General features: G+C 60.1%; 107 protein-coding genes and 1 pseudogene (1 of these 108 running past the window's edge). 72 read left to right on the forward strand and 36 right to left on the reverse strand.

Annotated features, from left to right (window positions below; translation table 11 throughout):
- The 7 genes from GRAN_RS12355 to GRAN_RS25315 form a co-directional block, all read left to right on the forward strand.
- Positions 1-1064 carry the 3' portion of a glutamate synthase-related protein gene (locus GRAN_RS12355; RefSeq protein ID WP_128913352.1) on the forward strand. It extends 3475 nt beyond the left edge of the window, so 1064 of the gene's 4539 nt are visible here — the last part of the coding sequence; its start codon lies beyond the left edge, outside the window; its stop codon occupies positions 1062-1064.
- Between the two features lie 215 nt (positions 1065-1279).
- Positions 1280-1930, forward strand: a complete 651-nt coding sequence (locus tag GRAN_RS12360; RefSeq protein ID WP_128913353.1) for a TetR/AcrR family transcriptional regulator — start codon at positions 1280-1282, stop codon at positions 1928-1930.
- Complete coding sequence (locus GRAN_RS12365; RefSeq protein ID WP_128913354.1) at positions 1923-3728, forward strand: AMP-dependent synthetase/ligase; 1806 nt, start codon at positions 1923-1925, stop codon at positions 3726-3728. Before GRAN_RS12360 ends, GRAN_RS12365 begins: the two co-directional genes overlap by 8 nt.
- A gap of 96 nt (positions 3729-3824) precedes the next feature.
- Positions 3825-4712, forward strand: coding sequence for a DUF262 domain-containing protein (locus tag GRAN_RS12370; protein ID WP_128913355.1), 888 nt, complete (start codon positions 3825-3827; stop codon positions 4710-4712).
- A gap of 26 nt (positions 4713-4738) precedes the next feature.
- Complete coding sequence (locus GRAN_RS12375) at positions 4739-5710, forward strand: GmrSD restriction endonuclease domain-containing protein (protein ID WP_128913356.1); 972 nt, start codon at positions 4739-4741, stop codon at positions 5708-5710.
- A gap of 301 nt (positions 5711-6011) precedes the next feature.
- Positions 6012-6347, forward strand: coding sequence for a hypothetical protein (locus GRAN_RS12380; RefSeq protein WP_150133261.1), 336 nt, complete (start codon positions 6012-6014; stop codon positions 6345-6347).
- Positions 6329-6505, forward strand: a complete 177-nt coding sequence (locus tag GRAN_RS25315) for an alpha/beta hydrolase family protein (RefSeq protein WP_150133262.1) — start codon at positions 6329-6331, stop codon at positions 6503-6505. Before GRAN_RS12380 ends, GRAN_RS25315 begins: the two co-directional genes overlap by 19 nt.
- A gap of 77 nt (positions 6506-6582) precedes the next feature.
- Here GRAN_RS25315 and GRAN_RS12385 read toward each other — a convergent pair whose 3' ends face one another.
- Positions 6583-7575, reverse strand: coding sequence for a cellulase family glycosylhydrolase (locus tag GRAN_RS12385; protein WP_128913358.1), 993 nt, complete (start codon positions 7573-7575; stop codon positions 6583-6585).
- Positions 7576-7693: 118 nt separating this feature from the next.
- Positions 7694-9721 carry a glucosidase family protein gene (locus GRAN_RS12390; protein ID WP_128913359.1) on the reverse strand — a complete coding sequence of 676 codons (2028 nt, stop codon included), beginning with the start codon at positions 9719-9721 and terminating at the stop codon, positions 7694-7696.
- A gap of 47 nt (positions 9722-9768) precedes the next feature.
- Between GRAN_RS12390 and GRAN_RS12395 the strand changes: the two genes are divergently transcribed.
- Positions 9769-10824 carry a DNA topoisomerase IB gene (locus GRAN_RS12395; protein ID WP_128913360.1) on the forward strand — a complete coding sequence of 352 codons (1056 nt, stop codon included), beginning with the start codon at positions 9769-9771 and terminating at the stop codon, positions 10822-10824.
- Here GRAN_RS12395 and GRAN_RS12400 read toward each other — a convergent pair.
- Positions 10821-11591, reverse strand: a complete 771-nt coding sequence (locus tag GRAN_RS12400) for an anti-sigma factor (protein WP_128913361.1) — start codon at positions 11589-11591, stop codon at positions 10821-10823. The two genes, GRAN_RS12395 and GRAN_RS12400, sit on opposite strands and share 4 nt — an antisense overlap.
- Positions 11588-12175 (reverse strand): sigma-70 family RNA polymerase sigma factor, encoded by a 588-nt coding sequence (locus GRAN_RS12405; protein ID WP_128913362.1) that lies wholly within the window; start codon positions 12173-12175, stop codon positions 11588-11590. Before GRAN_RS12405 ends, GRAN_RS12400 begins: the two co-directional genes overlap by 4 nt.
- 122 nt (positions 12176-12297) lie before the next feature.
- Between GRAN_RS12405 and GRAN_RS12410 the strand changes: the two genes are divergently transcribed.
- Together GRAN_RS12410 and GRAN_RS12415 are read left to right on the forward strand one after the other, a co-directional pair.
- Complete coding sequence (locus GRAN_RS12410; protein WP_241654535.1) at positions 12298-13284, forward strand: metallophosphoesterase family protein; 987 nt, start codon at positions 12298-12300, stop codon at positions 13282-13284.
- A 5-nt stretch (positions 13285-13289) separates the two neighbouring features.
- Complete coding sequence (locus tag GRAN_RS12415) at positions 13290-14069, forward strand: heme-binding domain-containing protein (RefSeq protein ID WP_241654536.1); 780 nt, start codon at positions 13290-13292, stop codon at positions 14067-14069.
- Positions 14070-14201: 132 nt separating this feature from the next.
- Here the strand turns inward: GRAN_RS12415 and GRAN_RS25515 are convergent, their stop codons facing one another.
- Positions 14202-14345, reverse strand: coding sequence for a hypothetical protein (locus GRAN_RS25515; RefSeq protein WP_161570953.1), 144 nt, complete (start codon positions 14343-14345; stop codon positions 14202-14204).
- A gap of 46 nt (positions 14346-14391) precedes the next feature.
- Here GRAN_RS25515 and GRAN_RS12420 point away from each other — a divergent pair, with 46 nt between their 5' ends.
- The 4 genes from GRAN_RS12420 to GRAN_RS12435 are packed head-to-tail and all read left to right on the forward strand — an operon-like array spanning position 14392 to position 16850.
- Positions 14392-15501: an esterase/lipase family protein gene (locus tag GRAN_RS12420; RefSeq protein WP_128913363.1), complete on the forward strand. Its 1110-nt coding sequence runs from the start codon at positions 14392-14394 to the stop codon at positions 15499-15501.
- Complete coding sequence (locus tag GRAN_RS12425) at positions 15480-15914, forward strand: hypothetical protein (RefSeq protein WP_128913364.1); 435 nt, start codon at positions 15480-15482, stop codon at positions 15912-15914. Before GRAN_RS12420 ends, GRAN_RS12425 begins: the two co-directional genes overlap by 22 nt.
- 7 nt (positions 15915-15921) lie before the next feature.
- Positions 15922-16611: a hypothetical protein gene (locus GRAN_RS12430; RefSeq protein WP_161570954.1), complete on the forward strand. Its 690-nt coding sequence runs from the start codon at positions 15922-15924 to the stop codon at positions 16609-16611.
- Between the two features lie 20 nt (positions 16612-16631).
- The gene (locus tag GRAN_RS12435) at positions 16632-16850 is read left to right on the forward strand and encodes a hypothetical protein (RefSeq protein WP_128913366.1); all 219 of its coding nucleotides are present in this window, start codon (positions 16632-16634) and stop codon (positions 16848-16850) included.
- Between the two features lie 16 nt (positions 16851-16866).
- Here GRAN_RS12435 and recR read toward each other — a convergent pair whose 3' ends face one another.
- From recR to GRAN_RS12470, 7 genes are all read right to left on the reverse strand, one after another.
- Positions 16867-17469 carry a recombination mediator RecR gene (recR, locus tag GRAN_RS12440; protein WP_192898013.1) on the reverse strand — a complete coding sequence of 201 codons (603 nt, stop codon included), beginning with the start codon at positions 17467-17469 and terminating at the stop codon, positions 16867-16869.
- Position 17470: 1 nt separating this feature from the next.
- On the reverse strand, positions 17471-17794 hold the full coding sequence (locus GRAN_RS12445) for a YbaB/EbfC family nucleoid-associated protein (protein WP_128913367.1): 324 nt from the start codon (positions 17792-17794) through the stop codon (positions 17471-17473).
- Between the two features lie 26 nt (positions 17795-17820).
- Positions 17821-19917 (reverse strand): DNA polymerase III subunit gamma/tau, encoded by a 2097-nt coding sequence (dnaX, locus tag GRAN_RS12450; RefSeq protein WP_241654537.1) that lies wholly within the window; start codon positions 19915-19917, stop codon positions 17821-17823.
- A gap of 137 nt (positions 19918-20054) precedes the next feature.
- Entirely contained in the window at positions 20055-20192 is a 138-nt protein-coding gene (locus GRAN_RS12455) for a hypothetical protein (RefSeq protein WP_192898014.1), read from the reverse strand.
- A gap of 264 nt (positions 20193-20456) precedes the next feature.
- Positions 20457-21902, reverse strand: coding sequence for a hypothetical protein (locus tag GRAN_RS12460; protein WP_128913368.1), 1446 nt, complete (start codon positions 21900-21902; stop codon positions 20457-20459).
- A 298-nt stretch (positions 21903-22200) separates the two neighbouring features.
- Positions 22201-22947 (reverse strand): DUF4386 domain-containing protein, encoded by a 747-nt coding sequence (locus tag GRAN_RS12465; protein ID WP_128913369.1) that lies wholly within the window; start codon positions 22945-22947, stop codon positions 22201-22203.
- A gap of 23 nt (positions 22948-22970) precedes the next feature.
- A complete protein-coding gene (locus tag GRAN_RS12470) occupies positions 22971-23438 on the reverse strand; it encodes an SET domain-containing protein (RefSeq protein ID WP_128913370.1) in 468 nt (155 codons plus the stop codon).
- 104 nt (positions 23439-23542) lie between these two features.
- Here GRAN_RS12470 and GRAN_RS12475 point away from each other — a divergent pair, with 104 nt between their 5' ends.
- Positions 23543-24301, forward strand: a complete 759-nt coding sequence (locus GRAN_RS12475) for a hypothetical protein (protein WP_128913371.1) — start codon at positions 23543-23545, stop codon at positions 24299-24301.
- A 3-nt stretch (positions 24302-24304) separates the two neighbouring features.
- Positions 24305-25018: an MOSC domain-containing protein gene (locus GRAN_RS12480; protein WP_128913372.1), complete on the forward strand. Its 714-nt coding sequence runs from the start codon at positions 24305-24307 to the stop codon at positions 25016-25018.
- 6 nt (positions 25019-25024) lie between these two features.
- On the opposite strand, the gene GRAN_RS12485 is transcribed toward GRAN_RS12480, so the two are convergent.
- Complete coding sequence (locus GRAN_RS12485; RefSeq protein ID WP_128913373.1) at positions 25025-27961, reverse strand: pyridoxal-dependent decarboxylase; 2937 nt, start codon at positions 27959-27961, stop codon at positions 25025-25027.
- 209 nt (positions 27962-28170) lie between these two features.
- On the opposite strand from GRAN_RS12485, the gene GRAN_RS12490 reads away from it, so the two are divergent.
- Genes GRAN_RS12490 through GRAN_RS12505 form a run of 4 tightly spaced genes read left to right on the forward strand, consistent with a single transcriptional unit; the run spans position 28171 to position 31468 of the window.
- The gene (locus GRAN_RS12490; protein WP_128913374.1) at positions 28171-28539 is read left to right on the forward strand and encodes a PadR family transcriptional regulator; all 369 of its coding nucleotides are present in this window, start codon (positions 28171-28173) and stop codon (positions 28537-28539) included.
- A complete protein-coding gene (locus GRAN_RS12495) occupies positions 28532-29935 on the forward strand; it encodes a TIGR03435 family protein (RefSeq protein ID WP_161570955.1) in 1404 nt (467 codons plus the stop codon). Before GRAN_RS12490 ends, GRAN_RS12495 begins: the two co-directional genes overlap by 8 nt.
- A gap of 48 nt (positions 29936-29983) precedes the next feature.
- On the forward strand, positions 29984-30871 hold the full coding sequence (locus GRAN_RS12500; protein WP_128913376.1) for a tetratricopeptide repeat protein: 888 nt from the start codon (positions 29984-29986) through the stop codon (positions 30869-30871).
- A gap of 42 nt (positions 30872-30913) precedes the next feature.
- Complete coding sequence (locus tag GRAN_RS12505) at positions 30914-31468, forward strand: DinB family protein (RefSeq protein ID WP_128913377.1); 555 nt, start codon at positions 30914-30916, stop codon at positions 31466-31468.
- 6 nt (positions 31469-31474) lie between these two features.
- Here GRAN_RS12505 and GRAN_RS12510 read toward each other — a convergent pair whose 3' ends face one another.
- On the reverse strand, positions 31475-31921 hold the full coding sequence (locus GRAN_RS12510) for a hypothetical protein (protein WP_128913378.1): 447 nt from the start codon (positions 31919-31921) through the stop codon (positions 31475-31477).
- A gap of 189 nt (positions 31922-32110) precedes the next feature.
- Between GRAN_RS12510 and GRAN_RS12515 the strand changes: the two genes are divergently transcribed.
- The 23 genes from GRAN_RS12515 (at position 32111) to GRAN_RS12630 (ending at position 53605) form a co-directional block, all read left to right on the forward strand.
- Positions 32111-33340 carry a tetratricopeptide repeat protein gene (locus GRAN_RS12515; protein WP_241654538.1) on the forward strand — a complete coding sequence of 410 codons (1230 nt, stop codon included), beginning with the start codon at positions 32111-32113 and terminating at the stop codon, positions 33338-33340.
- Between the two features lie 23 nt (positions 33341-33363).
- The gene (locus tag GRAN_RS12520) at positions 33364-33663 is read left to right on the forward strand and encodes a PspC domain-containing protein (protein ID WP_128913379.1); all 300 of its coding nucleotides are present in this window, start codon (positions 33364-33366) and stop codon (positions 33661-33663) included.
- Positions 33663-34961, forward strand: coding sequence for a diaminopimelate decarboxylase (gene lysA, locus GRAN_RS12525; protein ID WP_128913380.1), 1299 nt, complete (start codon positions 33663-33665; stop codon positions 34959-34961). The genes GRAN_RS12520 and lysA overlap by 1 nt, the downstream gene beginning before the upstream one ends.
- Before the next feature lie 89 nt (positions 34962-35050).
- Positions 35051-35791 carry a YebC/PmpR family DNA-binding transcriptional regulator gene (locus GRAN_RS12530; RefSeq protein WP_128913381.1) on the forward strand — a complete coding sequence of 247 codons (741 nt, stop codon included), beginning with the start codon at positions 35051-35053 and terminating at the stop codon, positions 35789-35791.
- 123 nt (positions 35792-35914) lie between these two features.
- Entirely contained in the window at positions 35915-36745 is an 831-nt protein-coding gene (locus tag GRAN_RS12535) for an acyloxyacyl hydrolase (RefSeq protein ID WP_241654539.1), read from the forward strand.
- Between the two features lie 31 nt (positions 36746-36776).
- The gene (locus GRAN_RS12540; protein WP_128913382.1) at positions 36777-37775 is read left to right on the forward strand and encodes a glutamate formiminotransferase; all 999 of its coding nucleotides are present in this window, start codon (positions 36777-36779) and stop codon (positions 37773-37775) included.
- A gap of 136 nt (positions 37776-37911) precedes the next feature.
- On the forward strand, positions 37912-38844 hold the full coding sequence (locus GRAN_RS12545) for a hypothetical protein (RefSeq protein WP_421800843.1): 933 nt from the start codon (positions 37912-37914) through the stop codon (positions 38842-38844).
- Positions 38845-38965: 121 nt separating this feature from the next.
- Complete coding sequence (locus GRAN_RS12550; RefSeq protein WP_128913384.1) at positions 38966-39727, forward strand: flagellar hook-basal body protein; 762 nt, start codon at positions 38966-38968, stop codon at positions 39725-39727.
- An 18-nt stretch (positions 39728-39745) separates the two neighbouring features.
- A complete protein-coding gene (flgG, locus tag GRAN_RS12555) occupies positions 39746-40534 on the forward strand; it encodes a flagellar basal-body rod protein FlgG (protein ID WP_128913385.1) in 789 nt (262 codons plus the stop codon).
- Positions 40535-41101 carry a hypothetical protein gene (locus tag GRAN_RS12560; protein ID WP_128913386.1) on the forward strand — a complete coding sequence of 189 codons (567 nt, stop codon included), beginning with the start codon at positions 40535-40537 and terminating at the stop codon, positions 41099-41101.
- The gene (locus GRAN_RS12565; protein ID WP_241654540.1) at positions 41101-41841 is read left to right on the forward strand and encodes a flagellar basal body L-ring protein FlgH; all 741 of its coding nucleotides are present in this window, start codon (positions 41101-41103) and stop codon (positions 41839-41841) included. Before GRAN_RS12560 ends, GRAN_RS12565 begins: the two co-directional genes overlap by 1 nt.
- A gap of 22 nt (positions 41842-41863) precedes the next feature.
- Positions 41864-43036, forward strand: coding sequence for a flagellar basal body P-ring protein FlgI (locus GRAN_RS12570; protein WP_241654541.1), 1173 nt, complete (start codon positions 41864-41866; stop codon positions 43034-43036).
- Positions 43033-43392, forward strand: coding sequence for a hypothetical protein (locus GRAN_RS12575; RefSeq protein WP_128913387.1), 360 nt, complete (start codon positions 43033-43035; stop codon positions 43390-43392). Before GRAN_RS12570 ends, GRAN_RS12575 begins: the two co-directional genes overlap by 4 nt.
- Before the next feature lie 51 nt (positions 43393-43443).
- Entirely contained in the window at positions 43444-43743 is a 300-nt protein-coding gene (gene flgM, locus GRAN_RS12580; protein WP_128913388.1) for a flagellar biosynthesis anti-sigma factor FlgM, read from the forward strand.
- A 29-nt stretch (positions 43744-43772) separates the two neighbouring features.
- Complete coding sequence (locus GRAN_RS12585) at positions 43773-44093, forward strand: hypothetical protein (RefSeq protein WP_128913389.1); 321 nt, start codon at positions 43773-43775, stop codon at positions 44091-44093.
- On the forward strand, positions 44081-45481 hold the full coding sequence (gene flgK, locus GRAN_RS12590; protein WP_128913390.1) for a flagellar hook-associated protein FlgK: 1401 nt from the start codon (positions 44081-44083) through the stop codon (positions 45479-45481). The genes GRAN_RS12585 and flgK overlap by 13 nt, the downstream gene beginning before the upstream one ends.
- A gap of 20 nt (positions 45482-45501) precedes the next feature.
- Positions 45502-46389, forward strand: a complete 888-nt coding sequence (locus GRAN_RS12595; protein WP_128913391.1) for a flagellin N-terminal helical domain-containing protein — start codon at positions 45502-45504, stop codon at positions 46387-46389.
- Positions 46390-46558: 169 nt separating this feature from the next.
- A complete protein-coding gene (locus GRAN_RS12605; RefSeq protein WP_128913393.1) occupies positions 46559-47794 on the forward strand; it encodes an endo-1,4-beta-xylanase in 1236 nt (411 codons plus the stop codon).
- A 61-nt stretch (positions 47795-47855) separates the two neighbouring features.
- Entirely contained in the window at positions 47856-48545 is a 690-nt protein-coding gene (locus GRAN_RS12610; protein ID WP_128913394.1) for a dienelactone hydrolase family protein, read from the forward strand.
- Positions 48546-48709: 164 nt separating this feature from the next.
- Entirely contained in the window at positions 48710-48976 is a 267-nt protein-coding gene (rpsO, locus tag GRAN_RS12615) for a 30S ribosomal protein S15 (RefSeq protein WP_128913395.1), read from the forward strand.
- Positions 48977-49386: 410 nt separating this feature from the next.
- Positions 49387-51819: a polyribonucleotide nucleotidyltransferase gene (pnp, locus tag GRAN_RS12620; protein WP_128913396.1), complete on the forward strand. Its 2433-nt coding sequence runs from the start codon at positions 49387-49389 to the stop codon at positions 51817-51819.
- A gap of 84 nt (positions 51820-51903) precedes the next feature.
- The gene (locus tag GRAN_RS12625; RefSeq protein WP_128913397.1) at positions 51904-52764 is read left to right on the forward strand and encodes a hypothetical protein; all 861 of its coding nucleotides are present in this window, start codon (positions 51904-51906) and stop codon (positions 52762-52764) included.
- A gap of 49 nt (positions 52765-52813) precedes the next feature.
- On the forward strand, positions 52814-53605 hold the full coding sequence (locus GRAN_RS12630) for a hypothetical protein (protein WP_128913398.1): 792 nt from the start codon (positions 52814-52816) through the stop codon (positions 53603-53605).
- Positions 53606-53683: 78 nt separating this feature from the next.
- Here the strand turns inward: GRAN_RS12630 and GRAN_RS12635 are convergent, their stop codons facing one another.
- A complete protein-coding gene (locus GRAN_RS12635) occupies positions 53684-54442 on the reverse strand; it encodes a dienelactone hydrolase family protein (RefSeq protein ID WP_128913399.1) in 759 nt (252 codons plus the stop codon).
- Positions 54443-54706: 264 nt separating this feature from the next.
- On the opposite strand from GRAN_RS12635, the gene GRAN_RS12640 reads away from it, so the two are divergent.
- On the forward strand, positions 54707-56047 hold the full coding sequence (locus tag GRAN_RS12640) for an inositol-3-phosphate synthase (protein ID WP_128913400.1): 1341 nt from the start codon (positions 54707-54709) through the stop codon (positions 56045-56047).
- Positions 56048-56294: 247 nt separating this feature from the next.
- Here GRAN_RS12640 and yihA read toward each other — a convergent pair whose 3' ends face one another.
- Both yihA and GRAN_RS12650 read right to left on the reverse strand, forming a co-directional pair.
- Entirely contained in the window at positions 56295-56906 is a 612-nt protein-coding gene (gene yihA, locus GRAN_RS12645) for a ribosome biogenesis GTP-binding protein YihA/YsxC (protein ID WP_128913401.1), read from the reverse strand.
- Positions 56907-56983: 77 nt separating this feature from the next.
- The gene (locus GRAN_RS12650) at positions 56984-57790 is read right to left on the reverse strand and encodes a hypothetical protein (RefSeq protein WP_128913402.1); all 807 of its coding nucleotides are present in this window, start codon (positions 57788-57790) and stop codon (positions 56984-56986) included.
- 166 nt (positions 57791-57956) lie between these two features.
- On the opposite strand from GRAN_RS12650, the gene GRAN_RS12655 reads away from it, so the two are divergent.
- Positions 57957-59096 (forward strand): SIS domain-containing protein, encoded by a 1140-nt coding sequence (locus GRAN_RS12655; RefSeq protein ID WP_128913403.1) that lies wholly within the window; start codon positions 57957-57959, stop codon positions 59094-59096.
- 6 nt (positions 59097-59102) lie between these two features.
- On the opposite strand, the gene GRAN_RS12660 is transcribed toward GRAN_RS12655, so the two are convergent.
- Complete coding sequence (locus GRAN_RS12660; RefSeq protein WP_128913404.1) at positions 59103-59600, reverse strand: DUF4149 domain-containing protein; 498 nt, start codon at positions 59598-59600, stop codon at positions 59103-59105.
- 122 nt (positions 59601-59722) lie between these two features.
- Here GRAN_RS12660 and GRAN_RS12665 point away from each other — a divergent pair, with 122 nt between their 5' ends.
- Both GRAN_RS12665 and GRAN_RS12670 read left to right on the forward strand, forming a co-directional pair.
- Complete coding sequence (locus GRAN_RS12665; protein ID WP_241654542.1) at positions 59723-60556, forward strand: alpha/beta fold hydrolase; 834 nt, start codon at positions 59723-59725, stop codon at positions 60554-60556.
- Positions 60557-60796: 240 nt separating this feature from the next.
- Positions 60797-61069, forward strand: coding sequence for a DUF4242 domain-containing protein (locus tag GRAN_RS12670; protein WP_128913405.1), 273 nt, complete (start codon positions 60797-60799; stop codon positions 61067-61069).
- A gap of 202 nt (positions 61070-61271) precedes the next feature.
- Here GRAN_RS12670 and GRAN_RS12675 read toward each other — a convergent pair whose 3' ends face one another.
- Complete coding sequence (locus GRAN_RS12675; protein ID WP_128913406.1) at positions 61272-61970, reverse strand: alpha/beta hydrolase; 699 nt, start codon at positions 61968-61970, stop codon at positions 61272-61274.
- Positions 61971-62039: 69 nt separating this feature from the next.
- On the opposite strand from GRAN_RS12675, the gene GRAN_RS12680 reads away from it, so the two are divergent.
- Positions 62040-63077, forward strand: coding sequence for a M20/M25/M40 family metallo-hydrolase (locus GRAN_RS12680; protein ID WP_128913407.1), 1038 nt, complete (start codon positions 62040-62042; stop codon positions 63075-63077).
- Here the strand turns inward: GRAN_RS12680 and GRAN_RS12685 are convergent.
- Both GRAN_RS12685 and GRAN_RS12690 read right to left on the reverse strand, forming a co-directional pair.
- A complete protein-coding gene (locus GRAN_RS12685; protein ID WP_128913408.1) occupies positions 63074-63589 on the reverse strand; it encodes a Uma2 family endonuclease in 516 nt (171 codons plus the stop codon). The genes GRAN_RS12680 and GRAN_RS12685 overlap by 4 nt on opposite strands.
- A 28-nt stretch (positions 63590-63617) precedes the next feature.
- Positions 63618-63992, reverse strand: coding sequence for a DUF3592 domain-containing protein (locus GRAN_RS12690; RefSeq protein ID WP_128913409.1), 375 nt, complete (start codon positions 63990-63992; stop codon positions 63618-63620).
- Positions 63993-64173: 181 nt separating this feature from the next.
- Between GRAN_RS12690 and GRAN_RS12695 the strand changes: the two genes are divergently transcribed.
- The 4 genes from GRAN_RS12695 (at position 64174) to GRAN_RS12710 (ending at position 68864) form a co-directional block, all read left to right on the forward strand.
- The gene (locus GRAN_RS12695) at positions 64174-64590 is read left to right on the forward strand and encodes a hypothetical protein (RefSeq protein WP_128913410.1); all 417 of its coding nucleotides are present in this window, start codon (positions 64174-64176) and stop codon (positions 64588-64590) included.
- A gap of 63 nt (positions 64591-64653) precedes the next feature.
- A complete protein-coding gene (dnaE, locus tag GRAN_RS12700; RefSeq protein ID WP_128913411.1) occupies positions 64654-68184 on the forward strand; it encodes a DNA polymerase III subunit alpha in 3531 nt (1176 codons plus the stop codon).
- Between the two features lie 48 nt (positions 68185-68232).
- On the forward strand, positions 68233-68580 hold the full coding sequence (locus GRAN_RS12705) for a nuclear transport factor 2 family protein (protein ID WP_161570956.1): 348 nt from the start codon (positions 68233-68235) through the stop codon (positions 68578-68580).
- 14 nt (positions 68581-68594) lie between these two features.
- Complete coding sequence (locus GRAN_RS12710; protein ID WP_128913413.1) at positions 68595-68864, forward strand: hypothetical protein; 270 nt, start codon at positions 68595-68597, stop codon at positions 68862-68864.
- A 156-nt stretch (positions 68865-69020) separates the two neighbouring features.
- Here the strand turns inward: GRAN_RS12710 and GRAN_RS12715 are convergent, their stop codons facing one another.
- Positions 69021-69347, reverse strand: a complete 327-nt coding sequence (locus tag GRAN_RS12715) for a hypothetical protein (RefSeq protein ID WP_128913414.1) — start codon at positions 69345-69347, stop codon at positions 69021-69023.
- Positions 69348-69528: 181 nt separating this feature from the next.
- Positions 69529-69993 (reverse strand): MarR family transcriptional regulator, encoded by a 465-nt coding sequence (locus GRAN_RS26185; RefSeq protein ID WP_128913415.1) that lies wholly within the window; start codon positions 69991-69993, stop codon positions 69529-69531.
- A 315-nt stretch (positions 69994-70308) separates the two neighbouring features.
- On the opposite strand from GRAN_RS26185, the gene GRAN_RS12725 reads away from it, so the two are divergent.
- From GRAN_RS12725 to GRAN_RS12745, 5 genes are all read left to right on the forward strand, one after another.
- The gene (locus tag GRAN_RS12725) at positions 70309-71163 is read left to right on the forward strand and encodes an acetyl-CoA carboxylase carboxyltransferase subunit alpha (RefSeq protein ID WP_128913416.1); all 855 of its coding nucleotides are present in this window, start codon (positions 70309-70311) and stop codon (positions 71161-71163) included.
- 81 nt (positions 71164-71244) lie between these two features.
- The gene (locus GRAN_RS12730) at positions 71245-72315 is read left to right on the forward strand and encodes a CPBP family glutamic-type intramembrane protease (RefSeq protein WP_128913417.1); all 1071 of its coding nucleotides are present in this window, start codon (positions 71245-71247) and stop codon (positions 72313-72315) included.
- Positions 72316-72441: 126 nt separating this feature from the next.
- A complete protein-coding gene (locus GRAN_RS12735; RefSeq protein ID WP_192898015.1) occupies positions 72442-73665 on the forward strand; it encodes a hypothetical protein in 1224 nt (407 codons plus the stop codon).
- A gap of 161 nt (positions 73666-73826) precedes the next feature.
- Positions 73827-74006, forward strand: coding sequence for an Rcat domain-containing protein (locus GRAN_RS12740; RefSeq protein ID WP_089839801.1), 180 nt, complete (start codon positions 73827-73829; stop codon positions 74004-74006).
- A gap of 279 nt (positions 74007-74285) precedes the next feature.
- Positions 74286-75104, forward strand: coding sequence for a dimethylarginine dimethylaminohydrolase family protein (locus GRAN_RS12745; RefSeq protein ID WP_241654544.1), 819 nt, complete (start codon positions 74286-74288; stop codon positions 75102-75104).
- Between the two features lie 74 nt (positions 75105-75178).
- On the opposite strand, the gene pyrF is transcribed toward GRAN_RS12745, so the two are convergent.
- Both pyrF and GRAN_RS12755 read right to left on the reverse strand, forming a co-directional pair.
- Positions 75179-75925, reverse strand: coding sequence for an orotidine-5'-phosphate decarboxylase (gene pyrF, locus GRAN_RS12750; RefSeq protein WP_128913419.1), 747 nt, complete (start codon positions 75923-75925; stop codon positions 75179-75181).
- 226 nt (positions 75926-76151) lie between these two features.
- A complete protein-coding gene (locus tag GRAN_RS12755; protein WP_206662759.1) occupies positions 76152-76979 on the reverse strand; it encodes a hypothetical protein in 828 nt (275 codons plus the stop codon).
- A 126-nt stretch (positions 76980-77105) separates the two neighbouring features.
- Here GRAN_RS12755 and GRAN_RS12760 point away from each other — a divergent pair, with 126 nt between their 5' ends.
- Entirely contained in the window at positions 77106-77627 is a 522-nt protein-coding gene (locus GRAN_RS12760) for a DUF4142 domain-containing protein (RefSeq protein ID WP_161570957.1), read from the forward strand.
- Positions 77628-77757: 130 nt separating this feature from the next.
- On the opposite strand, the gene GRAN_RS12765 is transcribed toward GRAN_RS12760, so the two are convergent.
- The 3 genes from GRAN_RS12765 to lpxB form a co-directional block, all read right to left on the reverse strand.
- Positions 77758-79764: a M1 family aminopeptidase gene (locus GRAN_RS12765; RefSeq protein WP_128913421.1), complete on the reverse strand. Its 2007-nt coding sequence runs from the start codon at positions 79762-79764 to the stop codon at positions 77758-77760.
- Between the two features lie 192 nt (positions 79765-79956).
- The gene (locus GRAN_RS12770) at positions 79957-81174 is read right to left on the reverse strand and encodes a TIGR03435 family protein (RefSeq protein WP_128913422.1); all 1218 of its coding nucleotides are present in this window, start codon (positions 81172-81174) and stop codon (positions 79957-79959) included.
- 101 nt (positions 81175-81275) lie between these two features.
- Positions 81276-82508, reverse strand: a complete 1233-nt coding sequence (lpxB, locus tag GRAN_RS12775) for a lipid-A-disaccharide synthase (RefSeq protein WP_128913423.1) — start codon at positions 82506-82508, stop codon at positions 81276-81278.
- Positions 82509-82682: 174 nt separating this feature from the next.
- On the opposite strand from lpxB, the gene GRAN_RS12780 reads away from it, so the two are divergent.
- The 4 genes from GRAN_RS12780 to GRAN_RS12795 all read left to right on the forward strand — a co-directional run bounded on the left by GRAN_RS12780 (position 82683) and on the right by GRAN_RS12795 (position 85919).
- On the forward strand, positions 82683-83081 hold the full coding sequence (locus GRAN_RS12780; RefSeq protein ID WP_128913424.1) for a response regulator: 399 nt from the start codon (positions 82683-82685) through the stop codon (positions 83079-83081).
- Between the two features lie 93 nt (positions 83082-83174).
- Positions 83175-84773, forward strand: a complete 1599-nt coding sequence (locus GRAN_RS12785; protein WP_128913425.1) for an ATP-binding protein — start codon at positions 83175-83177, stop codon at positions 84771-84773.
- 48 nt (positions 84774-84821) lie between these two features.
- Complete coding sequence (locus GRAN_RS12790) at positions 84822-85487, forward strand: YdeI/OmpD-associated family protein (protein ID WP_128913426.1); 666 nt, start codon at positions 84822-84824, stop codon at positions 85485-85487.
- A 75-nt stretch (positions 85488-85562) separates the two neighbouring features.
- Positions 85563-85919: a hypothetical protein gene (locus tag GRAN_RS12795; RefSeq protein WP_128913427.1), complete on the forward strand. Its 357-nt coding sequence runs from the start codon at positions 85563-85565 to the stop codon at positions 85917-85919.
- Between the two features lie 11 nt (positions 85920-85930).
- On the opposite strand, the gene GRAN_RS12800 is transcribed toward GRAN_RS12795, so the two are convergent.
- Positions 85931-87979, reverse strand: a complete 2049-nt coding sequence (locus tag GRAN_RS12800) for an ABC transporter ATP-binding protein (protein WP_128913428.1) — start codon at positions 87977-87979, stop codon at positions 85931-85933.
- 34 nt (positions 87980-88013) lie between these two features.
- Entirely contained in the window at positions 88014-88823 is an 810-nt protein-coding gene (locus GRAN_RS12805; protein WP_128913429.1) for a DUF1223 domain-containing protein, read from the reverse strand.
- A 100-nt stretch (positions 88824-88923) separates the two neighbouring features.
- Here GRAN_RS12805 and hemW point away from each other — a divergent pair, with 100 nt between their 5' ends.
- A complete protein-coding gene (gene hemW / locus GRAN_RS12810; protein WP_241654545.1) occupies positions 88924-90171 on the forward strand; it encodes a radical SAM family heme chaperone HemW in 1248 nt (415 codons plus the stop codon).
- A gap of 24 nt (positions 90172-90195) precedes the next feature.
- Positions 90196-91284: a threonine aldolase family protein gene (locus GRAN_RS12815; RefSeq protein WP_128913430.1), complete on the forward strand. Its 1089-nt coding sequence runs from the start codon at positions 90196-90198 to the stop codon at positions 91282-91284.
- A gap of 153 nt (positions 91285-91437) precedes the next feature.
- On the opposite strand, the gene bshA is transcribed toward GRAN_RS12815, so the two are convergent.
- Positions 91438-92598, reverse strand: a complete 1161-nt coding sequence (gene bshA, locus GRAN_RS12820) for an N-acetyl-alpha-D-glucosaminyl L-malate synthase BshA (RefSeq protein WP_128913431.1) — start codon at positions 92596-92598, stop codon at positions 91438-91440.
- A 54-nt stretch (positions 92599-92652) separates the two neighbouring features.
- Positions 92653-93585 carry a ChbG/HpnK family deacetylase gene (locus tag GRAN_RS12825; RefSeq protein ID WP_128913432.1) on the reverse strand — a complete coding sequence of 311 codons (933 nt, stop codon included), beginning with the start codon at positions 93583-93585 and terminating at the stop codon, positions 92653-92655.
- A 334-nt stretch (positions 93586-93919) separates the two neighbouring features.
- Here GRAN_RS12825 and GRAN_RS12830 point away from each other — a divergent pair, with 334 nt between their 5' ends.
- Positions 93920-95122, forward strand: coding sequence for a carboxypeptidase-like regulatory domain-containing protein (locus GRAN_RS12830; protein ID WP_161570958.1), 1203 nt, complete (start codon positions 93920-93922; stop codon positions 95120-95122).
- 61 nt (positions 95123-95183) lie between these two features.
- On the opposite strand, the gene GRAN_RS12835 is transcribed toward GRAN_RS12830, so the two are convergent.
- The gene (locus tag GRAN_RS12835; protein ID WP_128913434.1) at positions 95184-96350 is read right to left on the reverse strand and encodes a helix-turn-helix transcriptional regulator; all 1167 of its coding nucleotides are present in this window, start codon (positions 96348-96350) and stop codon (positions 95184-95186) included.
- A 380-nt stretch (positions 96351-96730) separates the two neighbouring features.
- Between GRAN_RS12835 and GRAN_RS12840 the strand changes: the two genes are divergently transcribed.
- From GRAN_RS12840 to GRAN_RS27295, 6 genes are all read left to right on the forward strand, one after another.
- Positions 96731-97357 (forward strand): hypothetical protein, encoded by a 627-nt coding sequence (locus GRAN_RS12840; RefSeq protein ID WP_128913435.1) that lies wholly within the window; start codon positions 96731-96733, stop codon positions 97355-97357.
- 96 nt (positions 97358-97453) lie between these two features.
- Complete coding sequence (locus GRAN_RS12845) at positions 97454-98491, forward strand: YncE family protein (RefSeq protein ID WP_128913436.1); 1038 nt, start codon at positions 97454-97456, stop codon at positions 98489-98491.
- 121 nt (positions 98492-98612) lie between these two features.
- Positions 98613-103511 (forward strand): beta strand repeat-containing protein, encoded by a 4899-nt coding sequence (locus GRAN_RS12850; RefSeq protein WP_161570959.1) that lies wholly within the window; start codon positions 98613-98615, stop codon positions 103509-103511.
- A gap of 5 nt (positions 103512-103516) precedes the next feature.
- On the forward strand, positions 103517-106591 hold the full coding sequence (locus tag GRAN_RS12855) for a beta strand repeat-containing protein (RefSeq protein WP_128913438.1): 3075 nt from the start codon (positions 103517-103519) through the stop codon (positions 106589-106591).
- Positions 106592-107912: 1321 nt separating this feature from the next.
- Positions 107913-108434, forward strand: a complete 522-nt coding sequence (locus GRAN_RS27290; RefSeq protein WP_277751214.1) for a P-type ATPase actuator domain-containing protein — start codon at positions 107913-107915, stop codon at positions 108432-108434.
- An 8-nt stretch (positions 108435-108442) separates the two neighbouring features.
- Complete coding sequence (locus GRAN_RS27295) at positions 108443-108787, forward strand: hypothetical protein (protein WP_277751215.1); 345 nt, start codon at positions 108443-108445, stop codon at positions 108785-108787.
- 86 nt (positions 108788-108873) lie between these two features.
- Here the strand turns inward: GRAN_RS27295 and GRAN_RS12865 are convergent, their stop codons facing one another.
- Positions 108874-110562: a UbiD family decarboxylase gene (locus GRAN_RS12865; protein WP_128913439.1), complete on the reverse strand. Its 1689-nt coding sequence runs from the start codon at positions 110560-110562 to the stop codon at positions 108874-108876.
- A 144-nt stretch (positions 110563-110706) separates the two neighbouring features.
- Here GRAN_RS12865 and GRAN_RS12870 point away from each other — a divergent pair, with 144 nt between their 5' ends.
- Positions 110707-111903, forward strand: coding sequence for a VIT1/CCC1 transporter family protein (locus GRAN_RS12870; protein WP_128913440.1), 1197 nt, complete (start codon positions 110707-110709; stop codon positions 111901-111903).
- A 125-nt stretch (positions 111904-112028) separates the two neighbouring features.
- On the opposite strand, the gene GRAN_RS12875 is transcribed toward GRAN_RS12870, so the two are convergent.
- Both GRAN_RS12875 and GRAN_RS12880 read right to left on the reverse strand, forming a co-directional pair.
- A complete protein-coding gene (locus tag GRAN_RS12875; protein ID WP_338323435.1) occupies positions 112029-112889 on the reverse strand; it encodes a L,D-transpeptidase in 861 nt (286 codons plus the stop codon).
- 44 nt (positions 112890-112933) lie between these two features.
- Positions 112934-113647 (reverse strand): annotated as a pseudogene (locus GRAN_RS12880) (YoaK family protein); the annotation flags it as partial.
- Between the last annotated feature and the right edge of the window lie 1013 nt (positions 113648-114660).

Below are 114660 nucleotides of genomic sequence, written 5' to 3' on the forward strand. Positions count from 1 at the left end.
TGAATACTTGTCCCACGGGCATTGCTACGCAGAAGCCGGAGTTGCGGGCGAAGTTCCGCGGCAAGCCGGAGCATGTGGTGCAGTTCTTTGAGCAGTTGGCGGCAGATGTGCGGCACCTGCTGGCCCGCTATAGTTTGCCTTCGCTTGAGGCGGCAATTGGACGGACAGATCTGCTGGAGCAGGTGCGGTTTGATGGGAATCTCGACCTTCAGCCGATGCTCGAGCGGGTGACGGACGGGCCACGGACCTGGATGGGTGGGCGGAACGATCGCCCGGATCCTACTCCTCCGCTGGATGAGGCCTGGGTTGCGCCCGCGGTTGAGGCGCTCTATAAGAACGAACCCTATGTTGTAACGTCCAAGGTCGACAATGGGGATCGCTCGATTGGAGCACGGCTGGCAGGAGAGTATGCTCACCATCTTGTTGAAGATGAGGGACTTACGCCAGATGCTACGTTCCACCTGGAGGGGATCGCGGGGCAGTCGTTTGGGGCGTTCGCGGTGACGGGAATGTCGCTGCAGTTGGATGGGCAGGCGAATGACTTTGTTGGCAAGGGACTGTCGGGCGGAGAGATTGTTATCCGTGCGCAGGGGCTTGCGGCGAAGAATAGCGGGCAGCACGTTATTTTGGGAAATGTGGCACTTTACGGGGGAACTGCTGGCTCTTTATACGCTGCTGGACGGGCGGGGGAGAGGTTTGCAGTTCGTAATTCGGGGGTTACGGCTGTGGTTGAGGGGGTTGGCGACCATGGATGTGAGTACATGACGGGCGGGACCGTTGCGGTGCTTGGGCGGGCCGGGATGAACTTCGGGGCGGGTATGACCGGGGGAGTCGCCTGGGTGTTCGACGAGGATGGTTCGTTTGTGAAGGATGAGCGCTATCACGTTGATTTTATGACACCTGCGGGCTTCGCGGCGTGTGAGCCGGAGGCGCAGGAGGAACTGCATTCGCTGCTTACGACGCATGCGGAGAAAGCTTCGAGCATGCTGGCTTCGACGATGCTGGAGGAGTGGCCGAAACGGGTTGAGGGCTTCGTAAGACTGACGCCAAAACCGCAAATTTAAGCAGGTTTCGCACGGTAGCTTGCTGGTGATTTGTGGACAGGATGTGGGCCAATGTGTGGCTGGCTGGACAGTGGGACGCCCTTTGGGGTGTCCTGCTGTCCGGCCTTTCGTTTTGAGGGCGCACGTCGAATGCATAGTTATGCGTCGTGTTGGCTTTCGTTGTTTGGTTTGGATAGAGTGACGTGATCGGGCCAAGGCTCGGGGCGGAAGTGAGGATGACGCTGAGAACGACGAGTGCGAGTGCGGGTGGGCGGGGGAGCGATGGCGGGGGGAAGGCTCCGGGCTCGGAGAAGTATCAACGCATCCTGGATGCGGCGGTGGAGGTGATCGCGGAGAACGGATACTTCAACTCGCCGGTGAGCGCGATCGCGGCGAAGGCCGGCGTGGCGGATGGGACGATCTATCTCTACTTCAAGAGCAAGGACGAGGTGCTGCGGACGGCGATCGATGCGGTGTTCGCGAAGTTCTACGCGATGGTCGAGGAGGAGTTCAAGCATCGGACGGGGCCTCGGGAGCAGTTGGAGTTCATTGCGCAGGTGCACCTGGAGAGCCATGAGAATCGGAGCGTGGCGATCCTGATGCAGACGGAGATGCGGCAGTCGGCGAAGTTCATCGCGGAGTTTTCGCATCGGCATTTGGTGAAGTACATCTCCGTGGTGCGGGAGGTGGTGCGGCGGGGGCAGAAGCAGGGGATCTTTCGGAGCGATGTGTCGGATGGGCTGGTGGCGCATTGTTTGTTTGGGGCGATCGACGAGCTGCTGAGCTCGGCGGTGTTTACAGGGCGGGCGTATGATGCCAAAGCGACGGCGGCACAGGTGATCGACGTGCTGCTACATGGGATAACTGCCGGGGAGGCGCATGTTTGATCTGAAGACGGTGAATGATGTTTTTGCCAAGGTGAGCTCGCGTGGGGAGAAGGTTGCGATGCTCTGGCAGGACCTTTCGGTGAAGGATGGGGGCGAGGCGTGGAAGCCGATTACGTCCGCCGAGGTGTATGGACGGGTGAGGGCGCTGGCGGATGTGCTGCGGGGATGGGGCGTCGGTAAGGGCGACCGGGTGGTCCTGCTGAGCGAGAACCGGTGGGAGTGGATCGTAACGGATTTTGCTACGCTTGCGATCGGGGCGGTGGACGTTCCGCTGTATGCGACGCTGACTCCGGAGCAGATTGGGTATATGCTGCGGGACTCCGAGGCGAAGGTGATCTTCGTTTCGTCGAAGGAGCAGTACGAGAAGATCGCGGCGGCGGGGGAGTTGCCTGCGTTGGCCCATGTCGTGGTGATGGACGATGGGGAATTTGCAGGGGCCGAGAAGTTCTCCGACTTGATGAAAGATGCGGGAGCCAAGCAGGGGGTGGATGCTGCTTTCGACACGCTGGCCAGGAGTGCCGCGGGTGAGGATCTGGCTACGCTGATTTATACGTCGGGGACTACCGGTGAGCCGAAGGGCGTGATGCTGACGCACTGGAACCTGGCTAGCAATGTGAATGTGTCGACGCATCCGATGGGATTTACGGACAGGGACAGTTGTATCTCGTTTCTGCCGCTGAGCCATGTGACGGCTCGGCATACGGACTATGCGTTTATGTGCAGTGGGGTAAGGATCGCCTATCTGACGAAGTTCGATCTGCTGCCGTCGGCTATGAAGGTGGTGCATCCTACTATCTTTCTTGGCGTGCCGCGGGTGTACGAGAAGATCCGGCAGGGGGTTGAGGGCAAGTCGGCGCACTCGCCGGTGAAGAAAGGGATTCTGAAGTGGGCGCTTGGGGTGGGGAAGACGCACAGGGAGGAGACGCTGAAGGGGAAGGCGGCTTCGGGGTTGATGTGGGGGACGGCGCATAAGCTGGTGTACTCGAAGATTCGCGAGGCGTTTGGCGGGTGCGTGCATACGTGGATCTCGGGTGGGGCTCCGCTGGGGATGGATACGGCGGGATGGTTCGCGGATGCGGGGATCCGGATTATGGAGGGGTATGGGTTGACGGAGACGTCGCCGGTGATTGCTGTCAACTATCCGTCGGCGCATAGCATCGGGACGGTTGGGCAGCCTTTGAAGAATGTGGAATGCCGGTTTGCTTCGGATGGGGAACTAGAGGTTCGTGGGCCTTCGGTGTTCAAGGGGTATTGGAAGAAGGAGAAGGAGACCGCCGAGGCTTTCTCCGAGGATGGTTGGTTCAAGACGGGGGATATCGGGAAGATCGATGAGGGTGGATTTCTCTCGATTACGGACCGGAAGAAGGAGTTACTGAAGACGAGTGGAGGGAAGCTGATTGCGCCGCAGCCGATCGAGAATAAGTTGAAGGCTAATACCGTAATTAGTAATGCCGCGCTTGTCGGGGACAAGCATAAGTTTGCCTGTGTGCTGATCTCGCCTAATTTTGCTGCTCTGGAAGGGTGGGCTAAGGGGCAGGGAGTTACTACTACTGATCGGGCGGCTTTGGTGAAGGATCCTAAGGTGGTGGCGATGTATCAGGGGATCGTGGACCAGGTGAATGCGACGGTGGCGCACTTCGAGACGATGAAGCGGATGGCGGTGGTGGGGGATGAGTGGTCGGTGGAGGCGGGGGAGTTGACGCCGAGTATGAAGATGAAGAGACGGGTGATTGAGAAGAAGTATGAGCGGGAGATTGGGGAGTTTTATCGGGATGAGGGCAGTGCGAAGGCGGAGTAGCATGCGTGGACTTCGCCCGAATTCTTCCGACAAGCCGACTTATCGTTACAGAGGCCATCGTAGGTATACCCGCAACGAAATCCAGCTGAGGTTCAGATGCAAATTACGTTCGACCGAAAAACGGTAAATACTTGCCTACAGCAAAAGTTTGTCCTCCCGACATACCAGAGGGATTACAAGCACCTCGAGGATCTCCTAAACGATGTCCAAGAAGCATTCCTCTCGGCGCGAAAGCCGGGCGACGGAAGACGGGACGTTCTAGGGTACGAACCTTATTTTCTCGGCACGATAATTACGACTCCAGTCGAAAAGGGTGGCAAGGCCATCGTAGATGGTCAGCAGCGGATAACGACGTTAAGCATGCTCCTGTGCTGGGCTCAACGCTTCTCGCGCAAGGCACCCGATTCCGGCATCTCATCGCTAGAACAACCGATCAGGAGGCGGGTCGCAGGTGAAAGTGAGTTCAATTTAGATATGGATGCACCTCGGAAAAAGCTCTTCGAGTTGCTCATCGACGGTCCGCTTGACATCGACGATTTAGCAGCCGACGTGGATTCAATTCCGAACAAAGATTCTGGAACGCTGCAACTCTGGGAGCTCTTTCAAAAAATTGATGTCCTAATGGCGAACGAAATCATCGACACTGCATTACTACCGCAATTCTTTGACTATCTAACCGAATGCGTCTACCTCTTTGAAATCGGTGTCCCGCGAGAGCAGGACGGTCATAAGGTTTTCGTGACCATGAATGATCGGGGCCTGAAGCTCAGCCCGATAGATCTGCTGAAGGGGTTTTTGCTATCTAGCATCCATAACGACGGAGACAACCGTAAGGCTCATGAGATCTGGACCAAGTCCATGAAAAACTTAAGGATTTGGGCAGTGACGAAGACTCTAACTTCTTCAAGACATGGATTCGATCTAAATATGCCAAAACCATCCGCGGCAAGAAGAGCGGCGCTTCTCCGGGAGACTTTGAGGTAGTTGGCGATAGTTATCATAGGTGGCTTATGGATCGCAAAGAGGAAGTACCCCTCTCCAACAGTGACGATTTTTCAAATTTAATTACGGAATCATTGCCCTACTACGTAGACTTATACGTTCAGATAAAGCTTGCGGAGCGCACCGCAACCGACGACCTGCCACACGTTTATTACAACGGAGCGCGGGGTCTAACGCTTCAAGCCATGGTGATACTGAGTTCTGTCAGAAAAGACGATACTCAAACGGTTGCAGCGAAGAAAATTAGAGCGATTAGCTTCTACTTGGATTATCTCGCTACCGTTCGCATACTGAACGGCAAAGAGAACACATATGACAACATTCGCGACATCATTTTCGACATTGCCAAGCAAGTACGGGACCTGCCGCTAGCCGATCTGAAATCTAAACTCCATCAGCTTATCGTCGCCGAAAAAGACCAGTTAGACTCAATCAAGCTTGCTACTTATGACAAATTAAAGCGCCAAGATCTACTTCATCTCCTGTCGCGCCTGACCGATGAACTTGAAGACTGTATGGAATTAGGAACATCAGTCGGCTTTGCCGCATACATTGACAGAACGAAGAATGACAAAACGTTTGACGTGGAGCATCTCTTGCCGAACGCTTTTGAGAAGGTCAATGAAGAGCTCAAAGCCGCGAGCCAATCGCCCTTTGCATCCAAATCAGAATTTGAGATTGTTCGAAATTCGATAGGCGGCCTCATCCTGCTTCCACGCGGAAGAAATCGTTCTATGAAGGACATGGATTACACGGTCAAGCTGGCCCGGTATTCTAATGAGAATATTCTCGCTCAGACTCTCACTCCGTCTTTCTATCTGAACCAGCCCAACTGGACAAAGTTTTCGCAGACGAGCGGAATATTCTCTGACCATATCCCGATTGCGAACGCGGCGGCAATCGCACTCCGGAGCGAGTTCTACTTTGCTCTTGCTAAGCAAATTTGGAGTGTTGACCAGCTGGATGAATGCTTCAACTAATGGCTAGAGGAGCTTCGTCGGCAAGGCTTTGATGACTTCAAGGCCAATGCGCTCACCGAGCAAGAATTTGAGCTGATCTCAGAGCATCAGTACTGATAAACGCCGTTCTCTTCAGTGATCGCGCAGATTCAAGTACAACTGCAAATGCAAGGAAACAGCAGATTCCCTTCGGGAGTGACAACCAAGAGACAACTGCAACGCAGTCGCAGGCTAGTTTCCCAAGCGCTTCACGTCGCCGTCCTTCAGCGGTTCCTTCATAAGAAGGCCGAATCTGCGATAGTAGTTGGCGGAGACTTGACCGATGATGCGTTGCGCTTTGCTTGGAGTTTTGTCAGTTGCTTCGATAGCGTTAGGGCAGGAGAACCCTGCGGCTAAGATTACGGCGAATCATGCGGTGACTGAGGCGGATGGGACGGTGCGGATGATGCGGGTGGTGCCTTTGCCGCAGGGGCTTAGTGCGGAGGCTAGGGCGTGGTTGAGTCGGCCTTTGGCGGTGGATGCGAATGTGCCTTCTACGATTAAGCAGAGGCGGGCGATGCTGGATGTCTCGCAGGCTCGGCATCGGGATGAGTTGCTGACGATGTTTGCGGTGTCGGTGAAGGATGGCGTGGTGGCGGGGTGCGGGTGCGCGAGGTGATGCCGTCGGGGGTGAAGCATACGGACCGGGCGCTGATCTGCCTGCATGGGGGTGGGTTCAATGCGGATTCGGGGTCTTATTCGGAGTCGATTCCGGTGGTGGGGCTGACGGGGGTAAGGGTGGTGAGCGTGCTATACCGGATGGCTCCGGAGCTTTGAACGGGAGTTGGCGCGGCGACGTTGAGGGGAGGAAAGGAGCGTTGCGAGTGGACGGAACGGGGTCGATCCCCGCTCTGTTAGAGGAGTTTGTAGCGGTGGCTGTGGGTGGCCAGGCCGTAGGTTGGGTTGGTGAGGAAGTCCTGTCCCCAGGGGGTCAGGTTGGGGAAGGTGCCGTCGGTGCTTAGCTGGCGGTCGGAGTTTTTGTCGGGGCCCCAGGACCAGGCTAGCCAGCCTATCTCGTGATGGAAGGCGGCGGCGAGGAGGGCCTGGTAGGTGAAGCCGTTGGGGGCGGGTGGGTTGGGGTCGGTGCGGTTTTCGTCGAGGGAGAAGTAGGTGTCGTCGGTGTCGCCGTCCTGGATGTTGGACATCTCGCCGAAGAGGATGGGGAGGCCGGCGGTGACGCATTGGTTGATGAAGCTGAGGCCGTCGTAGCCGGCCCAGTAGGCGTGGGCGCTGAGGAGGATGTTGTGCTGGGGGTCGGCGGCGATGAGCTGGGCGCCGACGGTGAGGAAGATGTCGAGTGAGGAGCCGCAGTCGGTGGCGTCGATCATGAGGGGGACGTTGAGGCCGGCGGCGCGGATGCTGGTGATGGCGGTGGTGTAGTCGGCGAGCCAGGTGTCGAGGACGGTGGGGTCGTCGCCGGTCCAGTGGTAGAAGCCGACCTCGTTGGCGATGTTGATGATGAGATAGCGGGCGTGCTTTTGCAGGACGGCTACGACGTCGGGGTTGGTCCACCAGGCGACGAGGAGGGGGTTGAGCTGGGAGGTGTCGGCCGCGCAGGTGAGGTCGGCGAGCATGAGGATGGGGACCATCTCGGCGGCGGCGCAGCGGTGGAGGAAGGTGTCGAGGTCGGCGAGGGAGTAGGGCGGACGGGCGGCCTGGCCGTAGTCGACGTACCACTGGATACGGACGGCGTTGGCGTTGGATTGGGCGACGGCGTCGAGGTAGTCGGAGCCGGGGAAGTTCCAGTCGTCGAGGAGGGGGAGATCGATGCCGCGAAGGATGAGCTTGGTGCCGAAGCGGGTGTGCAGGAAACGGCCGGAGACGTAGAGGTTTGGATGGGTGGGCATGGTTGGTCCTGATTACTCCGTGGTCATCGTGGGGTCGCCACCATGAGCTAACGCATGGGTGGGCTTACTGGATGGTGATATTTTTCGGGATTTCGTTACGGGTGCCGATAGCAGCGGCTCAGCTTGCGGGGATCCAGTGGGCCTCTTCTTGTGGGGATAGGTCGATGGCTGTCGTTGGCTTGCCGTTTCGTTTGTAGTGCGTGGTTGCTTTGCCGAGGGCGGATAGATCGACCTTGAAGCGGCGATGTTTGGTGGAGAGGTTTTTGATGGTGAAGCCGGTTGCGTCGTAGGTGTAGCGGAGGGCGTACTCGGGAGTGTTGAATTCGATGCTGCCGTAGGTGGTGAGGTGGGGGGCGATGGAGACGTCGGCGTCGGCGGGGATGGTGAGGCCCAGGTACTTTGCGATGAGGACGGCGGAGTAGACGTTGGGGTACTCGTAGTACTGCTCGGCGCCGTGGGCGTTCTTGCCGTCGATGTAGTAGACGTAGTCCATATCGTAGCGTTCGCCCATGAAGTAGTTATCCCTGGCGGCTTCGGCGGCTACGGTTTTTAGCTGGGTAAGGAGTAAGTCGTTCTGGTTGAGGGACTGGCGGTAAGCGGCATCCCAATACCAGTAGCGGCCGGCGGCGCTGAGGTCGTAGGGGCCGCCGTCGCCTATCTCGGAGTGATCGTAGGCGGCTATGTTGGCGGAGAGGAAGCTGGGGAAGCGTTCGAACTGGGTGGCGTTTTGTTCGATGAGTTTGTTGATGGCTGCGGTTTGGGCTTGGGTCGCGTAGCCGAAGGCGACAGGCAGGACGTTGGGGAGGAGCTGGGTGTGGTCGTGGACCTTGCTGTTGCGGTCGACCCAGTCGATGAAGCGCTGGTTCTTTTCGTCCCAGTAACCCATGGGTAGGGGCTCGATGAGGACTTTGGCTATCTTCCTGGAGATATCGGTGTAGTTAGCCGACTGAGCTGTTCGACCTAAGACAGTTTCCATGCGGGATAGTAAGTCGAAGGTGTAGGCGGCAAAGGCCTGGGCTTCGGTTTCGCGGCCGTCTTTCATGACCTGATCTTCGTAGTAGACGTCGGACCAGACGCGGCCGTACTGGTCGATGCTGGCCTGGGTCCAGGCGGCGGCTTTCTCTAGGTTGGCGATGTTGGCGCGGAGCCAGGCGATGTCTTTGCGGGACTCGTAGTAGTGCCAGGATTCTTCAAGGACTTCGATGTTCCCGGTGAGGGGGAACATGGCGGCGTTCACGTGGTTGTCCATGCTGTTGCGTCGGATGTGGTATTCGCGGCGGCCGTCGGGCTGGACGGAGGTGGGAGCGCGGGAGAGGTGTTCGGGGTCGTCGTTCATGAGCTTGAACTGGAGCTCGATCATGCGGCGGACGATGTCGAGGTCAGCCTCGGAGCCGACGGCGAGGCGGCCCTTGATCTGGAACTCGTGGTCGACGGCGGGATAGGAGCCGGCGTAGGAGCTTATCTTGAGGGTGCTGAGGACGTAGCCGCTGCTGTAGGGGAAGTGGGCGGCCATGGTCTTCTCGACGACGGACGGGAGCATGGTGCCCCAGTAGAAGCCGGCGAGGGCGTCTTCGAGTTCGGGGCCGGAGTCGATCTTGAAGGAGAAGCGGTTGCCGAAGGGGTCGCTGTGGGGTCGGGCTTCGGCTTTGTGGATGGTGATGGTGTCGGTGTTGAGGAGGACCTTGAGGCCGGTGCCGGTTTTGGTGGCGCTGGCGGTGCCGCTTGGGAGGTCGAGGTTCCAGGATCGGACGTTGGAATCGGACTTAGCGTCCAGGGGGAGAATCCAGAGGGAGTGGTTGGCTTCTATGTTCGCGCCGGGAGCGCTGATGGGGAGGATCCACCACTGATTGTCTTCGCGGGTGACGCCTACTCCCTGGCAGGTGGTGAAGAGTAGTTCGACTGGGGCGGCGTGGTCTTTGCGGGTGAGGCGAAGGTGGTCGCCTGAGGAGGTTAGGGTGCCGTTCTGGATCGATTGGAGGATGCCCCCGGTTGTGGTTGCCTTGTCGGCTTGGGAATGGAGGAAGGTGGGGAGTGCGAGGAAGAGGAGTGCGGCTATGAGCTTTTTCATCTGGTCGAGATCATTCTTGTGGATGTGGATCGATGTTGCAAGTTGCTGCAATTGGAGGGTGCGGGCTGCTTCTTCCAAGGTGGGGCTTCGCATCACAGGAACCAGGGCAGAGGGAACGTCGGGCTATGGAGTCAGTTGAGGTTGTTGTCGATCCGGTTCAGTCGGCGAGGGATGCGGGGCTGCGGTATGTGTACGACAGCCGACCGGGGATCGGGAGGAAGAAGGCGGCGAAGGGGTTTCGCTATGTTGGGACCGGCGGGATGCCGGTAAGGGATAAGGAGACGCTGGGGCGGATCAAATCGCTTGCGATTCCTCCGGCGTGGGAGGATGTGTGGATCTGCTCGTCGGCGAACGGGCATCTGCAGGCCACGGGGAGGGATGCCAAGGGGCGAAAGCAGAGCCGGTATCATCCGCGGTGGCGAGAGGTTCGGGATGAAGCGAAGTACGAGAGGATGATGGCGTTCGGGAAGGCGCTTCCGGCGATTCGGGCGCGGGTGGACCATGATTTGAAGCTGCCGGGATTGCCGCGTTTGAAGGTGCTGGCTACGATCGTGCGGCTGCTGGAGACTACGTTTATCCGGGTGGGGAACGAGGAGTATGCGCGGGAGAACAAGTCTTACGGGTTGACTACGATGCGGAACAAGCATGTGAATGTCGATGGATCGACGGTGACGTTTGCTTTCTCGGGCAAGAGCGGGGTGAAGCATTCTATCGACGTGAATGACCGGCGGCTGGCGAAGATCGTGAAGAGGTGCCTAGATGTTCCGGGGTATGAGCTGTTTCAGTATGTCGACCACGATGGGATGAGGCACTCGCTCGATTCGGGGGATGTGAATGAGTATCTACGGGAGATATCGGGGGAGCACTTTACGGCGAAGGATTTTCGGACCTGGGCAGGGACGGTGTTGGCTTGCATGATGCTGCGGGAGTTCGAGGCGTTTGAGACGGAGAGGCAGGCCAAGACGAACGTGGTGCGGGCGATTGAGTCGGTCGCGGAGAAGCTGGGGAATACGCCTTCGGTTTGCCGGAAGTGCTATGTGCATCCGGCGGTGCTGGAGTGCTATTTGAGTGGGTCGATGCGGGAGACGGTGAAGCAGAGGGTGGAACAGGAGATAGAGAAGCATGAGCTAAGGCAGGAAGAAGTGGCGGTGATGGGGTTGTTGCAGGAGCGGCTGGGTTAGTTGGGAGTCTGGGCGTTGCGAATGGAGGCGGTGAGGGATTCGAGGCGAGGGGCGTCGACGTCGCTGATGGCGGTGAACTCGAGGTCGGCGGAGGTGAAGGAGCGGAGATGGAAGCCTGAGCGCTCTTCGGCGGCTTGCATGGGATGGCTGGCGGTTTCTTTCTCCTGAACGAAGACGGAGACGTGATGCTTGCCGATGCTGTAGAGAAGTTGGGCGACGGGACGGTGCTCGAGGTAGGTGAGGTTGGCTCCGTCGAGTGTGGCGCCCTCGGGGAGGATCTCGGGCAGGTTGAAGGTGAAGGGGATCTTTCCCTGGAACCATGGCTTGACGGTGTGACGATCTGTGGAGATGACCTGCGGAGGAGCGGTGGAGGCGAGGGCGTTGATGTGTTGATCGCAGACTTCGGAGAGGAGTGCGTTGCTTTGGGTGCGCTGCGTCGTCCTGTACTGGAAGGAGCCGACGAGTACGGAGACGAGCAAGACGGCGGCGGCTGTGGCCCAGGCGAACCAGGCGGAGGTGCTCGATGGGGAAGTGCGGAGGTGTGGGCGCTCGGTGGGGGTGCTGAGGAGGCGTTCGCTGAGACCTGTAGGCGTGGGGTAGCGTTGGCCTGCTCTTGCGGTCGCTGATTTAAGAAGCATTTGTGTGAGGGCGGCGCTGGTGCAGGTGGGGCATTCCGCAAGATGCTTATGGACTTCGATTGCCTGATCGGGTGTGAGGGCGGAGTCGGTCAGGGAGTTGAGTTCGGTTTCGGTGAGGTGTCTGCTCATGCTCTTGCCCCCTTTGCTGCGGATGTGGCTTGCAGGGTGGTTCTGAGGGCAAGTCTCGCTCGCGACAGCCGCGACATCACGGTTCCGATCGGGATCTCCAACACGGTTGCTATCTCCTTGTACTTCATCTCTTCCACATCGCAGAGCAGGATGACTTCGAGCAGAGGCGGAGGCAGAGCTTCCATGGCGGCTTCGACAGCGGCTCGGTCGCTGAGACGGAGGAGAAGGATTTCGGGGGTTTCGCGATCGATCGCGGCTTCGGGGTAGAGCCCTTGCGCTTCGCTGAGTTCGTCTTCGAGGGCGACGGTGCGGCGGGCGGCGAGGCCGGTGCGCGAGGTGAGGTAGGTATTGCGCAGGATGCGAAAGATCCAGGCTTTGAAGTTGGTTCCGGACTCGAATCCAGAGAAGCCGCGAAGGGCCTTGAGATAGCTCTCCTGTACGAGGTCTTCGGCGTCGGACGGATTGCGGGCGAGCCAGGAGGCGTGGTTGTAGAGGGCGGGAAGCAGGGGAGTCACGAGGTCCTCAAAGCCTGAGGGCCTGGGCTTGTTGACAGTGGCTTCGCGTCTCCATGGCAGAAGGGTCATGAGCTGCGGGTCTTCTTCCTCCGGTTCATGGATAAGAACGAGATTGTGGCGATTTTATTCCGTGGATTTATTTCGGAATAAATTGCGGTGCGCGTGGTTCTGGTCTGCGGAGGATTTATCCGATGAAGAAACACGGTACACCCGCAGACATGGCGACTCAACCGGACGAGACGATGGCGCAGGATGGCATCGATCGTCGTAACTTTCTTTCGTGCATGGCATGGGCGGGCACGGGGCTGATCTGGACGATGGCCGGTGGCGTTCCGGCTTCGAAGATGTTCGCCGCGACGGGCGGCGGGCAGGCGGCACATGGGGCTTCGGGATTCAGTTTCGTGCAGATCAGCGATAGCCATATCGGGTTCAAGAAGGCGGCGAACCAGGATGTCGTGGGAACGCTGAAGGTCGCGATCGATAAGATCAATGCGCTTCCGATGACTCCTGACCTGTTGCTGCATACGGGAGATATTACGCACTCATCGAAGGCGGCGGAGTTCGATGCGGCGCAGCAGTTGGTCGGGAGTGCGAAGGCGGGGCAGACGTTCTATGTTCCGGGCGAGCATGACACGGCGACGGATGACGGTGTGATGTATCGGGAGCGCTTTGGCAAAGGGACGCAGGGCAGCGGGTGGTACAGCTTCGACCATAAGGGCGTGCATTTTGTGGGGTTGAATAACTGCCTGCAGATCGATGCGCTGGGGAGACTGGGGCCGGAGCAGCTTGCGTGGTTGAAGAAGGACCTGGCGGGTTTGCCGGCTTCGACTCCGATCGTGGTGTTTGCGCATATCCCGCTGTGGATGGTGTATCCGGATTGGGGATGGGGGACGCAGGACGGGGCGGAGGCTCTCTCATATCTGAAGCGGTTCGGGTCAGTGACGGTGCTGAATGGACATATCCACCAGGTGGTGCAGAAGGTGGAGGGCAATGTGGCGTTCCATACGGCGACGTCGACTGCGTTTCCTCAGCCTGAGCCGGGGAAGGCCGCGGGGCCGGGTCCGATGGTGGTGCCTGCGGGCAAGCTGCGGAGCGTGCTTGGGATAACCGAGGTGCAGTACATCGCGAGGCATAGTCATTTGGCGATTGTGGATAGTTCGCTTGCGGAGAAGGCATAGTGCGCGTGAGAACGTTGGTGATTGGGTGCTTTAGTGTGTTGACGAGTTCTCTGCTGCTGGCCCGGGTTCATCCGTTTGGGGATGCGGGCCTGTATCAGAGACGAGTGGGCGTGAAGAGTGTGGCGGAGCAGGCGGGCATTCCGCCGGGGGTGCGGGAGACGCTGGCGGCGAAGTGCGCGGATTGCCACTCGATGCAGGCGAGGACTCCGGTGTATGGGAGGTTCGCGCCGGTGTCGTGGCTGATGGAGAGGGACATTGTCGAGGCGCGGGAGAAGCTGAACTTATCAAGGTGGGATGATTATTCTCCGGAGGAGCGGGAGACGTTCCGGGCGCAGATTCTGCAGCAGACTACGAAGGGAAAGATGCCGCTCGCGCAGTATCGGCTCATCCACTGGGGCAGCAGGATTACGGATACGGAACAGGAGGGCTTGCTTGCGTGGGCGAAGGCGGATCAGGGGGCCGGTCAGCAGACGGCTCCTTCGGAGGGAGATCCGGAGCGGGGGAGGGCTGTCTTTCAAAGCCGCTGCATTGGCTGCCACTCACTTGAGAGGAGCCGGGAAGGGCCGGCGTTGGGTGGGGTCTTCGGACGGAAGGCTGGATCGGTTCCGGGGTTCGAGTACTCGGCTCCTTTGAAGAGCTCGGGGATTGTTTGGGATGAGGTGAGTCTGGAGAAATGGCTTACGGACCCAGATGCGCTGGTGCCGGGGAACAATATGGACTTTCATGTGCCGCGGGCGCAGGAGCGGGCGGATCTGGTGAGGTTCTTTCGGGAGGGTTCGAAGTAGAGGCTGGTTTGTTCAAGACGGAAAAGCTAGCTAAGACGAATGTGGTGCGGGCGATTGAGTCGGTGGCGGAAAAGCTGGGGAATACGCCTTCGGTTTGCCGGAAGTGCCATGTGCATCCGGGGTGCTGGAGTGCTATTTGAGCGGGGGGATGCGGGAGACGGTGAGGGAGGTTGCTGGGGATTTGAAGGTGGAGGAGAGGGTGATGTTGGGGTTGTTGCGGGAGAGGCTGGGGTGATGATGCCGGTGGTTTGGCTGGCCCCGGCACAGTTTTTTCAATCTCTTTGTGCTTGCCAGCGGTTAGGGTGCCTGTTACAAAGCTGCAATGCAAGAGGTATCGTTCCGACCGATTGTTTACGTCCGCGGCTATGCGATGACGCAGTCCGAGGTTGATGCGACCGTAGACGACCCGTTTTACGGGTTCAATGTGGGTTCGACCCACTTTCGCGTCAACCAGAATGGCGGGTCGAGCTTCTTTGCATTTGAAAGCCCCCTGCTTCGCTTAGCAACGGATTACGGCTACAGTGATGCTTTTTCCGGGACTCGGCAGACGGCAGCCCAGATAGACCGGCCGGCAAGGACAGTGTGGATCTTTCGCTATTACGACGACACGTCGCGGACTTTCGACGACCGCCCGGGAGGGTACCGGCTGACGATTGAAGAGGCCGCGATGCGTCTTCTCACGTTTATCGAGCAGATACGAAAGGAGACGGGTTCGGAGAAGGTGTACCTTGTGGCTCACTCGATGGGTGGCTTGGTTTGCCGCTGCCTGATGGAGAAGATCCTGAGGGAAAAAGGGAGAGAAGGCGCCGAAGCGATGATCGATAAATTCGTGACGTTCGGGACGCCACATGGTGGGATTGAGTTCGCCGTGGGGAATGGAATTCTGGAGCGGACGAGGGATTGGCTTGGGATTAAGGATCAGGACAACTTCGGTAGACAGAGGCTGTACGAGTTCCTGACGCCGAAGAGCGGTTCCCGATCAGTGAAGACGGCAAAGAAGGTTGTCTTTGAGTTCGACCCGCGGACGATGAGGGAGGGGGCATTTTCAGTGGATCGAGTGCTTTGTATCGTAGGTACGAACGCACGGGACTACGAAGTGGCGTACGGGTTGTCGCGGTGGTCGGTGGGACCGCAGAGCGACGGCCTGGTGCAGATCGAAAATGCATGGGTGCATGGAGCGCACCGGGCGTACGTGCATCGGTCGCACAGCGGACGCTACGGTATGGTGAACTCCGAGGAGGGATATCAGAATTTGCGGCGGTTCCTGTTCGGGGAGGTGAAGGTGCAGACTACGCTGATGGATTTCGATCTCGCCTTCGACGCTGTGACGTACGAGGGACGAGAGAAGGCGTATCACTTTGAGGTCGCTATCGCGTTCAGAGCCTTCCAATGCTTCTGCACCAGAGGAAGATGTCGCACTTCAGTCCGGTGACGCTGGACAAAGCCAGATATAAGGCGGTGCGCAAAGAGGGGCTCTCCCTCTTCAGTAATTTCCTGCTTGACGGAAGGACTCCCGGAGCGCGGGAGACGTTCAGTATCTACCTTGCGGTTCACGAGCAGGAGTATAAAGATGGTCATCCCATCATGGCGGGGCACCTGGAGCAGCTTCCCCTTTGGTCAGACTACCTGATTGTGGAGATCGAATTACAGGCTCAGGATGCGGAGCTGAGCTACACGGCGAGGTACGCGTGGGCTTCGGAGAGCAGGGCACCGAATCGTGTGCTTGAGCTCACGCTTTCGAAGGATCGGACACGAGCGGATGGGAGTATCCTGCTTCCGCCGCGCGCCTCGGGGGTACTTGGTCCGACCGCCCGGCTTCATTTAGCGACGTTCGACTGGGGATAGGTGGAGCGTGGCAAAGAAGACGATGGAGAGAAGATTACCGATGGATGGGTTTGAGGTTCGAGGTGGACGGGTGCAGGTGGTCTATGCGTCGGGCGAGCCAGAGTTGAAGGCGCTCAAGGAGGAGATCGGGCGGTGGGAAGGGTCGATCGGGAATGATCCGAGCCCGCCGCAGCAGGATTCTCTGGAACTGGCTCGCTATGCCGTTCGGCGTTGGGGTGAGGCTTACAAGCAGAAGCCGCAGAAGGGAACCGCGCACACGATGGAGCGGCTAAAACAGATGATCGTCAATAATCCGCGGTCGGATGTGAGAATGCTTGCTCTGGCGCAGGTTGGATGGCTGCAGGGAGAGAAGACCGTCGGGGTCTGCATGTTCCGCCGGACCTGGTGCAATAACATCGCCCTGGAGGTGGTGGCGGCGCACCCGGGGCTGGATGAAAAGAAGGAGAGTCCGATCTCGGGGCTTGGGACAGGCTTCCTGCACCATGTGTCGTCGGTCGCGGAGACAATCAGTGCGAGTGCCATCTGGGGCGAATGCACGCAGAACTCGGCAGAGTTTTACAAGGTGTTCGTGGACCAGCCGGAGCATCTCAAGGATCTGATTATCCTGCCGAAGGAGCAGTATCAAGAGATCCGGCTATCGATCGAAACGATATGGAAAGGGCGAGACACGGCCCCGAACGACGGACGGGATATATAATTTTGCGGACGGAGGTGTTTGTGGCTCAAATCGAAGGGTGGACATTCGACAGGTTAATGAACTTTGAGGACAGCAACACCATTTCGGTGGGCCGTGATCCGGATGTGTGGCGCTCCCATGGAGTAGCGCCGATCCCGAAGACGGGAAAGAAGGACAAGGCGGCCACGGTGAAGAGCCGGGGCAAGGGGAAGCCTGCGAAGTCCATTCCGTTGGCAAAAGCTCGTAAATTCAATGTCTGATACACGATAGTGTCTGTTAGAAGTCGCGGCGGCCTTCTAGGGCGCGGGTCATCGTGACTTCGTCGGCGTACTCGATGTCGGAGCCGGCGGGGACACCGGTGGCTATTCTTGTGATCTTGAGGGTGGGTTTGGCGCGGCGTAACTCGTGAGCCAGATAGGCTGACGTGGCTTCGCCTTCGGTGGTGGGGCTTAGGGCCAGGATGGTCTCGTCGATGTTGGGGAGGCGGGTTAAGAGGTTGGCTATGCGGAGCTGCTCGGGGCCTACTCCGCCTATCGGGGACAGTGTGCCGTGGAGGACGTGGTAGACGCCGTTGTAGCTGCGGGTCTTCTCGATGGTGGCGATGTTGGTGGGCTCTTCGATGACGCAGATCTGGGCCTGGTTGCGGGTGGGGCTGGTGCAGAAGGTGCAGGGATCGACGTCGGTGATGTTGTTGCAGGTGGAGCAGAGGCGGAGGTGAGCCTTGAGTTCGCGGATGGCGCGGGCGAGGGCGTCGGCGTCTTCGTTGGAGGAACGGAGGACGTGGAAGGCGAGGCGCTGGGCGGTTCGGGTGCCGATGCCGGGGAGCTTGCGGAGTTCGTCGATGAGGCGGGTCATCGGCTCGGCGAAGCGGGTGGCCATTTTAGGTGAGTCCTGGGAGGCCGAGGCCGCCGAGCATTCCGGCGGTGGAGGACTTCATGGCATCGTCGGCCTTGCGTCCGGCTTCGTTGACGGCGGCGGTGATGAGGTCTTCGAGGAGTTCGAGATCGGCGGCGCTGCTGCCCATGGCGGTGGGGGCGATCTTGAGGCGCAGGACTTCCTTGCGTCCGTTCATGCGGACGGTGACGAGGCCTCCGCCGGAGGTGCCTTCGACGACGGTTTCGGAGAGCTTTTGCTCCATCTCGCTCTGCATGGCCTGGGCCTGGGAGAGCATGTCTTTCATCTTGCTGAGGTCTGAGAAGTCCATGGTTTCCTTGGATGCTTTATCAGGTCTTAGTCGTCGGATCTTAGATCGATGACGTTGCGGATTTCGGCGTGGAAGAGGCTCTGGGCACGCTGGACGACGGGGTGCTCCATGGCTTTGGCCTGGGCGGAGCCGCTGCGGGGGGCGCGGGCTTTCTTTTCGGCGATGGGCTTGTCGCCGATGGGGAGGAGCGAGAGCTTGAGTTCGCCGGAGCCGGCGGTGCGGATGGCGAGGCGTAGGACCTTTTCGGCTTCGGGGTTGATGACGACGCGGAGCATGGTTTTGGAGAGCTCGGTCTGGATCTTGAGTTCGCCCTCGGATATCTCCCAGGTGGCGTCGGTGAGGGCGTCGGCGGCGGAGGTCTGGCTGCCGGCTGCGGTGAGGGCATCGACGGCGGCGTTCTGGAGGCGGGTGGCGGGGTCGTTCTCTTCGGGGGTGGGCTTCGATGGGGCTTCGGCGGCGGCGCTTATGGTTATCGGCTCGGGCGCGGGCTCGGCGATCTCGGCTGCTATGGGAGCGGCTACCGGTGCGGGTGCTATCGGGGCGGCTACCGGCGCCGGGGCTTCGGGGATTGCTATGACGGGTGTAGCGGGAACAAGGGGCTCGGGTACTTCGGCGACGGAGGGGGTCGGGGTTGGAGCGGGGACCGGAATGGGGGCGGCTACGGGGATGGGGGGGGGGACGGGAGCGGCGGTTGGGACGGGGGTCGGCTTCGGTGGGGTGGGTTGGTGCCCGGACTCGATGCCTTCGAAGCGCTTGCGGTTGGTGTCGGCTCCGAAGGGGGAGAAGGCTGGTTTGGCTGGTTCGAAGGTGTTGGTGGGGGATGGGTTCGCGGGGGGCGGTGCAGGGCGTGATGGGGTGGGGGTTGGGCGGGGCGTGGCGGGGCGTGGGGTGGAGCTGGCCTGGCCGCTGGAGAGCTGGCTGAGGACCTGCTCGACTGGGAGGAGGCGGCGGAGGTGGACCAGCTTCAGGAGGCCTAGTTCGAAGTGGAAGCGCTGCTCCTGGCGATAGCCTAGCTCGTCGAAGGTGCGGAGCATGGTCTGGAGGAAGCGGGTGAGCTCTTCCTCGGTGAAGAGGGCGGCGGAGCGGGCGGTGCGGCGCTGCTCGTCGGGGGAGATTTGGAGGAGCTCGGCGGCGCCTTCGGTGGATTCGGGGGTGATGCCGGAGATCTTGGCGATGACGCAGTTGCGGAGGTAGCGGACGGCCTGACGGGCGAGCTGGGCGGGGGAGTTGCCGGCGTCGAGGAGCTGGTTGGCTACCGTCATGACCTCCGCTGACCTGTTTTGATCTACTGCTTCCAAGATGCGTTCGAAGACGGCGTTGGGGACGGTGCCCATGAGCTCGCGGATCTGCTGGGCGTCGAGGCGGGCTCTTCCGTCGGTGACAGGGGCGGAGGCGATGGCCTGGTCCATGATGCTGAGTGCGTCGCGCATGCTGCCGTCGCCGGCTTCGGCGAGGAGGGAGAGGGCGGCTTCGTCGGCGTCGACCTGCTCGTGGGCGGCGATGGCGCGGAGTTCCCCGAGGATGTCGACGAGCTTGACGGCGTGAAAGCTGAAGTGCTGACAGCGGGAGCGGACGGTCTGGGGGATGTCCTCGGGCTGGGTGGTGGCCATCATGAAGATGACGTGATCTGGTGGCTCCTCGAGGGTCTTGAGGAGGGCGTTGAAGGCGGCGTCGGTGATCTGATGGGCCTCGTCGAGGATGTAGATCTTGTAGCGGTCGCGGGATGGCGCGTAGCGGGCGGCGTCGCGGAGTTCGCGGATCTCGTCGATGCCGCGATTGGTGGCGGCGTCGATCTCGATGACGTCGACGGCGTTTCCGGCGCGGATCTCGGTGCAGGACTCGCAGACTTCGCATGGCTCGGCGTTGGGGCGGAGCTCGCTGCCGATGGGGTTGCGGCAGTTGAGAGCGGCGGCGAGGATGCGGGCGATTGTGGTTTTGCCGATGCCGCGGTGGCCGGAGAAGATGTAGCCGTGGGCGATGCGCTGCTGGGTAAGCGCGTTCATCAGCGTGACGGTGACGTGGTCCTGTCCGGCGACGTCGGCGAAGCGCTTGGGGCGGTACTTGCGGGCTAGAACCTGGTAGGCCATGGGTTGTTCGGGGAGGCTTTGGCCTTCCTCGTTCATTGTATCTGGCGGGGTGCTGTGGAGTTTTGTGGCCGCAGGGGGGCAGAAATCCTGTCACGAAGGTTGTCGACGGGTGGCCAGGTGCGGCCTATATGGGTGGCCGGGCTCTGCTTGTGGTTCCGTGATGCCGGGTTGAATTACTGACGGGCTCCGCCGGCGAGGATGAGGGTCTGGCCGGTGGCCCAGCCGGAGTCGCTCGACGCGAAGAAGACGGCGGTGGTGGCGATGTCGGAGGGCTGGCGATCCGGCCGAGGGGTGTGGTGGCCCTCCGGCAACGAAGGCGAAGCGTTTGAGCGATGCTCGCGGGCTAGCTAGAACGGTATGCCACGAGCTGGATCGGGGAGGCGCTGGGCGTCGAGGTCATGCTATCTACGGCGACCTTCTGGGGGCGACCGGCACCAAGAATCCGACAGGCACGTTTAGCCGACTGCTCTTGTCGGCGAAGATGCCAAGTGGGGAGGGCTGGGTGAGATGAAGAGAAGACTGAGGCTTGTGTAAGTTGCCTCCGATTTCAGCGGAGCTTTTCTTGGCTCAAAGAGTCAGTCCTCCTCTTTGGCCTTTATAAGGCTCGCTCGGATTTTATCTGCGAGGAGGCCAGCGACCTCCGCGTCGCTGCGTGCCTTAGTTTTGTCTTCGCCGTCGGACGACTTCTCTTTCTCTCTCGCAATATCCCACGCTCTTAGCGCCTCGTCATATGCGTCTTGCAAGGCGTGCAGGCCCTTCCCATCATGCTGACTGCTGATGGCCTTTACGCCGGCCCCAAGTGCCGAAGAGGTCACGCTGCTGCCAAAATAGAAGCTGACTACGCTGATGAAAACACCTGAAAGAGTAGTAAAGATCTGCTTGGCAAAGTCGATGGCTTCCTTGCGCCGGTCGGAGGACTCCTTTTCGCGTGACGACAGAGTTATCTGAGCGATCTCTTGTTTTAATCCAGGTGATTCCGTGTCTCCCTGAGACGAGGATCGCACCTGATCCGCGACGACGAAGGTACAGATCGTCTTTGATAGCGACCTTGAAGATGTCTTTGTTTGGTCCTTTATGACTCCTCCGCTGCTTGAGGCAGAGATCGTCGTTTGGTACCTTGGGACGCTGGCTGGGAAAGACGGAGCGGGGGACGTTCCCGTTGGGTTCACCCAGTTGTCCTCTTCTTTGGGCGCTAAGTTTAAATGGGGGTTGTCCGCTACGTCCTGAGATTGGGTTTTGCTCAGTGCAGCTGCCCATGTAGCGGTTGTGCCCAAAGCCGGTTGTGCTGGTGTTGTGCCGGTAACGACAGCGGCATTCGGCTGAGCGCCCTGTGCTGAAGCGGTAAAGGAGAGGGTTGCGGGGTACGTGGTCTCAGCGCTAACCTTGACTACTGGCATCGAATCGCTCAGAGACTTCGATGCGGTTACATCTGTCGGGGCGCCAGCCTCTGTATTGCAGACAAGCTTGTAGCCCGTGCCGCTCGGAACGTGATTGGCGATAGGGCTTCCGAAAGATGATCCATGCCTTGCGGCGAGATCTGCCGCCGCCGATTTGGCGGGCACTTGTGCCGCGGATGCGATTGTGCCGGAGGGCTGCGGCTCGGGCGGGGAGGAAGCAGACGCCAGCTTGCTCTGTGATCTACCCTGCTCCTCGGCTAAGGAAGAGTCTTTGCATCTTTCGCAAACGCCGTCTCGAACCTGAGTGAAAAGGAAGGCAGATAAACAGACAAAGCTAAGCACGAGGCTGAATGCAAGAAGAGCCCGTACTGAACCCTCGGGAAGACCAAGGGGCTGATGTTTATTCGCGGCACCCATGACCGTGTAAATGAGGGCCAATGTGCCCATCATGACTACCGTTAACGCCAGCCCCACAATGACAATTGCGCTAAGAGTCGTCGCATTCTGGTTCGAGTCGAGAAGGGGAAAGCCGAAGTGGTAGGCGAGAGCGCCGAATAACAGTAAGACGACTGCTGAAGCAAGCAGTAATAAAACGCCGGGTGTAGTGTTTTTCGGCTGGGACACGTTTGGGCCCTCGCAAGAGAATCAGCAATAGGTCGAAGGGCCCAGACGTAGATATTGTTGCAACCACCCTGGATAGTCAAGGAATATATCCAGGGAGATAGACAGCCTGGCATGAGGATCGATTGAGATGCGCCAACTGCTCGGTCGTTGGTCGACTTGTGTCAGGGTTGATGTTTATTGGTGGCGCGGGCGCGGCGTTTGAGTCCAAGTCTTTCGTTCCGCGAGGCCGGGAGTGTTAGCCCACTGAGTGATCATCGACCGGATTTTGGCGGGGCAAGTATGGTTTCCGTTTGTGTGGCTATGCGTCGGCTGGGCCCTGGATCAGTGGACCGGCTGCGATGCGGTGGTTCCATTTTGTAACGTTGATGCCTTTTGTGATGAGCCAGAGGCAGGTGGCTAGTTCTCCGATGAAGGCGGGGATGACGATGGCGGGAAACATGCGGGTGGCGAGGGTGGGGTTGAGGATGAGGGTGAAGCTATTGATGAGGTAGCTGACTCCGGCCATGGCCTGCAGGATGCCGAGGGCTTTGGGGAAGTACTCGGAGCGGTAGAGGAGGTAGGCGGTGATGAGGCAGCTGACTCCGAAGAAGATGAGGCCTACGCCGAAGCCGGACTCGTGGAGTTCGAGGGAGAGGGAGGCGAAGGACTGGAGTTGGGACGGGGTGAAGGATTGGAGGCCGTTGCCGGTGAGGAGGAAGAGGACGGTGATGAGGTTGAGCTTGTTGGCGCAGAGGATTGCGGTCTGGAGCATGCCGAAGAGGGCGGCGAGGGCGGAGAGGTCTTTGCTGACGGGCTTGAGGAGGACATAGAAGAGGATCGCCATGGGGACGTCGGTGATGTGCATGACGAGGTCGCCGGCGATGGTGAGGCGGAAGAGGGATTCGGAGGCGAGGATGTGGTGGGCGGTGGCGGCGGGGTCGCCGGGGATGATGAGTTTGCCGCGGGTGACTTCGCCGAAGAGGCCGCAGGCGATGTTGATGAGATAGAGGACGCCGCTGAGCCGGGCGTAGACCTGAGGCGAGATGGTTCGCTTTGCGGCGGTCATGGGTGGCTCCGGCCTGGAGATGTTTAGGAGTTGGTTGTGGCGGCTCGTTTGGCGGCGCGGGCGAGACGGGCTCGGCGCTTGAGTTCGAGGGGACTGAACATCGTTCCGCGGCAGTTGGGGGCTCCGCAGTGGCAGTCGGCGGTGGCGTCGTCGGAGTCGTAGAGGTTGTACTCGTAGGTGAGCTCTTCGCCGGCTTTGATGGGGCGGAGGGTGGAGATGTAGATGTGGCCGTCGATCTCTTCGGACTCGCAGTTGGGAGCGCAGGAGTGGTTGAAGAACATGGGGGTTCCGAAGCCGTCGATGACCATGTCTTCGGTGCCGTAGCCAAAGAGGTAGGTGACGAAGCGGTCGGCGTAGCGCTCGTCGGCGACGGCCTTGGTCATGCGGGGGCCTTCGTACTCGCAGACGCGAACGCCCTTGCGAAGGGTGCGGGTGGTGTAGCAGCCGGCGGCGTGGATGGCGGAGGAGCGGATGACGAGGGTGGGGAGCACGTGGCCTTTCGTGTGGCGAGAACGGGTCGAGGTGAAGGATATCAAAGGCTGCGCCTGGTGTTGCCGGGTATAGTTTGAGTATCCCCGTTTGATGAGGCTTTGCGATGCGCCGGCGGTCCGCACTTCTATGGCTCCTGGCCATCTTTCAGCTTTGGCTCGCGCATGCGATCGGATACATGGTGCATGAGTATGCGCACAGCTTTTTGGCGTGGATGCTGCATGCGAAGGCGAACCCTCTGGCGCTGGACTATGGTGGTTTGAGCCTGGAGAACGTTCTGTTCCTCGACGATATCGATGAGAATGTCGACTATGCTCCGCTGTTTGCGGCGGGGCGTGGGGTGGCGGCTTCGTTCATTGCGGTGGCTGGTGTCTTGGTGGGGAATGGGCTTTCGTACGTTGTGAGCCGGTGGCTTTATGGGTGGGCGGAGAGGACGAACAGGCGCGCGTGGGGGATGTTCTTCTTCTGGATCTGCGTGATGAGCGTGGGAAATTTTCTATCGTATGTGCCGATGCGGACGTTTGCGACGCATGCCGACATGGCTACGACCACGCAGGGAATCCATGCTTCGGCGTGGATGATCGCTGTGGTGCTTGGGATTCCGTTCGTGGTGGCGATCTGGCACTTGTTTGCGCGGATTTTGCCGGACGCGGAGATGTTTCTCTTTGCTGAGGAGCCTGCGCTGCAAGGGGTGCTGGTGCTGATGTCGGGTTACCTGGTGTTTGGATTCTTTGGTAGTTCGGGAATCCGGAACTATGGCAGCGTGTCGCATTGGTTGTCGGCGATCTCGGTGTACCTGCTTTTCCCGGTCATCACGATTGTTTGCTGGCAGCGCAGGACCTCCGACCGCTTGCTGGTGCGGTGAACGATGCCGGCGATCGGGCGAGTTGCGTCGGTGACGCGGTACCCGGTGAAGAGCATGGCGGGTGAGGTGGTTGGGCGGGGCTACCTCAACGAGCATGGGCTTGAGCATGACCGGCTGTATGCGTTTGAGAGCTCGGGTGCGCCTGCAGGGATGCTGCGCCTGACGGGCAAAGAGCGGCGGGAGATGCTGCGGTATCGGCCTCGTGTGCTGACGGATAGTGCGGTGGCGGTTCTCACTCCGAGCGGGGATAGCTATCGGGTTGATTCCGCGGAGATGCTTGCCTACTTGCGGGACAATATTGCCGGCGCGAACAGGATTTTGTTGACGCTTGAGGCTACTCCGCAGACGGATGTGAGGCCGCTGTCTTTGCTTTCCATCGAGACGGTGGAGGCGCTTTCGTCGGAACTTGGTGAAGCGGTGGATGCGCGGAGGTTTCGGGCGAACCTGATGGTGTCGATGGAGGGCGGGGCTTACGCCGAAGATGGACTGGTGGAGCGGGTGATTCAGATTGGGAGCGAGGCGCGGGTGATGGTTCGGGAGCGGACTCCGCGGTGCCGGTTTGTTACCTATGACCCAGATGCTCCGGAGGTAGGAGAGCCGATGTTTTCCATGATGAAGATGCTGGAGCGGCAGCACCAGGGTCGGGTGGGGGTGTATGCGTCGGTGGTGAGGGTGGGGTGGGTTGAGAGTGGGGATGAGATTTCAGTGGTCGGGTGAGTCAGGCTAGACGGCGACTGGGATTCTTGTGAGCATCTGCCGGACGGCTGCGTGGATGCGGGCAACGGCGGTGCGGCGGTAGTCCCAGCGTGGGTCTTCGTCCGGCTGCTCGACGACCATATTGGCGTTCGCCTCGAAGAGGAGGACGTTTCCTTCGGGGTCGAGGCCGAAGTCGATGCCGCAGTAGTCGAGGCCCAGCGCGTCGCGGACGCCGTGGAGGCCGGTCATGGCTCGCTTTCCTAGAGTCTCTTCCATGTTGGTGAGGAAGCGGGCCTCTTCTTCGCGATGGTCGGGGCGGTCTTTCATGTCGGCGCTGAAGTAATGGATCTTCCAGTTCGGTGAGATTGCCAGGTGAAGCGGGTAGAGCTCACCGTCAATCATCATGACGCGATACTTCCGGGAGCATCCGTCGTGACCGCGGGCGTCGAGGGACTCAATGACCAGAAGTTCAGAGCCTTCTCTGCCGGCGCCGGGGAGTTCGGTGACTTGATCGTGGAGGTGCTCGGGCGAGTCGACTTTTATAAAATGCTGGCCCATGTGGAAGCCGGGTGTGCGGAGGAGGAGAGGAAAGCGAAAGCCATCGCGTTCGAGCGCGGCGAGGGCTTCGCCGCCGGCCAGGAGAGAGTGCGGGTAGATCTCGGTGCGGGCGGTGCGAACCCCTTCCAGAGTGGCGAGACGCCTGGCGTTGTCGCGGCGGCTTGTGGCGAGAACGGCGGTGGGTTGGTTAAGGACGCGGGAGTCGCCGCGCACGAGAGACTCTGCGGCTCGGAGGGCCTCCGTGGAGGTGTCGACGTCGCCGATTCCATTGAAGATGAGGTCGTGGGGCGGGAGGGGCTGGGTCGGATCGTAAAAGTCCGCTACGAGGACGTGGGTTCGAAAGATCTGGTCGTCGAGGAGCTTTTCGACCGGGGTGTTGCCGCCGGATGAGGAGACGAGGAGGATGAGCGAGATGGGGTCGTCTTTGCCACGGTACGGGGTTTCGAAGAGGTTCTTCTGGCTGAAGCCTTTTCTGCGATGTACCTCGGCTTCGGCGTGCTCGCCCAGGAGGCCTAGGGCGTAGTACATGCCGCCGTGGGCCTGCGGCAGGTTGGGATCGATGCTCAGGACGTATTCGTACTGCTCGCGGGCTGCGGCGGCTTCGCCGGTTTGGAGGAGGGCGCTGCCGAGATTGACGCGGCTGGGGAGGTCGTCGGGATAGTGCTTGACGGCCTCGGTGTAGACGACCCTGGCGGCGTTTCGCTGGCCTGCCGCTACGAGCAGGCGGCCGAGCTCGAGGAGGTTGGTCTTGTGCTTTGGGTTCAGGGCGAGGACGCGGAGATGATCGCTTCTTGCTTCGAGGGTGCGTCCTGTCTGAGTGAGGAGCATTGCTCGCTCGACGAGGAGCTCTACTTCGTCATGCTCCGGGAGGTTCTTCGTCGATAGCTGCTGGTCAAGGGATTGGAGGCGCTGGTTCAGGAGGAACCTTTCTCTTGCCGCGGGAGTTATCGGCTGGAGTTCCCGGCCGAGCGCGAGCGTTTCTTCGATGAGGGTGTCGATCTCTTTGTGTGTGGTGCGATGGTTCACGATTGCGGCTCGGATGGCTACCTTGCCGTTTAGGGTCGTTGTGGACGGTGCTACTGCTCCGGCCAACTGGAGGCGGACTACGAGGGCGCGGTTGAGGCGATTGCTTAGGTCGTTGTCCGCCTGGAAGCGGTAGCGAAGGCAGACGATGTTTAGCTCCACCGGGGCTAGTAGCTCGAGTTCCGGGATTTCGGCGATGCGTTGTGCGAGATATTGGGCGAGATCGCAGGTGTGTTCGATAACGGATGCAAGCTTCCGGGTGCCGTAGGTTTTGAAAGTCATCCAGACCTTGAGGCCGCGGAAGCTACGGGAGAGCTCGGGGCCGAGGTCGCAGGGCCATAGCGAACCTGCGGCGAGGCCTTGCTCCTCGCGCGAGAGATAAGCGCAGGGCGACTCGAAGGCCTGGCGATGGAGGTCTCCGTCGCGGACGAGGAGGAAGCCGGCTTCGTAGGGGACCTGTCCCCACTTGTGGAAGTCGAAGGCGAGGGAGTCTGCGCGTTCGATGCCCCTGAGGCGCGGGGCGAGGGTTGGGGAGAGCATGGCGAGTGCTCCCAGGGCTCCGTCGACGTGAAACCAGAGAGCTTCCTGTGCGCAGATGTTTGCGAGGGCGTCCAGGTCGTCGATGGCTCCCGTGTCTACGGTTCCGGCGGTTCCTGCTACGAGGAACGGGGAGAGGCCTGCTGCGCGGTCTTCGGCTATGCGCCTTTGAAGGTCGAGAAGATCGATGCGGCCGTGGGCGTCGATGGCTATGCTGCGCAGGCTTTCACTGCCCAGGCCGGCCATATCGAGAGCCCTGGCGAGACTTCCGTGTACGGCTCGAGATGCGTAGGCGGTGACTCTGGGCTGGTCGGTGTTGAGACCGGTTCTACGTACGTTTGCGCCGAGACGCGCGTAGCGGGCTATGACTACGGCGACGAAGTTCGCCATGGAGGTTCCGGTGAGGCAGATGCCGCTGGCGCTTGCGGGGAAGCCGAACAGGTCTCGCATCCATCCGGTGACCAGACGCTCTACGTCGAGGGGGACCTGGTTTCGGCCGCCTACGTTTGCGTTGAGCCCGGCGGCGAGGATCTCGGCAAGGAAACCTGCCGGGGAACCGCCTCCCTGAACCCAGCCCATGAAGCCTGGGTGGATGTTCGCGGCGGTGTACGGGACGATGGAGGTCATGAATTCGTGCTGAATTGTCTCGAGACTGGTGCCTTCGGTGGGGAGTGGGGTGTTGAAGGTGGCCCGGATATCGTCTGGGGTTTGCTGCCAGACGGGGCGTTCGCGGATTGTCTCGATGTGGCCGAGCATGTCGTCGAGCATGCTGTGGGCCTGGGTGCGGAAGGCTTGCCAGTCGGCAGGATCGAGCGAGGTCGATCCGGTGGCTTCACTTAGGTGCATTCGCGGATTTCTCTCTTCTGTTGTCGGTGAAAGATCCGGTGCTCCCATGCGTTCTCCGCCTTCTTGAGATGGGGCTTTGGCCGCCTGCCCATACTCGCTGGAAGCAATTTGGTATCCACTTGGACTTCTCAGAATTCTCATGCGGCGGTTGACGCGACTGTTGGATCCGTCTTATAGTCGACTATCGATATATCGATCATCGAGCGTGTATGCCGAAACGAAAACTTGATCCTTTACCCGCGGCGGCGTTTCAGATCATGCTTTCGCTTGCGGATGGCGATCTTCATGGATACGCGATTATGCGGCAGGTCGAAGAGCAGACGGGGGGCCGGCTTCGGCTTGGGCCGGGGACTCTGTATGGGTCGATTCAGGCGTTGCTGGAGGGAGAGTTGATCGAGGAGGTGTATCGATCGGACGATTCTCCAGATTCTCTAGACAAGAGTGTCCGGCTGGAGCGGCGGCGGTATTACAGGCTGACCGTTGCTGGAAGAGACGTCGCGAGGGCCGAGGCGGAGAAGATGGCCGATGTGTTGCGCGTCGCTCGAGCCCGCAAGATCCTGGGGGAGGATTATGTCTGAGAAGATATTCGTCCGATTGCTTCGGCTTTATCCCGCGAGCTTCCGCAAGCGGTATGAGGGTGAGGCCATGCTGCTGATCCGGGATCGCTTTCGGGACGAGACGGGGTTTGTGAGAAGAGCGCGGTTGTGGTGGGATCTTGTGGTCGATGCTTTGGGTGGACTGCCGTCGGCTTACCGGAACTCGTACGGCGCGACTGAGGACTTGCTTTCGCTTGGCGCGGCGAGCGGTCCTTCGTTTCATGTGTTGGTGGATGAACCGCTGGGGCAGGGATCGATCTTTGTTGCCGGAATGACATCGTTGATGGTGCTCTTGCTGGTTGCGTTTGAGTTGGGGCGGCCTATTGCGTATCAGTCGATCTATGGGGCGAATGGGCAGATGTCTCCGGTTGAGGCTGTGGTTCAACGGCTGAATCGGGGTTCGGCGGGGGACTCGGGGGGGAGTGATTTTCAGCAGAGCTCGAGGGCGGCACGGGCGGGTGGGCCGGGGTCACAGACTCCGGCTTCGGGCGGGTCAGGGTCTGAAGCCGCCATGTTGATGACGAGCCAATCGGATAAGCCGGCGAAGATGTCGTTTGAGGTGGCTTCGATCCGGGTGAGCAAGCCGGGGACGTTTACTCCGCCTAACTTTGCTCTGGATGGTGGAGATTCCTATGCACCGTTCGCGGATCCTGGCGGGCAGTTCCTTGCGGATTTTCCGCTCTCCGTTTATATCCAGTTTGCTTATCAGCTTCCGGCCTCGCCGGAGCGGACTGAAGCGATGCTTGCCCGGCTACCGAAGTGGGTGACTACGGATCACTTCGAGATACGGGCGAAGGCGGATGGTCATCCGACTAAAGACCAGATGCGGTTGATGCTGCAGTCGCTGCTGGCGGATCGATTCGGGCTGGTGGCTCACTTCGAGACGCAGGAGACTCCTGTGTTGGCCCTGCTTCTGGATAAACCGGGTAAGACGGGACCTAATCTTCGCTCGCACGCAGAGGGTCCGCCGTGCAATGACCATCCGGATGGTCCGACGCCGCACAGCGCGATGAAGGCGGATGGGGTGTTTCCGCCGGATTGCGGGTCGTTCATGCTTGTGCCCGCGGCGAACCACGAGATGATGATCGGGTCGAGGGATGCGACGATGAAGACGATTGCCGATACGCTTCCGTCGGTGGGGAGACTTGGAAGGCCGCTGGTGGACGAGACGGGACTGGCCGGGAGATTCGACTTCACGATGCATTGGGAGCGGGAGGCTGCGAGTGCGTCGCAGGCGTGGGCGGAGGCACCGGCTGAGCTTCAGGGACCCACGTTTCAGGAGGCTTTGAAGGATCAGCTTGGACTGAAGCTGAAGGCGACTCGAGCGCCGGTGGATTTTCTTGTCGTCGACCATGTCGAGAGGCCCTCGGAGAACTAGGGCGATCGGTTCCGTGACAAAGGGGCGGGTTGTGGCGTCCAATGAAGCATGGGTTTTGTGGCGAGAGCGATGCTTGGGCTGCTGCCGGTCGGGTTGCTGGCGGGGGGAGTGGCGGGGGCGCAGAGTTCCGGGAGTGTTCCGGATGCTCCGGCCCCGACGGCTGCGGCTCCCTGTGTTCCGGCGGATGCCTCGAAGACGTCTGCCCCGGGGGCTAAGCCTTGCGTGACGCGGAGCGTGTCGCAGCAGTTTCCTTTCCCGGGAGAGAAGCCGGAGACACCGGCGGCTCCTGATCCTGTTCCTGGGAAGGCAGGGGCGGCGGGATCGGTGAAGGATAAGTTTCCGTATCCCGGGGAAGAGAAGCCTGCCGCGCCGAAGCCGGGATCGGCGGGGGATAAGTTTCCTTACCCGGGTGAGACGAAGGACTCGCCGGATGCGGCTCCGGAGACTCCGGACTTCGCCCCGGACCCGGATGCTCCTCCGAGGAAGCCGAAGGGTGAATCCGGGAGCAGCAGCAGTAGTTCGAGCTCGGACGACGATGCGGCTCCGGGAGATAATCCGGCGGCGAAAGAGGATGACGAGAAGCCGGGGTTGAAGGATGAGGGGAGCGAGGGGTCGACCGCGCATAAGCGGAGGCTGCTGCATAACCGCATTCCGGCGCAGAAGCCGCAGACGGATGATGACCGGGTGGCGGAGGATCTTTCGGTCGCGCAGTTCTACCAGAAGACGGGGAACCTGAACGGAGCGTATATGCGGGTCAAGGACGCGCTCAAGGTGCAGCCGAACGATCCGGACGTTCACCTGGCTCTGGCCGGCGTGGCGGAGAAGCTGGGGAAGAAGGATGAGGCGGTCGCGGAGTATGAGACGTACCTGAAGGCCGATCCGGATACGGATGAGGCGAAGAAGGCGCGGAAGGCTCTGGAGAAGCTTAGGCCATGACGCTTTCGGTTTCCTTACCGGACGTTTTGAGGCTGACGAGAGATGGCGGGATGGGTTAGTCTCCCGTGGATGCATCCCGTTCTACAGAAGCTGCAGCGCGAACTTCATGATGGGCTGGCGGGACTGTCTGCTGAACAGACGCAGACGCGGCGCGGTCCGGACAAGTGGAATATTCAACAGATCGTTGAGCATCTTCTTCTGACGTATGAGTCGACGCGCTTGCTGGTGGAGGGGCGGATCGCCAAGGGGACGCCGACGAAGGCGATGCCGACGGTGCAACAGCGGCTAGGGCAGTTCGTTATTGTGACCATGGGGCGGTTTCCCGGGGGGCGTATCTCGCCGGTGATGGTGAGTCCGCCGGAGGGAACGGTTCGGATGATGTCCGCCAAGGAACTGGATGCGCGTGTGGCGGAGGAACTCTATCCGATGGATGCGCTGTTTGCCGAAGCGGAGAGGATGTGGGGGCCGTCGCGGCGATGCATGACGCATGGCGCGCTGGGGTCCATGACCGCGCAGCAGTGGAGGCGATTCCACTTTGTGCATGGCGAGCACCATCTGCGGCAGATCCTGGCTACGCGGACGGTGATGGGCGTTTGAACGTCGCTAGGTGATGGTGTCGTTGAGCTGGGCGAGTTTTTTCGCCGAGTCGTCTTCGATTTCGTCGGTGATGCGGAGGTAGCGGCGCATGTAGCGGAGAGGCTCCTCGGCGACGGCGAGCTCGCGGAGGTGGTAGCGCCAGACGTCCTCGCGGGCACTGCGCCGGGTGTAGCCCTTACGGGTGACGGTGCCGATGGTTCCGTCAGCCTTGCGGCGCTGGAAGGTCTGAGTGGGGACGAGGAAGGTGATCTGTTCGCCGGCTTTCCAGAAGTGCTGGGCGAACTCGTGCGAGAAGAGGAGGACGTAGTAGCGGCGCTGTTCGGCGAGCGTGGCCGTGGCCTTGGCGGCGTTAGTCCACGGCAGGCCGAGCTTGGCGACGTACCACTTGCGGAACTCGAATCCGTTGACTCGAGCCTGACCGATGAGGAGTTGCAGGAGTTCCAGCTTTGTCATGACGGTGCCCTGAATTGCTCTGCGTGTGGGGTCGGTAAGACGAGCGTCGAATCAGTTGCTGGGGTGGGTTTGCCGGTATTTGGCGGAACACGCCACAAGGATATAGTTAGTCTGAGTTCTGGCTTGTGGCTGGTTCAGAGGCGGCTGGTTCGACCGGGGGCTGTATTGATGGTGTGGAGTAATGGCTGCATGAAGTGTAGACGAGCGATACGGTTTGGAGTTGCATCTGTTTTGTTCGGGGCTTTGCTGGGCGGGCCGGCCCTGGCGCAGAAGGGGGATTCGGGGGGGCACACGGATCCGTTGAACCTCGATCCGGCGGTTCGGGATGGCTACGAGCACTTCTATAACCTTGATTACGACGGGGCAGAGGCGCGGTTCGATGCGGTGCAGAAGGCGCATTCGGGTGAGCCGATGGCCTACAACTACCTGTTGATGGTGACGATCTTCCGGGAACTGTATCACCAGGATCTGCTGGATACGACGTACTACGCGCATGACTCGTTTCTTTCGTCGAAGAGAACGGTTGTGGTGGCGGATGAGACGCGGAAGAAGATCGAGTCTCTGACGGACAAGGTCACCGACATGTGCGACCAGAGAATCAAGACCAATGGGCAGGACAAGAATGCTTACTTCGCGCGCGGGTACGCAGAGGGATTGCATGCGGCGTTCATCACGCTGGCCGATCATAGCTTTACGGCGGCGGCGCGGCAGGGGTATGCGGCGAGGAGTGATAGCGAGAAGACACTGAAGATCGATCCGATGTATGCGGACGCGAAGATGGCTGTGGGGATACAGCAGTTCGCGGTCGCGAGTCTGCCGCGCTTCATACGGATGATGGTGGGGATTGTGGGGGTGGGAGGAAATAAAGAGAAAGGGCTGGAGTTGCTTCGCGATTCGGCGACACATGGGGTGGCGACAAGCGTGGAGTCGCGGACGACGCTGTCGTTGTTCCTGCGGCATGATGCGCGGTATCCGGAGGCGCTGGAGGTGCAACGGGGGCTGGCGGAGCAGTATCCGCACGACTATCTTTTCCGGCTTGAGCAGGCGAATCTGACGAAGGATGAAGGTAATGGCCCGAAGGCCATTGAGGCGTATCGAGCGGTGCTGGCGGATGCGAAGAGGCCGGGCTACTTTGTCGACGCTCGGCTACAGATGACCTACTTCGGGCTTGGGGATACGCAGAGGGGGCAGAACGATATTCGCGGGGCGGCGGAGAATTATTTGCTGGCGGCTTCGCAGCCGAAGTGCTCGGACTGGCTGAGGCGGAGGGCGCAGTTGAACGCGGGGGAGATGCTGGATCTGCTGCATGAGCGGGATCAGGCCGTGAAGCAGTACCAGATGGCGGCGGCCCCTTCGGGGGATCAGTCGCAGGCGGACCTGGCGAAGAAGTATATGAAGACGGCTTATGCGGGGAAGTGACTAGAATAAAGCTGGAGGTGCGTATGACCGGAGAACGTGGGACGGGTTGGTTCGAGCGGACGGTGGGTGAGATTGAGGAGGCGTTTGTGCTTCCGAAGGGGAGCGGGAAGCTGGTAAGGCCGCGCTTTCCGCGCAGGATCGCTGGCGTTTGCTCGGGACTAGCAGAGTACTTTGGGTGGAACCTTGCGGGTGTGCGGGTGATGTTCGTGGTTTGCTCGGTGGCGTCTTCGGGGCTGATCGCAGTGTTGTATGCGGTGCTTTGGGTGGTGATTCCGGAAGGGCAGTTTGAGTTGGCGGAGAATGCGGGGACGACTGCTTCCTGATGGCTATTGCTACGTCTGTTACGTCCGGACCGCGTCCGTTTTTTTATAAGGTTAAGAAGCTTGTGTGTGGGGCTGTGGATCTGACTGCCCTGGCTAAGGAGCACGGGACTCCGCTTTATGTGTATTCGGCGGAGCAGATCCGGTATCGGCTTGAGTTGTTTGAAGGGGCGTTCTCCGGGCGAGCGCATACGATCTGCTACGCGGTGAAGGCGAATTCGTCGCTGGCGATTTTGAAGCTGCTGGCGGATGCCGGGGCTGGGTTCGATATCGTTTCGGGCGGGGAGTTGGAGCGGGTTCGGCGGGCTTCAAAGGCGGCGCTGAAGCGAGTGGTGTTTTCCGGGGTGGGGAAGCAGGTCTGGGAGATCGATGCGGCGCTGAAGGCGGGGATCCTGCTGTTCAACGTGGAGTCGGAGGCGGAGCTTTCGCTGCTGGCGGAGAGAGCGAAGCTGGCGGGGGTGAAGGCGCGGTTTGCGCTGCGGGTGAATCCGGATGTGTTTGCGGAGACGCATCCGTATATCTCGACCGGGCTGCGGGACCATAAGTTTGGGATCGCGATTGGTGAGGCTCGGAGGATTTATAGGGCGGCGAAGAAGATGGGTTCGCTCGATGCGGCTGGGGTGAGCGTGCATATCGGTTCGCAGATACGGCAGGTTGAGCCGTTTGGCGCGGCGCTGGGGCGCGTGCTCGGGTTGGTGAAGGAGCTGCGGGAGGATGGGCACTCGATCCGGTACGTGGATGCCGGGGGTGGGTTGGGAATTGATTATGGGATGGACGCTTCGGCTGTGTTCGATCCCGCTGGGCAGGTGGAGCGGTACGCCGCGGCTCTGCTCGCGGTGATGGGAGATGAGGGCGCTCATCTTCTGCTGGAGCCTGGGCGGTTTCTGGTGGCGCAGGCGGGGGCTTTGGTCAGCCGGATACTGTTTGTGAAGAAGAACGGGACAAAGACGTTCGTGGTGACGGATGCGGGGATGAACGATTTGATCAGGCCGGCGCTGTACCAGGCGCATCATGAGATCGTTCCGGTGAAGCAGCCTTCGGGTGCGAGCGAGGCGGTGGATATCGTTGGGCCGGTGTGCGAGTCCGGAGATTTCTTCGCCCGGGATCGGGTGATGCCAAAGGTGAAGGTGGGGGACCTGGTGGCGGTGCTCGATGCGGGGGCTTATGGGATGAGCTTGGCTTCGAACTACAACACGCGGGGGCGTCCGGCGGAGGTGCTGGTGGATGGGGACCGGTGCGATGTGATCCGGCGGCGGGAGACGGTGAAGGACATGCTCGCGCTGGAGCGGATGCCGGGGTGAGTTCTGTGCGCTCTACGTGCTAGAATCGCTTGGTTGTGGTGCCTTTGGCGCTGCTTATTTTGTTTATTTTTCTTTATTTGGGGTAGCGTATGTCCGGCCATTCAAAATGGGCGACTATCAAGCACAAGAAGGGCGCGCTGGATGCCAAGCGCGGCAAGATCTTCACACGTCTGATCAAGGAAGTCACGATTGCCGCCAAGACGGGCGGGGGTGATCCGGATGGAAATCCGCGACTGCGTGGGGCTATCGCTGCTGCCAAGGCTGAGAATATGCCGGCGGATAACATCAAGCGGGCGATCCAGCGTGGAACGGGCGAGCTTGAGGGCGTGAACTACGAAGAGATCACGTACGAGGGCTACGGGCCGGGTGGAGTGGCACTGATCGTCGATGTGCTGACGGATAACAAGAATCGCGCGGTGAGCGAGATCCGGCATGCCTTTACGAAGAACGGCGGGAACCTGGGCGAGTCGAACTCGGTTTCGTGGATGTTCACGAAAAAGGGCGTGATTGTTGTCTCGAAGACGGCTGCCAATGAGGACAAGCTGACGGAGATCGTGCTCGATGCGGGTGCGGAGGATCTTTCGGACGAGGGAGATACCTGGGAGGTGCTTTGCGATCCCAAGGACTTCGAGGCCGTGACCGAAGCTCTGAAGACGGCGAAGATTCCGGCCGAACATGCGGAAGTGACGAAGATTGCTTCGACTTATACGAAGCTTGAGGGGGCTTCGGCGAATCAGATGATTCGTCTGCTGGAGACGCTTGAGGACCTGGATGATACGCAGAATGTGTATTCCAACTTCGACTTCGATGAGGCTCCGGTGGCGCAGTAGTCGGTACACGGTTTTACGGGGCCGCCGGTTTCCCGGCGGCTTTCGTTTGCTCGGTTATGCTGGGATTGGCAACGGCAGTAGCGGAATCAATAACACTGGCCTTCGGGCAGAAGCGGAGTTCCTTTGTCTTTCTTTCAATTCCTGACGGTAGGTTGTGGGCGGCGCTCGTCGACGATGGTGGTGGGTCTGGGGCTTCTGGCGGGATCTGTTGGATCTACGATGGGATGGGGACAGGCCTTCTCGTCGAGCGTGGATAGTGCCGGAGGGACTCCAGTGGTTGCGGCTACTGCGAGCGGCGGGCAGGTGGCGGCAAATGCTTTCGGGAGCGAGCGCTCGCGGCCGCTTGAGTATGGCGTTATCGTGCAGGGTGGCAAGGGATTTACCGATAATCGAGACGACTTCAAGTTCATCATGGCCGGGATTCATGCAGGCAAGGTGCTTACGGATGATTTTGGGCTGGGAGTGTTGAAGGGCAACTTCGAGTATGCGGTGGAGATATTTCCCTTCTGGCAGTCCTATACGCCGAAGTTTCAACGGGCGAACTGCGTTCCGATCACGGGATCAACGGTGATTAGCTGCTCAGGACTGTATACGACGGGTGGGACGTATTCGGGCGTGTCGGTGACGCCGATCATTCTGCGTTGGAACTTCAAGGGGACGGGTAAGTTCGTGCCGTGGGCCCAAGGGGCGGGTGGGCTGCTGTGGACGAACCACAAGTATCCAGCGTTTGGGTCGCCGATTTTGAACCTGGGGAACGATGGGCCGAATACGGATGCGAGTGTGTTCAACTTTACGCCGCAGGGCGGGGTGGGTTTCCACTACTTCGTGAAGCCGAAGCGTTCCGTCGATTTCGGGATCAATGCGGTGCATATTTCGAGCGCCAGCCTTGGGGATAAGAATCCGGGCGTGAATGCGTCGGTGCAATTCAACGTGGGGTACACGTTCTGGAAGTAGTCTTGTGACTGCTTGGGCCCGGATTGCGATCATGACTCCAGAAGCGATTATCGAGTGTGTTCCGAACTTCTCCGAAGGAAATGACGAAGGGGTTGTGCGCCGGATCGTCGAGGCGATGCAGATTCCGCATGTGAAGCTGCTGGACTGGTCGCTGGATGAGGCGCATAACCGTTCGGTGGTGACGATTGCGGGGCCGGTGGCAGCGGTGGTCGAGTCAGCTCTTCGAGGGGTGGGGAAAGCTGCGCAACTGATTGATTTGACTCGGCAGAGCGGAGTGCATCCGCGGATCGGGGCGGCTGACGTGGTGCCGTTTGTGCCGGTGAGCGGGGTTTCGCTGGCGGAGTGTGCCATGCTGGCGCGGCAGGCGGGCCTGGAGATGTGGCGGCGGTATGGGGTTCCGGTGTACTTCTACGAGGCGGCGGCGATGCGTCCGGACCGGGTGCAGTTGGAAGACGTGCGGCGAGGCCAGTTCGAGGGATTGCGGGAGTCTTCGCATCGGGATTCGGCACGGCGACCGGACGTTGGGGGGCCGGAGGTGCATCCGACGGCGGGAGCGAGCGCGGTGGGGGCGCGGAGCTTTCTGATCGCCTACAACATCTACCTGGAACAGCGAGCCGTAATGCAGGTAGCGGAAAAGAGCGTCTCAACCGGTAACGGAGCGCGTCCGGTGATGCCAGGCCAGCCTGATATCTCGGCAGCGAGGGCGATCGCGCGGGATATCCGGGCTTCGAATGGCGGTTTGCAGGGCGTAAAGGCGATTGGCGTGGTGGCGAATGGTCGGGCGCAGGTGAGTATGAACATCACGAACTATCGCGCGACGCCCATGCCGCAGGTTTTTGCCGCCGTGCAGGACCTGGCACGGAGGCATGGTGCGGTGGTTGCCGGAGCGGAGCTGATCGGGTTGATTCCGGAGGAGGCGTTTGAGCCGGATTCGGAGTGGGTACGTCAAATCGGTGGGTTCGTTCCGGAGGAGAAGGTTTTGGAACGCAAGCTGCATCATCCGCTGGATTGGCCTGTGGTTCAGGTTTGACCTTGCCGGGACTCTCAATTGAGAGAAGAATGTCTGGCTAGGGTGCATGATTTCCCGGTGGGGTAGATGCCGGAATGGTTTTGGTCGATAGGATTTGAGGAGAAGGAAGGCGATGATGATTTTCGGGAAACAGGTAATGGTAACGGCCCTGGCGGTATCGGCGACGCTGAGCCCAGTGATGACGCGGGCGGCGGAGCTGAGTGGTGATGCGAAGTCGGCGATCCCGCGGGACACGCAGCAGGTAATTGTGGTGGATTATCGGGCTATGCAGAATTCGTCGGCGGCGATGAGCTTGAAGGACCGGGTGCTTCCTCCGGAGTTGAAGAAGCTGGAGACGGCGCTGAAGACTTCGGGGCTTAAGGTCGACCAGGACGCCGACACGCTTGCGTTTGCTTCGTTCAAGGTCGGTTCTGAAGGCGCGCGCATCGTGGGAATTGCGCAGGGGCAGTTTCATACGCGGGAGATTCTTGCGAACTTTACGAAGCAGAAGACGAAGTTTGTCACGCTGCGGAACAACAGCATCTACCCGATGGGTTCAGCGGGGATGAGCGTGGTGTTTCTGAACCAGACGACGATGGTGTTCGGGGACAAGGATGCGGTGAAGGCCGCGCTCGATGCGCGGGATGGGTTGGCGCCGAACTTCCTGCAGAACTCGGACATGGTCAATGAGATGAGCGTGGTGGATACCAAGGCTGTGTGGAGTCTGCTGGACCAGAAGGGCACGCAGACCATGATGAAGGGCGTGCTCGGCGATGCGGCGCAGCTTGCGGATTATGACACGGTCAAGAACCGGATGAAGAGCTCGCGGTACACGATGGATTTCAGCAACGGGGTTCGGTTCAACCTGTCGGTGGTGACGTCGGATACGATTACGGCGGCGACGGCGGCGACGCTGATGAAGGGCGTCGCGATTATGCGCAAGACGCAGGGAAGCCCGCTTGAGAAGACGGCGCTGGATTCGACGACGATCGATTCGAACTCAGGGACGATTACGGTGGACTACTCCTCGTCGGACAGCCAGTTTGCGAACCTGCTGACGTCTCCTCTGTTTCAATCTGTTGTGAAGTAAGAGCGCTTCGAGCTTTACGATGGGCGGCCCTTCGGGGTTGCCCATTTGTTTTGTCCGGTGCCTTAGGTTCCTCTAACGCTAAGTGGTCCGTCTTCGGTCGGGTAGATGCATAAGTCACGGCATGGACAGCGGACTTTATGCGGCGTACAGCGGACTGCTTACCAGGACGCAGGCCCTCGATACGGCGGCCAACAACCTGGCGAATATCGGGACGGCGGGCTTTCGGGCGCAACGGGACACGTTTCGCGGGGTGCTGGCGGGAAGCGTCGTGAACAGCGGGGACGGGGCTTCGCAGGTGGGGCAGGCGGTGAACGACTACGGAACGCTGGGCGGCTCCGGGATCGATCTGAGCCAGGGACAGCTTACGGTGACCGGGAATCCCCTGGACCTGGCGATCCAGGGTGAGGGATTCTTTGCCATCAAGACGGCGCACGGGACGCGGTATACGCGGGATGGCGGGTTTCTGCGGTCAGCGACGGGTGTGCTGCAGACGCGCGAAGGCGAGCCTGTTCTTGATACCACGGGGAACCCAATTATCGTGCCGACCGGGTCGGTGAGCGTGAGTGGGGATGGCACCGTGTCGGTGAACGCCGCCGGGGGGAATGCGATCGCGGGGCAGGTAGGGAAGTTCACGTTCGCCGATCCCGCGAGGCTGCAGGCGGAGGGGACGAACCGGTTCGTCGCGGCGGATGGGGCGATACCGATTGCGGCTTCGGGGGAGATCCACGAGGGTGCGCTCGAGGGGGCGAACCAGGATGCGGTTCACGGCACGATGCAGCTCATGCTGGTGCAGCGGCAGGCCGAGATGATGCAGAAGGCGCTGAGCGTGTTTCACAACGACTTCGATAAGACGGCAGCAGAAGAGCTGGGCAAAGTTTCGTAACCGGACGGGGAGACCTTCATGATTCGAGCGATGTATACGGCGGCAAGCGGGATGAGTGCACAGCAGGCGAACCTGGATACGGTGGCGAATAACCTGGCGAACTCGGCGACGGCGGGCTTCCGGAGCAGGCGGCTGCAGTTCGAGGACATGGTGTACCAGAACCTGATTACGCCGGGGTCGGCGGAGAGCCAACAGACGGTTTCGGCGGGGCTGCAGATCGGGCTTGGGGTGCGGGACGCGGCGACCGAGATCATCATGACGCAGGGGGATTTCAACCAGACGCAGAACCCTCTCGACGTGGCGATTCAAGGGCATGGGTTTTTCCAGTTGACGCGCCCGGACGGGACGATTGCGTATACACGCTCAGGGAACTTTCACCTGACGAACCAAGGGGTGATCGTGACGGCGGAGGGCGATCCGATTCTGCCGTCGATCACGATTCCTCCGAACGCGACGAACGTGACGATCTCGGAGTACGGGGTGGTGACGGCGACGATCCCGGGCCAGACGACCGCGGCTCAGCTTGGGACGATGCAGCTTGCGACGTTCGCGAATCCGGGCGGACTGAACTCGATTGGCGGAAACCTGCTGACGCAGAGCACGTCTTCCGGGAACCCGATCACCGATGTACCAGGTGGCACGAGTGGGCTTGGGCTTCTGCAGCAGGGGTATCTCGAGGCCTCAAACGTGGACGTGGTCGCGGAGTTCGTGCAGATGATCCTCGCGCAGCGGGCCTATGAAAGCAACTCCAAGGTTATTCACGTGGCCGACGACATGTACTCGCAGATCAACAACCTGGTGAGATAGATGAAGACGCTCAGACGGCTAGTGACGATCGGACTTCTGGGATTGGGGGTTTCCGCCGGGTTTGCGGAGACCCCTTGTGCGAGCACTCCGGCGGCGGCGGTTAAGGCTTACGAGAGCGGACAGCCGATCGCGGGAGACCTGGTCGAGGGTTACCGGGTTGCGAGTTGGTACACCGATCTTCCGCTTCGCGTGAACTGGGCGCAGGTGGAGCGATGCGGACATCCGGGCTGGCCGGAGCTCAGCATCCGGATGGCGCAGAGGCCGGAGGGGGCACTCCTCGTGTCCGCTGTCTCGCCCTTGTCCACGGTAGCTGCTGCAGGCGTCACGACAGTTCAGGTAGGTCGTACAAGTGCGTTGCTGCTCGAAAAAACTATCCGGGCTGGTGAACCGGTACGGCTTTGGAGGATTGAGCCAAATTTGCGGATGGAGATGCCGGCCGTGAGCGAGGAAAGCGGCGGAATTGGCGAGAGGATCCGGCTGCGAGTCGTGAGTAACCAGGAGAATGTGCAGGTGGTGCGGTATGTCTTCGGGCTGGTACGTGGGCCGGCAGATGTGGAGTTGGAGTGATGGGGAACTGGAGGCGGTGGGCGGTAGCGTTCCTCCTGATGACTGCGGCTGGTTCGGCCCAGGGGCAGGGGGTAAAGGCGGCGGCGGGCAAGATCGCCAACGTGATCAATCCTCCGAACGTGAATGTCGCTTCGACGTCGCTCAAGGACTATCTGGCACGGGTGAAGGCGACAAGCACGGGCGATCTGCCGACGCCCGGCGCGATCTGGACCGATAGTGGGCGATTCACGCGGATGTCGTCCGATGTGCGGGCGATGCGTCCGAACGACCTGATCTCGGTAGTGGTGTCGGAGAGTCTGGAGTCGGAGACGGATGGGACGGTGAAGAACTCGCGAAGTTCGTCGGCGAGTTCGCAAGTCTCGGCGTTGTTTGGGCTGCTGCACGCTGGCAATGCGCTGCAGAACCTGATCAATCAGAGTTCGAACTCGGGGCTGAATGCGCAGGGAGCGAGCGCAAATAACTCGAGCCTGAGTACGACGTTCGGTGGGCAGGTGGTTGCGGTGCTTCCGAACGGGAATCTCGTGATCGAGGCGGCGCGTGAGGTGGAGTTCAGCCAGCAGACCCAGACTATCCTGCTGCGCGGGCTGGTGCGGCCTGAGGACATTTCGCAGCAGAATCAGGTGCTTTCGACCGCGATCTCGAGCCTTGAGCTTGAGGTGCGGGGCAAGGGAATCATCAACGACTATACGCACCGGCCGAACGCCGTGGTGCGGCTGCTCCAGAAGCTCCTGATCTTCTGATTTGTGTGCCCAAAGGTCCCCCATGCCGGTGCTCCGCTCCAATCCGTATCATCCTGTTTCACAGCGGCGTCTTGTGCTGGGTATGGCGGGACGTTTGACCATCGCGATTCTTCTGCTTGGCGCGGCGGTTGCGTTTGGCTCCGATACTCCGGCTTCGCCTGTGCGGCAGGCGAGGATCAAGGACATCTCTTCGGTTGAAGGGATACGCGACAACCAGCTTGTGGGCTATGGGCTTGTGGTCGGCTTGAACGGGACGGGAGACAGCCAGCAGACGACGTTTCCGACGCAGACGCTGGTGGCGATGCTTCTGCGGATGGGGGTGAGCGTTCCGGCGACTTCAATCCGGGTGCAGAATCTGGCAGCGGTGTTTGTAGCGGCGACGCTTCCTCCATTTGCGCGGCCGGGGACGAAGCTGGATATTACGGCCTCATCGGCTGGCGATGCGCACAGCCTCGAGGGTGGGCTTCTGCTGATGACACCGCTGTATGGGGCGGATGGAAAGATCTATGCGCAGGCGCAGGGGCCCCTGGTGGTGGGTGGGTATTCGGTGAGCGCGAACGGGAACACGAAGCAGTTCAATCATCCTACGACGGCGCGGATACCGTACGGGGCGATGGTGGAGCGGGCGTTGCCGAGTGAGATTGCGGGCATGGACAAGTTCTCTATTCTGCTGAACGACGCGGACTTTCGCAGCGCGGAGGCGATGGCGAAGGCGATCAACACGGAGTTAGGACGTCCGGCGGCCCACGCGGTCGATAGCCGGAGGGTTTCGCTTTCGGTCGCTGCGGGAGAGGAGATTCCGCTGCTCCTGGCGCGGGTGGAGGCGATCGAGGTGCCGTTCTATCCGAGGGCCAAGGTGGTGGTGAACGAGCGAACAGGAACGGTGGTGATCGGCGGGACGGTGGTGCTGCTGCCGGTATCGATCCTGCATGGGGGACTTGCGGTGAACGTGGTGAGCGAGTTCCAGGTCTCGCAGCCGGGGCCGTTCTCGTCGGGGACGACGCAGACGGTTCAGCAGACGCGGGTGGAGGCGCGGGATAAGCCGGTGAGCCGGATTGAGTTGAAGCAGGGCGCGACGGTGGATGACCTGGTGCGAAGTCTGCAGACGATTGGGGCTTCGGCACGTGATGTGATTTCGATTCTGCAGGCGATGAAGGCTGCGGGTTCGCTCGAAGCGGAGATTGAGGTCCTATGAACGGAATATTGGGATCAGGGGCGGCGCAGGCGAGCGTGATCAAGAGTCCGGATGCCGAGGCGCAGGCGATCCAGCAGCACAAGCTGGAGGGCGCGGCGCAGGAGTTTGAGGCGATGTTTCTGCAGGAGATGCTGAAGCCCATGCGAAAGGGCGCGGATGGTGACGACGATAGCGATGGCGGAGGCGATAAGGGCGGGGAGATGAGCGCTGGGAGCGACACGCTGTCGAGCTATGGGACCGAGGCGCTGGCGGGGGCGATCGCGAAGGCAGGTGGGGTGGGGATCGCGCGGCAGATTGTTGCGAAGGTGAGTCTCGAGCACGCCCAACGTTCATTAGAAAAAGCTAATCACCACTAAAGTTGCAGGCTCCTCCGCCGATCAAGCAAGTAGACGGAGGAGACGGAAACGATGAGCTACACAAATGGACTGAATAATCTGCAGCACTTTATCAGCACGGCGGTCACGAGCACGCCGAGCGAAGCCAAAAACGCAAACACAGGGGTGGAGACGGCGGCCCGGATCAACGGCGTGGTCGCCTCCGATAAGGCGAGGCTGAGCACAGCGAGCAGCCTGGTGAGCCTGGCGATCAGTGGGTCGGATGTGCGGTCGGAGAAGATTGCGCCGTTGCAGGCGGCGATTGCCGCGGGGACATATCACGTGTCGTCGTCGGAGGTTGCGGGCAAGGTGCTTCATTCGCTTTTGAACTAAGTGGTGGGCCGGGTGAGTGAGGAGCGGTGATGAGCGTAGAGATGGCGAGGACGCAGGCGATGACGGCGGCAGGAGGTCTTCTGGTCGACCTCGAGGATGCGATCGCCGCGTTGACGGCGCTCGATGGAGACCGGCTCGAACAGATTGAACGGCGTGTCAACGAGACTCTCGGAACCACCGACTTTCGTACCCTCGTGTCAGGTGTGGCGGCGGGGGGCGGCGAGTTGTCTGGGCTTTGGTCGAGGAAGCAGGTGCTTGGGATCCTGCTGGAGAACACGGGCAGGAATCTGAGGGTCCTGGAACGGCTGCATAGCCGCGGAGCTTACGGAGGAGACGTATGGGTACGCTAAGTTCCCTGGTGGATCTATCGAAGAGCGCGCTGCAGGCGAACCAGGCGGCGCTCGATGTCACGGGCAGTAACGTGGCGAATCAGAATGTCGTGGGTTACACGCGGGAGACGCTGAACTGGTCGTCGGATGTGGTGCAGATCGGTGGGGCGTCGGTCGGGGTTGGAGTGAGCACCAGCTCGCCGGTATCGCAGCGGGATCGGGTGCTGGAACAGAGGGTGCAGCAGCAGACGCAGGTTTCGTCGCAGTCGACGGCGCTGCAGTCCGCGTTGAATCAGCTTCAGGGTGTGTTTGGTTTGAGCGCAACGTCTGCGTCCGGAACCACGACTGACCTCAGCAGCGCGATCGATGGGCTTTACAGCTCGTTCAGCTCGCTTGCCGCTTCGCCTGCAAGCAGCACGGTGAGGCAGACGGTTCTAACTGCTGCTGGGACGCTTGCGTCGGCGTTTCAGTCGGCGTCTGGGCAGATTGCTTCGGTGAACTCCGGGCTGACGCAGACGGCGATATCCACTGTGAGCGCGATCAACGGGCTGACGGCGACGATCGCCTCGCTGAACCAACAGATTGCGCGGGTCTCTCCGGATGCGGATGCGGGAACGCTTGAGGATCAGAGACAGGCAGCGGTGGCGCAGTTGTCGCAGTACATCGGGCTCGACCAGGTGACGACGGAAAATAATGGGCTGACGCTTTCGACGAGCAGCGGTGCGGTGCTTGTGGCGGGGGCGCAGTCATTCGCGCTGAAGGGGTCGTCGGTTGCGGGGAAGACACAGATTACGGATGGGGTCAGCACAGTCGATATCTCGGGGCAGATTACAGGCGGGCAGCTTGGAGGCATTCTTGCGGCGCAACAGAACGAGATTCCTTCGTTGACCTCGTCGCTCGATCAACTTGCCTACGCCATTGGGACCTCTGTGAATACACAGAATGCGGCGGGGCTCGATGGGAATGGAGCGGCGGGGGGTGCGCTGTTTGCACTGAATGCGACGTCGAGCGGGGCGGCTAGTTCTATTGCGGTGACGACGACCGATCCTTCGAAGATCGCGGCGGCGGGAACGGGCGAGGGAAGCGCGGGGAATACGAACGCAAATGCGCTGGCGGCTCTGGGGACGGCGTCGCTTCTTGGTGGAGAGAGCGCGTCGAGTTATCTGACGGGTGTGCTTGGGACGCTTGGGAGTGCGGTGGCGGGTGCGACGACGGACCAGACGGCGCAGCAGGCGACGCTGGCGCAACTGACGACGCAGAGGGATTCGCTTTCGGGGGTTTCGCTGGACGATGAGGCCGCGGACCTGACGAAGTATCAGCGTTCGTACCAGGCGGCTTCGAAGCTGTTTCAAATTGTCGACACGATCATCGAAGCGGCAATCAATCTTGGTACGGAGACCGCGGTCTAAGAGAGCTTTGAGGAGTTTGCATGCGCGTTGATCCGAATTACATCTCGAACCTGGCGTCCACCATCTCGCAATCGAACGGAGCTCTGGCCAACCTGACAAATGAGCTTGCGAGCGGACTGCGAGTGAACTCTCTGGGGGATGATCCGGCGGCCGCGGCGGCGAGCCTGAAGCTGAGTACAACGATCACGAACGACGACACGTTTGTGCAGACGGCGACGCAGGAGCAAGGGCTGCTACAGGTGACCGACTCGGCTCTGGGCGAGGTGGTGACACAGTTGACCTCGGCGATTTCGCTTGCGACCGAAGGAGCGACTGGAACGCTGGATTCCGCGCAACAGCAGGCGGTGGTCGAGCAGTTGAAGGGGCTTCAGACACAGATCCTTTCTCTGGCGAACACGAGCTACCTGGGACAGTATGTGTTTGGCGGGAGTCAGGGATCGACGCAGCCGTTTACGCTCGATGCATCCGGTACGGCGACGTACGCGGGGGATTCTGTGCAGCAGACGGTTTTGACTCCGAGCGGGCAGTCGCTGGTGACGAACCTTGCGGGGTCGAGCGTGTTCCAGGCTTCAGGGCAGGATGTGTTCGCCGCGTTGAGCTCGGTGATTGCGGATCTTTCCGCGACGCCTGCTTCGTCGACGAGTGCGGCGGATAGTGCGGCTCTGGGGGCGGCGTTGGCGAACGTGACGCAGCAGCGAAGCGTGTTGGGGAGTTCGCTGGCCCGGCTGCAGCAGACCAGTACCTATGTGCAGACTCAGGTGGCTGGTTTGACAGCGCAGCAGAGTGCGCTGGTTGCGGCGGATCCAGCTTCAGTGGCTACGGATTTGAAGACTGATGAGACGCAGCATGACGCGCTGTTGAGTGTCATTGCAACGTTGAGCAAGGGCAGCTTGTTCGATTACCTGTAGGGCTATACTTGGGCATGCTTCGATCTCTCCGATTTCTCTGGTTCGCGACGCGTGGCAACAGGCTTCGGCCATGGCGAAGTGCGTATCTGCGATGGCGTTTCGAGACGTATACGGGCAAGCGTGCGGAGACGGTGACGCTTGGTGACTTCTGGGGGCTGTTCCGCACGGAATGGAGGCAGTTGCTACACTTTCTGCGATGGACAAGCGAGATTCAGGAGTACGCGGCATCGGGCAGGAACTAGTTCACCGACAGACAGATGGGGAGGCGGCGCTGATTTCGAGGCGCCGTTTTCTGCGTTGGTCTGCGGGTGCCGGGGTGCTGCCGTTCGTGGGGTGTGGGCATCGCGCGGTGCGGGGTGGCGGGGTCCCGGTTGTGAGCTCGGTGACGAGCTCTTTGAAGGCGGCCGGTGCGGCGCATGGCCTGCTTGTCGGGTGTGCGGTGGATACGAGGGCGCTGCGGGCAGACACGGCGTATGCGGCCCTGGTGGCGGAGCAGGCGAGCATCGTCGTGGCCGAGAATGCGATGAAGTGGGGGGCGTTGCATCCGGCGCGGGACACCTATGACTTTGAACAGGCCGATTCTCTCGTGGCGTTTGCTGAAGGGCATCGCATCAAGGTGCGTGGGCATAACCTGTGCTGGCATCGCTATGTTCCGGAGTGGGTGATGAGACTGTCTCCGGGAGCACAGGCGAAGGGGGTCTTCGTGGAGCATATCGAGCGGGTTGCGGGGCGGTATGCGGGCCGGATGCACTCGTGGGATGTGGTGAATGAGGCCATCGAAGTGAAGGATGGGCGTGCGGATGGGATGCGGGTTTCGCCGTGGCTCTCGCTTGTGGGGGACGACTACATCGAGGTCGCGTTTCGTGCTGCGCGGGCGGCTGACCCGCAGGCTTTGCTGACGTACAACGAGTATGGGATTGAGGGGGAGGATGAGGCTTCTTACAGGAAGCGGCGGGCTGTCTTGATGCTGCTGCGGAGGTTGAAAGCTCGGAACGTGCCGGTCGATGCGATGGGTGTGCAGTCGCATCTGTCGGCGGGCGATGCTTCCTATGGACCGGGGCTGAGAGGGTTTCTGAAGGATATGCGGGAACTTGATCTGCAAGTGTTTCTTACCGAGATGGATGTGAATGATCGCGCTCTGCCTGCTGATGTCGCGGTGAGGGACAAGGCTGTGGCTGGGGTGTATGGGCGTTATCTGGATCTTGTGCTGGCTGATCCGGCGGTGACGGCGGTGCTGACGTGGGGGATCACGGACCGGTATACGTGGCTGAATCATGAGGGGTCGCGGAAGGATCAGCTCTCCGAGCGGGCTCTCCCGTTCGATGTGGACTACCGGGGGAAAGAGGCGTTCGACGCGACGATTGATGCTATCGATCGCAGGCCGAAGGCCGGAGCGCGTGGGTGATGTGCTTGCCTTATGATGAAGCAGTCGCGATGCGTCGCGACGTGAAGGGAATCGATACACAATGGGTGATTGGACAAAGCTGACTGCGGCGGATGGGCACGAGTTGAGCGCGTATGTGGCTACTCCTTCGGAGCCGCCCACGGGCGCGGTCATCGTGCTGCAGGAGATCTTCGGGATCAACGCGTATGTGCGGTCGGTGGTGGATGGATATGCGAAGGACGGCTTTCTGGTGATTGCGCCGGCGCTCTTCGATCGCTATGAACGTGGACTTGAACTGAAGTACGAGGGCGAGGATCAGAAGAAGGCGTTCGAGCTATACGCGAAGCTCGATCCGAAGCTGGAGCTTCAGGATATCGCCGCAGCGTATGAGTTTGTGCAGAAGGCGGGGAAGGGAATCGGCGTGGTTGGTTTCTGCTATGGCGGCTTTCTGAGCTGGCTGACGGCGACGCGTGGCGAACAATACGGGATGAAGCCGGACTGCGTGGTTGGTTACTACGCGGGTGGCATTGGCAAGGTCGCGAAGGAGCAGCCGAGCTGCCCGGTGATGCTGCATTTCGGAGCGGAGGATACGCATATCGGGCAGGATCAGATCGACGCTGTGCGCGAGGCCCATCCGGATGTCGAGATTTATATTTACGAGGGTGCGGGGCACGCTTTCAACCGCGATGTCCATCCTCCGAGTTATAATGAAGGGGCCGCGCGGACTGCGCGCGCTCGTACTTTGGAGTTTCTCAAGACGCATATCTCCTAGAATGTGGATCCGGCTGTTTAGGCCGGGGTTCTGTTCGACAGACGCGACGGCTTCCCGAATGAGGCCGAACGTCGGGGCGTGCAATTGCTCTGCTTTCCAAGCGGTGCTATCGTTACGTTAGACACTATGTGAAGTGGACTAGAAGATCAGGAGTAGAAACTGCTGTGTTGGCACCCGTAAAGAAGACAGACATTATTGCAAAGTTCCGTACCCATGACTCCGACACCGGGAGCCCCGAGGTGCAGATCGCTATTTTGAGCGAGCGCATCGGCGAGTTGACGGAACATTTCAAGACGCACAAGAAGGACCATGGCTCGCGCCGTGGACTCCTGATGCTGGTCAGCAAGCGTCGCCGCCTGCTGGACTATCTGAAGAAGTGCGACTCGGACCGTTACCGCGACGTCATCGGCAAGCTCGGTATCCGCAAGTAGTTTGGTGGGCCGGCCGGGCCGGTTCACCATAAAACTTCGGTCACCCGATCCTACCTTGGAAAAAAGCCTAGGAAGAGCAGCCCAGGAAGACCAGCCCTACATGGAAGCACGTCGTACCCGCCATCCTTCGGCCAACTGCCCCGTACGGGATCTGACCAGATCCTGTCGTTGGAGCTGCTGATGATGGCGGGTCTGGATGGTGTTTTCCCTCCCCGCCCGCTCGCCGCGTACGCCGTTTCCGGCTCACGCGCTCCACAACCAGCCTTGAAAAGCGCTACCCGCACGCGGATTGTCTCGATGAGCCGCCAAAGCCGGGTTGCGCTTTGCTGCGTTCGGTAACGCGCCACTGGGCGCACGAGCGACGGGCTACCAAAGATCCCAAAGCGAAGAAAAAAGAGAAGAGGCAAACGATGAAGCAGGACGTAACCGTAGAGCTTGCCGGCGGCAAGCAGATCAAATTTGAGACCGGGCGTATGGCCAAGCAGGCCCCCGGCGCAGCCTTCACGACAAGCGGCGATAACGCCGTGCTGGCAACGGCGACCTCTTCGCCGGACCCGAAGGAAGGCATCGACTTTTTCCCCCTCACCGTTGAGTACCGCGAGTTCACCTATGCCGGTGGACGCATCCCGGGTGGGTTCATCAAGCGTGAAGGACGCCCGAGCGAGAAGGAGATCCTGACGAGCCGTCAGATCGATCGCCCGATTCGTCCTCTGTTCCCCGAGGCTTTTCGGAACGAGACACAGGTAGTTGCATTTGTGTACTCGGCTGACAAGGAAAACGATCCGGACGTGCTTGGCATCAACGGCGCGAGCTGCGCACTGGCGTTGAGCGACATCCCGTTTCACGGTCCTGTGGGCGCGGTGCGCATTGGCATCCTCGACGGCGAGTTCGTGGTGAACCCGACGTACGCGGAACGGGCAAAGAGCGCGCTGAACATCATGGTTGTCGGTACGAAGGACGGCATCGTGATGATCGAGTCGGGTGCGAAGGAGATCGAAGAGAGCCGCGTGGTCGACGCGATCGAGTTTGCGCATGAGGAGATCAAGAAGATCTGCGCAGGCATCGAGGATCTGGTCAGCCGCGCCGGTAAGGCGAAGAAGACGGTCTCCGCTGTGGAGACGGACTTCGACTATCTGAATGCGCTGACCGCGAAGGTTGGTGATCGTCTGAAGGATGCGCTGGATACGCAGAAGCATCCGAAGTTCGAGAGCTATGCGCTGGTGAAGGAGATCAAGGACGAGCTGAAGAAGGATCTTCCAGAAGGCGATCCTTCGGCTGGCAAGAAGCTGAGCAAGTACTACGAACTTCTGCGCGAGAACATTTTCCGCGAGCAGGTTCTGGATCAGCGGATTCGGCCGGATCATCGTGCGTTCGACCAGATTCGTGCGGTGACGGTTGAAGTCGGCGTGCTTCCCCGTGTGCACGGCTCGGCTCTATTTACGCGTGGCGAGACGCAGGCACTTGTGAGCGCAACGCTTGGTACGACGGACGACGCGCAACGGCTCGAGAGCTACGAGGGTGAGCAGAAGCGTCGCTTCATGCTGCACTACAACTTCCCTCCGTTCTCGGTGGGTGAGGTTGGGCGTATGACGGGTGTTGGCCGTCGCGAGATCGGCCATGGCGCGCTGGCGTCGCGTGCGATCGAGGCTGTGCTGCCGGCTGAAGATGAGTCGCCGTACACGCTGCGCGTGGTGTCGGACATTCTTGAGTCGAATGGTTCGTCGTCGATGGCAACGGTATGCGGCGCTTCGCTCTCGCTGATGCAGGCTGGTATCCCGCTCAAGGGCGCGGTTGCTGGAGTGGCGATGGGCCTGGTGAAGGACGGCGACAAGTACGCCATCCTGACCGACATCGCGGGTGCGGAAGATCACTACGGCGATATGGACTTCAAGGTTGCGGGAACCCGCAAGGGAATTACCGCGCTGCAGATGGACATCAAGATCATGGGCATCACGCCGCAGATCATGCGGGAGGCGCTGGAGCAGGCGCGTGTCGGGCGGCTTTCGCTGCTCGACACGATGGACGCGACGATCTCGGGTGCAAGCGCAGAGAAGTCGCAGTTCGCTCCCCGGATCCATACGATCCAGATTCCTACGGACAAGATCCGCGATCTGATCGGACCGGGCGGCAAGGTGATTCGTGGAATCATCGATGCGACCGGTGTAAAGATCGACGTGGACGATACGGGCCGGGTCAACGTGGCTTCGAGCGACGCCGATGGTCTGGCGAAGGCGATCCAGATGATCAGCGATATCACGGCGGTTCCGGAGATCGGCAAGATCTACCTGGGCAAGGTAGTTCGCATTGCCGAGTTCGGCGCGTTCGTCGAGATCTTCCCGGGAACGGATGGCTTGCTGCACGTTTCCGAGATCGCGGAGCATCGCGTGAAGGAAGTGAAGGACGAGCTTCGTGAGGGCGATCAGATCCTGGTGAAGGTGCTGTCGATCGAAGGGAACCGCATCAAGCTTTCGCGTAAGGCTGTGCTGCGTGAGCAGAGGGCGAAGCTTGGTCTGCCTGAGGTTCCGCAGGACTCGGCGTATGGCGCGCCGGTCGAGCGTCCTGAGCCGAAGGATATGGCTGCCGAGGGCGACGCGGACGGTGACGATGACTTTGAAGGCGATGACGAGGATGGCGGCGATGAGCCGAACTTCAATCGTGCGGAGCCAGTCGTCGCGGGTGCGCCTGGAGCGCCGGTTCGTCCGGCTGGTGCGGGTGGACCTGGTGGAGATCGTCGTCCGGGTGGTGGAGATCGTCGTCGCCGCCGTGGTGGTCGTCGTCCGGGTGGTTCCGGTGGCGGGTCGCCGCAGGGTGGCGGTCAGCCCCAGGGCGGCGGCAATCGCTAGACTTTGGGAAACGGTACGTCGAAGGGCCATGCTTGCGCATGGCCCTTTTTCTTGCCTGGGTGTTTCCGGCTCGCGAGGTGAGGCGTGACGCGGCGGCAGGGGATCGGCTTCGTGTTGCTTTGCCTGTGGGCTTCGGCGGCCTGGTTCACGGTGGATCTGCTTCCGGGCCGGCTTGCGCTTATAAACGGGCAAGGATTGCATTTTTTCCTGATTGGTTTTCTGGCGATGCTGTACCAGGGACTGCGGCGGAGGCGGGGTCCTGGGGGCTTTGCGAGCGTAGTGCCGTGGGGTGTGGTGGGGGTGGGGTTGCTGGCGGTTCCGCTGGTTCTGCTCGACGCGGCACAGAGTATGAGTGCGTTGGTGCCGGGCGTTGTGGTCTTCGCGCTGATTCCGGTGGTAGTGGTTACAGGGGTTGGGAGGATGGCGCTGCTGGTTCCGGCGCTGGCTGGGGTGGCGGGTGTGCTGCTGCTGGTGCCCGCGCAGATGCCGGGGTCGCCGAGAGGGTGGGAAGGGCTGGGATTGACCGTGCTCGCGGCTGGAGTGACAGGCGCTTGTCTCGTGGTGCTGCCGCGCATGCTGCGTGGGGTGGAGACGGGGTGGGCCGTGGCGGTGATGTGCCTCGGGAGTGGGGTTGTGCTTGGCGGGGCGGGGGTGGCGGCTGGGGGGGAATGGACGTGGGGTGCGGTTGGCGTTGAGATGGCGAGGGGGGTGCTGTTCGATCTGCCGGAGGTGGTTTTGCTGCTGTGGCTGGTGAAGGCGGTCGAGCCCTACCGGGTGGCGGCGCGTTACCTGGTGGCTCCGCTGTTTACCGTGATCGAAGGGTACGTCCTGCTGAAGCCGGGGTTGGATCTCCGAACCGGTGTGGGTGTGACGCTGCTGGCGGGGGGAGGCTGGTGGCTGCTAAGGGCGGAGGCAGAGGAGCCAGTGAGGCTGGGGCTGGTTTGAACTCGGCTTTACAGCGTGGCTGCTTTACACTCCTCGCGTGAGGTGGCTCATGCTCGCGAGGCTCTTTCGGTTTCGGCTTGCTGGTCTGACTGCGGCGGTTGGCATGTTCTTCGTTCTGGCGATTGGTGCCAGGGCTCAGGAGGATGGAGGGTCGGCCTCGGGTGACGGGGGTGGGCAGGAGGTTCTGGAGAGCATCTTCGTTCCCTACGTGGCGCATGCGCCGTTCAGCCTGACGCTGGCGACCGAATGGCAGAGGCCCATCAGTAACGGCGGAACGTACACGGTGGTGAACTCTAGACCGATCCGGCGGGACGGTGCGGGGCGTATCTACCAGGAACGCTGGCTGCTCTCGCCGAAGGGAAGCGGTATTCCATCGCGGATGAGCTGGATTCAGATCGCCGATCCGGTTGCGCATACCTACTATGAGTGCAGTCCGCGGCAGCATGTGTGCGAAGTGGAAACGCTGAACGACAATACGGCGCTTCGGCTGGATCCGAATCGGTTCAAGTCCGGGGATCTGCCCGACGGCAAGGGAACGCGGACGCATGAGGACCTGGGAGCGCAGACGTTAGCGGGGGTTCCGGTCCATGAGTATCGGGATACGACGACGATCAATCCGGGAGTGCTTGGAAACGATCAGCCGATGTCGACGATTCGACACTTCCGGTTCTCGGCGGAGCTTGGTCTGAATCTCACGTCGGTGGTGGAGACGCCGCGACTGGGGAAGCAGACGTTTACCGTGACCGAGATCAGTACGACGGAGCCGGATGCGCGGTTCTTTGCGCCGCCGGAAGGGTACAACGTTGTAGATCATCGTAAGCCGGTACAGCCGAAGGACTGATCGGGGGGTTGAAGCGGGTGCCCGGGGAGTTGTGGCTGGCGAACTCCCCAGGCATTCCGGGTGAACGAAGACTCGGGTTCAGACGGCGTGATCGCCCTCGCTCAGGCGGCGGTGGAAGAAGTTGAAGACAAGTTGCATCATGCTGTGGGCGAGGTCGGGGTCGTAGCGGATGCCTTCGTCGCGGAGAAAGGCATGGGCTCCGTTGACTTCGATCCAACTCATGCGGGTTCCGGCCTGGTTGAGACGGGCCTGGATGGCGGTGCGGCCTTCGAGGGAGACGTGGGGATCCTGGCGGCCCCAGACCATGAAGAGCTCGCCCTTGATGTCTTCGGTGCGGACGAGGGAGTCGTCGTGCATGCCGGCGCCGAGGGTGGCCTTGTGGAGGTCGGTGGCGTAGAAGCAAACGGTTCCGAGGACCTCGGGGTTGAAGGCGGCGCGGAAGGCGAGATGGCCTCCGATGCAGATGCCCATGACGCCGATCTTGCCGTTGCAGTCGGGGCGGGAGAGAAAGTGGTCGACGACGGCGCGGGAGTCGGCATCATAGCCGGCAATGGTCTTGGTCGTCTTGAGGGCGTTGCCGCGATCGGAGCCGGCCTGGTCGTAGGGGAAGATCTCTCCGGCGGGGACGAACTCGTGGTAGATCTCTGGGACGGCGACGATGAAGCCGTGACCTGCGAGCATGGCTGCCGTGCGGCGGATGGGGGCGGTGACCTGGAAGATCTCGGAGTAGAGGAGGATGGCGGGATAGCGGCCGGGCGCGGCGGGCTTGAGGATGTGGGTGCGCATGAGCCCGTTCGGTGTTTCGAGGTCGACGTAGTCGCCGTTCGTGATGATCATGATGCTCCTAAGAGATTGGGCGGAGGGTTCGCCGGGTTTGAGGAAGGCTAGTGGGATGATAGCGCCTTGGCCAAAGGGTTTGAGGCAGGGAGCGGGGCATGGTTGCCTTGAGTCTTGAATGAAGGGCAGTCGCACGGTTGATTTTGAAGGGTAGCGGTGACGTTATCGGTAACGAAATGAGTGATTTGCATGGGTTAGTTGAAGCGGTTCATACTGAGTCGTCCGCACCCCGGACTATCGCTTTTATGAAGGGTCACACCACGCATGTCTACACCCGCAGCCGCCACGCAAGACGCGGCCAGCATCAAGCCAGCCACAGGAAAATTAGGAATCATGATCCCCGGGATGGGAGCCGTAGCGACGACTCTCATTGCCGGGGTGGAAGCCGTGCGTCGAGGATTCGCGAAGCCGATCGGGTCTATCTCGCAGATGGGGACGATACGGCTCGGTAAGAGAACGGAGGCGAACTCTCCGTTGATCAAGGAGTTCGTGCCTATTGCCGATCTGAACGACATTGTGTTTACCGGATGGGATATCTTCGGCGGGAACTTATATGACGCGGCGAAGACGGCTCAGGTGCTGGATAAGGAGCAGTTGGAGCAGATGCGGCCGTTTCTTGAGTCCATCGAGCCCATGCCTGCTGTCTTCGATCAGTACTACGTGAAGCGTTTGACGGGAACCAGTGTAAAGATCGGCAAGAACAAGTGCGACCTGGCTAACCAGATTCGCAACGACATTGCCGCGTTCAAGACGAAGACGGACCGGCAGGTGATGATCTGGTGCGGTTCGACGGAGATTTTTCTGGAGCAGACGGCGGTGCATCAGACGCTCGAGGGCTTCGAGAAGGGGATGGTTGAGGACGATCCGGGGATCTCGCCCTCAATGCTGTATGCGTGGGCTGCGCTGAAGGAAGGGATTCCGTTCGCGAATGGGGCGCCTAACTTGACGGTTGATATTCCGGCGCTCCGTGAGTTATCGAGGAAGATGAATGCGCCTATCTGCGGGAAGGACTTCAAGACGGGGCAGACGTTCATCAAGACAGTGCTTGCCCCGGCATTCAAGACACGGATGCTTGGGGTAAGTGGGTGGTACTCGACGAATATCCTCGGTAACCGCGATGGCGAGGTGCTGGATGATCCGGAATCGTTCAAGACGAAAGAGGAGTCGAAGCTTGGAGTGCTGGATCTAATCTTCCAGCCAGAGCTGCATCCTGATTTGTATAAGGATCTGTATCACAAGGTTCGGATCAACTATTACCCTCCGCGCGGGGATAATAAAGAAGGCTGGGATAACATCGATATCTTTGGGTGGATGGGATATCCCATGCAGTTGAAGGTGGATTTCCTTTGCCGGGATTCGATCCTTGCGGCACCGCTGGCGCTGGATCTTTGTTTATTCATGGATCTTGCGGCGCGGACGCCTAGCCTGCGTGGGCTGGGGATTCAGGAGTGGCTGAGCTTTTATTTCAAGGCTCCGGATTCGGCTCCCGGGGTTTATCCCGAGCATGATCTGTTTATCCAATCGATGAAGATGAAGAATACCCTCCGGCACATTATGGGGGAGGATTTGATTACTCATCTTGGGTTGGATTATTACGGAGCGTAGTTCATTTGGGACGGCGGCTTCGGTGGCTGGGGTGGAACGTACCTCAGCAGCTGAAGCCGCTTACCTTTGTTCGTATGATTGGCAGGGAAGCCGTGCCTGTAAGCGGTACGGTCAGGCCTTTGGAGGCCGTGGAATAACGGCGAGTGCTGCGTGGGCGGCGGTAGGGGTTCCCACCTTAGCCGACGATAGAGCTGTCGGCGAAGAGGGGGCACCCTTTTCCGAGGCCGTCAAACTGAGCGCGGGGTAGCTACTCGGCGAGGGAGGTGAGGCGTTGCCAGAGTTGCGGGATTCCGGCATTCGTTTTGGCCGAGATGGGGAGGATCTCGGGGATCTCGTGGGCTTGCTTGAGGGCGGCGATGCTCTTGTTGAGGTTGTTGTTCGAGAGGCGGTCGGCCTTGGTTCCAACGACCAGGTAGGGGCGCTGGGTCTGCTTGAAGAAGTCGATGAGTTGGGTGTCGCTCGCTTGTGGTGGGATGTTAGTGTCGACGAGGCAGATGCAGAGGGCGAGCTGCTCGCGCTCGGCGATATAGGGCTCGATGAACTGGGGCCATTCGGCGGAGATTGATTTGGAGATTTTGGCGTAACCGTAGCCGGGGAGGTCGGCAAAGATGAGGGTGGGACGGATCTTCTTCTTGTCGCCAGAGCCCTCGTGGAGAGCGAAGAAGTTGATTGCGCGCGTGCGGCCGGGAGTGGAGGAGGTGTGGGCCTCTTTCGAACCCAAGAGAGCGTTGATCAGGGACGACTTGCCGACGTTGGAGCGGCCGAGGAAGGCGATCTCGGGAGCGTTGTGGGTGCGGCTTTCCGCGGGGAAGTGGCTGGGGTCGGTCGCGGAGAGAAGGAAGACGGGGGTGAGGCGCATCTCTTGAGTTTACGCGGGCAAGAGTAAGGGCGCGACCCTTGGAGGCCGCGCCCTGTTTTCTGCTTGACTGCTTGGGGTTACTGCACTCTCAGCGGGGTGTTCAGGCGGAAGGTGACGGTGGATTCGGAAGGAATGACGACATCCCGGTTGCCTGTGTAGGCGGCTGCGGCAGTACCTCCGCCGCCTCCGGCGAGACCCCCGATGAGGGCTCCCTTGCCGCCGCCGGCGATGCCTCCGATGATGGCCCCTAGACCAGCGCCGCCACCGATGAAACCAGCAGACCGCTTGCCGCGGCCCTTGCTCTCCTGCTCATACTCGCTGGTTGAGACCCGCTCGCCGGCGATCGTGGTGAGTTCGATCCCGAGGGCTCCAGCGCCCTTGAAGCGGCCCTTGCCCTTGGCGGCAACGACGGTGCCGCGAACGGCGGTGCCACGGGCGAAGACCGTCTTGCCCCCGGTTGCGGTGAGGGGCTCGGCTAGGACTCCTGAGAAGCTGTCGCCGACTTCATTATGGCTGGCGCTTAGAGTCTGCGTCACAGTGACGGCGACGCGCGCGCCGGCGGGAACAGTGCGGTATACGGGAGCTGGCGGGGGTGGTGGAGCGGTTGCAGTCGCCGGAGCAGGAGCCGGTGTCATCGCCGGTGGTGGTGGCGGTGGAACATTCGCCGCAGGCTGCGGGTTCGGATTTGGCGTGAAGGTACCGTCAGGATTCAGTGTGCCCTGCTGGGGCGCATTGGTGGCAGTGGCGGGCGGGGTAGCGGGAGCCGCTGCGGGCGGCGGTGGTGGAGCACTCTTGCAGCCGTTGGCTATAAGTCCCAGAGCCAGAAGGCCCGTCGCGGTGACTCTGCCGATCGTGAGGGGCTTGATTGGGTGCGCGATATTCATTTCGTTCTCCGGATCGAATTAGTCTGTCTGGCCCATGGCGCGGGCGGTTGAGGTGCAGAACCGTGCTGTCCCTTACGAATGGATGCGTATGGGTGGCTCCGAGGTACTTCATTCTTGCAGGCTTTGTACAATCAGCAGAACGAAGATTTCGGAGAGAAGCCTCACCATGACGATCGAAGGCCGTACCTATCCGCACAGCATGCTGCGTGAGATTAATGAGCAGCCGGACGCCATTACGCGGACGCTGGAGTTTTACCTAGAAGCCGGATTCAAGAGCTTCAAGAACGGGTCGATGGCGGAGGCGGCGAAGCTGATCTGCAAGCAGCCTCACCTGGTGATCGTGGCGAGCGGTTCGAGCCGTCATGCGGGGCTTGCGGCGGAGATCCTGCTGGAGGATCTGGCGGGAATTGCGGTCGATGTGGAGTATGCGAGCGAGTATGCGTGCCGGAGCACAAGTGCGAAGATTGATCCGGCGTGCCCGGTGATGGTGCTGTCGCAGTCGGGCGAGACGGCGGACACGCTGGCGGCGCTGCGCGAGGCGGCACGGCGTGGGCATCCGACGATCGCGGTGACGAATGTGCCGCACTCGACGATGTCGCGGGAGGCGGGTTTCTCACTGCCGACGCTGGCGGGGAAGGAACTGGCGATTCCGGCGACGAAGAGCTTTACGACACAGCTTGTGGTCGTTGCTTTGCTGGCGCTGAGCGTGGGGAGCCATCGGGGAGTGATCAGCGCGGAGGAGCTAACGGCTCATCTGGAGGCATTGGCGGGGATTCCAGGGAGCCTCGCGCGGCAGTTGCCGGAGTGGGAGACGGTTGTTCATGGGCTTGCGCCGGTGTTCCGGGATGCGAAGACGTTTCTCTATCTTGGGCGTGGGGTTCACTACGCCATGGCTCGCGAGGGGGCGCTGAAGTTGAAGGAGTCCTCTTACCTGCATGCGGAGGGATATCCGACGGGTGAATTGAAGCATGGGCCGAATGCGCTTGTGTCGGCGGAGGTGCCACTTGTGGTGCTGGCGACGGTGGATAAGGCGAATGCTGAATCGGTGCTGCGATATGAGAAGACGGTGGGGCTGCTCGAGGATATGCAGAGGCAGGGAGCCCGGGTCGTCGCGTTGGTGAATACGGGGGATGCGATTGTGCCGGGGCTAGTGGGGTACGTGGTTGAGGTGGATGCGGAGCCGGAAGGACTGTTTCCGATTACGGAGGTGGTGCCGCTGCAGCTCTTCTCCTACTTCACGGCGGTGATGCATGGAATCGATGTGGATCGGCCGAGGAATCTGAGCAAGGCTGTGCTGGCGGAGTAGTTCGACTCAGGCTGCGGCGGGTGGGATGGGCTCGTCGCGGGCCATGAGGAGGATGGTGGCGAGGCCGAGGAGGAGGGTGGCTCCTTCGAGGCGCTCGGAGAGCGGGTGGAGACGCTCGAAGTCGATGCGGGCGGGGTCGGTGGGCGGGATGGACTCGATGATGCCGTTTGCGGCGAGACGGTCGCGTTCCATCCTGGGCAGGATGCCGAATTGGGACGTTGCGGTGATCAGGAGCATGAGGGCGATGAGGGCTGCCTGGATCGCGACATTGCGGGGTCTTCGGCTGGCTTGGAGAAGCAGAATGCTGGCGAGGAGAAAGACAGTTCCGCAGACCATGCCGATACTGTGAAGGGCCAGCAGGGTGTAGCGGACGACGATCCCGGCCTCGTGCGGGCTGGGGAGGTTTCCGAAGGCGACGGGGGCGACGACGAAGGCGAAGAAGGTTATTCCCCCGACCCATACGACGATGGACAGGAGGCGTAGGGCGCGGAGAACGGTCGGCATTCATTAAGACTACACAGGGAGTTGTAGTGAAAGGTGTTTACTGTGAATTCATAGTCCCGTAACATTGAGGTTAGAGAAGAGAGCCGTTTTTTGCGGATGGGTGTGGGCCGGTGCAGGAGTTGTTGACGGAAAATTTTGTAGTGGTGGACGGGGTGCGGGTTCACTTTGGCAAGGCCGGGTCGGGGCCGGCGCTTGTACTGGTGCATGGCCTGGTAGGGTCGGTGGGGAACTGGCGACGGAATATCGTGGAATTGGCCGAGGACGCTACGGTGTACGCGGTCGACCTGACGAACATGGGACGGTCGGAGCGGGTGAAGGGTCTGGATGCGAGCCTGGCGGCTACGGCGGATCGGCTGGCGGCTTTTATGGAAGCGCTTGGGCTGGATAAGGCGGATATCTCCGGGCACTCGCATGGCGGGGCGGTGGCGATGATGTTCGCGGCTCGGCATCCGGAGCGGGTGCGGAGCTTGATCCTGTTTGCCCCGGCGAATCCGTTCTGTGACTTTGGGCATTTCCTGGTGCGGTTTTACCAGACGCGTACGGGCAAGGCGCTGGCTCGGATGGTGCCCTATCTGCCGAAGCAGCTGCATGCGCTTTCGCTGCGACGGATGTATGGGGATCCGCTGCGGGTGACGGATGGGTCGCTTGAGGGGTATACGGATGGGCTGCGGGTTCCGGGGACGATGGAACATATCCTGCGGATCGTTGGCTCGTGGTTCGAGGATATGCGGCTTCTGCAGGGGGAGTTGGAGCGGATTGCGATGACGCCTACGCTTCTGGTGTGGGGGGATCGGGATCGGGCGGTTGGGCTTCGGTCGGCAGAGTTTTTGCAGGAGATCCTGCAGCGGTCGCGGTTGGTGGTGGTTCCGGGGGCTGGGCATATTCCGTTTGAGGAGATGCCGGAGGAGTGCAACCGGGCGGTGCATGGGTGGTTGAGTGGGGCGGTTTCGGCTTAGGGCTTTGTTTGAGTGTGGGGATGAAGAGCAACTAACGGGACGCAAAGCGAAGACGTAGAACTTGCAATGACAAGTGCTCCGGCTATCTGGCGGTATGGGCTTCCCACCTTAGCAGACGGTTATGCTGTCGGCGAAGGTGGGGCACCCGCTTTGGGTGAGGTATCTGGTTTACGTTTGGGTACACGGTTTGGTGGGTGCTCGTGGTTTGTGGGGTAGGATGGTCTTCGATTTGGAGGGACTATGCCTAAGTTTCTGATTGAGCGGAATATTCCCGGTGCGGGTGATCTGACGCCGGATCAGTTGAATGCGGTGTCGAAGACTTCGTGTGCGGCGATTCGGACGATCGGGCCGCAGGTGCAGTGGGTGGAGTCGTTTGTGACGGATGACAAGATTTACTGTGTCTACATTGCTCCCGATGAGGCTACGGTTCTGGAGCATGCGAAGATCGGCGGGTTTCCGGCGAATTCGGTGAAGGTGATCCGGACGATCATTGACCCGACTACGGCTGAGTAAGGCATACCTCAGGGGCTGAAGCCCCTTTTTTTTCTCGGGCCTGGGTGGCACGGCTGAAGCCGTGCCCTTAAGCATGACGCCGCCAAGCCACAGTCCGACCATGTTGGCTGTTCGACATCCACCCTTCAGCTGTATGGGCTCCCACCTTAGCCGACGATAGAGCTGTCGGCGAAGGTGGGGCGCCCGGAGTCTTGGCTTGCTGCTAGAGGTTGAAGGTGGTGGAGAGCCAAGTGCGCATCTCGGCTTGCATCTGGTCGAGTTTGGAGCGGGGTGAGGTGGGGACGCCCTGGAAGAAGTGATCGGCGCCTTCGATCCAGACGAGGTGTTTGGGGTCGGGGGCGTGGGAGAGGACTTCCTGCATGGTCTCGGGTGGGCCGAACTCATCTTCGGTGCCGCTGATGAAGAGTTTGGGCCCGATGCATTTGGGGAGGAAGCCGTAGGTGTAGTCGCGACCGGCGGCTCGGACGGGGAGTCCGAGGCCGATGAGGCCCTTGACGCGGACGTCCCCGCAGCAGGCGCGGAGGCCGATGTTGGAGCCGAAGGAGAAGCCGGCGAAGAGGATGGGGAGCTTGTAGTTGTGTTCGAGCCAGGAGAGGGCGGCGCGGACGTCGTTCTGCTCACCGTGGCCATTGTCGTGGGCGCCTTCACTGAGGCCGGTTCCGCGGAAGTTGAAGCGGAGGACGGGCAGGCCGAAGGAGGCGAAGGCTTTCATGGCGTGGTAGACGACCTTGTTGTGCATCGTTCCGCCGCTCGGGGGGTGGGGGTGGCAGACGATGGCGGAGAAGGGGGCGTCGGGGCGTCCGGTGTTGAGTACGGCTTCGAGGCGACCGGCGGGACCGTAGAGGTCGTCGACGGTGCGGACGTGAGAGATGTGAGGGGAGGCGTCGGTCGGCGGCGTCATGAATCGTTAGTTTACCGCTCGATGGCTGCGGACGCTTGCGGGGGCAGGCTCGGGTTATTCTGGACGGGCATGAACCTAGATCCGATTGAACTGACTCGCAAGCTTGTCAATATTGAATCCATCAGCTATCACGAAGGCGTCGTGGGTGCGTTTTTACACGAGTTTCTTGAGGGTGAGGGGTATGCGGTCGAGAGAATGGCCGTGGATCAGCCGGATCCGGAGAGGACGCCGGGTGGGGGTACGGGGGAGCGGTTCAACGTCTATGCGGTGATGCCGGGGGTGACGGCAGACTTGGTTTTGTCCACGCATATGGATACGGTTCCACCGTTCTTTGGGTGCACGGAGGATGACGAGTATCTGTACGGGCGCGGGACCTGCGATGCCAAGGGAATCATCGCGGCGCAGGTGGCGGCTGCGGACCAGTTGCGGCAGGCGGGGGTGAAGGTTGGGCTGCTGTTTGTCGTCGGTGAGGAGCGAGATTCGGGTGGGGCGAAGGTGGCGAATCTGAATCCGCGTGGGTCGAGCTTTCTGATCAATGGGGAGCCTACGGACAATCGGCTGGCGCTAGCGACCAAGGGGGCGCTGCGGGTGGAGATTCGGGCGAGTGGGCGGATGGCGCATTCGGCTTATCCGGAGCTGGGCGATTCGGCGATCGATAAGCTGCTGGCGGCGCTTTACGACGTGCAACAGCTCAACCTGCCGATCGAGCCGGAGATTGGGCCGACTACGGTGAACGTTGGACTCATTCATGGGGGAAGGGCGCCGAACGTGATTGCGGATAAGGCGGAGGCGCATCTGCTGATTCGGACGGTGGGGCCCTCGGAGGATGTGAAGCGGGCGATTCTGAAGGCTGTGGGGGATCGGGCGGAGGTGACGTTCTCGCTGGATTTGACGTTTGTGCGGATGCGTCGGGTGGGCTCGCTCGAGACGATGATCGCGAAATTTGCTACGGACATTCCTTCGCTGACGAGGTGGGGAGAGCCGTTTCTGCTGGGGCCGGGGTCGATCCATGTGGCGCACACGACGGAGGAGCGCATCAGCAAGAAGGAGTTGCTGGAGTGCGTGGGGCTTTATGTGGATCTGGCTACTAGTCTGGTGAAGGGCTAGGGCTTCGGGTCAAGGCCGGCGAAGAGGCTCGGGAGATCGACGAAGATCGGGGTTCCGGGGACTTCGAGGCGGGCGGCCGCAGTCCAGCTTGCGCCGATGCACATGCGTCCGGTGCGGGTATCGGGATCGATGATCCAGATGGTCTCGACTCCCATCTTCCGATAGTCTTCGGCTCGGCGTTGGGTGTCAGAGTAGCTGTCGTCTGGGGAGAGGATTTCGATGATGAGGACAGGGGCGTCGACAAGAACCGGTGGCTGAGGGCCAGATGTGACGACGGTGACATCTGGGATGCGAACACGAGTAGAAGATACGCGGGCTCTCCACTCGACGGCGACCATAACCTGCCATTCTGATTCGTGGGAGAGAAACCAGCCGCCTAGAAGCATCTGGATGCGAGCGTGTTCCCAGGTTCCCATGTTCCGCTCCACGATTTCGCCGTCGATATACTCGCGGTCGGGCCGGTAGGTCCGCTCGAGGTACTCGGCGATGGGAATTTGAACCGAGGTCGCCATATCTGTTGGCTGAAGTCTAGCAGATGGGTCAGGAGGAGAGGACTTCGAAGGGGAGGGTGTTGAGGTTGTCTTCGGCGAGGACGGCGGTTTCGTCGGGGTTGGTGGGATTGTAGCGGATGGTGAGGGTGGGGGCTCCGGTGGCGACGCGTTCGGCGGCGGAGTGGCTGGTAGGGGTGGAGTGGGCGTAGCCGCCGTAGTATTCGCCGTTTAGGGTGAAGTGGAAGCCGGCCTCTATCTGATAGTTGCTGGAGAAGGAGGCGTTGGGATCAGAGACAGGATTGACGGACCAGCGGTTGATCTCGGCTGTGGTTTTCGGCCAGGTGGTGGCCTGTTGGATCTTTTTCCTGCGTTTGGACTCGCGGAGGGTGCGCTGAATGCTCTCGAACAGGGGAAGGCCGTGCATGGGTGAGATCGTAATACCCCCGGTGTAGGTGCTTCAAGTGGTTGGAAAGAGTACGGCGCGAGTAGTATTTTGGACGGGCACTTATCTCGTACGTTCGAGGTCTGCCATGATGCGTGTCGCGGTGCTTTTTCTCTTTTGCTCTTTGCGTGCTGGAGAGTTGTTTGCACAGGCCGGAGGGGTTTTGGGTGATTGCCCGATCGGGATGCGGGCTCGTTATGAAGGCGGATTGACGGCGCAGCGTGTCACGGATGGGAAGGTTGAGGTTGTGCAGAGGATGCATCTCAACTTCTGGAATCTGGAGAAGCGCGAGGTGGCGGGAGCTGCGGCTTCCTTCCATGGGTATACGGCGCAGGTTCGGTATGCACCGCTTGAGCCTTCAGGCAAAGGTGGATCGGATATTTCACGGACAGTGGATTTTCAGTTGGCGCTTGGCAAGGGTGAAATGGCGACGAAGCCGTTGGCGTTGAAGTCATTCGGGTCGGTGAGCTGGATCGATTTGCGATCGGTCACATATGCCGATGGTTCGGTGTGGAAGGCTGCCGAGGGAAGCAACTGCCGGATTGAGCCGGATCGGTTTCTACTGGTCGGCGGGCAGTAAGGGGAGTTTCGGGCTGGTTTTCCTCAACGGAAAAGAGCAGCGACGGAAGCCTAGAATGGAGAGATGGCAGCAGAATTTACCCATCTCCACCTCCACACTGATTACTCTCTCCTTGATGGAGCATGCGACGTTGACAAGCTGGCCGGGCACCTGAAAAAGATCGGGCAGACGGCGGCTGCGATGACGGACCACGGCAATATTTTTGGGGCCGTGCATTTCTTCGACGCGATGCAAAAGAAGGGGATCAAGCCGATCCTCGGGTGTGAGCTTTACATCTGCAAGAACGACGACCACCGGGCTGCTCCTGAAGGCGACAAGTACAACCACATGCTTGTGCTGGCGGAGAACGAGGCCGGATACCGGAACCTGGTTCGGCTGACGTCGGAGGCGGCGCTGCATGGGTTCTACCGGAAGCCTCGCGTGTCGAAGAACTTTCTGGCGAAGCATACGGAGGGGTTGATTGGCTTTTCGGGGTGCCTTGCGGGTGAGGTGAATCAGCACCTCATGGCGGGGAAGTATGACGAAGCCAAGAGGGCCGCAGGCCAGTATGAGGACATGTTCGGGAAGGGAAACTACTTTCTCGAGATACAGGATCATGGGCTTGAGCCGGATAAGCCGGTGTGCGATGCGTTGTTCAAGATGGAGCGGGAGCTGGGGATTCCGCTGATCGCGACGAACGACGCGCATTACGTGGGCGCGGATGACTCGCGGGCGCACGAGATCCTGCTATGCGTGCAGACGGCGGGGTCGATGAACGATCCGAACCGGTTCAAGTTCGATACGCAGGAGTTCTACATTAAGACGGCGGACGAGATGCTGCGGACGTTTGCGCAGAATCCCGAAGTGTGCACGCGGACGATGCAGTTTGTCGATCGCTGCAATCTGAAGATGAAGAAGGTCGACGATCCGTTTCCGGTGTTCGATTGCCCGGATGGTATGACGCTCGATGAGTATTTCGAGGATGTGTGCCGCAAGGGTTTGAAGATGCGGCTTGAGACGGCCGTCGCTCACCTGCAGAGCAAGGGGTTGCTGAAGAAGACGATCGCGGACTACGAGGCGAGGCTGAATAGCGAGTTGGACGTGATCAAGAACATGAAGTTTCCGGGCTACTTCATGATCGTTTGGGACTTCATACGGTATGCGCGGGAGCAGAGTATCCCGGTGGGTCCGGGGCGTGGTTCGGCGGCGGGTTCGCTGGTGGCGTATGTGATGCAGATCACGGATGTCGATCCGCTGCAGAATGAGTTGCTGTTCGAGCGGTTCCTGAATCCTGAGCGCGTGTCGATGCCTGATATCGATATCGACTTCGATATGAACCGGCGCGGCGAGGTGATCGAGTATGTGCGGCGGAAGTATGGGGTGGACCAGGTCGCGCAGATCATCACGTTCAATACGATGGCGGCGAAGGCGGCGATCAAGGACGTCGGCCGTGCGCTCGATATGCCGTATGGCGAGGTCGACCGCATCGCGAAGATGATTCCGGCGACGATCGGGATCACGATCGACCAGGCGTTGAAAGATTCGCCTCCGCTGGCGCAGGCGTATGAGAGCGATGCGCGGGTAAAGGAAGTGATCGACGCGGCGCTGCGGCTTGAGGGACTGGTGCGTGGGGCGGGCGTGCATGCGGCAGGTGTCGTGATTGCTCCGCAGCCTTTGACGGAGCTTGTGCCTGTTACGCGGACGAAGGACGAGGCTGTTGTTACGGCGTATGACATGAAGGCCGTCGAGAAGATGGGTCTGCTCAAGATGGACTTTCTTGGGCTTACCACGCTGACTGTTATTGATGATTGTTTGAAGCTGATCAAGAGCAATCGTGGGCTGGATGTGGATCTGGCTACGATCGATCTGGATGATGCGAAGACGTATGAGCAGGTGTTTCACCGGGCGCTGACATCGGGTGTGTTTCAGTTTGAATCGGGTGGGATGCGGGATGTACTGCGGCGCTATAAGCCGACTACGGTTGAGGATCTGACGGCGTTGAATGCCCTGTATCGTCCGGGGCCGATCCAGGGCGGTATGATCGATGACTTCATCGAACGCAAGTGGGGACGCAGGGCTGTCGAGTATCTACTGCCGGATCTTGAGTTGCTGCTGAAGGAGACGCTGGGCGTCATCGTGTATCAGGAACAGGTGATGCAGATCTCGAACGTGCTCGCTGGGTATTCGCTTGGTGAGGCCGATCTGCTGCGGCGCGCGATGGGTAAGAAAGACCCGGCTGAGATGGACAAGCAGAGGAATCGCTTCATGTCCGGTGCCGCGGAGAAGAAGCACCCGAAGGACATGGCGGGGAAAATCTTCGATCTGATGGCGCAGTTCGCGGGGTATGGATTTAATAAGTCACACTCTGCGGCTTATGCTTTACTGGCATATCACACGGCTTGGTTGAAGACGCATTTTCCGGTGGAGTTCATGGCTGCGTTGCTGACGAGTGAAACGTCGAAGCCGGAGAATGTAGTGAAGTATATCCAGGAGTGCCGCGAGATGAATATCTCGGTGACTCCGCCGAACGTGCAGGTTTCGTCCACGGCGTTTACTCCTGTTGGCGATACGATTTTGTTCGGGTTGGCGGCGATCAAGAACGTTGGGCATAACGCAATTCAGTCGGTGATCGAGGTAAGGGCAGGTTTGCAGGCGGAGGGTAAGTCGGGGTTCACGAGCCTTTGGGAGTTCTGCGAGAAGGTCGATCTTAGGCTGCTGAACAAGCGGGTGCTGGAGTCGCTGATCAAGGCTGGAGCGATGGACTCCTTTGGCCGTCGAGCGCAGGTGATGGCGGCTCTCGATAAGGCGATGGAGCAGGCGCAGAAGGCCCAGAAGGATGCGGCTGCGGGGCAGCATGGCTTGTTTGGGATCTTCGATGATCTGCCTGTTGCCGGTGCGACGAAGGCGCAGGAGTTGCCCCCGGCAGCGGAGTGGGATGAGCATACGCGTCTGCAGAACGAGAAGGATGTTCTCGGCTTCTTCGTTTCGGGTCACCCAATGGATAAGTATCGGGAGAAGTTACGCAATATGAAAGTTGTCGATACCGCGACGGCGTGTGAGATGAAGCCGGAGCCGCAGGTGTTTCGGCGGGGTGGTGGAAACGACACGCAGAACGAGATCGCCATTGCTGGTGTGATCACCGGGCTTAAGGTGGCGAAGTCGAAGCGGTCGGGCGAGATGTACGCGCAGGCTTGCCTCGAAGATACAGTTGGGAAGATCGAGTTGATTGCGTTTCCGCAGTCGTACGAGAAGCTGGCGGAGAAACTGAAGATCGACGTGCCGGTGGTGGTGCGTGGTGTACTGCGGGGGGAAGAGGACTCGGCTCCGAAGCTGGCGGTGTCGAGTATCCAGGCGCTCGAGGATGTGAAGCTGAAGCTGCCGGAGTCTTTGCGAATCAAGATTCCGCTGCACGCGAAGGATGAGTCAATGCTGGATAAGCTGCATGCTATCTTCGTTGGAGCCCCAGGCAGGGGACGGCTTCTGCTGGACCTGGAAGAGCCGGGTGAGTTCTGCGCAGTGCTTGAGCCGCAGGATTGTATGGTATCGGCGGACCGGTTGTTTATCGATCGGGTGGAGGAACTTGTTGGCGCTGGCGGCGTGCGGGTGATCGACTAAGGAGGCGAGGCGATTCTGCTGCGGAGTTCAGAGGTTAAGGAAAAGGTCGTGAATACTCTCCGCGCGCTCGAAGAAGAGCTCTTCGAGCCTGCTGTCCGGAGGAACATAACGCGGCTTTCGGAGGTGCTCGCCGATGGATTCCGTGAGTTCGGGAGTTCGGGGCGTGTCTTCAGCAAAGCACAGATTATGTCGGAGCTGCAGCACGAATTGGAACGACGAATCTCGCTCTCGGAGTTTCGTGTGAAAGCAATTTCCAAGGACGCGGTGCTTGTGACTTACCGCGCGACTCGCGTTCAGGAGGGCCTGGCGGATGTTCACTCGCTTCGCTCGTCGATCTGGATGAAGCGCGAAGGGCGGTGGGAGATTGTCTTTCATCAAGGAACAGTCGTTCCCTAGCCAGGAACCTTCTCATGGATTTCGTGCGGGCAGTGAGCGTTCTTTATGCCTTCCTCATGGAGCGTGTTGCATCTTCATGGTGTCGTCCTTTCGGCGCACGAGGCTTTGGCCCGATGAAGATTGTCCATACAGAGATGGAACTGCGCGCGAGCGGAACAGAGCGGCTTCGCCGCGCGGCCGACGGTGCGAGACTGCATGCGCTGGCCCGGAGACTACGGCTCGCCGTTTATGTGGTGGTGCTTGTTGCCGCGGCGCTGCTCGTCGATTCTCTCTTGCTGAAGTAAAGCAGAGTTGTCAGTCAACATACGGAACGCGGTGGCAATCGAACTCTTGCACACCTTCAGACCAACAGCGGCTCCAGAACTTCGCGCCGCTGCACCAAGCTAGTTGCCGTGTTCCTGGCTGATACTTATGGCGGGACAGTCCTTTTCATAGACTTTTCAACTTCCGGGAGTGTTGCCGCCATGAAACTGTCCGAAGTGCCGAGCGGAAAAGAGACTGATCAACATCACTCCTGCTGCCACAGCGAGGACGTTGCTCGTCGATCGCACATCAAAGCTCCCGACCCTCAGTACGAGCACGTAACCGATGACCGCGTTGAACAATCCCCATAGAGCGTTGATGGTTGAGGATGAGAGTCCCTCTCCTGGCGGTTTTGCGAACGGGCTCTGGAACGGCTGTCCCATGGTGCCGCTCACAAAATGCGGGACGGCGTTTGCGAAGAAAATCCCACCGAAGAAGTACGAGACAAAATGAAGCCAGTTCACTTGATTAGAGTTCCTTTCGCTTATAGATCAGTAGCCGCGCAACGATGACAATGCGGAAAGAACTCGATGACAATCTCCCCAAGGTAACCACGGGTCCACGAAACCCCTTTTTATGGCCGACGGTTATGATTGGCAACCGGCACTTCTTCGATGCGGAGGCAGTCCACCGGCAGGCATAGCTTCACGAAAGCGGCTTATCGTCGGTGATTCGGTTGAGGAGACCGAGGGCTGCCGACAGCTTCTGCCTCTCCAGGGCTGAGAGCTTCTCGAGAATTGCGGTGGTGAGCCAATCCTGCTTTGCGGCGCGGCTTTCCCGAAGTAACTTTTCGCACTTCTTACTGAGCGACATCAGGGTCTGGCGACCATCTTTCGGGTCGGAGGAACTGCTTACCAAGCCTGCATTCTGCAGGGGGGTAACGATGGAGCTCATCGATTGGGGTCGCATTCCCTCGGCGCGGGCCAGACCTGACACTGTCACAGCGCCCTCCTTTTCAAGGCGAAGCAGGACCGAGATCTGAGATGGCGTTAGATCATCTCGCCCGCCCTGCTCGCGCATCCGACGTTTCAGTTTGCCCAGTGTGGTCCGAATCTCCGTCGCTAGATCAGACGCGAACTGGGATTCCGGGACTAGAGCCACCTTTCTCATATGGCGAGCGTACCATTTATACAGCTAATCTGTGCAGGTAAACTGTATTATTCGGATCAGGTCTCGCGTCATGAGAACCCTCTTTGGGCTCTCCCTCCTACTGATTCGCAGGTCTCCTTTGCAGCCACCGGCGGACGCGGTCCACACAAGGCTCAATAAGAGTTTGGGATCAGGCTCTTCGTTCCCGGGGCACCTCAATAAGCCATTTGTTTGGCCTTGTTTCGGCAAGTTGCGAGGGCAAGCACATTTTCGCGTGCCCTGACGGGCGAATATCAGGCTCGCGCTGACATACAATCAAAACGGTAGAGACCAACGATGGCAGAACACGAAGCGACACGCGTAACGCACACTCCCCCTGCCGCACCGGTTCCCGAGGCGTGGATTCGGACGGAGCTCGCACGGGACCCGCAACGCCCCTATCCCATGGACTTCATCGAAGCACTGTTCACCGACCTGAGCGAGCTCCACGGCGATCGTGCCTTTGGCGACGATCCGGCGATGATGTGCGGCATGGCGCGTTTTCACGGGGAAGCTGTGATGGTGATCGGCAACCTGAAGGGCCGCACGCTCAAGGAGCGGGTGAGCCGGAAGTTCGGGAGTCCAGAACCGGAAGGCTATCGCAAGGCGCTGCGCGCAATGAAGATCGCGGAGAAGTTTGGGCGGCCCATCTTTACCTTTCTTGATCTCGCGGGAGCATACCCGGGGATTGGAGCAGAGGAGCGCGGCCAAGGAGAGGCGATCGCACGGAATTTGATCGAGATGTCACGTTTGCGAGTTCCTACGATCGCCACGATCACGGGAGAAGGCGGATCGGGCGGGGCTCTTGCGCTTGCGGTGGCAGACCGTGTGCTGATGCTTGAAAATGCAATCTACTCGGTGATCTCGCCCGAGGGTTGCGCGTCGATCATGTGGAAGGATTCGAGCAAGAAGCAGCAGGCGGCTGCGGCGCTGAAGTACACGTCGTTTGATGTGAAGCGACTGGGATGTGTGGACGACGTGGTTCCCGAGCCGACGGGAGGAACGCAGAAGGACTTTCCGGCGGCCATGGGCATGCTCGACACGAGGCTTATGGCGCATTTGGACGAGATCCGCTCGATGCCTGTGAATCTGTTGCTGGAACAGCGTTACGAGAAGTTCAGAAAGATAGCTCAGTTTTATACGTCTTCCTAGAATGAGGGCGGTTCGCCCGTCCTCGTCTTGTGAATGTTGCATGCCGTGAACGGGCGTTCGGCGTCCCGGAGACTTCCTTCTTTGTCGTTGTTTATTACTCCAGATATCGCGTCGTCCCGCCTGCGTCGTCTACCGCAACTGCTTCTCTTTGCCGGGTTCGCAGCGTGGTATTACGGGTCGGACGCGCTCGCGTCACGAGCCGCGAATGGGTTCTCGGTCCGCTTCCGGCTTGGCCTCGGTGAACCCCTGCTGGAAGTGATCTTCCACCTGTTCCTGCTCGTCCTCGGCTTTGTAGCGCTCGAGACGATTGCTCGGCAGGCCGTGCCGCTTGGTGTCTTGATCGCGCTCCCCGTGCGGCTCACCTCGTATCGGGAGTGGGCGATCGGAGCAGCCGTAGCATGGGCCACAGTCATAGTGGCTCTGCTTCCGCTGATTCTTTCCGCGCGCTTGCATGCGCAGATCGAGTGGACGGGCCGCAGTCTGATCGCGACGATCCTGACGCTCGGCATGCTTTGGGTGGCCTCTCTCGCCCATGAGATCACCTTCCGGGGATACCCGTTCCGCTGCCTGATCGGAGCGGTCGGGGCAACGCCCGCCGTCATCCTCATGATGCTCGGCTCAGGATTCGCGGTCTGGCGCAACCCATACGCCCCACGAGCAGGGGTTCTCGCGGCGATGCTTATGACCCTCCTGCTTTCGCTCGGCTGGCTAAGGACGCGCGGCATCTGGCTTCCGTGGGGACTGCACTTTGCCCTGACGGCAAGCCTTGGCGTGCTGTTCGGTCTGCCGATCGCTGGCGTCTCGGACCTCGCTTCGATGGTTCGGGGAAGCACCCTTGGCCCCGACTGGCTTACAGGTGGAGATTTCGGGCCGAGTGCCGCGCTCTTTTCGCTCGTGGTCATGATCGGAGCGATCGTGGTTCTCGTCAGGGCGACCCGCGACTTTGCATGGGAGTACACTCACGCGCCGATCGTGGCCGGAGGATACGAAGTGGTCGTTGCCCCTCCAGCGGCCCATACCGCGATGGAACAGGCGACGGTGAAGAAAGCTCCGGCGCTCGTGCAGATCCTTCCATCTGCGCCTCAGGGCATCTCGGCTCCCAGGCCCGACACTCCGGCACCTCCTCCACCGATGCCGGATCGTCTGCACTGAAACCGTTTCGGGTCGAGTTGTCATCAGATCGTCAAATCCCGACAAAGGTCCTTGTCAAAAGGGTAGAAAAAGCGCAGCATTTCTTCACCGGTTCGATTTAGGTACTTTGTACAAGAGGTCTCGGCCATGTGGGTTCCCAGGGTTCTTCTTCTGGCGGCTGTTTTCTCCATTCCTGCTTTTGGGCATTCACAGGTGTTCGTGGTTGGGGAGAAGACCGCGACGGATGATCTTCCGACCGACTTCACTCCCACCGATCTTGCGCTTCCATCGGAGAGGTTGAGCGAGCGCGGGCGCAGGGGCCTAGTACGGGATCTCAATGCGGAGCAAGGGTTTGCCCATCGGGCACTTCCGCTCGGTAAAGGGCTGACGCTCATGGCGAACGGCCCGCTGCAGCAGACGACGGCCGAGTACAAGAAGATGATCTACACCAAGGGTGAATCGGTCGCGCCGGGCGATCGGGTCGTGATCACCGCGCTCGAGATCAAAGGCGATCGGCTCATCATTGATCTCAATGGCGGCCCGTATGCGAAGCATCGCTTCCTGAGCCATATCCAGTTTAACGACAACAACGTTGCGCAGAATCAGCAGCAGGCGACGGGTTCGCGTGTGACGCTTGCATTCGAGGGCGGCATTCCGGAGATCACGGCACCCGAGGTGAAGGCTCTGCTCTCGCCCGTGATCGATTTCGGGGTGAAGTCGAGCGTGCAGGCCTATGCGGACACTCTTCCGAGTCCGGTCAAGAAAGCCATCGCGCAGCACGACGTGCTGGTTGGCATGGATCACCGTATGGTGCTGGCCGCCCTGGGCGCTCCAGAGAGCAAGGTCCGTGAGCATAGCGGGGATGATCCGTCGCAGGCTCGATACGAGGAGTGGATCTACGGCGAGGTGCCGAAGACGATCAAGTTTGTGCGGTTTACCGGAGACCGTGTCACCCAGGTGAAGATCGCGGCGATGGGAAAGCCGATCGAGATTCACGACAAGGACGAGATGTCGGGGTTCCAGCCGCCGGACGCGACGCATGAGGTCGTGATGGCGGATGCACAGCCTGGCGAGGAACGGGCGCACATCCACCAGGCTCCGCCTACGCTCCGGAAAGAAGGCGAGGCTGCTCCGGCGAACGCGCAGGGTAAAGTGCAGTTCCCGGATGAGAAACCGCAGCCGATCCCTGCCACACCGCGTGGAGATTCGGGGGAGATGGGGTCAGCTCCGATGGGTTCGTCCGCACCGACCCCGATGGGCTCCGCTCCCATGGGTCCGACGCAGGTTGGTCCTGGCTCAGCCGCTCCTACTCCGGTCGGGCGTGGTGGCACAGCATCCGAACCGCAGTTGCTTGGGCAGGTTACGCCGTAGGTCCGGAGCTCTGAGGCCTCTGCTGGTGTAAACTAGGTGTTGCGTGACCGCAAGCCCTCGAGCTTCGCTAGCCGGGCTGCTTCGTGCGCATTCGCTTTGCATGCGGAAGTCGCATGGCAGGCGCAAAACGGACACAGATTTGATTCAGGGAGAGTTACACGATGGCGAAGATTGCCAAGACCGGCGACCGTAAAAAGGTTATGGATACCAACAAGAGCACGGATTGTCCGAAGTGCTCCAAGCCCACACGTATTGTCAAGCGCGTCAAGGATCGTGAACGCAGCATTCCGGGTGGTGTGTATATTTCGTGCTCGGCGTGCGACTTCTTCGAGAAGCTCTAAGCGTTTTAGTTCGAGACGTTTAGTGATTGGATGAGGCCCGGTGACGGGCCTTTTCTGCGTTTGCGCCATGCCACAAAGGTGGACGGTACCTCGGAACGGGACATCGATGAAAATCTATCCAAACGACTTGACGATCGTGTCTTCGGGTGGGCAGACTCCATATCGAAGGCAGGTACCCGTTTTATGCTTAGCAGCACAATCAAGCTTCAGACACTCGTTGAAAAAACAGCTTCAAACGAATTCACTCCCTCTCCCAGCTTTACCCGTCCGACGTACTTGATGTGTCCTCCCCAGTGGTACGACGTCGACTACGTGATTAATCCATGGATGGCCGGAAATCTACACCGTCCCTCGCGGGATACGGCGTTTCACCAGTGGAAGAGTCTCTACCAGAGCCTGCAGACGGTTGCGGATGTGAGGCTTTTACAGGCTCGTCAAGGTGCCCCAGACATGGTATTCGTCGCGCATACTGCGGTTGTTCAGCACGGCATCGCGGCCGTTTCGAGCTTTGCGCATCGGGAGCGGCAGGCGGAGGAGAAGCACCTGCGGGAGTGGATGCGTGCGCATGGGTTCCTCGTCTGGGAGACTCCGAGAGAGACGGCGTTCGAGGGAGAGGGGGATGTTTTGTTTGATGATCAGGGACGACGGCTCTGGGCTGGTCATGGATCGCGGACGTGCCTGCAGAGCCATCGGCATGTGGCGGATGCGTGGCATGCTCCTGTGACCTCATTGCATCTTGTCGATCCGCGGTTCTACCACCTCGATACCTGCTTCGCTCCGCTCTCCGGCGGGTTTCTGCTTTACTTTCCGGCTGCGTTCGATGCTCCTTCGCTGGCAAGGATCGAGGAGGCTTATCCAGCGGAGAAGAGGATCGCGGTCAGTGAGGCAGAGGCGATTCAATTCGGGTGCAATGTCCTAAACGTTGGACGGTCAATCTTCATGGGGTCGGTGAAGTCGAATCTCGCGCAACGCCTTGGAATGTCTGGATTTGAAGTCACCGAGCTTACCTTGTCGGAGTTCGTCCGGGGCGGAGCTTCAGCGAAGTCACTTGCGCTTCGTTTGAGTGATACCGGGGTTACGCATTCGATCGCTGCATGATCGAGGGGGCGCCCCACTCCCCCTATGCAGCATTCGATTTCTTTTATTCGTCTTGACGGGTTTTCTAGGGTTGCTCAGACCGAGGCGATCTCGGCGAGGATAACGCGGGCAGTCTCGGCCGGGTTCTGAGACTGGGTAATGGGGCGGCCTACGACGAGCATTGAGGCTCCGCTTTGGATGGCTTCGGCGGGGGTGGCTATGCGTCGCTGGTCGCCGGTCGGGGAACCCGTAGGGCGGATTCCCGGGACGACGAGGTAAGGTATTGCGCCGAGAGTCTGACGGATAGGGGCGACCTCCTCGGCTGAGCAGACGAGGCCATCAACGCCGCAGGCGGTGGCGAGATGAGCGAGGCGGAGGACCTGGGTGGCGGGGGTGTCGTGGATGCCGATGCCGGTGAGCTGGGAGGTGTCCATGCTGGTGAGGACGGTGACGGCGAGGAGGCGGGGGCTGTTGACGTTTTCTGCGGCTGCCTCGGCGGCGGCGCGGAGCATGGCTTCGCCACCGGCGGCGTGGACGGTGAGGAGAGAGGCTCCGGCGGAGGTGACGGTGCGGATCGCCCCGGCGACGGTGTTGGGGATGTCATGGAGTTTGAGGTCGAGAAAGACGTTCATGCCGCGGTTGCGGAGAGTTTCGATGAGCGAGTTACCGGCGGCGCAGTAGAGTTCGAGGCCGACCTTCATCCAGCGGCAGGAGCCTTCGAGCGAGTCGACGAAGGCGATGGCCTGGGCAGCGGTGGGGAAGTCGAGTGCTACGGCAAGGCGGTCGGCGGCGTTTGGGGCGGTGACGGCTGCGGCGTGAGTTGGCTGGGGAGCGGCGATCATGTAGGCCTCCGATGGGGTCTTGATGATGATACCGGGTGTGTTCGGTGTGGTGGTGCTTCAGGGCTGGAGAAGAAGGCCGTACCTCAGCGGCTAAAGCCGCGCTGCTCCCTGGCTGTCTGTGGCGCGGCTGAAGCCGTAGCCTTAGGCGAGACGGCCCTTCCGACGAGCGGTTCAGTCGAGATTGAGGGGCGAGGCCGTGCGGGATGCGAGAGGGGGCGACACAGGATTACCGCGCAGATGAGGCGGGAGTGGGAACGAGGAGGGTGCGGAGGGTCGCGAGGTGGCAGAAGAGGACGGCGGGGACGATGAAGGCGGGGAGGAGGACGAAAGGGAAGTAGAGGACGGCTACGGTGGGCTGGTCGAAGGCTATGCGCTGGAAGCGAAAGGGGGCCGAGAGTAGGGCGCGGGCTACGACGTTGGCGAGGGTGACGAGGCAAAAGGCGTTCCAGGTGAGGAAGAGCTTGTTGTTGAGCTTTCCTTTGCGGCGGGCCCACCAGATGATGGGTGCGGTGAGGCCGGCGAGGATGTCGATGTTGCCGGCTTCGAAGGTCATGAGGGCGGGGACCTGGTGGGCGAGGAAGAGATAAAAAAGAGTGATCTCGACGGGGATGCGGACGGTGTGGAGGAGGATGGTCCAGTCGAGCTTCATGTTGTCGGCGAGGCGCTTGCCGGCGGGAAAGAAGAGGATGCCGAGCACGAAGGCGAGGGGTGGGAAGAGGGCCAGGGCGAAGTGTGGTGGGAGTGTGGAGATGTTCAAGTAGAAGCCGGAGAGGCTCACGGCGGATTGGAGGAGGATCCAGCCGATTGACCCGAGGATGACGACTTTGGACTGGGTGGCTTTGGCGAGGAAGAACAGGGTGAGGAGGACGGTCAGGCCGAAGAAGAGGAGGAGCGGGAGCGAGACGGCTTGATCCATCGGATGGGTCTTCCCTGGGTGTTGGGCTTTGCCGGGTGGCTTGCCCGGCCCCTTAGTGTGGCATGGGTTTCGGCAGATCGGCGTGGGCTTTGACGATTTGTGACGGAAGGTCTGCCGACAGAAAGCCTTTGTTTTCATGGGAAGGCAACTCCGCGTCTGTCTCTGGAGTCGATAGAGAGTGAGAGGACGTAAGCGGGTCGCACGACAGACCTGGACCTCGACTTCACGTGAGATGGTCTGGAGGGTGCAATGAGAGCTGTGTGGATGAGGGCCGCGGTTGTTGGTCTTGGAGTATGTCTGTCGGGCGCGGCGTTCGCGCAGGATACGACTTCGGATGACAAGAAGTTTCTTGTCGATGCTGCGCAAGGGAGCCTGTTTGAAGTCAACCTGGCGAAGCTTGCGTTAGAGAAGTCGGGCGACCCGAATGTGAAGGAGTTCGCGAGCAAGATGGTGAAGGATCACACCATGTTGATCGAGAGCATGAAGCCGTTGGGGAAGAAGCTTGGCGTGAAGGAACCTACGGGGCCTACCGTCGCCTCACGGGCTAAGTACCAGGAGCTGAAGCTGAAGTCGGGAATCAGCTTCGATCGGGCTTACGTCGAGACGATGGTGAAGGATCATCACGACGATCTGAAGGACTTCATGGATGAGGATCAGAAGACGACGAACCCCGAGGTGAAGGCGGCGGTAGAGAAGGGTCTCAAGGTCATCAAGGAACATACCGTGATGATCGATGGGATCGCCCGGCAGGGTGGGATCGATGTTCCGGCTATGCCTGGGGAGTAGCTTGTATCTTGTCGCGAGGGCCGACCTTTTGAGGTCGGCCCTTTTATTTGCCGGGTGGTAATAAGCGACGGCAGCAGAAGACGCCGATTCTCTTCGGGAATGACAACCAGAACGGCAATAGTTGCGGGCGTTAGTTTTCGGTGGTCTCGCGCTTGTAGGGCTTTTGCATCGAGGCTCTTGCTTCGTTGACGGCGCCCTGGGTGTTGTCGTTGGTTTGGACGGCGAGGCGGTACTCGTTGACGGCGCGGTCGCGCTGGCCGGTGACGTCGAAGATGCGGCCTAGTTGGACGTGGCTCCAGACTTCGGTCCACTTGGGCTCGTCGTCTCCGCGGAGGGCGTCGCGGAACGAGTTCGCGGCGGACTGGTAGTTGCGCTGGTTGAAGAAGATCTCGCCGATGCGGTAGCTGGCGAGGGAGCTATTGCGGTTGGCGTCTAGGGCTTTCTGGTACTCAACTAATGCGGCGGTGGTGTCCCCTTGCGCTACGAGCTGCTGGCCACGGAGGACGGCTACGCGGACGGTCAGGTCGGGTGTGCTTTTCAGCAGCCAGTTATCGGCGTCGATGGTGATCTTGCGGGGGCGGCCGAAAGTCTCGATGGAGTAGTTGGAGTCGTTGCCGCTGACGTCGATGCGCTTAAGCTCAGTTTTGCCGTCGGTTTCGATGCGGAGCTCGACGGGCATGCGGAAGAGGTCGAGATCCTGGGTGATGGCGCCGATGGTGCGGAAACCCTTGTTGTTGCCGAGGCGGAAGACGGAGAACTTGTCACCGAAGGCCGGGGCTCCGGTGCCGTCGAGCCACTGGGCGAAGAAGGGGGCGAGGTTGTCCTTGGCGTCACCGACTGCGATGTTCTCGGCGAGGTTCTGGACGTTGATGCTGCGGATGCCCTTGTCGGTGTACTGGGTGAGGAGGGTCTTGAGGAATTTGTAGAAGCCGTCGTCGCCTAGCTCCCAGCGGAGCATGTGGAAGACCATGGCTCCCTTGCCGAGGGTCATGGACTGGAACTGGGGGGAGTAGGGGTCGAGGCGGCCCAAGGTGGTGAGGGGCTCGGTGTCGTAGGCGAGGGCTTCGGCGGAGAGGTCGCCGATGGAGGTCTGGAAGGAGTTTTTGCCGGCGGAGTCCTCGAGGAAGAGAAGTTCGGCGTAGCGGCACATGCCGTTGGTGATCCATGCGTCGTTGAGGGTGTAGGGGGAGACCTTCGATCCCCACCACTGGTGGGCGAGGGTGTTGGCGAGGAGGCGGCTGGCGTTGCGGTAGTCGACGATGCGGTTGCCGGCGATGGCGATGATCTCGGGCGCCCATGCGGCGGAGGCTCCGAGGTCTTCGGGGAGCTCGACGATGTTGAGGCGGCCGGATTCGGGCTGGCCGAAGATGCCGGACATGAACTCGAACTCCTTGTCGGCCTGCTGGGCGAAGGGGACGGCTCCGGGCTTGCGCTTGTCGGTGACCCAAACCTTGATGTTGTTGACGCCGGGTGCGGTGATGGGATCGAGGAACTTGCCGGCGATGATAGTTCCGGGGAAGCCGGGCTTGGTCCAGTTGAAGGCGTACTCGGCGCGGTTGGCGGGGAGGGTCTTTTTAGCGGCGAATCCGCTTCCGCTGCCGACGACGGACTCGTCGGCGGGGACGCGGATGTGCATCTCGGCGGTGAAGCGGTCGGTGAAGAGACCGGTCATGGGAAACCAGCGGCCGGGGTAAAGAAGGATCGAGATGGGGTCGCCGATGGCGGCGAGCTTGATGCCTTCGACGGGGCTGGTGTCGGCTCCGACGAGCTTGCCGGTGTACTCGAAGGTCCAGGTGTTGACGCTGTTTTTAGCGAGGGGGGTGGCGAGGGTGAAGCGGACGGAGGAGTTGGTGGACAGGCGCTCGGAGGGCAGCGGGGTGTTGTGGCCGTCGGTGACTTTGGTGAGGGCGAGGCCGTTGTTGAGTTCGAAGGAGACGATGGGGAGGTCGTCCATGGCGGTGAAGGTGACGATGGCGATGGCGGTGAGCTGGTTCGAGGCCGGGACTAGGTCGGCGGAGATGTTGTAGGCGGTGATGTTGATCTGCTGCCGGGCGGGCGCGGCGTAGGCGGCGAGGGTGGAGAGGCAGAGGACGGCAAGTGCGGCGATGAGGCGGGCTGGGCGTTGCGGGAGGCGCATGGGTCTGGAATTCCTCGAGAATCTTCTGTCCACAGAAGGAGAACGCATAGGGAGTGATGATGGACGTGCTGCTGCATTAACCGCTTGTCGAGATGTTAGACGCATGTGGGGTCGAAGTGGACTTGAGACCGGGATTGTGACGTTTTGATGACAGGCAAAGGGTCCGGCTGGGCCGCCGGACCCTCGGGCTCGTTAGTTGGCGGAATATTTTTCGACGTGATCAATGGCAATGACTTCGACGGGGGTTTTTTCGGCGTCGAGCTTGAGGCCGACCTGTTGGGTGAGGGCCTCGAAGAGGCTGGGAGCGGCTACGGTGGTGTCGGTTGCGGCGGGGATGGGGGGTGGGTGACCGGCGAACTGGGAATCGTTTGGGGTGAACTTGAAGCTGAAGTCGTACTTGCCGGTGAGGCCGGTCTTGTCGACGACGGGACGGTCGAGGACGAGGGTCTGAAGGAAGTTGGTGAAGTCGGTGAGTGTGCCGTTGCGGACGCCGAGGGTGAGGCCGCCGTCGCCGGGGCGGAAACCGAGGCCGGGAAGAGGGCCGGTGAGCTGGGTTGGGGTGAGCTTCTGTCCGGTCTTGTCGACGGTGAGGACGTAAGCGGAAAGCTCGCGCTTCTCCATGTGGAAGGTGAGCTTGAAGCGGTCCGCGAGGAGCTTCTTGATCATGGTTTTGAGCTGCTTGGGGTTGGGGACGCCTTCAGTGTCAGGGACGGCGTCGATGTCGAAGCGGTCCTTGTCGACCCAGTCGGGGGCTCCGACGATCTGCTTGGACTGGACGTCGTAGGCGAAGGAGATGAGGTCGCTCACGGCGGAATTGCGGGTGGTGAAGTTGCGTCCGCGGACGTTGAGGCCCTGGATCTGGGAGGCTCCTGAGGGATTAGGCTTGATGGTGGCGACTTCGAAGGCGGGGTCGGCGTCGGCGGCCATGAGCTTAGGCGGCGCGGGCGGAGGTGGGATCTCCCAGGCGGTTTCTTTCGTGGCACGGGCGAAGTTGACGGGCTGGGGTTTGGGGCCGCCGGTCATGGTTCCGGTGATGGTGTTGCCGTCGGGACTGAGGGTGCCCTCGTAGGTCGCGCCCATGACGTCGATGGTTAGCTTGAAGGCGGAGCCGTCGAGGGTGATGGTGGAGGTGTTGATGGGCTGGGCTCCGTCGTCGCGGATGATGAAGAGCTTTCCGGCCCAGCCTTTTTCGGCCTTGGTGATGCGGAGGACGATCTTTGTGGGTTTGCCAAAGTCCAGCATGCCCTGCCAGTCTCCGGCGAGGTCGCCCTTGGCGTGGGTTTCGGTGATCGCTGCCGGGGCGGGCGTTTCCTGCGCGTGGATGGCGGGGGCGGCGGACAGGGCTGCGATTGCCAGGACGGCTATGGTTGCGAGCCGGACCGGTCGTGGGTGGGTGGAACGTGGGGACATTGCGTTCTCCTTGTTCCTTATCTTCCTGTGGGTCCGGGTGCTTGTCGGGGTTCGATCTGTAGACGTTTGGTGATCCGGGCGCGTATGCGGTTGGGAAGGCTTTATTTTGATGGGCGGTTGAGGAGTTGGTCGACAGCGTCGGCTACACGTTCGATGGGGGTGGAGTTGGCGGGAGGTAAGAGCGTGGCGCGGGCCTGGGCGAGGTCAGCCAGCATGGCAGCGCGCCTCGGAGAGTCGGCGAGGAGAAGAGTCAGAGCCGGGGCTACGTTGGCTGAGTTGAAGTGCTGGTTGATAAATTCAGGGACGATGCGCCGGCCGGCGATGAGATTGACCATAGCGATGGGGAGATTGCCGTGATCGTCCTTTGGAGCGGGGATCTCGCGGGGATAGGCGACGAGAAGTTTCGCGAGGGCGAAGGTAGTTGGGGAGACGCGGTAGACAACGACAAAGGGATTTCCTATAAGCAAGGCCTGGACGGTGGCGGTGCCTGAGGCCACTAGGGAGGCGCGGGCGTGGTGGAGGGCCTCCCGAGCGTCGGGGACGAGGCGGATCGTCGGAAGAGATAGGGAAGGCCTGACTTCCTTATGCCGCGATTCGAGTTGATCGGTGACCATGTGCTGCAGTTGTTCGCGATCGATCGTGGTTGCCACGGGTAAGAGGTATTCAGCCCCATCAGGGAGACGAACTGCCGTGTCCAGCATTTCAGGCAGGTTCAGCCTGATCTCCTTCCAGCGGCTGCCGGGGAGGAGCGCGATCCAGGGCATCGTGGGATCGAGGTCGTATCGGGAGGCGTATTCGCTGCGGGGGGATGTGGGAAGCGGGAGTGAGGCGAGGGGGTGACCTACGAACTCGGCGTCTACGTTTCGGGCGCGGTAGAACTGGGCTTCGAAGGGGAAGATGACGAGCATGCGGTCGACGCGCTGCTGGACCCAGCGAAGGCGTCGACGCTTCCAGGCCCAGAGCTGGGGGCTGACGAACCAGAGGACCGGGATTCCGAGGCGCTTGCAGTGTTTGGCGAGGCGGAAGTTGACGTCGGGGAAGTCGATGAGGATGGCGGCGGCGGGACGCTCGGCTTTGATGGCGGCGACGAGCTTGCGGTAGCTGGCGTAGATGTGAGGGATGTGGCGGAGGATCTCGGTGATGCCCATCACGGCGACGTCTTCGGCGCGGATGACGCGGCGCTGGCCGGCGGCTTCCATCTCGGAGCCGCCGAGGCCGAAGAAGGTGGCGCCTGGGTGGCGGCGGGTGAGTTCGCTGATGATCTGCGCGCCGTAGTGGTCTCCGGAGGCTTCGCCTGCGGAGAGGAAGATATGCGGATTGGACGTTATGCCGATTTGGGTAGTTTAGCTTGGGGAATTCTGGATCGAAGAAGTCCCGGCGAGCAAGAGTTTTCTGGGTGTGCCCGGCGTTTCCGGCTGACGAAAAAGTGATTCTTGTGCGGCGCTTCGATGATATTAATAGTGCGTCCACCCCAGACAGGCCTGATCGACGATTCGCCTTGAGGCGCTATGGAACTGAAGCCGAAGGTTTTAGTTGTGGACGATGAGGAGAGCCTGCGCAGCTCAATCGGGAAGATCCTAGAGATGCATGGGTTTGAGGTGCGACTTGCGTCGAACGTGCCTGAGGGTTTGGCTTTCATTCGCGCGGAGTCTTTCAACGTGCTGATTAGTGATTTGAAAATGCCTGGGCCGGGCGATGGATTGACCGTTATCGAGGCGATGCGCGCAAGCAATCCGAAGGCGATCACCCTGCTAATGAGCGCCTTTACGGATCCGGGACAGGCTACGGTACGGCTGCGGGCCGATGAGATTCTTCGGAAGCCGGTGGCGATGCGAGAGGTTGTGGGGCTGATCCGGCAGAAGCTTGCGTCGGCGGGAGAGCCACAGCCGGGAAGTGCCGCGGAGTAAGGCCTGGCCTTGCTTTCCCACTTTGGTAGAGCGGGCATGTGAATGGTTATTCCTTTTGTGCAAGATGGATGCGCCGGGCGGTAGGATTTGCTCGTGTCCCACACTGCCTCATCGACGGTGGCTGATCGCGCCCTCTTGGTTGCGGGTACGAGCAGGATGGCGGAGGCGATCCGTGCGCATGCGTGGGTGGGGACGTCGCTGGGTGCGATTGGGTCCTGGTCCGACACGCTGCTTACCCAGGTGAATCTGGTTCTGTGTTGTCCTTTCCCGGCTAGTCTTTCCTGGGGAGATGAACTCTTGCTTTTTTGTAACGACGCCGCGATCGAAGTGTTGGGCGAACGAAGCGGGTCGGCGCTGGGGTGCTCGTACCGCGATGTGTTCAGGGAAGCCTGGAAAGTACAGGGGACAGAGATAGAGGACTGCTTCGCATCGGGACATGCTTCGAAGCACGACAACGTGCTGATGGCGCTGGGACAAGGTCCAAACTGGGACGACCGCTATTGGGAGTACCTGCTGATGCCGGTCCATGAGGACGGACAGGTTGTGGGGGTGCTAAGCATCTTTCAAGATACGACGGGGGCGGTCCTGTCGAAGCTTAGGCTGGTCCGGGAACGCGCGGATCTTCTGGCGCTGTTCGAGCAGGCACCGGTGACGATTTCGGTCATGGAGGGGCCGGAGCATGTGTACCAGAGAGTCAATCAGACGCACAGGATGATGATCGGAACGCGGGATGTGTTGGGGAAGCGAGTCATCGACGCGATTCCCGAGGCGGAGGAGCAGGGGTATCTGCAGATTCTGAACGAGGTCTACCGGACTGGCAAAGCACACCGGGAGGGTGGCAGGCGGCTGAGACTGCAACGCGCGCCGGGCCACGATCCTGAGGTTCTGTATGTGGACTTTGTGTACCAGCCGCTGCGGGATGTGGACGGGCGAGTGTGCGGGATTATCTCCCTCGGAATCGATGTGTCGGAGCGGCAGAGGGCGGAAGAGGCATTGATCCAAGCAGAGAAGCTGGCGGCAGTGGGACGGCTGGCGAGTTCGATCGCGCATGAGATCAACAATCCGCTGGCAGCCGCAGTGAACTATCTGTACCTGGCGGAGATGAGCGAGGATCTGGGGGAGATTCGGCAGTACCTGTCGGTGGTGGAGCGAGAACTGAAGAGGGTCTCGGCGATCAGCGGTCAGACGCTGCTTTCGCAGAAGCAGGCGATGTCGCTCAGTTCGATTGATGTGCAAGAGCTGGTGGAGAGCATCCTCCCGCTGTACTTGGGGCCGATTCGAAATGCCAAGGTGACGGTGGAGACGAGGTATCGAGCGGAGCGTCCGCTGGTGTGCGCGGAGGGAGAGATCCGGCAGGTCCTTGGGAATCTTCTTTCGAACGCGATTGACGCGATGCACGAGGCGGGTGGACGGCTGGTTGTTCGAGGCGCGGAGGTTACAGACTGGACGACTGGGGATAAGGTACACCGGATGACCGTCGCGGATACGGGTGGCGGGATTCTTCCGGAGTTGATGAAGGATATCTTCAAGCCCTTCTTTACGACGAAGGGGTTTGCGGGGAATGGGCTTGGGCTTTGGATATGCGAAGAGATTACGGCCCGGCACCACGGGCGGATCAGGGTTCGAAGCAACCCCAAGGGAAGCGTGTTTACGGTTTCTCTGCCGCGAATTCCGGATCAGAAGCGGGTCTGAGTATGGACCCCTACGGATTACTATACTGGGGTGATTCTGGAGACGGGCATGGAGGACGCGGGGAAGAGGTTTCGGGGGGTGCTTGAGCGGGGAGACCAGGGGCTTGGGTGGATTATCGTTCGGGTGCCATTCGTGCCGGGTGAGGTTTGGCCGGAGATGGTTCGGCTGCGCGTGAGGGGCGAAGTGAATGGGGTCGCATTTCGGACTTCGTTCTTTCCGCTCGCGGGAAGCGGTTTCTTTCTTTTGGTGAATAAGGCACTGCAGCGTGGAGCGGGGATTGGGGTCGGGAATGCCGCGGAGTTTGCGCTTTGGCCGGATTTGGAGGAGCGGGCAGCGGAACTGCCAGATGAGTTGGCAGAGCTGCTGGATGAGGAGGCGGGGTTGCGGGAGTGGTATGACAGGCTGACCGAGTACACGCGGCGTGAGATCGGGAAGTGGCTTCTCGGGGTAAAGGGTGATGAGGCTCGGTCGCGCCGCGCGATGCAGATGGCGGAGAGGCTGATGGCTACGATGGAGGCGGAGCGGGAGCTGCCGCCGCTGATCGCTATGGCTCTGCGAAGACGTCCGAAGGCGAAGGCCGGGTGGGAGAAGATGACCGAAACACAAAGGCGGGGAGAGTTGATGGCGGTGTTTTACTATCAGACTCCAGAAGCTCGGGAGAAGAGGCTGGGGAAGATGCTGGATCTGGCGGAGACGAAGGCGGGCGATAAATAAAGTCTTACGGGGACGCGTCGAGGATGCCGATCCGGGGTCATAGGGGTCAGTACCTAGTTCACCTAAGGAGATTTCATGAAGGTCAGTGTGATTGCATCGCTTGCGGTGGTTGCCATTTTGCTTTCCAGTGCCGGGGCGCAGAAGACGGTTACGGGCAAACACGGAAGCACGGCGACGGGGTCAGCCACGCAGAAGGGCGCGACGGTGAGCGGATCGGGCACGGCTACGGGGGCTCGGGGAAACACTGCTTCGGGCAGCGGAAGCGTGGCGAAGACCAAGACCGGGACGAGCGAGTCCGGAGTGGTAACGGGGCCTAAGGGTGGGACCACCACGGTAAGTGGGACGACCACGAATAATGGTGGTAACACCACTGCTTCGGGGACTGCTACCGGACCCCGGGGGAAGACGAAGAGCGGTACGGCAACGAGGTAGCGTTCCGCGATCTAGGCTGAGGCGAGGGTTGGGGCGGAGATCTCCTGGTCGCGGTACTGGAGTTCGTAGAGCTTGTAGTAGAGGCCTCGATGAGCTAGCAGTTCCTGATGGGTGCCGCGTTCGCGGAGCTGGCCTTTGTGCATGACGAGGATCGAGTCGGCTCGCTGAATCGTTGAGAGGCGGTGGGCGATCAGGACGCTGGTGCGACCGGCGATCATGCGGGAGAGGGCGAGGCGGACGCGCTGCTCTGTTTCGGTGTCCACGGAACTGGTGGCTTCGTCAAGGATGAGGATGCCTGGGTCGTGGGCAAGAGCTCGGGCAAAGCTGATGAGTTGCTTCTGGCCGGTGGAGAGGGTGGCTCCGCGTTCGATAACGGGTTCCTGAAACTGCTTCGGCAGGGCACGGATGAAGTCGCCTATATTGACCTCGTCGACGGCGCGCGCGAGGCGTTCGTCTGTGATCCACTTCGAGCCGAGCCGGATGTTGTCGGCTATCGTTCCGGTAAAGAGGAACGGGTCCTGAAGGACCACACCGAAGCGCTTGCGGAGCGACTGGAGTTCCTGGTCGCGGACGTCTACTCCGTCGACGAGGATCTGGCCGTGCTGGATGTCGTAGAAGCGCATCATGAGGCCGGTGATGGTTGTCTTGCCGGCTCCGGTATGGCCGACGATAGCGGCGGTTTCGTCGGGTTCGATGATGAAGGAGACGCCGCGAAGGATCCATTCGATGCTGGCGTCGCCGGGGGCGGCGTGCGGAGCGTCCTGGTAGGTGAACCAGACGTTGCGGAACTCGATGCGGCCGTGGGTTGGCCCGGTCTTCGCGCCCTGGATCGGGTTAGCGGGGGAGAGGATGCCGGGCTCGGTGTCGAGGAGTTTGAAGACGCGTTCGCTGGCGGCCATGGCGGCCTGCAGGATGTTGTACTTCTCGCTCAGGTCCATGATGGGGCGGAAGAAGCGCTGGGCGTATTGCATGAAGGCGATGAGGACGCCAAGAGTGACGGTGCCGTGGAGGACGCTGGCTCCGCCGCGCCAGATGACCAGGGCGATGGCGATCGCGCTGAGGAGTTCGACGGCTGGATAATACAAGGCGTAGGCGAGGATCGCGTCTTTGAAGGCGTCCATGTGGAGGCGGTTAATGGCTTTGAAGTCGTCGTAGGCGTACTCTTCGCGGTTGAAGAGCTGGACGATGGCCATGCCGCTGACGTGTTCTTGCATGTAGGTGTTAATAGCGGCGATGGCGTGGCGAATGCGGCGGTAGCTATCGCGGACATGCTTGCGGAAGATCTTGGTGACCCAGAGGATGGCCGGGATGACGGAAAGAGTCAGGAGCGCGAGCGGCCAGCTCATGCGGAGCATGATGATGACGATGAAGGCGAGGACGAAGACGTCCTCGAAGATGGCGAGGACGCCTGAGGTGAACATCTCGTTGAGGGCGTCGACGTCGGACGTGACGCGGGTTACGAGCTTCCCTACGGGGTTCTTGTCGAAGAAGGCGGGAGACATGCGCTGGATATGGCGGAAGATCTGGCTGCGGAGATCGAACATGATCTTCTGGCCGGTCCACTGCATGAGGTAGGTCTGGAGGAACTCGAGGGCGTAGGTCAGGAGGAGCGAGGCGAGGTAGAGGAGGCTGAGGGCGGTGATGCCGCCGAAGGGGGTTGGGGGAAGATGGCGGGCGAGCCAGGAGAGCTTGGCTGGTGGCGTGTCGGCCATGTAGGTGTCGACGGCGACCTTGACGAAGTAGGGGCCGAGGACGTCGCTGCCGGCCTTGATGATGATGGCGGCGGCTGAGAGTGAGGTTTGGAGCTTGTAGGGCCCAAGGTAGGTGACGAGGCGGCGCATGAGGCGGCTGTCATAGGCCTTGCCCACGACGTCGTCGTCGGGCGGTGCGGATCTCTTTGGGTCTTCTTCAGCCGACTTTTCTTCGGCCGTTTTGGCCGCTCCGATGCCTTCAGGGCCTGACTCGACGGCTTCGGCCGATGGGCCGTCGGGTGCAAGCGCGGCGGGCTGGGTACACTCGGAATCCCTGGCGGCGTCGTTCTGGGTGTCTTGAAGATCCATGCTCTGTTGTGATTCTAGATGCTCTCGAAGGTGGTTAGTTTCGTGAACCTCCGATGTTTCCGGGATGGGATCGAACGAGAGCAAGGCTCTTCTGGTCCGATGTGAGCAGGTTCGAGGCGACGACCCCTAGGATGACGCCTTGATTTGGACTCTGGGCAAAGACGACGAGACGGATGGGCCGTCCGAAGCCGGTGGTGCCGAGGGCGAAGGCAACTGGTCCGCCGTTGAGGTCTCTCAAGGTGCCGATGCGGGTGAGGGAGCGGACGACTCCGACGTGCCGGAGGGTCTTGCCGCCGTTCTCCCCATTGCGGACCTGGGTGATGTCCTCGGGGTCGACGATCGCAGCGTAAAGGTCAGCGTCTGCGGTGGCAGGAGATGAGACGTGAAGGGTGGCGGAGAGCATTTTGCCAGTGAGGGTCAGAGGCTCGAGCCGGAGGGCAACAGCTCGGGGGTGGGCGGCGGCCTGGGCGATGGCCCGTGAGGCGGCGTGGGGGTCGCTGCCATTGAACTGGGACTGACCGTCAACGACCATCTGCGGTGTGTAGATGTCGGGGAGATCGAAGCGATTGCTGTAGCGGCTCTGACGCTCGGTGGTGGCGTGGGAGGAGAAGCGGTCTCGCCAGCCGAGCTGGTCCCAATAGTCGACGTGCTCGCTGAGAACGATGACGTTGGCGGAGGCAATAGGTTGGTCGCGTTCGAGACGAGCGAGGAGGGCGTCGGCCGGCGGGCAGCTCGAGCAGCCTTCGGATGTGAAGAGCTCGACGAGAACGGGCGTGCGGGAAGATTGGCCGGCGGCGAGAACGGACGAGAGAAGAAGGGCGGTGGCGTAGATACGGAGGGGCATGGTACCTCAGGGACTGAGCGTGAAGGATTGTGAATGCTCCGCTGAGGGTTAGAGGCTGTCGCCGGCGTTTAGTTACCGATCATCATGAAAGAATGAAGTTGTGACTTTCTCCGTGCAAAGAAGAGATGATGCGGTTGGGATCTACCTCTCCGTGCCTTTCTGCAAGGCGAAGTGCAGCTTTTGCAACTTTGCGTCCGGCGTGTTCCCGGAGAGCCGGATAGAGGGTTACATCCAGAGGCTTTGCGCGGAGTTGCGGGGCGCGCGTGCCGCAGTGGATCGGCTTGGCGGGCGGCTGCCGGAGCGAGTGGATACGATTTACTTTGGCGGTGGAACTCCCAGTCTTTTGCAAGCGAACCACTTCGCCCAGGTGTTTCGGGTTTTGCATGAAGAGTTTTCGGTGGACGCGGACGCAGAAGTGACGCTCGAGGCCGCGCCTGGGCAGATGGATCACGTTGCACTCGAGGCAGCTATGCGGCTCGGGGTGAACCGGGTCAGCTTCGGGGTGCAGTCGTTTGTGGATGCGGAGTCGGCTGCGGTCGGTCGGCTGCATACGGGGGCGAAGTGCCGGGAAGAGATTGCCCGGATGGAGCGGATGGGGGTGGAGCGGCTGAGTCTCGATCTGATTGCGGGTCTTCCGCACCAGACGGGTGACAGTTGGGACTTTTCCGTGCGGGAGGCAGTCGAGACCGGTGTGGGGCATGTGAGTGTTTACCTGCTTGAAGTGGATGAGGACTCGCGGCTCGGGCGGGAGGCGATTGAGGGTGGAGTGAAGTACGGAGCGGGGGCGCTACCCTCGGAGGACGTGGCGGCGGAGTGGTATCTGGCTGCCTGCGAGAAGTTGGGAGCTGCGGGGCTGGCGCAGTATGAGATTTCGAACTTTGCACGGGTGGGGCAGGCTTCGCGCCACAATTTGAAGTACTGGCATCGGCAGCCTTATCTCGGGGTTGGGCTGGATGCGCACTCGATGCTGGTTTGTGACGGCGATGGTGGTGACGTGGCGGTTCGTTGGGCGAATACGGATGACATGGATGGATATATGGCTTCAGGGGTTCCGGCGCGCGGGGTGCAAGGGCTGACGGTGCTCGGGGCCGGAAGTCCTGAGGTGGATCGGATCGGGGTGGATGAGGCGTTTGAGGAGTCGTTTTTCCTAGGACTGCGGCTGAATGAGGGGGTGGACCTGGGCTGGCTGCGGAACGAGTTTGGTGGGGTGAGGATGGATCAGGCGCTTGGCAGTTTGCGGGACGTCGAGGAGGCCGGGTTGGTGGAGCGGCGGGACTCGAGGGTTCGGCTTACGGCAAGTGGGCGGCTTGCCTCCAATGAAGTATTCAGCAGGCTACTGGTCGCCTAGGCGGTCGGCCCATAGGGAGGCTTGATGTACGGATTGGGAACAGCGGTGGAGACGAAGCAGGTTGAGGGTCAGATCAGGCAGCCGGTGGATCTACGTAGTGACACGGTCACGAAGCCAACGGACGCGATGCGGGAGGCGATGGCTTCCGCTGAGGTGGGGGACGACGTGTACGGGGAAGACCCAACCGTCAACCGGCTGGAAGCGCGGGCGGCGGAGGTGTTCGGGCGCGAGGCGGCGCTTTTTGTGCCGACGGGGTCGATGGGGAACCAGATCGCGATTCGCCTGCATACGCAGCATGGGCAGGAGGTGATCTGCGAGGCCCGATCGCACGTGCTCGATTGGGAGATGGCGATGATGGCGGCTTTCTCCGGATGCCAGGCGCGGGCGGTGGCGGCGGAGCGAGGGATTCTGACGTGGGAGCATATCAAGCCGGCCATTGGGGCGAAGATCTACTATCGGGCGCAGACAGGGCTGATCTGTCTTGAGAACTCGCACAATATGGCGGGCGGGACGGTGACGCCGGTGGAGGTAATGCGGGAGATATGGGATGGGGCGAAGGATGCTAGGCTGCCGGTACACCTGGATGGGGCGCGGGTTTTTAACGCGGCGACAGCACTTGGGGTCTCAGTGGCGGAGTTGACGGAGGGGTTCGATACCGTAATGTTCTGCCTGTCGAAGGGGCTGGGAGCTCCGGTGGGGTCGATGCTGGTGGGCTCGGGTGAGGCGATCGAGCAGGCGAGGATGCATCGGAAGGCGCTGGGCGGTGGCATGCGGCAGGCCGGGGTGCTGGCTGCGGCAGGGCTAATCGCGCTGGAAGAGATGCCGGCGGTGCTGACGGCGGATCACGCCAATGCACGGATGCTGGCGGGGACGGTCGCACGGTTCAAGTCGGCGGAGATCGATCTTGGTGCAGTCCAGACGAATATTGTGATCTTTACGCTTGTCGGGAATGGAGATGCCGCGGCTTTTGTGGGAAGGCTGAAGGCGCGGGGGGTGCTGGCGAGTGCGACTGGGCCGCACGCGGTGCGGTTTGTGACGCACCATGATGTGACGCTGCGGGATTGTGAGCGGGCGGCTGGGGTGGTGGCGGAGGAGTTGGAGGGGTTGGGGTAGGACTTTTGGGGACGTAGTTTCATTGACCGCCAAAGGCAACCGCCAAAAGCAAAGGAAAACGCAGATTCCCTTCGGGAATGACAACCAAAAGGGGCAAGGGCAACTGCGAAGGCAAATAAACAAGGCTAGGGAGACGATTGAAGCGGCTTGGTTCTAGTGGCGGGATTCGGCGATGATTTTTTCGTAGAACTGCTCGTAGAGGGTGACGATGCTCGAGGCGCAGAAGTGCTTCTGGGCAGTTCGGCGGGCTGCTTCAGCCATCTGTCCAAGGCGTGAGGGGTTTTGGAAGAGGGCGATGGCGGCAGCTGCCATGGATTCGACGTCGCCGACGGAGAATAGGAGGCCGTTGACGCCATCTTCGATGAGCTCGGGGACTCCTCCTACGCGGGTGGCGATGGCGGGGACGCGGCAGGCCATGGCTTCGAGGGCGGCGAGGCCAAAGGACTCCATCTCGGAGGGCATGAGCATCAGGTCCGCGAGGGGGAGTAGCTCGTTGACGTTGTCCTGCTTGCCGAGGAAGTGGGTGCGGTCCTGGACGCCGTACTTGCGCGCGAGGTGCTCGGCGATGGAGCGGTCGGGGCCGTCGCCGATGAGCATGAGGCGGGAGGGGATCTCCTTCGCTACACGGGCAAAGACTTCGACGACGTCGGCTACGCGCTTTACCGGCCGGAAATTGGAGAGGTGAACTAAGAGGCGCTCGTTTTCGGCGGCGTAGCGGGGGCGCATGTGGGCTACTTTTTCTGGGTCGCGGACGTAGACGTCGCAGTTGACGAAGTTGCGGATGACCTCGATGTGCTGGTGGATGCCGAAGGCTTCGTAGGTGCGGTCGCGGAGATGGGCGGAGATGCTGGTGACGCCGTCGGACTCCTCGATGCCGAATTTTGTGATCGGGAGGTAGGAGGGATCGAGGCCGACGAGGGTGATGTCGGTGCCGTGGAGGGTGGTGACGAAGGGGAGGTGAACGCCGCGGGCGGCGAGCATCTGGCGGGCGAGGTAGGCGGAGACGGAATGGGGAATGGCGTAGTGGACATGGAGGAGGTCGAGTGAGTAGAACTCGGCGACCTCGGCCATGCGGGTGGCGAGAGCCAGGTCGTAAGGTGGGTGCTCGAAGAGGGGGTAATGGAAGACGGCGACTTCGTGAAAGTGGATGTTCTGCTCGCGGCCGGTTAGACGAAAGGGCTGGGAGGAAGTGATGAAGTGGACCTCGTGTCCACGGGCGGCAAGCTCGATGCCGAGTTCGGTGGCGACAACTCCGGAGCCGCCGTACGTGGGGTAGCAGGTGATGCCGATGCGGCGGGGTGTTGCGGCGGGCATAGTGTTAGACCTCGCAGGGCGGGCGCTGCTGTGAGTGATTATTTCGCTGCTGCGTTACAGAACGTGTTCGTAGCCGGAGGCCGGGGTGAACTGGCCGATCTCGCGAATGCGGCTGTATGGGCCAAGGCTTCCGTAGTGGATGAGTTCGGGTGGGGAAGGATTCTTCTGAAGATTTGGGATGTTGGTGAGAAGGGCTTCTCGTTCAACGTCGCGACTGTTACGTAGTCGGGTAGCGATCTTGGAAAGGGCCTCGTCGTTGTAACCGGGGTGGACGACGAGTTCCCAGGTTCCGGAGCTCGGAAGGGCCTCGAGGATCTGGGACAGAGTGGCGCTGGTGAGATCCCCGGTGGTGGATACGGCGGATGTGCCGTCGGTGGTGGCGACATTGGGAACGGTGGTCTGCAAGTGTGTGTCGAAGCGCCGGCGAAACGCGTGGTCAAGCACGCGAATTTCCAGACGGCGAAGAGCGGAGCCGTGGCCGAGAGCGAAGGCCCAGGTCGGCTCGAAGGGGTTGCGGATAGCGCCGATGTTGCAGCGCTCCGCGACGTGAAGGAGGGAACGGGTGACGATGGGGAAGAGGTGGGAGTGCTTGTGGGTGTCGAGATGGGTGATGTCGACGCCCGCGCGCTGAAGCTTCTGGACCTGGGCGAAGGTTTCGCGGGTGATGTCGTCAGGATTGACACGACCGCGGAGGATGGCCTGGGCGAAGTCGAGGAGGGAGGGACGGAAGGTCTTGCCGTCGGCACCGAGAAGGGTTGGGATGTCATCGGGATGGGAGACGGGGATACCGTCGGTGAGAACGACGTGACATCCTACACCAAGAGTGGGATTGTCTTTTGCGATGGCGACGGCTTCAATAAAGGCTGGGCCTGTGGCCATCAGGGTGGCGGAGGTGAGAGCGCGGGCCCGGTGGAGCTCGGCGATCGCACGGTTGATGCCGGAAGTGAGGCCGAAATCGTCTGCGTTGATGATGAGGCGGGGGGGCATGTGGTGATGGCTTCAGGCTGCTCTTATCAGTGATTCGCTTCGGCGGTGAAACCTTTCATAGTGATGGGTGGTCCATAACGCAGGAGAACTCTCTAAGCAAAGTAACACCGCGGGCTATCTGGATGGGCCATCAGAGGCTGAGGTCCTTTCTCGCGAGGAAGTATGAGGCGCAGTTGAGCCGTGCTCTTAGAAAATGGATCTGCGGCAAGGTAGATCATGCGCGACGGATCGTTCGCGCAATTGATCGGTGTGAGTGAGGACGGATGAAGGTGGGCCATCGGATGGAGCTTTCGAGTTGATGGGAGACTGGTCGAGCTTTAGAGAACTGAGGGCTGTGAGCGAGCGGCTCTCGGAGGATGAAGGTGGGCCATCGGATGGAGCTTTCGAGTTGATGGGAGACTGGTCGAGCTTTAGAGAACTGAGGGCTGTGAGCGAGCGGCTCTCGGAATTGCTTGGCCTTAGGGGAGTCGTTGTTTGGCTTGTGCTTTGCATGATGCCATTGGCTGGGGTGGCGCAGGGAGCATTGGTAGCTTCTGTCGAAGATCTGCCGGATGCACCAGGCGGGGCGGTTTCTGAAGATGGGGCGACGAACGGGAGCCTATTCGGAGTCGTCAAAGACAGCAATGGCGCTCTCGTAGTGGGGGCGAAGGTGCAGCTTGCAGGGAGGGTTGCTCCGGGTGGCCGGGAGACGGCTTCAGGTGCCGATGGTGGGTTTCGTTTCGAAGGGCTGCAGGCTGGCGGGTTCACCCTAACGGTGAATTCGGTTGGGCTGGCGACGTGGGTCACGTCGGGGGTGTTGCATACAGGGGAGAGCGTTGAGGTGCAGAGGATTGGGATGACTCTCTCGAAAGCGTTCGCCAATGTGACGGTCCTGGCGTCGCAGCAGGAGATAGCGGCGGCGCAGGTAAACCTCGAAGAGAAGCAGAGGGTGCTCGGGGTGTTCCCAAACTTCTATGCAACTTACATCTGGAATGCCGCCCCACTGACGAGGAAGCAGAAGTTCGGATTGGCGTGGAAGTCTGCAACGGATCCAGTGACTTTTGCGCTGACGGGGGTGACGGCGGGGGTCGAGCAGGCGAACAACGACTACAGCGGTTACGGGCAGGGAGCGCAAGGATATGCGAAGAGATTTGGAGCTTCGTATGCGGATGGGTTTACCAGCACGATGATAGGCGGGGCAATTCTGCCTTCGCTGTTTCGCCAGGATCCACGGTACTTCTACAAAGGAACCGGGTCCGTGGTGTCGCGGGCTGAGTATGCGGTTGCGATGGTTGTGGTCTGCCGTGGCGATAACGGTAAGTGGCAGCCAAACTACTCGAATGTGCTCGGAAATCTGGCGACGGGTGGGATTTCAAACATCTACTATCCCGCCAGCGACCGGAATGGGGCTCGGTTGACGATCAATAATGCGCTGATCGGGACGGCGGCGGGAGCTGTTCAAAATCTGATTCAGGAGTTTGTGATCCGGAGGATTACGCCGCATATCCCCGATTATGGGCCTTCGAAGAAGGCTTCGGTGCCGTTGTCTTCGGAGTAAGGGATAGGGCAAACCCAGGTTCCCCTTCGGGAATGACGACCAAAAGGCAGCGACCAAGGCTTTACCGGAGGGCGGCTCGCTCTTCGGGAAGACAAGGGAGGCTCAGAGTCAGACGCATGAGGGAACTTTGGCTTTTCACGCTGGTTTTCTGGAAGACGCGCTTGAGGACGAAGCGGGCGCTGGCTTCAGTGATGCGCATTCGCTCAGCGCAGCATTTGACGTCGTGACCCTCGGCAAGAAGTTCGGCGAGTTTGGCTTCGGACGGGGTGAGGCCGAAGAGGCGGCGGAGGAGTGCGCCGCGAGGCGGGGTTCTCGATTCGGGGTCGACGAGGAACACGAGAGCGGAGGGATGGGACTGGAGGATCTCGATTCCTGAGCGGAAGGGCGTGACGACGAGGTGGAGGGGCTTGCGCGGTGGGCGGCGGGAGATGCGGATCTCACCGCCGATGGCAGCGTGGCCGGAGTCGATGCCATTGGAGGTGGTCTTCAGGGCGGAGAAGAGGATGGATTCTAGGAGACGGTCTTCCTTCGGATTGACGGCCTGAAGGCGACCCTGGGTGAGGCAGAGGCCATCGGACTGGGAGATGAGCTTTTCGGCGGCTGCGGTCTGTGACTGCACGGTGCCTCGGGAGTCGATGGTCACGCATGCGACGCCGGTGGTCTCAAGGCCTTGCTCGAGGAGCGAGTTGCCGAGGTTGAGTTGGCTCAGCTTGTGATGGAGTTGGAAGGCCTGCTTGAGGTGGGGGGCGATGAGGCGGAGCAGGGAGGTCGTTCTCGCATCGAATTCGCCCAGCGATCGCGGACGGACGAGGGTCATGCCGGCCAGGGAATAGTTGGCGACTCGGCCTACATTGGCTCCGGCCTGATGGTAGAGGTTCATTGGGCGCATGTAGTCGTTATAGAAGGAGCTCGCTTCGAGCTCGGCATCGGGCAGGAGGGATTGGCGATTGCCGATCCAAGACCCGTGCAGGTTGCCCGCCTGGCGGAATCGGTCGAGGATGAGGTCTTCGTGGACGAAGTGTTCGTTGTAGCTGCGAAGGACGGGGTCTTCGAAGCCGAACTGGTGGTAGAGCGGGGGATGGTGGTCTTCCGGTAGGGCGATCACGAAACTGCAGGCGGCGCTAGTCTCCTGGACCATAGCCTCGATGAAGGCGGTCCAATGTTGCGGCTCGGCTGCTGCTTCATGCAGGAGACGGAGCAGATGGGAGACCTTGGCGGGCGAATGCAATGACAACCTCCGTGGGGTATACGTTCGAGGCGCAATTTGCGATTTACTTCTTCTTCAGAAGATGAGGGAATTATCTCCCATTTGGGAGATATCTTCCTCGCCGGGTGCTGAATAGTCTCAGGCAGTCAGATTACAGAGAATAAAGAGGTTGCCAGTTTCCGGTCCGATTTTTGGAAGGACACTGGTTTGAAGTTTTCCTTTCTCCTTTGGCTGGTGCGGTTTCCGGGATTTCAGTGGGGCGTCTTGAGCGTATTGTTCCCCCGAAGCAGCCTGCCACGGACGAGAGATAACAGCGCTTGAGGAAGATGGTTATGGGCCTTCGTTCTTGGAGTCGAAGTGGTTGCGCGGTCGGGTTGGCGCTACTCTCCGTTGTGTCTGGCATGCCCGCTTTTTCGCAGACGGCAGCGATTGTGGGAGCCCAGGCCGCCCCGACGATGCTGCATATCGAGATCCTCGAAGGCGAAGGTGCGCTGAACAATATCCGCCAGCGCGACGCGCGTGAGCCGGTTGTTCAGATCACGGATGAAAATCACAAGCCGGTTTCGTCCGTCGCTGTGCTGTTCCTGATCCACAGCGGAAGCGGGGGTGCGGGGGCGACGTTTGGCGGACAGTCGCTCGCGCTTACGGTCACGACAGGGCCCGACGGCATTGCGCGTGCGGCGTCGATGCAGCTTGCGAAGTCTCCGGGATCTTTCACGATCGGGGTGACGGCGACCCTCGGAACGGTCGTCGCGACTTCGGTGATTCATGAGAGCAGCGTGCTGACGGCACTTTCGTCCACGGCAGCGGGGAGCTCAGCGGGAGCTGCCGGCTCTTCTGCCGGAGCGACGGTGGCGACACATACGATCCTGGGCATGAGCAAGTTGGTGTTCGTGGCTGTCGGCTCGGCCGTGGTTGCTGGTGTTGTCGTTGGTGTGGTTGAGGGAACAAAGAGCACCGGCACGAGCCTGACACTCGGGCAGGGCACGATCTCTGCTTCGACGCCAGCGCGTGGATCAAGCAGGTAGACAAATCGCCGCCCGAGACCAAATCTCTTTTTGTTTCTTCAGCGTACGTAGATCGACAGGCACATTTAGTTTTTTTGCTGCATGGTAAGGGGTCAGATGGAAACGATAGGACTCAATCATCGGGTGTTTTTGTCGAAGACGTGCTTCGGGGCTGCTGGGGCGCTAGCTTGCCTGATGTCGGTCGGGTGCGGTTCGGGCGGCACGCTGCTTCCTGGGACGAATTCAAGCACGACGAAGCCGGTGCCCGGAGCTCCGGCGGGACCGAACCTTGGATACATCTGGTCTGGTACGGATGGCTCTCTCCGTCCGATTCAGGGCGTGAGCGGGTCGGCGGTGGTGGGGCAGTCGATCGTGGCTACTGGGACGTATGTCGCCGGAGCGGCGTCCGCAGCCAGCGGACTTGGGTTGGTGGAAGACTCGACCGGGAGCCTGTTCGTGCTGGATCTGCCTTCGAGTACGCCCGCGTTTGTCACAAAGGGGCTTCCGAGCCAGGCGACCATCATCTTCTCTCCGAACGGTGGGGAGGCGGTCGCGTATGGCGCCGGGGGAACGAGTGTGACGGTGTTGAGCAATCTCGCGACAAAGCCGCAGGCGAACCAGGTGGGGATGCCAGGCGGTTCGAAGCTCGCGGGCGCAGCAGTGAGTGACGCGGGAACGGTACTGGTTGCGACGCAGGCCAGTCCGGTGGTGGTCGGAACGCTATCGGCTTCGGGTGTGGTCTCGCGGCTGACGACGGTTGCACAGGCGGGCGGCATGAGCTTCCTGGCTGGTGCCGAGGATGCGCTCGTGGCTGATGCGGCAGGGAACACCGTATCTCTTTTGCATAACGTTTCAGGGACGCTCAATGTTCAATCTCTCGGCGCGGCAGGCGTAAATCAGCCATTGGCTGTACAGGGTTCTCAAGATGCGCGGTGGGCAGTTGTCGCGAATGGCGGCGATCACAACGTCCTGTGGATCGACCTGAAAAACGGCGGTGCGCCCGCAAAGTTGACATGTTCGTGCCAAGCGACAGAATTGAGTCTTCTGGCAGGCGGCAAGACCTTCCGTCTCAATGAGCTTGGTGACGGGCCGCTCTGGATGGCGGACCTTACGGGTTCAACGCCACAGCTATTGTTTGTTCCGGCAGTGAAGTAGCGCTCTTCGATCTCCCAGGTAAATGATGCATCCATTCGGACAAATCCGTTCGCTTGTTTCCTCGCGCGCCGCTGGCGTATTCGGGGGACGCGGGTCAATGGTCGCGAGAAGGAAGCTTCTGATGCTGGCGGGTCTGGCGCTTGGCGTGACGAGCGGGTGGTCCCAGACGGCTCCTACGTATAGCATCACGTCGGCCAGTCCAGCCAGCATTCCGGCGGGAGCGGCGGGTGCAAGCATTGGTCTAAACGGGACACTCCCAGACTTTACGAACAATACTTACCAGGTCTGCTTCTTCGCAGGTGCTGGGAGCAGTGCGCCATTGACTCCTACCGCTGTGGGAGGCGTGCAGACGATCTCGGTCCCGGCGTCGATTATCCAGAATATTGCCCCATCGAGCTTTACAGCGGCTAATGGATATGCGGTCTCGGCACTTCTTTCGGTTGCGCCTGCGGGACAGACCTGCGATGGAACGTTCGACGCGACGCTGACGAACAGCCTTTCCATTCCGGTGGTTGAGCCAACGCTTGGGACTTACATCGGGCCAACGTCTCTGCCTCAGGCGAATTCGGCCGCGGGAGTCCAGGGTGCCCCGATCGCGATTACACTTTCTGGCGCAAATTTTGTTGCCAATACGACGGTGGCATTCGGATCGTTTGGCCGAGTCACTCCGCGGACCATTACTCCAACAGCGCTGACTTTGCTGGTGCCGGCGATGTTCTCTTCCAGTGATCCGAATACGACGGCCTCTTTGAGCGTTTGCAACGGAAGCGATGCGACGACCTACTTTTGCAGCACGCCCGCGACCCCTATCACGTTGACAGTGAATGCACTGGCTGCGAGTTCGGGGACGATTACGGCGACTCCCTCGCCCGTGCTGACCTCCGGGCAGACGAGGCTGACGTCGACGTTCAAGCAGTCCGGGTATTCGACCAATCCTGTGGGAAGCCCTTCGGGCACAGTGACGTTTGTCGCGGATGGGACTACGCTCCCGAAAACAAGGCTGATCCTCGATAAGACGGCGGGGTTTACCCCCGTGACCTCGTCGTTGACAGTTCCCGCAGCAGCCACGCCGGTTATTACTCCGGCGGCGGGAACGTACTTGAATAGCGCGACGATAACGCTTACCGACACGACGGCCGGGGCATCGATCTACTACACGACGGATGGGAGTATGCCAACGACCGGCTCGACGCTGTATACGGGACCGTTCAGCATCACGACCTCCGAGACGATTACGGCGATCGCGGCGCTCTCAGGATCCTTTAACAGTGCGTCTTCGTCGGCGACCTACACGATAAGGATCAGCCCGCCGACACAGTTGGCGTTCTCGACGCAACCGGGGACGACTGCGATCAACACGTCGATTGCTCCTGCGGTACAGGTTGCTGTTGAGGATGCAAATGGAAACGTGGTGACCTCGTTCACGGGAGCGGTGTCGGTCGCGTTGATCACGAATCCGGGAAGCTCTACGCTTTCGGGAACACTCAGCGTGAATGCCGTCGGCGGCATCGCGACCTTCTCGGACCTGGCGATCAATAACGTAGCAAACGGCTACGTTATTCAGGCCATTAGCGGACGTCTCACCCCCGCCGTGAGTAACGCATTCAATATCACGCCCTATCCGATCACGTTGACGTTGCAGAGTGAGCTCGTGGGCATCATGTCGACCCTGAACGGGACGTTTACACTCGGGCATCCTGCTCCTACGGGCGGGTTGACCGTCACGCTGGCAAGCTCGGTGCCAGCTAATGTTACGATCGCGCCCGCGACGGTAACAGTCGCCGCTGGCCAGACGATGGGGAGCTTCACCTACAGCGGTGTTGCTGCGGGCGATTCGAACCTAACGGCGAGTGCGCCGAACTACCAGACGGGAACGACGAAAGCAACCGGAACCGCAGCGCAAGTGAGCCTCTACCTTGTTCCGCCGGTGGCTCCGGGACAGTCGGTGAGCCTGGCGCTGAGCCTCGCGACGGCTGCTCCGCCGGGCGGCACGATGGTGACCTTTACGAGCAGCAGGCCGAGCATCGCAACCGTGACCTCAACGATCTCGGTGCCGGCGGGACAATTTACAGCATCGGCGAATCCGCAGGTGACCGGTGTTCTCATCGGGACGACGACGATCACGGCGAATGCTCCCGGGTATGCGCCGGCAAATCTCGTGGTGAATGTCACGGTCACGGCGACGATCAGCCCGAGCACGACAACGATTAATCTGGCGACATCGACCGGCACGACGCTTGCGATCTCAGCGCCGGCACCGACGGGCGGGCTCACTTTCACGTTGAGCTCGGACGATCCTACGACCGCGACGGTTCCGGCATCGGTGACGCTGGTGAAGGGCGCAACCTCCGTGCCCCTTCCAGTCACCGGCGTGAAAGCTGGATCGACGACGATCCGAGCCGACTCGCCAGGTGTAACCGAGGCGACCGGAGCCGTGAACGTTGTAAGCCAGATCGGTAACTCGTCAGTCGCGACGGGCTATCACCTAGAGAATTCGTTCTACCAGTACCTGCCTCTCAATCCGCAGAGCCCGCTCACGGTGACGGTGACGAGTAACGATCCGTCTGTCGTCACGCTTTCGCTCGCTGCGACCACCGTCGGGACGAAGACGGTTACCTTCCCCAACACAACGTCCTCCTATGTCGGATATGTCTATTTCCAGGGACAGAAGATCGGCACCACGACGCTCACTGTTTCCGCTCCTGGCTTCCAGGACGGAACGATAGCTGTCACGGTCGATCCTGCGGGTGTGACTTATTACTACTATCAGCAGACGCTCGCGACGACGACGTTCGCGCAGGCATCGAACGTTACGGCCTATCTGACGATCCTGAATCCCGACCTGAGCGTGCTGGCGCAAGGCTACCAGTTGAATCCGGGGCTGGCTCCAGTGAGTACGCCTGTCACAAGCTCGAACACCGCGATCGGGACGGTAACAGGTAGCCCGCTCACCTTCCACGCGAACGAGTCGCAAGAGACCTATCAGTTCAACCCGGTTGCAGTCGGCACGACGAATCTCACTATCGGCGCGCAACCTGCCGGGTTCGCCACGAGTACGCAAAACCAGACGGTGACAGCAACGGTTACATCCCCGGTGATCTCTGTTGGGGCGATCACGACGGGCAATCACCTGATCAACGGGGAATCTCAATATCTACCGGTAGCTCCTCCCAGCGGAGAGACTGTGACGATCACCAGCAGCAACCCGGCGGTGTTCACGATTTCGGCAAACACGAGCACGGTTGGCGCGACTTCGATCACGTACCCGGGCACGACCGGCACCTATGTTGGTCCGATCTACGTACAGGGACAGAGCGTGGGGACGGCAACCCTTACGGTCTCCGCGCCGGGGTATGTCAGCGGAACGGCGACTGTGACGGTCCAGCCTTCCGGATTTGCGTTCTATGGCGATCGAAGCGGCACGACAACAACCTTCTCTGGCACAACAACAAATGCGGTCTACTCGACGATCCTCAATAGTGACCTCTCATTTGCGTATCCGGGCTACGCCCTAAATCCAGGATATGGGCCTGTGAGTGTCGGCGTCAGCAGCGCAACTACCTCGGTTGGAACCATTTCGCCGGGGACGCTTGTCTTCCATGCGGGTGACAGCCAGCAAACTGTGACATTTACACCTGTTTCCGCAGGCAGTACGGTGGTGTCGATCGGGGCTGCTCCGACTGGCTTCAGCAAGCCGACGCAGTACCAGAGCTACACCGCGACGGTGACCGCGCCTGCGATTTCGATAGGGAACCTTCTGACCGGCGTGCACCTTACGAACAGCATGTCGATCTCTCTGCCACAAGTTCCTCCAAGCGCGACCACGGTGACGGTATCGGTTCCTGCGAACGCGGCTGGAACAGTACTCTTATCCACGAGCGCGACCGCCGTGGGCACAACAAGCCTCACGTTCGCCAACATTACCGGCAGTTATGTTGGTCAGATCTTTTTCCAGGGTCAAGGGGTAGGATCGACGACCCTGACCGTGGCGGCTCCCGGCTATGTCTCGGGAACAAGCACCGTTACAGTGAATCCATCCGGATTCGCGTTCGCCGGGAACCAGAGTTACACCACCTCCACATTCTCGGGAAGTACCCAGCGCACGCTCTACGCCTCGATTCTGGATTCGAGCTTGGCACCGCTTTACTACGGCTTTGCGCTCAACCCGGGTGTCGGACCTGTCTCGGTTGCTCTTACTGACTCAGCTCCCTCCGTAGCCACGGTCACACCAGCAGCTCTGGTGTTCAACACCGGCGATTCTTCCCAACAGATCACAGTTCAGCCGGTCTCGGCCGGTGCGGCGGTTGTCAGCATCGCCGCAACCCCTGCGGGCTTTAGTACGCCGACCATGTACCAGCAGTACACCGCCACGGTGACTGCCCCGGCCATCAGCATCTCCAACGTTGTCGCCGGGCTTCATCTCGAAACCGCGATGGACATTTACCTGCCGGTCGCCCCGCCAAACGCGGTGACGGTGATGGTGCTCAGCAATGGCTTGGCGATCGCGGGGGTGTCCAGCAGTGCCACGGATGTTGGAACGAATGCGGTGCTGTTCCCGAACACAACCGGAACCTATGTCGGTCGGATTTACGTGCAGGGAGAAAAGATCGGAACGACGACGTTGACTGTGATGGCCGCCGGGTATACGGATGGCAACTCGACGATCACCGTCCTTCCGTCTGGCTTCAGCTATGACGGCAGCCCAAATATATCGACCACGTCCTCGTCCTCCACAACTGCTAGAACGGTCTATGCCTGCCAGTTGAATACCGGAACCTTGACCCTGTACTCGTGCGGATACGGGATCAACCCAGACTTCGCACCGGTGAACGTTTCCGTGACGAGTTCCGACCCAACCGTCGGTACGGTGACCAGTCCCGTTGCGTTCGCGGCGAGTTCGGGAACAGGCACGTTCGAGTTCCAGCCGGTTGCAACCGGTACATCGACCCTGACGCTTGGAACACCCGATGGCTTTAGTACTCCATCGCAATACACCACGATTACGGCCACGGTTCAGTGAGACAGATGACGACACTTACCGCGATTCTCCGGTTCAGGACGACGACGCAAGACGCTACGGCGGCGCGTCGGCTTTCCGTGCACGGTGGGCTTGGAGTACTGGTGATGTTGTTTGGACTGGTTGGTGTGAGAACAGCGTTTGCTGATGGGACGAACCTGCCGGTGATCGTGGCCGACTTCAATCACGACGGTATCCCGGATGTGCTGATTCCTTCCAGCAGCGGGCCGACGGCGACAGTTTCACTTGGAACATTGCCGGGGGGATCATTCAACGGAACATCGAGAGCGGTGACCTTGCCCTCAGTCTGTACGCAGACGGCGCAGGGGTCTATGGTGACGGGTGACTTCAATGGCGACGGCTTATCGGATATCGCATTCTTTTGCGGATCTTCGGGCGGGATCGGCGGCGTACTCCTGAGCAATGGGGATGGAACATTCGCGACGGCGAAGACGTTCGGGGGAATCTATTCGACGTCCGGAGTAGTTGGAGACTTCGATCACGATGGCAAGCTGGATATTGTCGTCGTGGGGCCGAACAGCGGATCGAGTGCGGGGCAGGGAATTCAGTTCTTTCACGGCAATGGAGATGGCACGTTCGGAGGGCCCGTATTCACGGCATTTGGCGCTGATTCCTCTTACTCGTTTCCGGTTGCTGTGGATGTGAATAACGATGGGTATACAGACATCGTTCTAGGGAGCTTCACCGCAGGCGCTCCGACGCTCAACGTCTTCGGGAACAACAAGGATGGGACCTTTGGAACGCTGGCCCAAGGAGTTGCGACGGCGAGTGTCTCCACGGCTGTCGGGACCCAGGGTGAGTCAACCGACGGACAGATATTAGTGGGGAACCTCTTAGCGGCTAATGAAATCGACTTCGCTGTGCCCGATACAGGTAGCACACCTGGCTTCTTCCTCGTCAAGAACACTAGTTCCGGAACTATGTTCTCGCTTGGGACCGCCGCTAAGACTGCGTTTCCAGCGCTGAAGGGCGCGGGAGTGGGGAGCTTTACCGGGAGTGGCTTCTCTGACCTTGTCGCCGCTGACGGAACGAATATAACAGTGCTGGTAAACGATGGCACCGGAACCTTCTCCGCGAGTTACGCTTCGCTGGCGATGGCATCGGTGGCGAATGTTTTTGCCGTGGCGGATGCAAATGGGGACACCTACAGCGATATCTACACCGCTGTGCAGCAGACTGGGACAATCATCACGTCGGTGAGCCTTGTAAACGGGTCGGCAACTGCAACCTCGCAGCCCGTTTCGCTGACGGTGGGAACCAAGGCTATTTCGGCTGCGTGGAGCGGAGACGTGAACTTTGCAGGTTCGACGGCTACCGGCACACAGACGGTCAATGGCGTGTCTGCGGCGATCGCATTGAACAGCAATAAGAATCCTTCGAAAGCGGGGGATGCCGTAACGTTTGCGGTTTTGGTCACGGCAGCGCAAGGGACGACGATGCCGACGGGATCGATCTCCCTGCTGGACGGAACGACGACGATCGCCAGCGGGACACTCAGTAGCTCGGGTGCGTTCAGCGCGACGGTGAGTTCTCTGGCCGTGGGGACGCATTCGATTCAGGCCGTGTATGCGGGCGATATGTACTTCACCGGGCTGAGTTCCGGAGTGTTGACCCAGGTGGTCAATCAGGCTCAGCAGATTGTGCCGACGATCAATTGGGCAAATCCGAACCCGATCACGTATGGGACGCCGATTGGAAGCGCGCAATTGAACGCGGCCGCCGTCGACGCCAATGGGGTCGGCGTGGCTGGAACGTTCGTTTATACGCCGGCTGCCGGGACTGTTCTTGGCATCGGGACGCAGACGCTGAGCGTAGCATTCACTCCCTCAGATACGACATATGCTTCGGCGACCTCGAGCGTCAGGATTACGGTGACGAAGGCGACTCCGATGCTGACGTGGCCTGTGCCGTCGGCGATTCCATATGGAACTGCGCTAAGCGGCGTCCAGTTGAACGCATCGGCGAAGGGTATTGGGACGGGATCTCTGCCCGGTAGCTTCGTTTATAGTCCAGCCGCCGGCGTTGTGCCCGCGCCTGGGACGCAGACACTCAGCGTGACGTTTACGCCTACGGATTCGGTCGACTACACAACCGCACTGGGGAGTGTGACGATCGTTGTTTCGCCGCTCACGCTGACCTCTTTTGCGCCGAACGTGGCGCGAGTTGGCGATCCGAACACGACTGTGACGTTGACGGGTTCGGGCTTTGTGACGAATTCCGTGGTGCTGGTGAATGGCGCGGCGGTGGCGACGGCTTATGTCAATCCCACAACTCTGACGGCGATCATTCCGGCGTCCGACTTCGGGAAGGTCGGTACACTGCAGGTTGCAGTCTCCGATCCAGGGATCTCGGCGACGACTGCCGCGCAGACGCTCACCGTCACACCAGCGACCCCAGCGATCACGCTGACAGGGCCGGCCACGACCTCACCCGGTTCTCAGCCGGCGGTGAGCTTTGCGCTCACAAATCCGTATCCTGTGCCGTTGACGGCTTCGTTCAACCTGCTCTTCGCGCCTGCAGTGACTCCTGCGGTGGATGATCCGGCGATCCAGTTTGCGAACGGCGGACGCAATTTCACGTTCACGGTTCCGGCAAACTCCGTGACGACGCCGGCGATTCAACTTCAGGCGGGCACCGTTGCCGGTACGATAACGGTTCCCTTAACCTTAACGGCGCAGGGCGTGGATGTGACTCCGGCGAATCTTGCTCCGGTGACAATCGTCGTACCAAAGGCAATTCCTACGGTCTCAACGACGACCTTGACGCGGAACGGAACGCAACTGAGCGTGGCGATTCATGGTTTCTCGAACACGCGCGAGGTGACGACGGCGACGTTCCACTTCACGGCGGCCGCAGGCGCGGCGATTAATACTCCAGATGTGACCGCGCCTGTTGGGCCGCTGTTTACTACGTGGTTCGACTCGACGACATCAGTGGCGTATGGGTCGACGTTTACGTATACACAGGTGTTCGATGTGAGCGACGATGCGGCGAATGTCGGGACGGTGGAGGTGACCTTGACAAACTCTGTTGGCGTGTCCACTTCGCAGACGGCACAGTAGATAATCCGACGCAGCGCTCTTGCAGTTCCCTTGGGCGGACGTTGCTATCAAGCGTAGATCTCTTTTTTCCGACGGAAGTTAGCAGGCGCGCCAGAAATGGCCTTATCCTATGCGTTTTTTCTTAGAGTCTAAAGGCTCTTCGCGAATGCGCCCGGTTCTTGCCTTGAGGCGATTCAAGCCCTCGGTCTTCCAAAACAGCGACAGGACCTACTCCATTCGAGCGAGCCAATCGGAAAGACAAGAGCTACGGAACCACCTTGCGCATGGTGAGACTTACTTATGTGCGAGTGAAACCATTGTGATAAGTCGGTTTGAAGATGGTGGAGGCGGTGGGAGTCGAACCCATCGAACGCTCTTAGAATCTATAACTTAGAGATTGCAAAGGCCGATGATCCCGCCCATTCCGACTGTCCCGCAATTCCGTGACACAAAATTGACACAAATGATGATGCAGAACCAACACCAGCCTAACGCTGATTCATAGTTTACAGCAGACGAAAATCTATCTCCGTACTTTCACCTGTCTGTCGGCAATGTACCGCTCCAGCGTCCTTTGTGGGATTCGTAGCACTCGCTTCTGTCGAAGGTGCATGCCGCCTGATGTGCCAATGTCAACAACACCAGGCAGGGAGCCGAACTGCTTCAAGATGGTGTCATCGCTCACCGACAAGAATGCTGCCACTTCAGAAACAGTGAGCATCCGAGGCAGGACGTTTTCCGCCGCGCTCATTGCTCCAGCCGTAACGGACCTGCTCCGACTGCTGGAGGACATCTCTACGGGCTCACCGTTGACCACGAATTTCTCATCTTGTGCGAGTGTGACGCGGCTCGGACCCCTGCGTTCGGTGACGCTTACTTCTGCCATTGGCGGACTCCGTAGATCTCTGCGGTATCGAGGAATCCGATACCCATTGAATGATGTTTCAAGGATGGGGCCGCGAATCGCTACCGTCCAATTCAAATATCCAATGGCACAACCAACGTTGCTATTGGATATTCCGATCGTTGCGGTGGTTCTACCTCAGATATTTCCTCCCTCTTTCCGGGATATGTCAGGCCAACGCGGACTTTATTTTGAGGCGGCGGCCGTTATCACTGACCTCGTTCTCCTCGGCCAAGTCCTAGAACTCAAGGCCCGAAGCCAAACCAGCGGTGCGATAAAAGCGCTTCTCGGGCTCGCGCCGAAGACGGCGCGACGAATCTCCGACGACAGTACGGAAGAGGATGTTGATTTGAAGGCGATACAAGTCGGCGATAGGCTACGCGTTCGTCCCGGCGAAAAATTCCGACGGACGGCGTTGTGACTGAGGGCAGGAGTTCGGTGGATGAGTCGATGGTCAGCGGCGAGCCCATTCCAGTCGAAAAGACAGTTGATGCTACGGTCACCGGTGGAACGATCAACGGCACGGGTAGTCTTGTAATGAAAACGGAGCGAGTCGGAGCCGATACTTTGCTTGCACAGATCGTAAAAATGGTGAGCGAAGCCCAGCGTACTCGCGCTCCCATTCAGCGATTGGCAGACGTGGTGGCCTCGTACTTTGTGCCGGCAGTTCTGTTAGCGGCGGTCATCCCCTTTACCTTGTGTGCGATATACGGCCCGCAGCCGCACTACGCGCACGCCTTGGTCAATGCGGTAGCCGTGCTGATCATTGCGTGCCCCTGTGCGCTTGGGCTGGCGACGCCTATGGCAATCATGGTCGGCACAGGAAGAGGGGCACGAGAAGGCGTCCTCATCAGCAACGCGGAGGCACTCGAGATTTTAGAAGGTAGATACGCTCGTTATCGACAAGACTGGCACCTTGACCGAAGGCAAGCCAAGACTTACAGAGCTTTTTTCAGTTGAAGGTGTGAATGACAGCCAATAACGATGCCCCGGCGCTCGCTCAAGCACATGTGGGAATTGCAATGGGAACAGGGACGGACGTTGCGATGAAGACGGGAGGCATCACCTTGATAAAAGGGGATCTTCGCGGCATTGTGAAGGCTCGCCGATTGAGTCATCTCACGATGAATAACATTCGCGAGAATCTGTTCTTTGCCTTCGTTTACAACGCACTTGGCGTCCCATTGGCCGCAGGCGTTCTCTATCCCGCGTTTGGCATTCTCCTCAGCCCGATGATTGCAGGCGCCGCAATGAGTTTCAGCTCTGTATCGGTCATCGCCAATGCGCTGAGACTGCGCGCAGCTAAACTATGAGCAGCGTTTTCCCTACCCGCAGCTACGTTATTTTGCTGTTGTTTTGACTAAAAGCTATGTGGCAGTCTTGATCAAATGCGGGTTGCTTAGTCAGCATCTGGGGGAGTTGGGCCCGTGCTTGTGGCCATTTTCCCGCTAGCCTCCACCGTCCGCGCCGGCGTCTCGGGTTTCAGCCCACTCCGTCTCCGCAACCAAGTCTCCTCCCCGTTCTTGGACCAGGCTCCTACGACAGCATTTTTTGCGAATTGCTCCCATGAGTCGTTCCAATCTCCAAGCGAATACCCGTGCCAGGGAGCGTGCGGCGTTATGGTGGGTAAGCCAAGTTCCTTCCATAACACCTGGGCACGTTCCATGAACTCACGTTTTGGTAGCGCCAGAGGAGCCATTGGATATTTCAATGTGGCGTCTATCAGAAGTGTCGAATCCAATTCCGATGGACCCGACTTCGGAGAGTGTCCAGTCGAACGGTAAGGTTCGACATGAACGTCCTCAACCGGATTCGAGCGGTACGCCAGAGACCACATCACGGCATCCGTATTCTCGGGATCGATATCTTCGCTTACAGCAATGACGATTTTGCCGCTGTCGGCCTGTCTTGCTGCAGTGGCCTGTAGACCACGCCAGACCTCGGTCTTTGGCGTTTCATTCGAGAACTGCACGAAGATGATTGGACGCAAATCGCTAAGATGCTCATGCATGACAACCCGGAGCACGCTTTTGAGGGACAAGGATTCCCGTAGGTAATTCAGGTACAGCGGTTCAAGAGCCAGCTTCTTGATGACGCTTGATTCACTCGGCGACACCTGGCTAATGATGGAAATGAAGACAGGCTTCTTCCTGTGAGTTATCGCCGTCACTTCCATGGACATGTTGAAGTCTTCCAGCGCAACATAGCCGTTGCTCTCGCCGAAAGGTCCTTCTGGTTCGAGCATGTCGGTATCGATAAAACCTTCGATAACGATCTCTGCATCGGCAGGAACATCAAGATTGACTGTAATGGCCTTTGCAATCCGAATCGGAACCCCGGCCAGCGCACCGGCTACTGTAATCTCATCGAGATCAATCGATAACTTTTGTGGGCCGGTGTAGGCGATGACCGGCGCAGCGCCGATGACGATGGCACAAGGCATCTTTTCCTTTCGGTCATGGTATTTGCACCAGTGGAGGTACCCACCAGCGCCACCGATTCGGGATGACATTCTTACCCCAAGACGATCGGTCTTCTTCAATGCCGCGCGGTATGTACCGATATTCTGGATCCCGCTGTCGGGATCGATCGTGATGCACAAGGTTGCTGTCAGATAAGGCGCTGCGTCATACCCCGGGGTCGAAATTGGAACAGGCAAGCTTGCGAGGCCTCCGCCGGGTTTCCGCAACTCATTCCCCATCATCACAACGTCCTGGCAGGGCGGCAAGATCACAACGACAGGGGCAATGGGGTGAGCTATCGCAGAAAGCCAGTCGGCACCGATATCGGCAATCGGCCTGCCCATTCCAAGAGCGTAAATTTTCGGCGAGGCTGCCAACGCTCCCACCACAACCGGGATGTCGTAGTGTCGTCCCTCTGAATCAATAACATTCGTGAACAGGAAGGCGCGACGGTCGTCCTCTTGTATCCCTCCGAGAAATTGACAACGAACGAGTGGATGCAATTCCGTGTCTTTATTGATGGGACGGTCAACGCGGGTGAGCAAACCATTTGCTTCGAGCTCAGCAAGATGGCTCTGAAGATCAAGACTCGGCTTTTTAATCGGAAGAACCTTCTCATCGCTCATGCCCCTTGATGCTCCACTTCAGCAGTAAGGATTGCTGTATCGGATTGCTCAGTGCCTGGCCGCCAAAATGTGGAACTCTCGTCAAAGATCTGCCATCAACTTCACGATGCGGTTTCAAGAACTGGTGCCACGAACTCAATCCCTATGGTCGACACAGATGAGATATCCAACTTGCTTGTTGTACTTGAAGCAAACTGGCAAGCCGAGATGGAGGACCACGCCACCTATAAGGCTTTGGCGTCAGCAGAAACCGACTCCCGCCGGCGCAATGTCCTGAGAGGGCTCGCGGCCGCTGAAAGACACCACGCCCGTCTTTGGGCTGATGAGATCGCTACGCTGGCTGGACCGAAGTTGGTTTACGCAGGGGCTCCGAACGGACGGGCCGCTGCCACTTCCGGGACAACTTCGGGGATCGACACCATACTCCGTCAGCTCAGAATCCATGAACGAAGCGAGATCGAACGTTACAGCAAACAAGAAGGGACGCTCAAGACTGACGCGAGTCAGAAGGTTTTGCTTGAAGTGATTGCTGACGAGAACGAGCACTATAAGACTCTGAGTAATCTGATCCGCGCTCGCCCTCCGCTTCCGGCGATGGACCATTCTCAGGCAAGGACAGCGCTAGCGGCGCTACTGGCTGCTCGAAGGCAGCGGCATCCCGAAGCCGCAGGTTGGCTGAATGATGCCATCTATGCAGCTCATGATGGCCTCGGCTCGATCTTCGGTATTGTGTCTGGCGTCGCAGGGGCGACCTTCGGGAAGAGCCACTATGTTCTGATCGCTGGTTTGGCGGGAATGGTCGGGAGCGCGTTGTCCACTGGCACAGGCGCTTATCTGACGGCAAGAAGCGAACGAGAACTCTATGAAGCTGAAATCGCGCGCGAACGCAGGGCTGTGGATTATGACGAATCGGAGTCGCGGGAGGTCTTGGCACTCAGCCTTCAGGTGCGCGGTCTCCCGGAAGATGTAGCCGAACGTCTCTCACACCTGTTAGCCGAAAACAAGGAGGGTTTCGTCAAGGCACTCGCGCGTACGAGAGCGAATGTCTCAGAAGAAAGCCTCAGTGACCCTTGGACTGCGGCTTTGACGGGTTTTACTGCTACAGCGATCGGAGCTTTCGTTCCAATCATCCCGTTTTTCTTCATGTCAGGGGTATCAGCGATCGCGTCGGCGGGAATTGTCTCCCTTTCTGCTCACTTCGCCGTGGGCGCGAGTAGATCGCTTATGATCGTGCGGCCGTGGTGGCGCTCTGGGCTTGAGTTGACGGCCTTTGGCGCGGTGGAAGGAATCATCACATTTTCCATCGGTCTGGCTCTGGGGCAGTTGGTCGGGACACGCTAGTTGTAGAAGTGATCTACTTTTCAGATTCGATAACCATCACGCTCTTTCCTGTGCCACTCGCGACTAGCGTGTCACACCAAGCGATAACACTGCGTCCACAGCAGTTCGAAAGGCATCCGACATTTTCACACGTCCTCGTTCCGACATCGGCATCTCACGATTTGCTTCAGAAGGCTGACCCGGTAGCGGCAATTGCATCCAGTGGTACCCTCTTGGTCTACCTTCGTAAGGCTGTATGCCGTAGTGTTTGTCACATAGCCAGCAATAGTGACTGGCGAAGACCCGATTAGCACTCCATTGCGCAGCACAACCAAGCGATGGTCCGCTGCGCTCAGAATTAGAGACACTGGGCCGGACATCGCCTTTTGGGGTTCCCAGATTGCTCCGCCTGCGTCCTCCGCCTTCGTTGCCCCCTCGCTCTGCAGCAGATCGGGAGTCGGAGCAAATCGAGGCACCGCGTCGAGGTCGGTGATCACGACAGTCATGCCGCGTGCGGTTATCCCGTATAGGAGCTTTGCAAATGAAATAGGCATCCGAATGCATCCATGGGACGCCGGGTAGCCAGGCAGGTCTCCGGCGTGCATCGCAACCCCTGACCATGTCAAGCGTTCCATGTATGGCATAGGAGCCGAGTCATAAAGGTTTGATTTGTGATGTATCTGTTTCTGCAAGATGGTAAAGACGCCCGTAGGTGTTTGATGGCCAGGCTTGCCCGTCGAAACTGTGGCGACGCCTATAAGCACCCCATTGCGATACACATAGACACGTTGCGTTTGTAGGCTGATTACGGCAAGTACTGGGCCAGATGGCGCAATCAGTGGCGCCCAAAGATACTGTCCTGGCCTTAGCGACTTTATGCCATCCGCCAGATTGGAAGTCAACGGTCTTGAGTCCTGTGCCCGAACCAATGTTGCACATGTGCCGTGTGCAACAAGACTGCCAGCGATATTCCACATAAGCGTCCGTCTCGATTTTCCCAAATCCATACTCCATATCCGACTTTGTCGGTCGATCAACACTTGAGATTGCTGAGGTCATCGAAAGCCGGCAGGGCGGCCAAGACGAGCAGAATCACCGCTAATGGAACCGTAAACAGGAAGCCCATGTGCCGAAATCCCAGCGCACCAACAACGCCCCCGCTAAAGAACAATCCGATCAGTGATGCCAAAAGACTCAGTTTTACTAAATCCACGTCTGCCAAAGGCGGGGTTCCGCTCAGATGACCATAGAGAATTCTTCCCAGCTTGATGCCGACATCCGTGACCATCCCCGTCAAGTGTGTAGTGCGGATCACTGCACCCGAGAGTTTCGTCACGATAGCGTTTTGTAAACCCATCGTGAAGCATAGGAGAGCAACAGTGCCAAGTACCTCCTTGTTCTCGAAAACGTGTCCCGTAAATCCAAACGTGAACAAGAGAAAAGCTTCCAGTATCAGAGGTAAAGCGTATTCACTTTTTAGAGACCGCCGCCTCGCCCATCGAATCATTACGGACGTACAGGTCGCTCCCGCAAGAAAGGAAAGCAGAGCAAACAAGCCTGCAAGAAGAAGGGACAGACTGCCGAGCGCCAAATTGTCCGCCATCGCTGAAACGATCCCTGAGATGTGTGATGTATATTGCCTAACTGCGAGAAAGCCTCCGGCGTTGACCGCTCCTGCGACAAATGCCAGATAGCAGGACAGCTGCCTATTTGCACCTGGAGTTCGCTCATGGCCCGTGAGTTTACGCAGGTAGTGAAGTGGCATCTTCGCTCGGTCAAACCAAGTGTGGCGAGGTTTCGTCCGATGGCACGTCGCGACCTACCGTCGAGTCCTCTGATGTTGGCTCTTTCGATGGATCACTTTCCACAGGTACTTTGTGCAGTGCCATCCAACCCAACCCGGCGAGACTTAGTGTTTGCGGTCCTATCTGGACACGCGGAGTCGCCGGCCAATTCGAGGATCTTCTCGTGAGTCGGAATAGAGCGTCAAGCAACTGCTCTGGACGACAGTGGCGATCGATCGCTTCGTCATAGAGCTGCTCCTCTAAGTTCAATGGAGGCAGTCCGAAAATTAGAATGCGTGCATTTAGATAGTAGAGGCGAATCTCCTGAGCCAGCGTCCTGACCGTTGTCACTCCGAGGCTTTCGCTGAGGATGGCTATCCTAATGTCCGTTTCTTGTAAGCCAGTAGCAGGAACAACGTCATTGGAAGCGGCGACATAATAGTCCGCCGCTGAAAGTAACTGGGCTCTGGCTGCGAGTAGTCCGGCATTCGGTTCAACGATCAGAATCCCTGAGGGGAGAAATGCGTATTGCTTTGAGCTAGTCCTCTGAATTTGCATGATCCTCCTCGTTTCTCGAAAGTTCATCCTGCGGTCTCACGGTGACTGGCGTTAGCGGTCAGTCCCACGCTCAGTTTGGGCTTCTGTGGCCAAGACGTTGACTGATTCTGGTCCCCTTCGAGGGTGGTTGATGTATCGGATTGCACAGTTCAGCAGTACTGCGTGTGGGACCCTCATGAGATGCTGCGCGTTCCATGCCCAGGGCTTAAGAAAAGGTGTGCTTCCATGAAGACGAAACCTACGGACGTAGATGAGCAAATCGATGCTCTTGAGACAGAGGAAACAGCAATCGAAAGTAAGGTGAGTCATCGAGGATTTCGAGACGCAAGTCGTCGAAACCGGATCGAAGAACAGCTTGATGTGCTGCATGAGACCTTGCGACGTGGCGAAAACCAAACACCCAAACCTTGAGGAATGCGGTGACACCGCCACAAAC

It is taken from the genome of Granulicella sibirica, assembly GCF_004115155.1.
Taxonomy (GTDB): domain Bacteria; phylum Acidobacteriota; class Terriglobia; order Terriglobales; family Acidobacteriaceae; genus Edaphobacter; species Edaphobacter sibiricus.

Coding starts and splice junctions, on each gene's coding strand:
- GRAN_RS12360 (WP_128913353.1), top strand. CDS start 1,280: ATGACGCTGAGAACGACGAGTGCGAGTGCGGGTGGGCGGGGGAGCGAT.
- GRAN_RS12365 (WP_128913354.1), top strand. CDS start 1,923: ATGTTTGATCTGAAGACGGTGAATGATGTTTTTGCCAAGGTGAGCTCG.
- GRAN_RS12370 (WP_128913355.1), top strand. CDS start 3,825: ATGCAAATTACGTTCGACCGAAAAACGGTAAATACTTGCCTACAGCAA.
- GRAN_RS12375 (WP_128913356.1), top strand. CDS start 4,739: ATGGATCGCAAAGAGGAAGTACCCCTCTCCAACAGTGACGATTTTTCA.
- GRAN_RS12380 (WP_150133261.1), top strand. CDS start 6,012: ATGATGCGTTGCGCTTTGCTTGGAGTTTTGTCAGTTGCTTCGATAGCG.
- GRAN_RS12385 (WP_128913358.1), bottom strand. CDS start 7,575: ATGCCCACCCATCCAAACCTCTACGTCTCCGGCCGTTTCCTGCACACC.
- GRAN_RS12395 (WP_128913360.1), top strand. CDS start 9,769: ATGGAGTCAGTTGAGGTTGTTGTCGATCCGGTTCAGTCGGCGAGGGAT.
- GRAN_RS12400 (WP_128913361.1), bottom strand. CDS start 11,591: ATGAGCAGACACCTCACCGAAACCGAACTCAACTCCCTGACCGACTCC.
- GRAN_RS12405 (WP_128913362.1), bottom strand. CDS start 12,175: ATGACCCTTCTGCCATGGAGACGCGAAGCCACTGTCAACAAGCCCAGG.
- GRAN_RS12410 (WP_241654535.1), top strand. CDS start 12,298: ATGAAGAAACACGGTACACCCGCAGACATGGCGACTCAACCGGACGAG.
- GRAN_RS12420 (WP_128913363.1), top strand. CDS start 14,392: ATGCAAGAGGTATCGTTCCGACCGATTGTTTACGTCCGCGGCTATGCG.
- GRAN_RS12425 (WP_128913364.1), top strand. CDS start 15,480: ATGTCGCACTTCAGTCCGGTGACGCTGGACAAAGCCAGATATAAGGCG.
- recR (WP_192898013.1), bottom strand. CDS start 17,469: ATGGCCACCCGCTTCGCCGAGCCGATGACCCGCCTCATCGACGAACTC.
- GRAN_RS12445 (WP_128913367.1), bottom strand. CDS start 17,794: ATGGACTTCTCAGACCTCAGCAAGATGAAAGACATGCTCTCCCAGGCC.
- dnaX (WP_241654537.1), bottom strand. CDS start 19,917: ATGAACGAGGAAGGCCAAAGCCTCCCCGAACAACCCATGGCCTACCAG.
- GRAN_RS12465 (WP_128913369.1), bottom strand. CDS start 22,947: ATGACCGCCGCAAAGCGAACCATCTCGCCTCAGGTCTACGCCCGGCTC.
- GRAN_RS12475 (WP_128913371.1), top strand. CDS start 23,543: ATGCGCCGGCGGTCCGCACTTCTATGGCTCCTGGCCATCTTTCAGCTT.
- GRAN_RS12480 (WP_128913372.1), top strand. CDS start 24,305: ATGCCGGCGATCGGGCGAGTTGCGTCGGTGACGCGGTACCCGGTGAAG.
- GRAN_RS12485 (WP_128913373.1), bottom strand. CDS start 27,961: ATGCACCTAAGTGAAGCCACCGGATCGACCTCGCTCGATCCTGCCGAC.
- GRAN_RS12490 (WP_128913374.1), top strand. CDS start 28,171: ATGCCGAAACGAAAACTTGATCCTTTACCCGCGGCGGCGTTTCAGATC.
- GRAN_RS12495 (WP_161570955.1), top strand. CDS start 28,532: ATGTCTGAGAAGATATTCGTCCGATTGCTTCGGCTTTATCCCGCGAGC.
- GRAN_RS12500 (WP_128913376.1), top strand. CDS start 29,984: ATGGGTTTTGTGGCGAGAGCGATGCTTGGGCTGCTGCCGGTCGGGTTG.
- GRAN_RS12505 (WP_128913377.1), top strand. CDS start 30,914: ATGGCGGGATGGGTTAGTCTCCCGTGGATGCATCCCGTTCTACAGAAG.
- GRAN_RS12510 (WP_128913378.1), bottom strand. CDS start 31,921: ATGACAAAGCTGGAACTCCTGCAACTCCTCATCGGTCAGGCTCGAGTC.
- GRAN_RS12515 (WP_241654538.1), top strand. CDS start 32,111: ATGAAGTGTAGACGAGCGATACGGTTTGGAGTTGCATCTGTTTTGTTC.
- GRAN_RS12520 (WP_128913379.1), top strand. CDS start 33,364: ATGACCGGAGAACGTGGGACGGGTTGGTTCGAGCGGACGGTGGGTGAG.
- lysA (WP_128913380.1), top strand. CDS start 33,663: ATGGCTATTGCTACGTCTGTTACGTCCGGACCGCGTCCGTTTTTTTAT.
- GRAN_RS12530 (WP_128913381.1), top strand. CDS start 35,051: ATGTCCGGCCATTCAAAATGGGCGACTATCAAGCACAAGAAGGGCGCG.
- GRAN_RS12540 (WP_128913382.1), top strand. CDS start 36,777: ATGACTCCAGAAGCGATTATCGAGTGTGTTCCGAACTTCTCCGAAGGA.
- GRAN_RS12545 (WP_421800843.1), top strand. CDS start 37,912: ATGGTAACGGCCCTGGCGGTATCGGCGACGCTGAGCCCAGTGATGACG.
- GRAN_RS12550 (WP_128913384.1), top strand. CDS start 38,966: ATGGACAGCGGACTTTATGCGGCGTACAGCGGACTGCTTACCAGGACG.
- flgG (WP_128913385.1), top strand. CDS start 39,746: ATGATTCGAGCGATGTATACGGCGGCAAGCGGGATGAGTGCACAGCAG.
- GRAN_RS12560 (WP_128913386.1), top strand. CDS start 40,535: ATGAAGACGCTCAGACGGCTAGTGACGATCGGACTTCTGGGATTGGGG.
- GRAN_RS12565 (WP_241654540.1), top strand. CDS start 41,101: ATGGGGAACTGGAGGCGGTGGGCGGTAGCGTTCCTCCTGATGACTGCG.
- GRAN_RS12570 (WP_241654541.1), top strand. CDS start 41,864: ATGCCGGTGCTCCGCTCCAATCCGTATCATCCTGTTTCACAGCGGCGT.
- GRAN_RS12575 (WP_128913387.1), top strand. CDS start 43,033: ATGAACGGAATATTGGGATCAGGGGCGGCGCAGGCGAGCGTGATCAAG.
- flgM (WP_128913388.1), top strand. CDS start 43,444: ATGAGCTACACAAATGGACTGAATAATCTGCAGCACTTTATCAGCACG.
- GRAN_RS12585 (WP_128913389.1), top strand. CDS start 43,773: ATGAGCGTAGAGATGGCGAGGACGCAGGCGATGACGGCGGCAGGAGGT.
- flgK (WP_128913390.1), top strand. CDS start 44,081: ATGGGTACGCTAAGTTCCCTGGTGGATCTATCGAAGAGCGCGCTGCAG.
- GRAN_RS12595 (WP_128913391.1), top strand. CDS start 45,502: ATGCGCGTTGATCCGAATTACATCTCGAACCTGGCGTCCACCATCTCG.
- GRAN_RS12605 (WP_128913393.1), top strand. CDS start 46,559: ATGGAGGCAGTTGCTACACTTTCTGCGATGGACAAGCGAGATTCAGGA.
- GRAN_RS12610 (WP_128913394.1), top strand. CDS start 47,856: ATGGGTGATTGGACAAAGCTGACTGCGGCGGATGGGCACGAGTTGAGC.
- pnp (WP_128913396.1), top strand. CDS start 49,387: ATGAAGCAGGACGTAACCGTAGAGCTTGCCGGCGGCAAGCAGATCAAA.
- GRAN_RS12630 (WP_128913398.1), top strand. CDS start 52,814: ATGCTCGCGAGGCTCTTTCGGTTTCGGCTTGCTGGTCTGACTGCGGCG.
- GRAN_RS12635 (WP_128913399.1), bottom strand. CDS start 54,442: ATGATCATCACGAACGGCGACTACGTCGACCTCGAAACACCGAACGGG.
- GRAN_RS12640 (WP_128913400.1), top strand. CDS start 54,707: ATGTCTACACCCGCAGCCGCCACGCAAGACGCGGCCAGCATCAAGCCA.
- yihA (WP_128913401.1), bottom strand. CDS start 56,906: ATGCGCCTCACCCCCGTCTTCCTTCTCTCCGCGACCGACCCCAGCCAC.
- GRAN_RS12650 (WP_128913402.1), bottom strand. CDS start 57,790: ATGAATATCGCGCACCCAATCAAGCCCCTCACGATCGGCAGAGTCACC.
- GRAN_RS12655 (WP_128913403.1), top strand. CDS start 57,957: ATGACGATCGAAGGCCGTACCTATCCGCACAGCATGCTGCGTGAGATT.
- GRAN_RS12660 (WP_128913404.1), bottom strand. CDS start 59,600: ATGCCGACCGTTCTCCGCGCCCTACGCCTCCTGTCCATCGTCGTATGG.
- GRAN_RS12670 (WP_128913405.1), top strand. CDS start 60,797: ATGCCTAAGTTTCTGATTGAGCGGAATATTCCCGGTGCGGGTGATCTG.
- GRAN_RS12675 (WP_128913406.1), bottom strand. CDS start 61,970: ATGACGCCGCCGACCGACGCCTCCCCTCACATCTCTCACGTCCGCACC.
- GRAN_RS12680 (WP_128913407.1), top strand. CDS start 62,040: ATGAACCTAGATCCGATTGAACTGACTCGCAAGCTTGTCAATATTGAA.
- GRAN_RS12685 (WP_128913408.1), bottom strand. CDS start 63,589: ATGGCGACCTCGGTTCAAATTCCCATCGCCGAGTACCTCGAGCGGACC.
- GRAN_RS12690 (WP_128913409.1), bottom strand. CDS start 63,992: ATGCACGGCCTTCCCCTGTTCGAGAGCATTCAGCGCACCCTCCGCGAG.
- dnaE (WP_128913411.1), top strand. CDS start 64,654: ATGGCAGCAGAATTTACCCATCTCCACCTCCACACTGATTACTCTCTC.
- GRAN_RS12710 (WP_128913413.1), top strand. CDS start 68,595: ATGGATTTCGTGCGGGCAGTGAGCGTTCTTTATGCCTTCCTCATGGAG.
- GRAN_RS26185 (WP_128913415.1), bottom strand. CDS start 69,993: ATGAGAAAGGTGGCTCTAGTCCCGGAATCCCAGTTCGCGTCTGATCTA.
- GRAN_RS12725 (WP_128913416.1), top strand. CDS start 70,309: ATGGCAGAACACGAAGCGACACGCGTAACGCACACTCCCCCTGCCGCA.
- GRAN_RS12735 (WP_192898015.1), top strand. CDS start 72,442: ATGTGGGTTCCCAGGGTTCTTCTTCTGGCGGCTGTTTTCTCCATTCCT.
- GRAN_RS12740 (WP_089839801.1), top strand. CDS start 73,827: ATGGCGAAGATTGCCAAGACCGGCGACCGTAAAAAGGTTATGGATACC.
- GRAN_RS12745 (WP_241654544.1), top strand. CDS start 74,286: ATGTGTCCTCCCCAGTGGTACGACGTCGACTACGTGATTAATCCATGG.
- pyrF (WP_128913419.1), bottom strand. CDS start 75,925: ATGATCGCCGCTCCCCAGCCAACTCACGCCGCAGCCGTCACCGCCCCA.
- GRAN_RS12755 (WP_206662759.1), bottom strand. CDS start 76,979: ATGAAAACAAAGGCTTTCTGTCGGCAGACCTTCCGTCACAAATCGTCA.
- GRAN_RS12760 (WP_161570957.1), top strand. CDS start 77,106: ATGAGGGCCGCGGTTGTTGGTCTTGGAGTATGTCTGTCGGGCGCGGCG.
- GRAN_RS12765 (WP_128913421.1), bottom strand. CDS start 79,764: ATGCGCCTCCCGCAACGCCCAGCCCGCCTCATCGCCGCACTTGCCGTC.
- GRAN_RS12770 (WP_128913422.1), bottom strand. CDS start 81,174: ATGTCCCCACGTTCCACCCACCCACGACCGGTCCGGCTCGCAACCATA.
- GRAN_RS12780 (WP_128913424.1), top strand. CDS start 82,683: ATGGAACTGAAGCCGAAGGTTTTAGTTGTGGACGATGAGGAGAGCCTG.
- GRAN_RS12790 (WP_128913426.1), top strand. CDS start 84,822: ATGGAGGACGCGGGGAAGAGGTTTCGGGGGGTGCTTGAGCGGGGAGAC.
- GRAN_RS12795 (WP_128913427.1), top strand. CDS start 85,563: ATGAAGGTCAGTGTGATTGCATCGCTTGCGGTGGTTGCCATTTTGCTT.
- GRAN_RS12800 (WP_128913428.1), bottom strand. CDS start 87,979: ATGGATCTTCAAGACACCCAGAACGACGCCGCCAGGGATTCCGAGTGT.
- GRAN_RS12805 (WP_128913429.1), bottom strand. CDS start 88,823: ATGCCCCTCCGTATCTACGCCACCGCCCTTCTTCTCTCGTCCGTTCTC.
- GRAN_RS12815 (WP_128913430.1), top strand. CDS start 90,196: ATGTACGGATTGGGAACAGCGGTGGAGACGAAGCAGGTTGAGGGTCAG.
- bshA (WP_128913431.1), bottom strand. CDS start 92,598: ATGCCCGCCGCAACACCCCGCCGCATCGGCATCACCTGCTACCCCACG.
- GRAN_RS12825 (WP_128913432.1), bottom strand. CDS start 93,585: ATGCCCCCCCGCCTCATCATCAACGCAGACGATTTCGGCCTCACTTCC.
- GRAN_RS12840 (WP_128913435.1), top strand. CDS start 96,731: ATGCCCGCTTTTTCGCAGACGGCAGCGATTGTGGGAGCCCAGGCCGCC.
- GRAN_RS12845 (WP_128913436.1), top strand. CDS start 97,454: ATGGAAACGATAGGACTCAATCATCGGGTGTTTTTGTCGAAGACGTGC.
- GRAN_RS12850 (WP_161570959.1), top strand. CDS start 98,613: ATGCTGGCGGGTCTGGCGCTTGGCGTGACGAGCGGGTGGTCCCAGACG.
- GRAN_RS12855 (WP_128913438.1), top strand. CDS start 103,517: ATGACGACACTTACCGCGATTCTCCGGTTCAGGACGACGACGCAAGAC.
- GRAN_RS27295 (WP_277751215.1), top strand. CDS start 108,443: ATGACAGCCAATAACGATGCCCCGGCGCTCGCTCAAGCACATGTGGGA.
- GRAN_RS12865 (WP_128913439.1), bottom strand. CDS start 110,562: ATGAGCGATGAGAAGGTTCTTCCGATTAAAAAGCCGAGTCTTGATCTT.
- GRAN_RS12870 (WP_128913440.1), top strand. CDS start 110,707: ATGGTCGACACAGATGAGATATCCAACTTGCTTGTTGTACTTGAAGCA.
- GRAN_RS12875 (WP_338323435.1), bottom strand. CDS start 112,889: ATGGATTTGGGAAAATCGAGACGGACGCTTATGTGGAATATCGCTGGC.